Source organism: Streptomyces sp. B8-7 (genome assembly GCF_058833805.1).
This window is the reverse complement of record NZ_JBYRRL010000004.1, coordinates 1-115,343: the sequence shown is the minus strand read 5'-3', so window position 1 is coordinate 115,343 and position 115,343 is coordinate 1. Positions and strand designations below refer to the sequence as shown.

The 115,343-nt window shown below is 72.6% G+C and carries 92 protein-coding genes and 3 pseudogenes (1 of these 95 running past the window's edge); 55 read left to right on the top strand and 40 right to left on the bottom strand.

What is annotated here, in order from left to right; genetic code table 11:
- The 6 genes from AC5K6T_RS20365 to AC5K6T_RS20340 form a co-directional block, all read right to left on the bottom strand.
- On the bottom strand, nt 1-371 hold the 5' portion of the coding sequence (locus AC5K6T_RS20365) for an ABC transporter ATP-binding protein (protein ID WP_493211025.1). It extends 343 nt beyond the left edge of the window; only the first 371 of its 714 coding nucleotides appear in the window; its start codon is at nt 369-371; its stop codon lies beyond the left edge, outside the window.
- Nucleotides 358-1,206, bottom strand: a complete 849-nt coding sequence (locus AC5K6T_RS20360) for an ABC transporter ATP-binding protein (protein WP_493211023.1) — start codon at nt 1,204-1,206, stop codon at nt 358-360. Before AC5K6T_RS20360 ends, AC5K6T_RS20365 begins: the two co-directional genes overlap by 14 nt.
- Complete coding sequence (locus AC5K6T_RS20355) at nt 1,203-2,264, bottom strand: branched-chain amino acid ABC transporter permease (protein WP_493211021.1); 1,062 nt, start codon at nt 2,262-2,264, stop codon at nt 1,203-1,205. Before AC5K6T_RS20355 ends, AC5K6T_RS20360 begins: the two co-directional genes overlap by 4 nt.
- The gene (locus AC5K6T_RS20350) at nt 2,264-3,157 is read right to left on the bottom strand and encodes a branched-chain amino acid ABC transporter permease (RefSeq protein ID WP_493211019.1); all 894 of its coding nucleotides are present in this window, start codon (nt 3,155-3,157) and stop codon (nt 2,264-2,266) included. The genes AC5K6T_RS20355 and AC5K6T_RS20350 overlap by 1 nt, the downstream gene beginning before the upstream one ends.
- A 63-nt stretch (nt 3,158-3,220) precedes the next feature.
- The gene (locus tag AC5K6T_RS20345; protein WP_493211017.1) at nt 3,221-4,396 is read right to left on the bottom strand and encodes a branched-chain amino acid ABC transporter substrate-binding protein; all 1,176 of its coding nucleotides are present in this window, start codon (nt 4,394-4,396) and stop codon (nt 3,221-3,223) included.
- A 162-nt stretch (nt 4,397-4,558) separates the two neighbouring features.
- The gene (locus AC5K6T_RS20340; protein ID WP_493212224.1) at nt 4,559-4,804 is read right to left on the bottom strand and encodes a hypothetical protein; all 246 of its coding nucleotides are present in this window, start codon (nt 4,802-4,804) and stop codon (nt 4,559-4,561) included.
- A 193-nt stretch (nt 4,805-4,997) separates the two neighbouring features.
- Here AC5K6T_RS20340 and AC5K6T_RS20335 point away from each other — a divergent pair, with 193 nt between their 5' ends.
- The 8 genes from AC5K6T_RS20335 to AC5K6T_RS20300 all read left to right on the top strand — a co-directional run bounded on the left by AC5K6T_RS20335 (nt 4,998) and on the right by AC5K6T_RS20300 (nt 22,135).
- The gene (locus AC5K6T_RS20335; RefSeq protein ID WP_493211015.1) at nt 4,998-6,683 is read left to right on the top strand and encodes a PucR family transcriptional regulator; all 1,686 of its coding nucleotides are present in this window, start codon (nt 4,998-5,000) and stop codon (nt 6,681-6,683) included.
- A gap of 498 nt (nt 6,684-7,181) precedes the next feature.
- Nucleotides 7,182-8,606, top strand: coding sequence for an NAD-binding protein (locus tag AC5K6T_RS20330; RefSeq protein WP_493211013.1), 1,425 nt, complete (start codon nt 7,182-7,184; stop codon nt 8,604-8,606).
- A 658-nt stretch (nt 8,607-9,264) separates the two neighbouring features.
- Complete coding sequence (locus AC5K6T_RS20325) at nt 9,265-13,575, top strand: LamG-like jellyroll fold domain-containing protein (RefSeq protein ID WP_493212146.1); 4,311 nt, start codon at nt 9,265-9,267, stop codon at nt 13,573-13,575.
- Between the two features lie 200 nt (nt 13,576-13,775).
- Complete coding sequence (locus AC5K6T_RS20320; protein WP_493212144.1) at nt 13,776-20,156, top strand: RHS repeat-associated core domain-containing protein; 6,381 nt, start codon at nt 13,776-13,778, stop codon at nt 20,154-20,156.
- A gap of 87 nt (nt 20,157-20,243) precedes the next feature.
- Nucleotides 20,244-20,669, top strand: a complete 426-nt coding sequence (locus tag AC5K6T_RS20315; protein ID WP_493211012.1) for a hypothetical protein — start codon at nt 20,244-20,246, stop codon at nt 20,667-20,669.
- A 128-nt stretch (nt 20,670-20,797) separates the two neighbouring features.
- Nucleotides 20,798-21,055: a hypothetical protein gene (locus AC5K6T_RS20310; RefSeq protein WP_493211010.1), complete on the top strand. Its 258-nt coding sequence runs from the start codon at nt 20,798-20,800 to the stop codon at nt 21,053-21,055.
- 90 nt (nt 21,056-21,145) lie between these two features.
- Nucleotides 21,146-21,466: a cold-shock protein gene (locus tag AC5K6T_RS20305; RefSeq protein ID WP_240800434.1), complete on the top strand. Its 321-nt coding sequence runs from the start codon at nt 21,146-21,148 to the stop codon at nt 21,464-21,466.
- 99 nt (nt 21,467-21,565) lie between these two features.
- On the top strand, nt 21,566-22,135 hold the full coding sequence (locus tag AC5K6T_RS20300; protein WP_493211008.1) for a hypothetical protein: 570 nt from the start codon (nt 21,566-21,568) through the stop codon (nt 22,133-22,135).
- Between the two features lie 913 nt (nt 22,136-23,048).
- On the opposite strand, the gene AC5K6T_RS20295 is transcribed toward AC5K6T_RS20300, so the two are convergent.
- On the bottom strand, nt 23,049-23,861 hold the full coding sequence (locus AC5K6T_RS20295; protein WP_493211007.1) for a Clp protease N-terminal domain-containing protein: 813 nt from the start codon (nt 23,859-23,861) through the stop codon (nt 23,049-23,051).
- Between the two features lie 80 nt (nt 23,862-23,941).
- On the opposite strand from AC5K6T_RS20295, the gene AC5K6T_RS20290 reads away from it, so the two are divergent.
- A complete protein-coding gene (locus AC5K6T_RS20290; protein WP_493211006.1) occupies nt 23,942-25,045 on the top strand; it encodes a DUF2786 domain-containing protein in 1,104 nt (367 codons plus the stop codon).
- Between the two features lie 358 nt (nt 25,046-25,403).
- Here AC5K6T_RS20290 and AC5K6T_RS20285 read toward each other — a convergent pair whose 3' ends face one another.
- Nucleotides 25,404-25,841: a hypothetical protein gene (locus AC5K6T_RS20285; protein WP_493211005.1), complete on the bottom strand. Its 438-nt coding sequence runs from the start codon at nt 25,839-25,841 to the stop codon at nt 25,404-25,406.
- A gap of 841 nt (nt 25,842-26,682) precedes the next feature.
- Here AC5K6T_RS20285 and AC5K6T_RS20280 point away from each other — a divergent pair.
- A complete protein-coding gene (locus tag AC5K6T_RS20280; RefSeq protein WP_493211003.1) occupies nt 26,683-26,925 on the top strand; it encodes a DUF397 domain-containing protein in 243 nt (80 codons plus the stop codon).
- A gap of 329 nt (nt 26,926-27,254) precedes the next feature.
- On the opposite strand, the gene AC5K6T_RS20275 is transcribed toward AC5K6T_RS20280, so the two are convergent.
- Nucleotides 27,255-27,746 carry an ATP-binding protein gene (locus AC5K6T_RS20275; protein ID WP_493211002.1) on the bottom strand — a complete coding sequence of 164 codons (492 nt, stop codon included), beginning with the start codon at nt 27,744-27,746 and terminating at the stop codon, nt 27,255-27,257.
- A 321-nt stretch (nt 27,747-28,067) separates the two neighbouring features.
- Between AC5K6T_RS20275 and AC5K6T_RS20270 the strand changes: the two genes are divergently transcribed.
- The 5 genes from AC5K6T_RS20270 to AC5K6T_RS20250 all read left to right on the top strand — a co-directional run bounded on the left by AC5K6T_RS20270 (nt 28,068) and on the right by AC5K6T_RS20250 (nt 33,660).
- On the top strand, nt 28,068-28,904 hold the full coding sequence (locus tag AC5K6T_RS20270; RefSeq protein WP_493212143.1) for a Sco1979 family transcriptional regulator: 837 nt from the start codon (nt 28,068-28,070) through the stop codon (nt 28,902-28,904).
- Between the two features lie 126 nt (nt 28,905-29,030).
- Complete coding sequence (locus tag AC5K6T_RS20265) at nt 29,031-30,491, top strand: aldehyde dehydrogenase family protein (RefSeq protein ID WP_493211000.1); 1,461 nt, start codon at nt 29,031-29,033, stop codon at nt 30,489-30,491.
- Between the two features lie 377 nt (nt 30,492-30,868).
- A complete protein-coding gene (locus tag AC5K6T_RS20260) occupies nt 30,869-31,417 on the top strand; it encodes a DinB family protein (protein WP_493210998.1) in 549 nt (182 codons plus the stop codon).
- A gap of 112 nt (nt 31,418-31,529) precedes the next feature.
- Complete coding sequence (locus AC5K6T_RS20255; RefSeq protein WP_493210997.1) at nt 31,530-32,291, top strand: MerR family transcriptional regulator; 762 nt, start codon at nt 31,530-31,532, stop codon at nt 32,289-32,291.
- 415 nt (nt 32,292-32,706) lie between these two features.
- On the top strand, nt 32,707-33,660 hold the full coding sequence (locus tag AC5K6T_RS20250; RefSeq protein ID WP_493204780.1) for an IS481 family transposase: 954 nt from the start codon (nt 32,707-32,709) through the stop codon (nt 33,658-33,660).
- Here AC5K6T_RS20250 and AC5K6T_RS20245 read toward each other — a convergent pair.
- Complete coding sequence (locus AC5K6T_RS20245; RefSeq protein WP_493210996.1) at nt 33,657-34,022, bottom strand: YbjQ family protein; 366 nt, start codon at nt 34,020-34,022, stop codon at nt 33,657-33,659. The two genes, AC5K6T_RS20250 and AC5K6T_RS20245, sit on opposite strands and share 4 nt — an antisense overlap.
- Nucleotides 34,023-34,164: 142 nt before the next feature.
- Between AC5K6T_RS20245 and AC5K6T_RS20240 the strand changes: the two are divergent.
- Nucleotides 34,165-35,178: pseudogene (locus AC5K6T_RS20240) on the top strand (DedA family protein); the annotation flags it as partial.
- Nucleotides 35,179-35,410: 232 nt separating this feature from the next.
- Here AC5K6T_RS20240 and AC5K6T_RS20235 read toward each other — a convergent pair.
- The 3 genes and pseudogenes from AC5K6T_RS20235 to AC5K6T_RS20225 form a co-directional block, all read right to left on the bottom strand.
- Nucleotides 35,411-37,057 (bottom strand): threonine/serine exporter family protein, encoded by a 1,647-nt coding sequence (locus tag AC5K6T_RS20235; RefSeq protein ID WP_493210995.1) that lies wholly within the window; start codon nt 37,055-37,057, stop codon nt 35,411-35,413.
- Between the two features lie 110 nt (nt 37,058-37,167).
- A pseudogene (locus AC5K6T_RS20230) lies at nt 37,168-37,293 on the bottom strand (inorganic diphosphatase); the annotation flags it as partial.
- A 497-nt stretch (nt 37,294-37,790) separates the two neighbouring features.
- Nucleotides 37,791-39,059 (bottom strand): IS701 family transposase, encoded by a 1,269-nt coding sequence (locus AC5K6T_RS20225; RefSeq protein WP_493210994.1) that lies wholly within the window; start codon nt 39,057-39,059, stop codon nt 37,791-37,793.
- A 150-nt stretch (nt 39,060-39,209) separates the two neighbouring features.
- Between AC5K6T_RS20225 and AC5K6T_RS20220 the strand changes: the two genes are divergently transcribed.
- Nucleotides 39,210-39,731 (top strand): HAD family hydrolase, encoded by a 522-nt coding sequence (locus AC5K6T_RS20220; protein ID WP_493210992.1) that lies wholly within the window; start codon nt 39,210-39,212, stop codon nt 39,729-39,731.
- Between the two features lie 257 nt (nt 39,732-39,988).
- Here AC5K6T_RS20220 and AC5K6T_RS20215 read toward each other — a convergent pair whose 3' ends face one another.
- A complete protein-coding gene (locus AC5K6T_RS20215) occupies nt 39,989-40,750 on the bottom strand; it encodes a transposase (protein ID WP_493210990.1) in 762 nt (253 codons plus the stop codon).
- A gap of 88 nt (nt 40,751-40,838) precedes the next feature.
- The gene (locus AC5K6T_RS20210; protein WP_493208984.1) at nt 40,839-42,092 is read right to left on the bottom strand and encodes an IS256 family transposase; all 1,254 of its coding nucleotides are present in this window, start codon (nt 42,090-42,092) and stop codon (nt 40,839-40,841) included.
- A 117-nt stretch (nt 42,093-42,209) separates the two neighbouring features.
- Between AC5K6T_RS20210 and AC5K6T_RS20205 the strand changes: the two genes are divergently transcribed.
- Nucleotides 42,210-42,860 carry a tyrosine-type recombinase/integrase gene (locus tag AC5K6T_RS20205; protein WP_493210989.1) on the top strand — a complete coding sequence of 217 codons (651 nt, stop codon included), beginning with the start codon at nt 42,210-42,212 and terminating at the stop codon, nt 42,858-42,860.
- A gap of 102 nt (nt 42,861-42,962) precedes the next feature.
- On the opposite strand, the gene AC5K6T_RS20200 is transcribed toward AC5K6T_RS20205, so the two are convergent.
- Nucleotides 42,963-43,454 (bottom strand): inorganic diphosphatase, encoded by a 492-nt coding sequence (locus AC5K6T_RS20200; RefSeq protein WP_250402346.1) that lies wholly within the window; start codon nt 43,452-43,454, stop codon nt 42,963-42,965.
- A 79-nt stretch (nt 43,455-43,533) separates the two neighbouring features.
- On the opposite strand from AC5K6T_RS20200, the gene dacB reads away from it, so the two are divergent.
- The 6 genes from dacB (at nt 43,534) to folE (ending at nt 51,642) form a co-directional block, all read left to right on the top strand.
- A complete protein-coding gene (gene dacB, locus AC5K6T_RS20195; protein ID WP_493210987.1) occupies nt 43,534-45,120 on the top strand; it encodes a D-alanyl-D-alanine carboxypeptidase/D-alanyl-D-alanine endopeptidase in 1,587 nt (528 codons plus the stop codon).
- A 297-nt stretch (nt 45,121-45,417) separates the two neighbouring features.
- Nucleotides 45,418-46,551 carry a zinc-dependent metalloprotease gene (locus AC5K6T_RS20190; RefSeq protein ID WP_493210985.1) on the top strand — a complete coding sequence of 378 codons (1,134 nt, stop codon included), beginning with the start codon at nt 45,418-45,420 and terminating at the stop codon, nt 46,549-46,551.
- A 193-nt stretch (nt 46,552-46,744) separates the two neighbouring features.
- Nucleotides 46,745-48,037: a tRNA lysidine(34) synthetase TilS gene (gene tilS, locus AC5K6T_RS20185; protein ID WP_493210984.1), complete on the top strand. Its 1,293-nt coding sequence runs from the start codon at nt 46,745-46,747 to the stop codon at nt 48,035-48,037.
- 74 nt (nt 48,038-48,111) lie between these two features.
- On the top strand, nt 48,112-48,672 hold the full coding sequence (gene hpt / locus AC5K6T_RS20180) for a hypoxanthine phosphoribosyltransferase (RefSeq protein WP_067028163.1): 561 nt from the start codon (nt 48,112-48,114) through the stop codon (nt 48,670-48,672).
- Between the two features lie 182 nt (nt 48,673-48,854).
- On the top strand, nt 48,855-50,897 hold the full coding sequence (gene ftsH, locus AC5K6T_RS20175; RefSeq protein WP_493212141.1) for an ATP-dependent zinc metalloprotease FtsH: 2,043 nt from the start codon (nt 48,855-48,857) through the stop codon (nt 50,895-50,897).
- A gap of 139 nt (nt 50,898-51,036) precedes the next feature.
- Nucleotides 51,037-51,642: a GTP cyclohydrolase I FolE gene (gene folE / locus AC5K6T_RS20170; RefSeq protein WP_493210982.1), complete on the top strand. Its 606-nt coding sequence runs from the start codon at nt 51,037-51,039 to the stop codon at nt 51,640-51,642.
- Nucleotides 51,643-51,830: 188 nt separating this feature from the next.
- Here the strand turns inward: folE and AC5K6T_RS20165 are convergent, their stop codons facing one another.
- The 6 genes from AC5K6T_RS20165 to AC5K6T_RS20140 form a co-directional block, all read right to left on the bottom strand.
- On the bottom strand, nt 51,831-52,319 hold the full coding sequence (locus AC5K6T_RS20165) for a DUF3180 domain-containing protein (RefSeq protein ID WP_493210981.1): 489 nt from the start codon (nt 52,317-52,319) through the stop codon (nt 51,831-51,833).
- Between the two features lie 49 nt (nt 52,320-52,368).
- Entirely contained in the window at nt 52,369-52,980 is a 612-nt protein-coding gene (gene folK, locus AC5K6T_RS20160) for a 2-amino-4-hydroxy-6-hydroxymethyldihydropteridine diphosphokinase (RefSeq protein WP_493210980.1), read from the bottom strand.
- Entirely contained in the window at nt 52,977-53,336 is a 360-nt protein-coding gene (folB, locus tag AC5K6T_RS20155) for a dihydroneopterin aldolase (RefSeq protein ID WP_493210978.1), read from the bottom strand. The genes folK and folB overlap by 4 nt, the downstream gene beginning before the upstream one ends.
- A 361-nt stretch (nt 53,337-53,697) precedes the next feature.
- A complete protein-coding gene (locus AC5K6T_RS20150; RefSeq protein ID WP_493210977.1) occupies nt 53,698-54,201 on the bottom strand; it encodes a nuclear transport factor 2 family protein in 504 nt (167 codons plus the stop codon).
- Entirely contained in the window at nt 54,198-55,058 is an 861-nt protein-coding gene (gene folP / locus AC5K6T_RS20145; protein WP_493210976.1) for a dihydropteroate synthase, read from the bottom strand. Before folP ends, AC5K6T_RS20150 begins: the two co-directional genes overlap by 4 nt.
- Before the next feature lie 255 nt (nt 55,059-55,313).
- A complete protein-coding gene (locus AC5K6T_RS20140; RefSeq protein WP_493210974.1) occupies nt 55,314-57,128 on the bottom strand; it encodes a phosphatidylglycerol lysyltransferase domain-containing protein in 1,815 nt (604 codons plus the stop codon).
- A gap of 610 nt (nt 57,129-57,738) precedes the next feature.
- Between AC5K6T_RS20140 and AC5K6T_RS20135 the strand changes: the two genes are divergently transcribed.
- On the top strand, nt 57,739-59,433 hold the full coding sequence (locus AC5K6T_RS20135; protein ID WP_493210973.1) for a hypothetical protein: 1,695 nt from the start codon (nt 57,739-57,741) through the stop codon (nt 59,431-59,433).
- Nucleotides 59,434-59,872: 439 nt separating this feature from the next.
- Here the strand turns inward: AC5K6T_RS20135 and AC5K6T_RS20130 are convergent, their stop codons facing one another.
- Together AC5K6T_RS20130 and AC5K6T_RS20125 are read right to left on the bottom strand one after the other, a co-directional pair.
- Nucleotides 59,873-61,150 carry a PH domain-containing protein gene (locus AC5K6T_RS20130; RefSeq protein ID WP_493212139.1) on the bottom strand — a complete coding sequence of 426 codons (1,278 nt, stop codon included), beginning with the start codon at nt 61,148-61,150 and terminating at the stop codon, nt 59,873-59,875.
- A 425-nt stretch (nt 61,151-61,575) separates the two neighbouring features.
- Nucleotides 61,576-62,079 (bottom strand): PH domain-containing protein, encoded by a 504-nt coding sequence (locus tag AC5K6T_RS20125; protein WP_493210971.1) that lies wholly within the window; start codon nt 62,077-62,079, stop codon nt 61,576-61,578.
- Nucleotides 62,080-62,110: 31 nt separating this feature from the next.
- Between AC5K6T_RS20125 and AC5K6T_RS20120 the strand changes: the two genes are divergently transcribed.
- A complete protein-coding gene (locus tag AC5K6T_RS20120; RefSeq protein WP_493210970.1) occupies nt 62,111-63,262 on the top strand; it encodes an NADH-quinone oxidoreductase subunit D in 1,152 nt (383 codons plus the stop codon).
- 165 nt (nt 63,263-63,427) lie between these two features.
- On the opposite strand, the gene AC5K6T_RS20115 is transcribed toward AC5K6T_RS20120, so the two are convergent.
- Nucleotides 63,428-64,414 carry an SAM-dependent methyltransferase gene (locus AC5K6T_RS20115; RefSeq protein ID WP_493210969.1) on the bottom strand — a complete coding sequence of 329 codons (987 nt, stop codon included), beginning with the start codon at nt 64,412-64,414 and terminating at the stop codon, nt 63,428-63,430.
- A gap of 859 nt (nt 64,415-65,273) precedes the next feature.
- On the opposite strand from AC5K6T_RS20115, the gene AC5K6T_RS20110 reads away from it, so the two are divergent.
- The 12 genes from AC5K6T_RS20110 (at nt 65,274) to AC5K6T_RS20055 (ending at nt 76,697) form a co-directional block, all read left to right on the top strand.
- A complete protein-coding gene (locus AC5K6T_RS20110; protein WP_493210968.1) occupies nt 65,274-66,476 on the top strand; it encodes a sensor histidine kinase in 1,203 nt (400 codons plus the stop codon).
- 120 nt (nt 66,477-66,596) lie between these two features.
- Complete coding sequence (locus AC5K6T_RS20105) at nt 66,597-67,271, top strand: response regulator transcription factor (RefSeq protein ID WP_493210967.1); 675 nt, start codon at nt 66,597-66,599, stop codon at nt 67,269-67,271.
- Nucleotides 67,272-67,844: 573 nt separating this feature from the next.
- On the top strand, nt 67,845-68,780 hold the full coding sequence (locus AC5K6T_RS20100; RefSeq protein WP_493210966.1) for a Rossmann-like and DUF2520 domain-containing protein: 936 nt from the start codon (nt 67,845-67,847) through the stop codon (nt 68,778-68,780).
- Nucleotides 68,777-69,793: a pantoate--beta-alanine ligase gene (gene panC, locus AC5K6T_RS20095; protein ID WP_493210965.1), complete on the top strand. Its 1,017-nt coding sequence runs from the start codon at nt 68,777-68,779 to the stop codon at nt 69,791-69,793. Before AC5K6T_RS20100 ends, panC begins: the two co-directional genes overlap by 4 nt.
- The gene (locus AC5K6T_RS20090) at nt 69,790-71,604 is read left to right on the top strand and encodes an L-aspartate oxidase (RefSeq protein WP_493210964.1); all 1,815 of its coding nucleotides are present in this window, start codon (nt 69,790-69,792) and stop codon (nt 71,602-71,604) included. Before panC ends, AC5K6T_RS20090 begins: the two co-directional genes overlap by 4 nt.
- Nucleotides 71,605-71,609: 5 nt before the next feature.
- Entirely contained in the window at nt 71,610-72,581 is a 972-nt protein-coding gene (gene nadC / locus AC5K6T_RS20085; RefSeq protein ID WP_493210962.1) for a carboxylating nicotinate-nucleotide diphosphorylase, read from the top strand.
- Between the two features lie 16 nt (nt 72,582-72,597).
- Nucleotides 72,598-73,395, top strand: coding sequence for a type III pantothenate kinase (locus AC5K6T_RS20080; protein WP_493210961.1), 798 nt, complete (start codon nt 72,598-72,600; stop codon nt 73,393-73,395).
- A 745-nt stretch (nt 73,396-74,140) separates the two neighbouring features.
- A complete protein-coding gene (locus AC5K6T_RS20075; RefSeq protein ID WP_493212137.1) occupies nt 74,141-74,743 on the top strand; it encodes a hypothetical protein in 603 nt (200 codons plus the stop codon).
- 65 nt (nt 74,744-74,808) lie between these two features.
- A complete protein-coding gene (locus AC5K6T_RS20070) occupies nt 74,809-74,979 on the top strand; it encodes a hypothetical protein (protein WP_493210960.1) in 171 nt (56 codons plus the stop codon).
- 107 nt (nt 74,980-75,086) lie between these two features.
- Nucleotides 75,087-75,536 carry a BlaI/MecI/CopY family transcriptional regulator gene (locus AC5K6T_RS20065; protein WP_493210958.1) on the top strand — a complete coding sequence of 150 codons (450 nt, stop codon included), beginning with the start codon at nt 75,087-75,089 and terminating at the stop codon, nt 75,534-75,536.
- Nucleotides 75,537-75,545: 9 nt separating this feature from the next.
- On the top strand, nt 75,546-76,079 hold the full coding sequence (locus tag AC5K6T_RS20060) for an amino-acid N-acetyltransferase (RefSeq protein ID WP_493210956.1): 534 nt from the start codon (nt 75,546-75,548) through the stop codon (nt 76,077-76,079).
- 282 nt (nt 76,080-76,361) lie between these two features.
- On the top strand, nt 76,362-76,697 hold the full coding sequence (locus tag AC5K6T_RS20055) for a histone-like nucleoid-structuring protein Lsr2 (protein ID WP_493210954.1): 336 nt from the start codon (nt 76,362-76,364) through the stop codon (nt 76,695-76,697).
- Between the two features lie 6 nt (nt 76,698-76,703).
- Here AC5K6T_RS20055 and AC5K6T_RS20050 read toward each other — a convergent pair whose 3' ends face one another.
- Nucleotides 76,704-77,363, bottom strand: coding sequence for an SCO3374 family protein (locus tag AC5K6T_RS20050; protein WP_493210952.1), 660 nt, complete (start codon nt 77,361-77,363; stop codon nt 76,704-76,706).
- A 430-nt stretch (nt 77,364-77,793) separates the two neighbouring features.
- Between AC5K6T_RS20050 and AC5K6T_RS20045 the strand changes: the two genes are divergently transcribed.
- On the top strand, nt 77,794-80,319 hold the full coding sequence (locus tag AC5K6T_RS20045; RefSeq protein WP_493210951.1) for an ATP-dependent Clp protease ATP-binding subunit: 2,526 nt from the start codon (nt 77,794-77,796) through the stop codon (nt 80,317-80,319).
- 121 nt (nt 80,320-80,440) lie between these two features.
- Here AC5K6T_RS20045 and AC5K6T_RS20040 read toward each other — a convergent pair whose 3' ends face one another.
- Nucleotides 80,441-81,184, bottom strand: a complete 744-nt coding sequence (locus AC5K6T_RS20040; RefSeq protein WP_493210949.1) for an HAD family acid phosphatase — start codon at nt 81,182-81,184, stop codon at nt 80,441-80,443.
- Nucleotides 81,185-81,630: 446 nt separating this feature from the next.
- Between AC5K6T_RS20040 and AC5K6T_RS20035 the strand changes: the two genes are divergently transcribed.
- Both AC5K6T_RS20035 and AC5K6T_RS20030 read left to right on the top strand, forming a co-directional pair.
- A complete protein-coding gene (locus tag AC5K6T_RS20035) occupies nt 81,631-82,875 on the top strand; it encodes an IS110 family RNA-guided transposase (RefSeq protein ID WP_493208129.1) in 1,245 nt (414 codons plus the stop codon).
- Nucleotides 82,876-83,274: 399 nt separating this feature from the next.
- Nucleotides 83,275-84,024 (top strand): M23 family metallopeptidase, encoded by a 750-nt coding sequence (locus AC5K6T_RS20030; protein WP_493210947.1) that lies wholly within the window; start codon nt 83,275-83,277, stop codon nt 84,022-84,024.
- A 37-nt stretch (nt 84,025-84,061) separates the two neighbouring features.
- Here the strand turns inward: AC5K6T_RS20030 and AC5K6T_RS20025 are convergent.
- The 6 genes and pseudogenes from AC5K6T_RS20025 to AC5K6T_RS20000 all read right to left on the bottom strand — a co-directional run.
- Nucleotides 84,062-84,196, bottom strand: a pseudogene (locus AC5K6T_RS20025) (TetR family transcriptional regulator); the annotation flags it as partial.
- Between the two features lie 394 nt (nt 84,197-84,590).
- Complete coding sequence (cseC, locus tag AC5K6T_RS20020; RefSeq protein ID WP_493210945.1) at nt 84,591-86,036, bottom strand: two-component system sensor histidine kinase CseC; 1,446 nt, start codon at nt 86,034-86,036, stop codon at nt 84,591-84,593.
- Nucleotides 86,033-86,734, bottom strand: a complete 702-nt coding sequence (gene cseB / locus AC5K6T_RS20015; protein ID WP_493210943.1) for a two-component system response regulator CseB — start codon at nt 86,732-86,734, stop codon at nt 86,033-86,035. The genes cseC and cseB overlap by 4 nt, the downstream gene beginning before the upstream one ends.
- Nucleotides 86,735-86,746: 12 nt before the next feature.
- Entirely contained in the window at nt 86,747-87,424 is a 678-nt protein-coding gene (locus AC5K6T_RS20010) for a hypothetical protein (protein WP_493210941.1), read from the bottom strand.
- A complete protein-coding gene (locus AC5K6T_RS20005; RefSeq protein ID WP_493210940.1) occupies nt 87,412-87,951 on the bottom strand; it encodes a SigE family RNA polymerase sigma factor in 540 nt (179 codons plus the stop codon). The genes AC5K6T_RS20010 and AC5K6T_RS20005 overlap by 13 nt, the downstream gene beginning before the upstream one ends.
- Before the next feature lie 283 nt (nt 87,952-88,234).
- Nucleotides 88,235-89,209 carry an HhH-GPD family protein gene (locus tag AC5K6T_RS20000; protein WP_493210938.1) on the bottom strand — a complete coding sequence of 325 codons (975 nt, stop codon included), beginning with the start codon at nt 89,207-89,209 and terminating at the stop codon, nt 88,235-88,237.
- A gap of 208 nt (nt 89,210-89,417) precedes the next feature.
- On the opposite strand from AC5K6T_RS20000, the gene AC5K6T_RS19995 reads away from it, so the two are divergent.
- Nucleotides 89,418-90,281 (top strand): hypothetical protein, encoded by an 864-nt coding sequence (locus AC5K6T_RS19995; RefSeq protein WP_493210936.1) that lies wholly within the window; start codon nt 89,418-89,420, stop codon nt 90,279-90,281.
- Between the two features lie 286 nt (nt 90,282-90,567).
- Here the strand turns inward: AC5K6T_RS19995 and disA are convergent, their stop codons facing one another.
- From disA to AC5K6T_RS19975, 4 genes are all read right to left on the bottom strand, one after another.
- Nucleotides 90,568-91,692 (bottom strand): DNA integrity scanning diadenylate cyclase DisA, encoded by a 1,125-nt coding sequence (disA, locus tag AC5K6T_RS19990; RefSeq protein WP_493210935.1) that lies wholly within the window; start codon nt 91,690-91,692, stop codon nt 90,568-90,570.
- Between the two features lie 80 nt (nt 91,693-91,772).
- Nucleotides 91,773-93,182 carry a DNA repair protein RadA gene (gene radA, locus AC5K6T_RS19985; protein ID WP_493210933.1) on the bottom strand — a complete coding sequence of 470 codons (1,410 nt, stop codon included), beginning with the start codon at nt 93,180-93,182 and terminating at the stop codon, nt 91,773-91,775.
- Between the two features lie 881 nt (nt 93,183-94,063).
- Nucleotides 94,064-94,573, bottom strand: coding sequence for a DUF6415 family natural product biosynthesis protein (locus tag AC5K6T_RS19980; protein ID WP_493210932.1), 510 nt, complete (start codon nt 94,571-94,573; stop codon nt 94,064-94,066).
- A complete protein-coding gene (locus tag AC5K6T_RS19975) occupies nt 94,570-94,779 on the bottom strand; it encodes a hypothetical protein (protein WP_493210931.1) in 210 nt (69 codons plus the stop codon). The genes AC5K6T_RS19980 and AC5K6T_RS19975 overlap by 4 nt, the downstream gene beginning before the upstream one ends.
- A gap of 199 nt (nt 94,780-94,978) precedes the next feature.
- Here AC5K6T_RS19975 and AC5K6T_RS19970 point away from each other — a divergent pair, with 199 nt between their 5' ends.
- The 3 genes from AC5K6T_RS19970 to AC5K6T_RS19960 all read left to right on the top strand — a co-directional run bounded on the left by AC5K6T_RS19970 (nt 94,979) and on the right by AC5K6T_RS19960 (nt 99,915).
- A complete protein-coding gene (locus tag AC5K6T_RS19970) occupies nt 94,979-96,424 on the top strand; it encodes an NsdA family TPR-like regulatory protein (protein ID WP_493210929.1) in 1,446 nt (481 codons plus the stop codon).
- A gap of 15 nt (nt 96,425-96,439) precedes the next feature.
- Complete coding sequence (locus tag AC5K6T_RS19965) at nt 96,440-96,922, top strand: hypothetical protein (RefSeq protein WP_493210927.1); 483 nt, start codon at nt 96,440-96,442, stop codon at nt 96,920-96,922.
- Nucleotides 96,923-98,217: 1,295 nt separating this feature from the next.
- Entirely contained in the window at nt 98,218-99,915 is a 1,698-nt protein-coding gene (locus AC5K6T_RS19960) for a BACON domain-containing protein (protein ID WP_493210925.1), read from the top strand.
- A 20-nt stretch (nt 99,916-99,935) separates the two neighbouring features.
- On the opposite strand, the gene AC5K6T_RS19955 is transcribed toward AC5K6T_RS19960, so the two are convergent.
- Nucleotides 99,936-100,814 (bottom strand): DUF3109 family protein, encoded by an 879-nt coding sequence (locus AC5K6T_RS19955; RefSeq protein ID WP_493210923.1) that lies wholly within the window; start codon nt 100,812-100,814, stop codon nt 99,936-99,938.
- A 95-nt stretch (nt 100,815-100,909) separates the two neighbouring features.
- Between AC5K6T_RS19955 and AC5K6T_RS19950 the strand changes: the two genes are divergently transcribed.
- The 4 genes from AC5K6T_RS19950 (at nt 100,910) to ilvD (ending at nt 105,669) form a co-directional block, all read left to right on the top strand.
- Entirely contained in the window at nt 100,910-101,839 is a 930-nt protein-coding gene (locus AC5K6T_RS19950) for a Ppx/GppA family phosphatase (protein ID WP_493210921.1), read from the top strand.
- Between the two features lie 137 nt (nt 101,840-101,976).
- Nucleotides 101,977-102,801: a sugar phosphate isomerase/epimerase family protein gene (locus AC5K6T_RS19945; protein WP_493210919.1), complete on the top strand. Its 825-nt coding sequence runs from the start codon at nt 101,977-101,979 to the stop codon at nt 102,799-102,801.
- Nucleotides 102,798-103,403, top strand: coding sequence for a TetR/AcrR family transcriptional regulator (locus tag AC5K6T_RS19940; RefSeq protein WP_493210917.1), 606 nt, complete (start codon nt 102,798-102,800; stop codon nt 103,401-103,403). Before AC5K6T_RS19945 ends, AC5K6T_RS19940 begins: the two co-directional genes overlap by 4 nt.
- Nucleotides 103,404-103,815: 412 nt before the next feature.
- Nucleotides 103,816-105,669: a dihydroxy-acid dehydratase gene (ilvD, locus tag AC5K6T_RS19935; protein WP_493210915.1), complete on the top strand. Its 1,854-nt coding sequence runs from the start codon at nt 103,816-103,818 to the stop codon at nt 105,667-105,669.
- 334 nt (nt 105,670-106,003) lie between these two features.
- Here ilvD and AC5K6T_RS19930 read toward each other — a convergent pair whose 3' ends face one another.
- On the bottom strand, nt 106,004-108,295 hold the full coding sequence (locus tag AC5K6T_RS19930) for a protein kinase domain-containing protein (RefSeq protein ID WP_493210913.1): 2,292 nt from the start codon (nt 108,293-108,295) through the stop codon (nt 106,004-106,006).
- Nucleotides 108,296-108,618: 323 nt separating this feature from the next.
- Here AC5K6T_RS19930 and AC5K6T_RS19925 point away from each other — a divergent pair, with 323 nt between their 5' ends.
- The 6 genes from AC5K6T_RS19925 to proC all read left to right on the top strand — a co-directional run bounded on the left by AC5K6T_RS19925 (nt 108,619) and on the right by proC (nt 113,787).
- Nucleotides 108,619-109,020, top strand: coding sequence for an SH3 domain-containing protein (locus tag AC5K6T_RS19925; protein WP_493210912.1), 402 nt, complete (start codon nt 108,619-108,621; stop codon nt 109,018-109,020).
- Between the two features lie 44 nt (nt 109,021-109,064).
- Nucleotides 109,065-109,604, top strand: a complete 540-nt coding sequence (locus AC5K6T_RS19920; protein WP_493210910.1) for an EamA/RhaT family transporter — start codon at nt 109,065-109,067, stop codon at nt 109,602-109,604.
- Between the two features lie 133 nt (nt 109,605-109,737).
- Nucleotides 109,738-110,508, top strand: a complete 771-nt coding sequence (locus AC5K6T_RS19915) for a class I SAM-dependent methyltransferase (RefSeq protein ID WP_493210909.1) — start codon at nt 109,738-109,740, stop codon at nt 110,506-110,508.
- Between the two features lie 768 nt (nt 110,509-111,276).
- Nucleotides 111,277-112,089, top strand: coding sequence for an ABC transporter ATP-binding protein (locus tag AC5K6T_RS19910; RefSeq protein ID WP_493210908.1), 813 nt, complete (start codon nt 111,277-111,279; stop codon nt 112,087-112,089).
- Nucleotides 112,086-112,874: an ABC transporter permease gene (locus tag AC5K6T_RS19905; protein ID WP_493210906.1), complete on the top strand. Its 789-nt coding sequence runs from the start codon at nt 112,086-112,088 to the stop codon at nt 112,872-112,874. The genes AC5K6T_RS19910 and AC5K6T_RS19905 overlap by 4 nt, the downstream gene beginning before the upstream one ends.
- Before the next feature lie 103 nt (nt 112,875-112,977).
- Nucleotides 112,978-113,787 carry a pyrroline-5-carboxylate reductase gene (gene proC / locus AC5K6T_RS19900; protein ID WP_493210905.1) on the top strand — a complete coding sequence of 270 codons (810 nt, stop codon included), beginning with the start codon at nt 112,978-112,980 and terminating at the stop codon, nt 113,785-113,787.
- Nucleotides 113,788-113,861: 74 nt separating this feature from the next.
- Here the strand turns inward: proC and trpS are convergent, their stop codons facing one another.
- Nucleotides 113,862-114,917: a tryptophan--tRNA ligase gene (trpS, locus tag AC5K6T_RS19895; protein WP_493210903.1), complete on the bottom strand. Its 1,056-nt coding sequence runs from the start codon at nt 114,915-114,917 to the stop codon at nt 113,862-113,864.
- Nucleotides 114,918-115,343 lie beyond the last annotated feature (426 nt).

Below are 115,343 nucleotides of genomic sequence, written 5' to 3'. Positions count from 1 at the left end.
GGAAGCAGGTCGTAGACCTGGTCGATACGCCGCCTGATCTCCGCCTGGTCGCGCACCAGGTAGCCGCCCATCTGCAGGTTCTCCTGCACGCTGAGGGTGGAGAAGATCCGCCGGCCCTCAGGCACGTGCACCAGTCCCATGCCGACGATCTCCGGCGGTGTGGCCCGGGTGATGTCCCGACCGTCGAAGACGATCCGGCCGCCGGACGAGCGGATCAGGCCGGACACCGCGGACAGCGTGCTGGTCTTGCCCGCGCCGTTGTTGCCGAGCAGCGCGACGATCTCTCCGTCGTCCACCCGCAGCGACATGCCCCGCAGCGCCTGCACCCCGCCGTAAGAAGCGTCGATCCCGTCGATCTCAAGCGTCGGCACGGGCGGCCTCCTCTCCTGTGTCTCCGAGACCTGTGTCTCCGAGACCTGTGTCCCCGGTCGCCCCGTCGTCCCCGTCGTCGCTGCCGAGATACGCCTCGATCACCGCGGGGTCACGCCGCACCTGCTCGGGCGTGCCGTCCGCGATCTCCTTGCCGAAATTGAGTACGACCACCCGCTCCGACACCTCCATGACCAGCCCCATGTCGTGCTCGATCAGCACGATCCCGGTACCGAGTTCGCGGATGCGCCGGATCAGGTCGAGCAGTTCGAGCTTCTCGCCGTGGTTGAGACCGGCGGCGGGCTCGTCGAGCAGCAGCAGCCGGGGGCGGCGCGCCAGGGCACGCGCGATCTCCACCCGGCGCTGTTCGCCGTACGGCAGATTGCGTGCCGCGCCGGTCCGGTCGCCGCGCAGCCCGACGAAGTCGAGCCACTGGTGTGCCTCGTCGGTGGCCTCCTGCTCGCTGCGCCGGTAGCGGGGCGTGTGCAGCAGGGCGTCGAACACGTGCTGGCGCAGCCACAGGTGGGTGCCCGCCCGTACGTTGTCGAGCACCGGCAGGTCGCCGAAGAGCCGTACGTTCTGGAACGTACGGGACACGCCGCGCGCCGCGATCGCGGACGTGCGCATCCGGGTCACGTCGGCGCCGCCGATCGTGATCCGCCCGCTGGTGGGCCGGTAGAAGCCGGTGATGCAGTTGAACGCGGACGTCTTGCCGGCACCGTTGGGGCCGATCACCGACACGATCTCCGCCTCGCCCACTTCGAAGCTCAGCCCGTCGACGGCCTTCACACCGCCGAACGCCAGGTGCAGGTCCGCCACTTCCAGCAACGCGCTCATGGCACGCTCACCTCGCCTTCGGTTTCACGGCCCACGGGGACCGCCGGTTTCGATCGACGGGCGGTTCGATCCGGCTCGCAGGTGCGGGCCGGCCACATCCCCTGCGGGCGCAGTGCCATGACCACGATCAGCAGCACGCCGAACAGGAAGTACCGGTAGTCGGCGAACTCGCGCAGCACTTCGGGCAGCACGCTGACGAACACCGCGCCGAGCACCACGCCCGGGGTGGAGCCCATACCGCCGAGCACCACGGCCATCAGCACCAGCGCCGACTGCAGGAACGTGAAGCTCGCCGGTGAGATCGCCGAGAGCTGCGCCGCGAACAGTACGCCGGCCAGCCCGCCCCAGACGGCGCCGGCGATATAGGCGGCCAGCTTGACCCGGTAGGTGTGCACGCCCATGGCCTCGGCGGCGTCCTCGTCCTCGCGGATGAACCGCCACGCCCGGCCGAGCCGTGAACGGACCAGCCGGTTCGCGCCGAGCACGGCGACGGACACGATGCCGAGCACCACGTAGTAGAACGTGATCGAACCGCTCAGGTCCACCCCGCCGATCGACAGGCTGGGAATGCCGTAGATGCCCTCCGGACCGCCGGTGATGCTGATGTTGTTGGCGGTGATCCGGATGATCTCGCCGAACCCCAGCGTCACGATCGCCAGGTAGTCGCTGCGCAGCCGCAGGGTGGGTCCGCCGATGACGATCCCGGCGACCACGGTCACGATGATCACGAACGGTACGGTGGCCAGCAGCGGCCAGTGCAACCGGGTGGAGATCACCCCGCTGGTGTAGGCGCCCACCGCGAAGAACGCGGCGTACCCGAGATCGAGCAGCCCGCACTGGCCCACCACGATGTTGAGCCCGACCGCGAGCATCACGAAGACGAGCGTGCCGGTCATCACGTTCATCGCGTACGGGGTGGCGATGATCAGCGGCCCGGTGAGGCCGATGAGCAACCCGACCGGACCGATCCAGCGGCTGCGCAGGAACGTCCCGGCGGCGTCGCCGACGCGGCCTGCCGGCCGGTTCGGTGTCTTCACCGCTCTGGTTGTCGCCGTCATCACACACGCTCCGTGACGCGCTCGCCGAGCAGGCCGGTGGGCCGCACGGTCAGGAACAGGATGAGGAAGGCGAACGCGAACACGTCGCGCCACTGCCCGCCGAGGAAGTGCGTTCCGACTGATTCGAGCAGGCCGAGCACCAGGCCACCGAGCATGGCGCCCTTGAAGTTGCCGATCCCGCCGATCACCGCCGCGGTGAACGCCTTGAGCCCGATGATGAAGCCCATCAGGAAGTTGATGCTGCCGTAGTAGGAGCCCGCCATCACGCCCGCGGCGCCGGCGAGCGCGGAACCGATGAAGAACGCCTGGGCGATGACCCGGTTCACGTCCACGCCCATCAGCCGGCTGGCCACCGGGTCGAGCGCGATCGCCCGCATCGCCCGGCCCTGCTGCGAGCGCATCACCATGGTGTTGAGGCCGACCATCAGCGCGATCGCGATGCCGATGAGCACGATCTGGGAGACGCTGATCCGGACGCCGAACACATGCAGGGACGAACCGCCCAGGCGCACCGGGTACACCTCCGGGTTGGGCCCGGCCACGATGCGCATCCCGTACTCCAGAGCGAACGACGCGCCGACCGCGGTGATCAGCAGCGACAGCCGTGGCGCGCCGCGCAGCGGCCGGTAGGCGACGCGTTCGATCACCACCCCGGCCAGGCCGGTGCCGATCATGGACAGCACCAGCACCACGAGCAGCGCCACCAGCGACAGGGACGCCGTGAAGCCACTGAACGAGGTGAGCAGCGCGAAACCCATGAACGCGCCGAGCATGTAGAGGTCGCCGTGAGCGAAGTTCAGCAGCTTCATGATCCCGTAGACCATGCTGTAGCCGAGGGCGACCAATGCGTAGAACGAGCCCACGAACAGGCCGTTCCAAATGATCTGAAGCATGTCAGATTCCCCTCAGACGCGGGTGGCGGACCCGGACGGCGGGCCCGTCACCCGCTGCTGTGCTCAGGACTGGAGGTCGTCGGCGAGCGTGAACCTGGTGTCCGACACCTGCAGGATGCGGAAGCCGCCCTCCGACAGGGTGTGGTCCGGGGTGAACTTGAGCGGGCCGGAGAACAGCTCGAACCCGTCGATCTTCGTCAACGCGTCGATGATCTTCTTGCCGTCCGTGCTGTCCGCGTCCTCGATCGCCTTGGCGGCCACGCGCACCGCGTCGTAGGACTGCAGCGCGTACGGGCCGGGCTCTGAGCCGAACTTCTTCTTGTAGTCGGAGATCCAGCTGCTCGCGCCCTCGATGGTGTCGGGCGTCTCGGTCATGGTGGCGTACACGCCCTGGGCGTTCTTCTCCCCGGCGATGCTGACGAGCTTGGCGTCCACACTGCCGTCGGCGACCATGATCTTGCCCTGGTAGCCGGCCTGGCGCAGCTGCCGGACGAGCAGGCCGCCCTCCTGGTAGTAGCCGGTCCAGTACACGAAGTCGGGCTTGGCCGACAGGACGGCGTCGACGTTCGAGCTGTAGTCGCTCTCGCCTGCGGTGACCGACTCCTTCAGCACCGTCTTCATGCCGGAGCCGGCCTCTTCGATGTCGGCCTCGGTGCGCTTGGTGATGTCGGTGGAGTAGCTGGTGTTGTCGTCGAGCAGTGCCACCCGGGTGGCCTTCTGCTGCGTCATCCACTCGATCGCGGCCTGAGCCTGCTGCGCCCCGGTGCCGTTGATGAGGAACACGTTCGCCAGCTTCTGCGAGACCAGGTCGCCGGAGTTCGCCGCCGGGATCACCATCGGGATGTCCGCCTTGTTGAACACCGACAGGGTCGGCAGCGTGGCCGACGAGCAGTATCCGCCGACCGACACGGTGACGCCCGCCGCGACCAGCTTGGTCGCCGCGGTGACCGCGGTCTTCGGGTCGCACGCGCTGTCCTGCACGTTCAGCTTCAGCTTGCGGCCGAGCACCCCGCCCTCGGTGTTGATCTCGTCGATCGCCAGCTGGGCCCCGTTCTTCATGTAGGGGCCGGCGGCGGCACTGCTGCCCGAGGTGGGTATCGCCATGCCCAGCGTGATCGGGCCGTCGGAGTCGCTGTCGCCACCACTGCCGAGCGCACCCTGGCAGCCGGTCAGCGCGAGGGCCGCCACGGTGAACGCTGCGGCGACGCCTGTTCTTGTCCCTCTTACGGTTCTTCTCACGTCATGCACCCAATCTCTGGTGGTGATGATCTCTGGTGGTGATGGCGGCGGAATCGGTTTCCGTCGCCCGTCCGGTCAGCCGTTCCCGGGAAGAACGGATCTTCCGAATCGTGGAAGTGCCGGTGCGCCCGGCGGGCAGGAAGGGCCCGTCACGGGCCGGGTTCAGGCCTTCGAGGTGAGCGTGTGCAGGAAGAAGGCCAGGTTCGCCGGACGCTCGGCGAGGCGGCGCATGACGTACCCGTACCACTCGGCCGCCCGGTGCGGGTGGCGGTGTGCGGCCGACGGTGCGAAGGGGGCGTCGACCGGCTCCGGAACTACCGGCTCCGGAACTACCGGCTCCGGAACTACCGGCTCCGGAACTACCGGCTCCGGAACAACCGGCTCCGGAACAACGGGGATGGCATCCATGGAGCCTCCTGGCCTGGCGGCGGAAGAAAGGTGTTGCCGCTGCGAACTGGCCCGAAGTCAACACCAGAAGGCACATCAAGCCATGAGCCAATAGGACAAATCTCAACTCCTCTCGTTGTACCGTTGGCCAAAACACGTCGGTGTTCCGACTGGGAGGTGTGCTGTGACCATCGACCGCCCAAGGCTTCCCCGCGTGACTGCCGTCGCCGCCGATCCGCCCGAAGCCATCACACTGGGTGAGCTGCTCAGCGGCCTGGACACGGCCGTCGTCGGGCTGGTCGAGGCCCCCGCGGGCGAGGGCGTCCCGATCTCCTCGGTGGCGCTCGTCGACGGCTCGGACCTGTCGGCCGAGGCTGAAACGCACGCCCCCCTGCCCGACCTCTACCTGCACGCAGGTGTCACGGACGCCGAGGCCGTGCGCTGGTTCCACGAGGTCGCGCAGCGCACCCCCGAGCACCGGCCGACGGCGGTCATGTCGAAGAACGCGGCGGAGTCGGGCACGCTGCGGGCCGCGGCGCGCCAGGCCGGTGTCGCGCTCCTGGCGGTGCACCCGAAGGCCCGGTGGGACCACGTGCTGCCGCTGGTGAAGCGCATGCTCGACCGCTCACGCCGACTCCAGGCCGCCCTGGGGGAACCGGATCTGCTGGCCACCGACACCGACCTGTTCGGCCTCGCCCAGATGGTCGCGCAGAACGCCGGTGGCCTGGTCTCGATCGAGGACGCGCAGTCGCACGTGCTGGCCTACTCGGCCTCCAACGAGTCCGCCGACGAACTGCGCACCCTGTCGATCCTGGGCAGGGAAGGCCCGCGCGACTATCTGCGGGCACTGGAGCGATGGGGGGTGTTCGACCGGCTGCGTGAAAGCGACGAGGTCATCGACGTGCCGGCGCACCGCAGGCTCGGCACCGAGCGACGGCTGGCGGTCAGCATCCGGCAGCCGTCGGAGGAAGGCTCACCCGCACCGAGGATGCTCGGCTCCATCTGGTTGCAGCAGGGCGCCGAACCGTTCACCGCCGATGCCCCGGACCTGCTGCGTGGAGCGTCGGCGATCGCCGCCCGCATCATCTGGCGCAGTCTCAACGCCCCCTCCGCCGAGAGCCTGCTGATCCAGCGCCTGTTCGGCGCACGCGGCGGAGGCGTGGACGTCCCGTCGCTGGCCGGCGCCCTCAACCTGCCGGTCACCGGACCGGCCGCGGTGGTCGGTTTCGCCCTCACCGCCACCGGGAACCCGGCACCGGCCGACAAGTTCACCGGCATCGGGAGCATGATCCGGTTGCACGCGAGCTCGTTCCGCCACGACTCGGTGGCCACGGTCATCGGCAAACGCGCCTACGTGCTGCTGCCCGGCTACAAGTCGGCGAGCACCGTCACCAGGTGGGCGCGGCAGCTCGTCGACGACTTCGAGGCGAAACGGTCGGTCGTGCTGCGTGCCGCGGTCGCCGTCCAGGTGATGGACCTCGGGCAGGTGGCCGGGGCCCGGACCGAGGTCGACCGGGTCCTCGACGGCACCGCCGCGACCTTCCCCGAGGGGCGGGTGACCACGCTCGCCGAATCCCGCACCGCGGTACTGCTCGGTGAGATCCTCGACCTGGTCGGAGAGCATCCCGAACTGTACGATCCGCGACTCGGCCTGCTGTTCGACTACGAGCTCAAGCACGCGTCGAGCCTGCGGGAGAGCGCCGAAGCCTTCCTCGCCCGGCACGGTGACGTCCGTGCGGCCGCGGCAGCGCTCCAGGTGCATCCGAACACGCTGCGCTACCGGATCCGAAGGGTCGAAGAGATCGTCGGAATCGACCTGGGCGACGCCTCCGACCGGCTGCTCCTGGAACTGCAGCTCTCCCTGCACCGGCGCAGGGAGATGACCGAACCGCCCGCCTGACCCCGGCCCGCCGTCCGGGAAGCGGTGGTGGAGGAAACCACCGTCGACGGACCGAGTTCCTCACGGGTGCCGTGTGCGCACCCGGGGGGCAGGCGTCCACGGCACCGTGAGGAACTCGGCCGGTGTTCCCCGGCCCGACCCCGTCGGGGCGTTGAGCATCTGTCGCAACCGGGCGCCCCGGCCCTGTGACATCTGTCCATGGCCTCACGCAAGGCCCGCCCCTACCGTGTGGGCCCATGCGGTGCGGCACGCCGGGCGACCCCCTGCGCTCCCGGTCCGCCGTGTGCCGACCGGACCTGTACATCTCCGACGCCCGGACCGGCCCGCGGGAGAGCACACCGGACCGCGACCCGCCGCCCGGTCCCCCGGGCGAGGCCGGCGACGTCCGACACACCCCCGGGCATTCCGGCACCTGACGTGCCACGGGCCCCATCGGGTCGACGCAACCGCAGCAGTCGGCGGCCCTCACCGTCCCGAATCCCCTGGAAGGCCAAGAGGTTGAGCGCACCGACAGCCGACGGCGAGGCGCCGCCCCGCTTCCCCACGACGGATCAGCGCATCGTGATCGTCGAGGACGACGAAGCCCTGGGCCAGGAGGCCGCGGAGTGCATCAGCCGCTGGGGCAGCACCGTGCACCGCCTGAACCGCCCGGACGACGACACCCTGCAACGCCACCTCCGGCAGCCCGTCGACGGCGTCGCCGTGGTGTCCCGCGACGACATCGTCGCGCTGCGCTACACCCTGCTCACCGAGCACCTCAGGCCCGGCATCCGCCTGGTGGTCACCCTCTTCGACCGCACCGTCGCCGACGAGGTCGCCCGTACCGTCCCGAACTGCAGCGTGCTCAGCATCACCGACACGATCGTGCCCAGTCTCCTGGCCAGCTGCCTCGACCCGCGGTACGCCATGCTCCGGTCCACCGGCTCCGGCATCATCGGCGTACCGCGGCAGGGCACCCCCAGGGCCGTCGAGCACCTGTCCCGGCGGGCTCTCGGCACCGCTGCCAGGCCCCGGCCCCGCACCGGCATCACGACCTGGTTCCGCTCCCTCGGCTCATCCGCCAAGGCCCTCGTCGCCAGCTTCACCGGGCTCCTGGTGATGCTCACCCTGGACGTTCTGCTCGGTGTCCTCGTCCTCCACGAGCACGGGTACGACGCTCTGTGGAACGCGGCACGCGCCCTCACCACCATCGGGTCCTCGCCCGCCGCGGAACACGGCCCGGCCTGGTACAAGGTCCTCTCCGCCCTCTCCATGCTGATCGTGCTGGCCCTCTCCGCGCTGTTCACGGCCGGACTGGTCGACCAGCTCACCGGGCGGCGCATGACCAGCATCCTGGGTGCCCGTTCCATCCCACGGCACGGCCATGTCATCGTCGTCGGCCTGGGACAAGTGGGGCTGCGGCTCTCCGCCCAACTGCGCGATCTCGGCATCAAGGTCGTCGCCGTGGAACGCAACCCCCAGGCCGCCTGCCTCCCCCTGGCACGGGCCCTCGCCATCCCCGTCGTCCTCGGCCGCGGCGGAGACCGGTTCCTCCTGAACCGCCTGTGCGTCCAGCGGGCCCGGGCCCTGGCGGCGGTGGGCTCCGACGGCCTGGAGAACATCGCCGTGGCGGTCACGACCCGGGCGGTCGCCCCACGGCAGCGCATCGCGCTACGGGCCGACGGCGACGAGGTCACCGCCGATTCGCAGTCGCTCTTCCGCATCGGCGCCGTCTGCGACGTCACGCGCATCGTCGGCGCATCCGTGGCGGCGTCCGTTCTCGGGACCGGACCGCTCAGCGTCTTCATGACGGAACGGCACACGTGCGCCCTGTTCCCCGGCGAGCAGGTCATCGACCTCGGAACCTGGGACGCGAGCCACCGTCCGCAGAGCAGTCCCACCGAGGGGGGCACCGCTGAGGTCACCGGAGTACCAGCCCGCTGACGGCTGGCCCCCGCCTTCGGCCCTCAGCCCGGTGGCCGGGTCGACGGGGATGCCGCTGTTGCGCGGTCCCGCAGAGAAGGCGAAGGACACCGAGCGGCTGCTGTGGCGGTTCTGGCCCACCGGCCGCGCACTCGGGTACCTCGCGCGGGAGCGGCCCACCGGCGCTCCGGTCCTCCTGTCCCGCGCGGGCCGCCCGGCCGCCCTCGCCGCCCTCCGCCTCCCGGCCGAGGGCCCACGCGACCACAACCGAGCGCGCCTCAGCGTCCCGTCAGCCCGCCGTCGGTGGGGCGCCGCATCAGCGAGGGTTTGCCGCGATGCTGTTCGCGCAGGTCGTGCAGGCGCCGTCGCGCACCCCTCGGGGGCGCCCACCCGGTCGTGGACCTCGCGGAGATCCCGAGCGGAGAAGGGGCCCGGCACCGTCGTCCAGGGAGTCGTTCTCGAAGACCTTGCGGGTGACGGGGGTGCGGGGGAGCGCCTGGGAGGCGTCGAGGGCGGTCGGCTCGGTCTGGAGGCCGGCGGTGTCGACGGCACCCGTTGGTCGCGCGTGCCTGGCGTGACCGGGATCGACCACCCGGGGGCGCGGTGTGGGGCGTGAGATAGGTTCCCTGTGACCATAAAAGTTTCATAAGTTGTTCACGATGCGGGGGAATTGAAGATGATGACGCGTACGCGTATGCGTGCCGTCGGGGGAACCATCGCGATCGCTCTGAGTTCTGTCCTTGCGGTCGGGCTGCTGCCGGGTGCTGCGGCGGCGTCGACCTCGGAAGGGCCGAACGCTGCGGAGGCGCAAGCTCGTTCCGCTGCCGACAAGGTGCCGCTCTCCGAGGAGCAGGCACGGGCGGAGGCCGAACGGACCGGTAGGAAGGTGGAGATCACCGCCTTGCGCGGTGAGAGTCACGACGTGTTCGTGACCCCCGAGGGGGACCTGGAGACGCGTGAGTATCTGCGTCCCGTCCGGACCAGAGTCGACGGTGAGTGGAAGGCCATCGACACGGGTCTGGTGTGGACCGGTGACGGCGTGATCGCGCCGAAGGCGGCCACCGTGGGCCTGGAGTTCTCCGGCGGCGGGACCGACGCGCCGCTGGTGCGGATGAGCAGGGCGGGGCGTGAGCTGGCGCTGTCCTGGCCGGGCGAGTTGCCCGTGCCCGAACTGGACGGAGCCACGGCGACGTACCGGAACGTGCTGCCTGATGTCGATCTGCGCATGGGGGCCCAGGAGGACGGGTTCACCCAGCTTCTGGTGGTCAACTCGGCTGAGGCAGCGCTGAGCCCGGCACTGTCCGAGCTGCGGCTGAAGCTGGCCGCGGACGGCATGCAGGTGAAGCAGACGGCGGGTGGCGGCCTGGCCGCGGTCGACGAGGGCGCGGGGAACGCGGTGTTCGAGGCCCCCGAGCCGTTGATGTGGGACTCCGGAGACGGCCGTGCCGACGAGGGCGGCACCGAGGACGCCGACGAGGGTGCTGCTCCTCAGCTCCTGCGGGCCGCCGCGCTGCCGTCCGCGGCCGGTCGGGATCGGGCCGGTGCCGCCGACGGTGAACCCGGTCCCACCGAGTCCGCCAAGCTCGCCCCGGTCGCCGTGGATCTCCCGGCCGGCGGAGACGAGCTGGTCCTCACGCCGGACCAGGACGTGCTGAAGGGCAAGGACACCGAGTATCCGGTGTTCATCGATCCGCAGTGGTACTCGCCGCGGGCCTCCGCGTGGACGATGGCGTCGAAGTACTGGGCGTCGTCGCCGCAGTGGAAGTTCAACGGCAAGCCGGACGCCGGCCTGGGCTACTGCGGCTGGGCCTACTGCAAGCCGTACGACACCAAGCGGCTCTTCTATCGTGTGCCGACCTCGAAGTTCGCGGGCAAGACGGTCCTGTCGGCGGAGTTCGTGGTGCGCAATGTGCACTCGGCGTCCTGCTCGGCGCGCGAGGTGCAGCTGTGGCGGACCAAGGGCATCTCGGCGTCGACGACCTGGAACTCGCAGAACGCGTCCGGCTTCTGGGTCAAGAGGCTGGCGAAGAAGCCGTTCGCGTACGGCTACAGCGGCTGTGCGGCGAAGGACGCGGAGTTCGACGTGAAGTCGGTGGTCCAGCAGGCCGCGAACGGCAAGTGGTCGTCGCTGACGTTCGGGCTGCGTGCCGCCAGCGAGCGCGACCGGTACGGCTGGAAGCGGTTCTCGAACAAGGCGTTCCTTCGTGTGAAGTACAACCGGGCGCCGCGGCAGGTGAAGATGTCGCAGCTTGCCATGGAGTACGGCGGCACCTGCAAGAAGCCCGGGAGCGCGGCCCGGGTGCGCACGCTGGGCAAGATCTACGCGAACGACGTCGCCGACCCGGACGGTGACAACATCGCGGTCCAGTTCCGGGCGAGTTGGGACTCCGGTGACGGCAAGGGCCTGATCGCCCGCTGGAAGCCGGCCCGGACGTCGTACAAGAAGTCCGGTTCGAGCTTCTCCGTCGCCCTGCCGAAGGCGGTCACGCCGAACACGCAGGTTCACTGGTACGTCCGCTCGTACGACGGGGCGCAGTACTCACCGTGGTCGTACGCCGGGGACCCGACAGGCTGCTACTTCGTCCACGACACGAGCGTGCCCGAGGCACCGGTGATCTCCTCGGGCCAGTACCCCGCGTCGGACCCGGAGGACCCGGACGACCCGTGGTACGACGGGGTCGGCCAGTACGGCACGTTTTCCCTTGATTCGTCTTCCACGGACGCGGTCCGCTACCGCTACGGGTTCAACACCGACCCGTCCGCGTCCCGGCAGATCACCACCAGCGGCGGTGCGGCCAGATCCGTACGGCTGCTGCCCGCGAAGCCGGGCCTGAACTTCGTCACCGCCCAGGCGTTCGACCGGGCGGGCAACGGCTCGGAGGTCCGCACCTACCAGTTCCGGGTCAAGGCCGGGCAGCCGGAGCGGGCGGCCTGGCGGCTCGACGAGCCCGCCGGTGCGGCCGTGGCGGCGGGCGAGAGGGCCTCGCGGGCCGTCCGGCTGCACGGCGGGGCCGCCCTCGGCGCCGAGGGCAGGAAGGGCACCGGTCTGCACTTCGACGGCACGTCCGGCTACGCCGGCTCCGACCTCGCCGTCGTGGACACCTCGGACAGCTTCTCCGTCGCGGCCTGGGCCCGGCTGGACCGGATGCCAGGTGCGGCGGCGGTCATCGCCGCGCAGCCGGGCAACGCGTCGCCGGGCTTCGAGCTGTACTACTCCAAGTACTACGACCGCTGGGTGTTCAACCAGTACACCTCCGACAAGCCCGGGGCCTCCATCGCCCGGGCCATGGCCGCCGCTCCGGGCGGCGCCGTTGCGGGCGAGTGGACCCACCTGGTCGGTGTGTACGACGGCAAGGACAAGCAGTTGCGGCTGTACGTTGACGGCAAGCTCACCGGTTCCACCGCGTACGCCACCGCATGGGAGGCCCGCCGGGGTCTGCGACTGGGTGCCGGCAACTACAGCGGGACGCACAAGTCCTTCTTCCCCGGCACCGTCGACGACGTGCGGATCTTCGACCGGGCCGTGAACGCCGCCGAAGCCGGACGGCTGCACCAGGGCCAGGACCTCACCAGCGGGCGCCCGGCGCGTGCCGTCTTCCCCCTGGACGAGGAACCCAGCGCCACCGAGGCCGCCGGCGGGGCGGCCGCGCAGCCCCTGACGCTGCACCGGGGTGCGACCGCAGGGGGCAGCGGCGTCGAGGGCGCGGCGCTGACGCTGGACGGGAAGACCGGCTACGCCGCCACCGACCGTCCGGTGCTCGACACGGCCCGCTCGTACACGGTGTCGGCCTGGGCGAAGCTGCCCGCCGGGGAGACCACCGGCAACCGCACCGTGCTCAGCCAGAGCGGCACCTACTACAGCCCGTTCTATCTGTCGTACGAGGCGAAGGAGAGGACCTGGTCCCTGCGCACCTCGCTGGAGGACGTCCAGGCGGGCAACATCAGGGAGCAGCGGGTGGTGGCCAAGCAGCCCGCACGGCCCGGTGAGTGGGCCCATCTGGTGGCGGTCCACGACGTCACCGCCCAGCAGATCCGGCTGTACGTCAACGGGCGGTTGCAGGGCACCGACGCCGCCCCGAAGACCTGGCAGGCCCAGGGCCCCGTGCAGGTCGGCCGGACCATCTGGACGGGCAAGTACGTCGACTACTTCCCCGGCAGCATCGACGAGGTCCGCCTCTTCGACCGACCGGTCGCAGACGACGAGGTCCGTCAGATGTTCCAGCAGCGGCCCCTGGTCAAGAGCCGCTGGAACTTCGAGGAGACCACCGGGACCGGCGCACCGACCACGCCGAACGCCGTCCCCGGGGGCAGCCCGCTGACGCTGAACGGCGGTGCGGTGAAGTCCGACTCGGCCTTCATCGACTACGGCGGCCTGGAGCTCGACGGCGTCCGCGGCTACGCGGCCACCACGTCCCTCCCGGTGGACACCAGCGCAAGCTACACCGTCACCGCCTGGGCCCAGGCCGCCGCGTTGCCCAAGAGCGGGGTCTCGCTGGTGAGCGCCGAAGGCTCCGGGCAGAGCGCCTTCAGCGTCCGCTTCGTCCCGGACACTGCCGATCCGGAGGGCCTCGGCCGCTGGGAGCTGGCGGTGCCGGACAAGGACGGTACGGACGCGACCGTCGTACGCGTCGCCAACAGCGAGTTCTCCGACGTGCGGGACTGGAACCACCTGGCGGTCGTCTACGACGGCTTCGCCAAGCAGGCCCGCCTGTACGTCAACGGCACGCTCCAGGTGGTCTCCTGCGGCGACGCCGGCGAGGACACATGCGAGGAGCAGGTGTCCACGGCGGAGAACACGCTGGCGTTCAAGGCGACCAAGTCCTTCCAGATCGGCCGTGCCAAGACCGACGGGACCTGGGGTGGGTACTTCCCTGGCCTGGTCGACGACGTCTGGACCTTCCAGGGCGCGCTGAACGACAGCCAGATCGAGGAACTGGCCGGCTCGTGGTTCGACGTGCCGACCGAGGTTCCGGCCGGCTCCGGTTCCTGACGAGAGCGGCACTCGGGGCTGGGGCGGGGTCCGACCGGACCTGCTGCCTCAGCCCCTCCGCTCCAGACCCCATCCACTCTCCGCACCTCCCCACCGGACGGTGCCATCAGCGATGGACGGAAACATCCATGCACTCCATATCCGCACCGCCGCGCGGTGCAGGCGCACGCAGATGTGTCGCCGTGGGCCTGTCGACCCTGATGACAGTCGGGCTGATCCAGGGCACACTCGCCACACCCGCGGACGCGGCAGGCAACGACCGACCGGGCGTGCCGAAGGCCGACACCCCCGTCGCGGGACAGGACGGCATCAAGACAGAGCCGCGCACCCGGACCAAGGGCCCTCGCACTCCCGCGAAAGCCCCCGAGGCCGCATGGCCCGCGACGGGGACGGCCACGGTCGACCTGTCGGCCCCGCAGAGGAAGCAGGCTGGCCTCGGCCCCGTCGGCGTAGCCCCGGCCACCAAGGCGAAGGACGCCCTCGACGGTCCGGTGGAAACCCGGATCCTGGACCGCGCCCGCGCCGCGCGTGCCGGTGTGAACGGCCTGCTGTTCACTCTGGCACCTCAAGAAGCCGCGGCCGGCGGGGCTGCCGTGGTGCCCAAGGGCGCTGCGAAGAACGCAGCCCGAAGCGCCGCGCAGGCAGATGCCGCAGGCAGCGCTGCGGGAGAAGCGGCGACCAGCGGCAAGGTGGCCGTCACCGTCGACTACGCAGACTTCGCGGAGGCCTTCGGCGGCAACTACGCCGCGCGCCTGAAGCTGGTCCGGTTCCCGTCCTGCGTGCTCACCACGCCCGGCAAGGACAAGTGCCGTACAGCCACCCCCATGGTCGCCGAGAACGACACGGGCCGGCAGGTGCTGACCGCGAAGGCCGTCACGCTGAGCGCAGGCGAGGCCACCGTGTTCGCCGCTGCCGCCGACACCGAAGGCGACAAGGGTGACTACAAGGCCACGCCGCTGTCCCCCTCGGCCACCTGGAGCACCAACCTCAACACCGGTGACTTCACCTGGTCCTACGACATGCCCGCGCCCGAGGTACCGGGCGGCCTGGTGCCCGACGTGGCCCTGAGCTACACGTCCGGGGCGATCGACGGGCGCACCGGCGGAACCAACAACCAGGGCTCCTGGGTCGGTGACGGCTTCGACCTGTCACCCGGCTTCATCGAACGGCGCTACAAGCCGTGCGCCGACGACGGGCAGAAGAACGCCGACGGCAGCAAGCCCGGCGACCTGTGCTGGGGTTACGACAACGCCTTCGTGTCCTTCAACGGGATGGGCGGCGAACTCGTCCCGGCGGGCGACGACGAGTGGAAGCTCCAGAGGGACGACGGCACCAAGATCAAGCGCCTGACGTCCGGCAACCGGGGCAACGGCGACAACAACGGTGAGTACTGGCGCATCACCTCACCGGACGGCACCCGCTACTATTTCGGCTTCAACCGGCTGCCCGGCTGGACCGACGGCAGGGCGACCACCGGCTCCACCTGGACGGTGCCGGTCTTCGGCAACAACTCTGGTGAGCCGTGCAACGCGGCCACGTACGCCGGGTCGTGGTGTCAGCAGGCCTGGCGCTGGAACCTGGACTACGTCGTCGACACTCACGGCAACGCGATGTCCTACCACTACGCCAAGGAGACCAACCGCTACGGCCGCAACCTCAAGGCCGCGGACGACACCCCGTACACCCGTGGCGGCTACCTCAAGCGCATCGACTACGGCCTGAAGTCGTCGGCCATGTTCGCCAAGCCGCAGGCGCGGGTCGTCTTCACCAGCGCCGAGCGCTGCCTGCCCGAGCGCGGGGTCACCTGCGCCGCGGACACCATCGGCAGCAAGTCGTTCCACTGGTACGACACACCCTGGGACTTGAACTGCGCGTCCGCCACCTCGTGCGACGGCGCTCGCCTCGCGCCCTCCTTCTGGACCCGCAAGCGGCTGACCGAGGTGAGTACCGAGGCCCTGCGGGCCGACCGCACCTACGGCAAGGTCGACTCCTGGAAGCTCGGCCACCGCTGGGGCATGGCGGACACCGACTACCAGTTGCTGCTCGACAGCGTCCGGAAGACCGGGCACACCGCGTCCCCGGCGATCACGCTGCCGAAGACCACGTTCGCATACACCCAGCTGGCCAACCGTCTGGATCGGACGGGCGACGGGTTCGCACCGTTCATCAAGGCACGCCTGTCCACGGTCGCGGACGAGTCCGGCGGCCAGATCGACGCCAACTACTCGGCGCCGGCATGCGACGCGGCCGACCTGCCCGTCCCGCAGGCGAACACCACCCGCTGCTTCCCGCAGTACATCGGCGGTGACGCCGAGAACGGCCCCGAGCAGCAGTGGTTCAACAAGTACGTGGTCACCTCCGTGACCGCGACCGACCGCACCGGTGGAGCCCCGGATCAGGTGACCGCCTACGAGTACCTGGGCGGTGCCGCCTGGCACTACGACGACGACGGGCTGACCAGGGAGAAGCACAAGACCTGGTCCCAGTGGCGGGGTTACGGCCACGTCCGGGTCAAGAACGGCGGCCAGGGCGGTGCCGCCGCCATGAAGTCGCAGGAGGACCAGTTCTTCCTGCGCGGCATGAACGGTGACCGTAAGACCCCCACGGGCGGCACGAAGACCGTGACGGTCACCCTCGGCGAGGGCGAGGGCGATCCGATCACCGACCTCGCGACGATGGCGGGCTTCCGCTACAAGAGCGTCCAGTACGACAGACCGGGCGGCAAGGCCGTCGGCAAGACGGTGGACCGGCCGTGGATCCACCAGACCGCCAGGAAGAAGCGGGCCTGGGGGACCGTCACCGCCAACCTCACCGGCACCGCCACGACCAAGGCGTGGACGTTGCTGGACGGTGGTGCGGGCGTCAAGTGGCGCACGGCTACGACCTCCACGAAGCACGACACGGTGGCCGGACGGGTGATCCAGGTCGACGACCGCGGAGAGAGCACCACCGCCGCGGACAACCGGTGCACCCGCACCACCTACGCCACCAACGCCGACAAGAACATCCTCGGGCTCGTCTCCCGGGTGGAGACCGCGGCCAAGGCGTGTGACGCGGCCGTCGACCGCCGCAAGGACGTCATCAGCGACGTCCGCACGGCCTACGACGGCGGCGCGTACGGCGCAGCGCCCACCAAGGGCGACCCGACGGCGACCGCGACGCTCAACAGCCACGACGGCACCAAGGCCACGTACCTGGAGGCCGGGGCCACCTTCGACGGCTACGGTCGCCGGCTGACCGTCACCGATCTCACGGCCGACGTCGCCGTCACCGGTGGTGCGGCGCCCGTGCGCACCACGCGCACGGACGGCCGTACCACCACCACGACCTACACCCCGGCCACGGGGCTGCCCACGGAGACCAAGAGCACCACGCCGCCGGCGAACCCCCGGGACGCCGCAACCGTGCAGACGACCACCTCGCAGCTCGACCCGCTGCGCGGACAGGTCCTGAAGGAGACGGACACCAACGGCAAGATCACCCAGTTCGCGTATGACGCGCTCGGCCGCTCCACCAAGATCTGGCTGGCGGACCGCAAGGAGTCCAGCACACCGACGTACGAGTTCGCCTACACCGTCATGGAAGGCAAGCCGGTCGCCGTCGCCACCAGGCTCCTGGACAACAACGGCGGCCAGATCACCTCGTACAAGATCTACGACGGCTTCCTGCGGGAACGCCAGTCCCAGGCCCCGGGGCCGGACGGCGGCCGTCTGATCTCGGACGTCTTCTACGACGAGCGGGGCCTCGCGGCCAAGACCTTCGCCACCTACTACGCGGAGGGCGCCCCGGTCACCGAGCTGTTCAAGCCCGTCGACGCACTGGCCGTGGAGTCACAGATCCACACCACGTACGACGGCCTCGCCCGCCCGGTGCGGGTGCGGCAGATCGCCGGCAACGGCGACGGCGGCAAGGTACTCAACACCACCACGACCGTCTACGGCGGCGACCGCACGACGGTGATCCCGCCGGCCGGCGAGACCGCCACCACGACCCTCACCGACGTCCGCGGCAACACCACGGAGATACGCCGGCACCACGAACGCAGGGCGGACGCGCCCTACGACAGCACCACGTACGCGTACACACCGTCCGGCCTGCCGGCCAAGGTGACCGACCCGGCCGGCAACGTCTGGACGACCGCGTACGACCAGCTCGGCCGCACGATCGAGACCAACGACCCCGACAAGGGAAGGACGACCAGCGTCTACGACGACCACAACCAGCTGGTCTCCAGCACCGACGCCCGCGGCGTCACCCTGGTCAACGTCTACGACAACCTCGGCCGCAAGACCGAGGTGCGCGAGGGTTCCCGCACCGGCAAGCTGCGCCTGAGCTGGACCTTCGACACGGTCAAGGGGGCAAAGGGGCACCTCGCCGAGTCCACCCGCCACGTGGGCGACGCGGAGTACACCACCAAGGTCACCCGGTACGACCGGCTCTACCGGCCCGCACGGACCGCGGTCGTCATCCCGGAGTCCGAGGGCGCGCTCGCCGGCACGTACCAGACCGGCACCTCGTACCGGCCCTCGGGCAAGGTCGCCTCGATCGGCTACTCGGCGGCGGGCTCCCTGCCCGGCGGCTCGGTCAGCTACGGCTACGAGGACGGCACCCTGCGGGCGACGTCCGTGTTCGGCCAGGGCATGACGGCGACGACCAGCTACAGCCACACCGGTAAGCCGCTGCAGCAGGAGCTCGGCCTCGCCAGCGGCGGCAAGAAGACCTGGGTCACCAACACCTATGAGCGGGGCACCCAGCGGCTGGCCACCCGCCGCGTCGACCGGGAGGAGCAGAACGGCGTCGACCAGCACCTCAGCTACACCTACGACGAGGCCGGCAATGTCCTGTCCGTCGCCGACGTGTCCCGCACCGGCACCGACAACCAGTGCTTCGCCTACGACTACCTGCGCCGCCTGACCGAAGCCTGGACGCAGGCCGCCAAGACCTGCGCCACGGCCCCCTCCGGCGCCGCCGTCGCGGGTCCGGCCCCGTACTGGCACTCATACACCTACGACAAGGTCGGCAACCGGCTCACCGAGACGCGCCACGACACCGGCGGGGACAGGGCGAAGGACACCAAGCGCACCTACACCTACCCGGAGCCCGGCAGGCCCCAGGCCCACACCCTGACCTCCGTCACCACCGAGGGCCTCAGCGGCACGGCCACCACCGGGTACGGCTACGACGAGACGGGCAACACCACGCACCGCGGCGACCAGGTGCTCGACTGGGACGCGGAGGGCCACCTCGCCAAGGTGACCGAGGGCAGCAAGGTCACGGAGTACCTGTACGGTGCCGACGGTGAGCGGCTGATCGCCCGCACCGGATCCCGGACCACTCTGTACCTGGGGCACACCGAGGTCACCCTGGACAAGGGAGCGGCCAAGGCGAAGGCCACCCGTTACTTCGACCTGGGCGACGGCAACCGGGCCGTACGCAACGACGACGGCTCCTTCTGGTTCACGATCGGCGACCACCACGGCACCGGACTGCTGGCCGTCGCGGCGAGCGACCTGGCCCTGAGCCGGCGGCGGGTCCTGCCCTTCGGCGGCCTCCGCGGTCAGGCACCGGCTTCCTGGCCCGGCTCCAAGGGCTTCGTCGGCGGCACCGACGACACCAAGGACACAGGGCTCACCCACCTCGGCGCACGTGAGTACGACCCGGCGACAGGCCGGTTCATCTCCGTCGACCCGGTGATGGACACCTCGGACGCACAGCAGATGCACGGCTACACCTACGGGAACAACAACCCGCTGGTGTACTCCGACCCGAACGGCACGTTCTTCGGCATGAGCTTCTTCAACAAGCTCTTTGAGTCGATTCTGAACGCACTCAAGATCCCGAACAAGAACCCGGGACTCACCAAGAAGCGTGCCACCGCTCCGACGGTCAGCAACGGCAGCCTGCGTGGCGCCCTGCAGAACATCTACGCCAAGCCTGTGGCGAAGTCGGTCACGGGTGACGGCAAGGTCTCGACGGCCATCATCTACGAGTTCAACAAGGGAGAACGCCTGCCCAGCGTGAAGGAATGGCATGTGCAGAAGGGGTGGTCCGCTCTCAGGAACCTGTCAGGGATCCTGGAGAAGGACAGGAAGGCACGCGAGACCGGCAAGGGGACGAAGGACCTGCTGTCCGACGCGGACCTCAAGGTCGCGAAGGCCGAGGCCGTGGAGCTCTGGGACGCTCTGAACTCCCGGGACGTCACAGGGAAGATAGAGAAGCTGATCGCGTCCGTCCCGAGCATGAAGGCCAGCATCAAGAAGAACTTCGACAATGTCATGAAGACGTCCGCCGTGAAGCATCTCACCGGCCAGAAGTTCGAGCCGACCCAGCACAAGGGGCCGCAGCCGGTCGGTCAGCCCACTCGCGTGCGCGGCTTCGCCAGGGCGTTCGGTATCGCAGGCGGAGTCGTGTCGGCGGCGCAGGCGCCGAGCTATGCCGAGGAATACGGTGTGAAGCGAGGAGCGTGGGAGTTGTTCAAGGACGTCTTCGACCCGTTCGGTGTCAGTGACGGCCAGGATCCCTACTTCAGGGAGGAGGATGCGAGGGGTATCTGCGACCCCAACGGCCCCAACTGCGCCTGATCCGACCTGTGGCCTGCCGCGCACCAGGCTGTGCGGCAGGCCCCGTCGCATGCGTTCCACATCACCCGAAACGAGACAGGGTCCACTATGAGCAAGATCCGCACGGAAGACGCCCCGGCACTGCTGCTCGACATGATTCCCGAGGCGGCCGAGTACATCGCCGAGCTGTACGAGATGCCCGCTGCCGAGGCGGTCAGGACCGACCACCCCTCGGTGGACATGTTCGATGTGCTGACCGCGGTGCTTGTGGAACCGATCCTCATTCCCCAGCTGAGGTCGGAGTCCCCGGACACCGAGCTTCTGCAACGCTGCTTCGACTACACGGAACGGCTCCTCACTAGTCAGAACGCCGCACTGAGTGAGCCGGTCTACTTCCAGGTCATCGAGGCTCTGCTGGGCGAGGACGTCCCCTTCCAGAAGGCCTTCCCCTATATGCGGAAGGCGACTTGGGAGCGCACCGTCCTGATGCTCAAGGGCTACGAGGTCAGCGTCCCCGGGGTCACCGACCGCTGACCTCCGAGCCTTGATCCACCGCATGATGATCGGACTATGGACGGAGAAATAGGAAGAGGTGCCCGCTGACCTGCGATGATGGGAGTTCCTGCGCTTCCGCCACGCACGATCGGCAAGGCACCTCTGACGTGAAAGTCTCCCACGGGCCCGCGGAGCTGTTCGCCGCGTTCGACGACGCCGACCTGATCGCACATGCCGGGCTGGTCCCCACGATCCGGCCGGCCGAGCGGTGCGCGCTGGCCGCTCCGGTGGCCGCGAAGGTGAAGTTGACCGGCGCGAAGAACGGCGCCGGGACGGCCGCCGCGGCGAAGGTCATGAGCATCGTGGGCGGGATGGCGGTCGTGAGGACCCTGCGGCGGGGCTCCGTGGAGGCGCTAGTAACATGACGATCACCGGTTGTGTGCTGCCTGACCAGCAGCACTGCCATGCCCGTGTCGACGATCACTGAAACTGGGGGAAGTGTGCCTGAGCGAGCCGTGTCTGGTGCGGCATCCGGCGACGTGCTCAGCGGGCACGTGGGTGAGTGGCACAGCGAGGAGGGGTGGGGTGTCCTGGTGACCCCGACCCTGCCGGAGGCGGTGTGGGCGCACTATTCGGCCGTCGAGGCCGAGGGCTTTCGCGCGCTGACCGTGGGACAAGCGGTCACTTTCACGGTGGAGCAGGCCGAACAGGACCAGTTCCGCTGGAGGGCCGTGCATGTCTGGCCGTCCGGTCCGGAGCCGTTGCCGGAAGGACACGGCGAGGGCCCCGACGGGCCGGGCTACTCCTCCAGCCTCGACATCACCTTCGATTCCTGACCGTCAGCCCGGGAAGCGACCGGCCGGATCCATAAGTCACGCATTGGCGGGCGGTTGGTTGCCCCTGCCCATGCGGTGGACGGAACAGGACACCAACCGTTGTCTCTCATATCCACCGAGCGTGCCGGCGCGCTCGGCTCCGCCGCTCTCGCCGCCGCGCTGCTCCTCCTGCCTGCGGCCCCCGCCCACGCGGGTGTGCAGCAGGCGAAGCACGTCTTCAAGATGTCCGCCCCGTACTACGAGAAGACCGACTCCAACGGCAAGTTCACCGGACAGGTGAACATGGCGGCGACCATCGGCAAGCCCGCCACCATGGCGTGGTCGTTCCGCACCTCGCCCAAGGTGCAGGCCATCGCCACCGGCAGGATGACCTGCAAGTCCGGGCACATGCAGTTGCCGTACCACGACAGCCACAGCAATGTGGCCGTCAACTACTTCTGGCATTCCTCGGTCAAGAACAACGTACGCAACAAGAACTACACCCTCTATGGGAACTGCACGTTCCGCGTGAACGTCGGAGGTAAGACCGGCACCGCGAACCTCGGCTTCCGGTTCAACTACTCGCTGTTCGACGGCATAAGCAAGACGGAGCCGCAGGATGCGGCGCCGCCGGCACCGTCCACGGACGACGAATTCAGCTCGGACCTGGAGATCACGTACGACTCCTGACCGTCCAGCTCCGTGCTGAAGCAGCGCAGACGCTGGGTGCACACGTGGGACGGCCCGGATGACGGAGCCGCCCCACGTGTAGCGACTGTTACCAGGGTTTCAGCTGCGACGGCGGCGCTTCTCGGCGCGGGCACGCTCCACGGCCGCACGGTGGGTCTCCTCAGCCGTGGAGACGGCCGGGGGCGTGTCGATGCGCCGGCGCTCTGCCACTTGTTCCTCGTGGACGTACTCCGGCTCGCGGGATGTCCAGCGGCGTGGCTGGTCCGACTGCGGGCCCGGTGTGTACCGGTTCAGTGCGTTGTGGCAAACCGGATCTCGTTCGAAGCCTGCGGTGCGGGTGATCATTCGGACAGGGATGCCCATGTGGTCGTGGGCATGAAGAAACGGGCCCCTTGGTAGTGACGTGGTTGTTGAGGCCGGTCACGAGCAAGGAGACCCGTTGTCTGACGAGTTGACCATCCCTGCTGTGCTCGCGTCCACCACGGCCACCCCTGAGTGTGACTGCTACGTGCACAGGTTCGGTTCGATCGCTCCGGGATGGCGGGCGCGGTGCTGTCCGAGTGACATGACGGATGCGGAGTGGGCTGAGGTCCGCTCCGTGATGCCGGTGCCGGCCTGGTTCCTGAAGCGGGGCGGGCGTCCGGAGGCGTACTGCCATCGCGAGATGCTCGACGCTGTGCGTTATCTGGTCGACAAGAGGCTGCCGGAGCGAGCGCCCACCGGTCGGTCATGTCGGGAAGTGTGACACCGGGGTCTGACAACGACGCCGGTGACGAGCGGGCCGGGTGGGAGTGGATCGGGTGCGAGCAGGCCGGGTGGGAGTGGATCGGGTGCGAGCGGATCGGGCGGGAGCGGAGCGCGCGGGAGCGGGACCCCGGCGGTCATCGGTCGGCAGGTGAGCGGTCCGCGGCCGTCAGCCCTCCGGCGTCCCGGCCGCGTCCGCGCCGCCGGACCCCGCTTGTTCCCCGGACCGGTCCCCGGACTTCTCCCCGGACCGGTCCCCGGGCCGCTGTGTCGTCAGCTGCGCCAGCGTCTGCGTCACGTACCGCTCGACGGCGGCCTTGGTGACGCCCAGCCCGTGCAGCGGCCCGCTTCCGTTCTCGAACTCCAGCAGCGCGAGCAGGATGTGCTCGGTGCCGATGTACGGGTGACCGAGGCGGAGGGCTTCGCGGTCGGTGAGTTCCAGGACCTTCCTGGCGCCGGGTCCGTAGGGCACCAGCTCGGGTGCCTCCTCCGCGGCGGGCGGCAGCGCGGCCTCCACCGTCCGGCGCACGGTGTCCAGGGGTACGCCCTGCGCGGTGATGGCCTTCGCCGCGATACCGCCCGGCTCGGCGAGCAGCCCGAGCACCAGGTGCTCCGGCCGGCCCTCGGCGTGGTGCGCGGCGACGGCCTCCTCGTGCGCGGCCATGACCACGTTGCGGGCGCGGGGCGTGTAGCGGCCGAAGCCCTGGCTGGGGTCGAGGCAGGCCGGCTCCCTGGGCACGAACCGCTTCTGCGCGGCCTGCCGGGTGACGCCCATGCTCGTGCCGATGTCGGTCCAGGAGGCGCCGGAACGCCGGGCCTGGTCCACGAAGTGCCCGATCAGGTGGTCGGCCACGTCGCCCAGGTACTCGCCGGCGAGCACGGCGTCCTGGAGCTGTTCGAGCGGTTCCGCGTGGGCCGTCTTGATGGCCGCGATGAGGTCGTCGAGGCGTACGGAGGACGTGATGGCGGAGTGCGTCGTCATGTGTCAACCGTAGGTTGCGCCGACCGGGTCGTCAACCCGAGGTTGACACCATGCGGAAGGGGAAGTGAGACCATCGGGCGGTGAGCACCCCCAGCACCGTCGAGCGCGCCTTCGAGGCGGCCCTGTACGGCGAGACGCGCGACCACGCCCTGGACGCCGCCGCCTCCCTGCTCGCCGCCGACCCGGCCGCTGACGCCGAACTCGCGCGGCGGGGAAGGGAGTTCGTCGCGGCGGCCTGGCGGCGCGGCTGGCAGCCCGCCGACGTCGTACGCCTGGTGCGGCGCGAGCTGGACGGCGTCCATCTGCGGTTGCTGGCGGAGCTCGTCCGTGCGCAGATCCCCGAGGACCGGCCGCGCGGTCCGCGCTGGACCGCCCAGCTCGACGCGCTGCCCGCGGACCCGCCGCCGCGTACGGACCGTTTCTCGCGGGCCACGGCCGTCCTGGAGCTGTACCGCCTGCTGCTGAGGCTGCCCACGCTGGAGCCCCTCGACCGGCCGGCCGGCCCGCCGCGCGCCGAGTCGAAGACGCTCACCCGGATCCGCGCGCTGCTCGCCAAGGCCGAGGCGACGGGCTATCCCGACGAGGCCGAGGCGCTCAGCGCCAAGGCGCAGGAGCTGATGGCCCGGCACAGCGTGGACGAGGCGCTGCTGGCCGCGCGCACCCCCGGCCCGGACGCGCCGACGGCGTGCCGGATCGGTGTGGAACCGCCGTACGAGCAGGCCAAGGCGGTCCTCCTGGACGCCGTGGCGACGGCCAACCACTGCCGGGCCGTGTGGAACGAACCGCTCTGCTTCTCCACGGTCGTCGGCTTCGAGACCGACCTGGAGGCCGTCGAACTCCTCCATGCCTCGCTGCTCGTGCAGGCCACCTCGGCGATGACGAGGGCCGAGGCCGCGCAGCGGGCGGGTGGCCGTCGGCGTACCAGGACCTTCCGGCAGTCGTTCCTCGCCGCGTACGCCCACCGTGTCGGCACCCGGCTCGCGGCCGCGGCGGAGGCGCCGGTCACCGACGACCTGCTGCCGGTGCTGGCCTCCCGCGAGGTCGCGGTCTCCGCGGCCGCCGACCGGCTCTTCCCGCAGACGACCACCAGCCGCCTGCGCGGGGTGAGCGACGAGGCGGGCTGGACCGAAGGGGCGCGCGCCGCGGACCGCGCAGAGGTGCGTTCGCGTCCCCGGCTCGGCTGAGTGGCCGCGCCGACTCGGCCGACCGGACGCGCTGCGGGCGGACCGGCCGACGGTCGGCAGGGCGACGGTCAGCAGGGGTCCAGTCAGCAGGGCGGCCGAGCACGCGGTGGAGCGTGCGGACGGACGGACGGACGGGCGCGCGGACGGTCGGGCGGGCCGGAGCGGCGCGGACGGAACGGGCGCGCGGAACGGGCGGGCCGGAGCGGCGCAGGCGGAACGGGCGGGCCCGGGAGCGGCGTCGGGGACCGGGGAGAGGGCCCAGGGGGAGGGGCCGACCGGTACGCCCGGTACGGCAGTTACAGCCGGCGCGGCAGTTGCACCCGGTACGGCAGTCGGCGCTCCGGGCGGGCGGCCGGCCTCAGCCGAGTCCGGCCGTCGGCAGGCCCGGGGGCAGCTTCCCGCCCTCGGCCCGCTGATACGTCTCCTGCCCCAGCACGCTGTCCCAGGTGACCTTCAAGGTCGAGGCACCGACGGAGTCGACCGTGCCCGAGGCCCGGTCCTCGCTGCCGTCGGTGCAGGTCAGCCGGACCGACCCGGCGGACGCGGTACCGCTGCACACTGTGCCCTTCGACCCGAACAGCGCCGCGTCCGCGCCCGTGACCACCAGGGCGACCGCGCTGCCGCCGGAAGTGGTCAGCCAGCTGCCCTCCAGCGCGCCGGCCGGAGGCGGCGTACCACCCGGGTCCGGGGCGCCGGTGCTCGTGGCGGTCGTGGCCGGCGCGGGGGAGGCGCCGGACGCGGCGTCGTCCGCTCCCGAGCCGCCGCCGGTGCAGGCGCTCAGCACGATCAGGGACACGAGCCCGGCCGCCGCCGGCGCCGTACCCCGTACCCGCCCGCGCGCATGCGGTTCCGCGTGTGCCACCGGGTACACCGACGGACCTGCCGCCGTATGCCCCGCCGGCCGCAGCGTGGATCCCGGTACGAAACCCGGTACGAAACCCGGTGCGGACCCAGCCTCGGACTCCGCCGCCGGACCCGTGGCCGGACCCGTGGCCGAACGCACCGCTGATCGCTCTGCCGCGTGCATCGCGAGCCCCCTTGGTGTGCCCGTCCGCCGGTCAGGAAGCTCGGACGCTACCAGCCGGGGACGACGCCCGGGTCTGTGAGATCCGGCACGCTCGCCCGGCCCTGCGAGGCAGGCGGTGCCGCAGGCGCACCGAGGGCGTGCCTGCGGCGACGGCGGAGACCAGGGGCGGCAGCAGGCGCCAGGGGCAGTAGCGGGCGGCAGCGGGCACCAGGGGCACCGGTAGGCGCCTGCAGGCGCACGAGGGGAGTGCCTGCAGGCGCCTACCGGTATGCGGAAGGCAATGATCCGGACAATCCGGGGGCCCGCGTTCCGCTCATCTCGCCCCCGAACCCCGGAACAGGATCGCCACCTGAAACGTCCCTACCTGAAGGACGACGGTGCCGATCCGGACGATCGTCCGGCCGGGGTGTGTACGGCAGCATGCCGGCCGGTCTCCGGGGAAGGCGCCAAGGGCTCGCGCACCAGGGCGACGGCCCCGCTGTAACCGCAGGACCACCCCGCGTGCACGTGCATCTGCCCATGCATCTGCACATGAACAGGGTTATGATCCGGCTCAGTTGACCAATGCATCAATGGCCACACCAGCCAGGGCACCACCGGGGAGCGATCTGTGGACCACGACGTGTACAACGGCATGGCCGCGACGAAGCTGCGGGACGTGGCCTGGCAGAAGAGCCGCCACAGCAACTCACAGGGATCGTGTGTGGAGTTCGCCCGGCTGCCGGGCGGCCGCGTGGCCGTGCGCAACTCGAACTTTCCCGACGGCCCGGCGCTGGTCTACACGCGTGCGGAGATCGAGGCGATGCTCCTCGGCGTCAAGGACGGCGAGTTCGACCACCTGACCGGGGGCTGAGCGGAGGCGTCCCTCGTGCTGACCGGGGGCTGAGCGGAGGCGTCCCTCGTGCTGACCGGGGGCTGAGCGGAGGCGTCCCTCGTGCTGACCGCGGGCCGGGCGGAGGTGCCCCTGGTGCGGGACCGGTCCGCCGGCTGAGGGGCGACGCGCGGGAGACCCGGTGGTCCGCGGCGCGGCGGCCGTTCATCGCTGTCCCGGCCCTCCGCCGTGTCCCGGCGCCTGCGCCATCCGCCCGCTGCCGGCGGAAGGGCTCACCGGCTCACGGCGCCCGGCGCGGCGCCGGCTCGGCCGGGCGCGCGGCCCGCCAGCCGAGCCGGACGCGGCATCCGCTAGCCGAGCCGGAACAGCGCCCAGACCACCTTGCCGCTGAGTGTCCCCGCCATGGGATGCCAGCCCCAGCTGTCGCTGAAGGAGTCGACGAGGAACAGTCCCCGCCCCGACTCGGCCGCGAAGTCGTCGGAGTCGCGCGCGACCGGGCTGTCGTTGCTGGGGTCCCGGACTGCGCACACCAGCCGCTCGGTCCAGCGCATCAGATGCAGCCGCACCGAGGGCTCGTGCGGCTGCGGCAGCCGCGTCCCGGCGTCCGGCAGGGCGTGCCGCAACGCGTTGGTCACCAGTTCCGACACGACCAGCCCGACATCGTCGGACCGCTCTTCGAGGTCCCACTGCCGGAGGGTTCGGCCCGTGAAACGGCGTGCGTCGCGCACGGCTTCGTAGCGGGCGGGCAGGGCGCAGGAGGCGGCGCTGGACACGGCCGCGGGGTCGAGCGGCGGAAGGCCCTGCCGTAACGGCTTGAGCATGGTCGATCCATTCGTCCCCATGCGAGGCACTCCCGGGAATTCGCGGTCGTTGCGATGCAGCGGTGGCGCGGGACCATGGTTTCGGATGCGTTGGGCAGATGCAAGGGCAGATGCACGTGCACGTGACCGAATTGGTCACTCCCGTACCGCTTCTTAGCCATTTTTTCTGCCAACTTCCGCCTGCTCCGGGGTCTTGCGCCGAAGTGGTTCGCTGTTGAATCTTTGGCTTCTTTCCATCTCTGTAATCGGGTGAGTACAGCTCGAAGTGTTTTAGTGGCAGACTGCGGGCCCTGAAGACGGCTGGGGAGGCTGGCGAACGTGAGCGCGGGAGAGCCCGGATCGGTGGTGCGGCGGATGCTGCTCGGCTCGCAACTCAGGCGACTGCGCGAGGCGCGCGGGATCACCCGCGAGGCGGCGGGCTACTCGATCCGCGCCTCGGAGTCGAAGATCAGCCGGATGGAGCTGGGCCGGGTGAGCTTCAAGACGAGAGACGTCGAAGATCTGCTGACGCTGTACGGCGTCACCGACGAGACGGAGCGCACAGCCCTGGTCTCACTCGCCAGGGAAGCCAACGTCGCGGGCTGGTGGCACAGTTACTCGGACGTGCTGCCCAACTGGTTCCCCACGTATGTCGGACTGGAGGGCGCCGCGTCCCTGATCCGGGTGTACGAGGTCCAGTTCGTGCACGGACTCCTCCAGACCGAGGACTACGCCCGCGCGGTGGTGCGCCGCGGCATGAAGAGCGCCGGGGAGGCCGACGTCGAGCGGCGCGTCGCGCTGCGCCTGGAGCGGCAGAAGCACCTCTACGCGGAGAACGCCCCCGACTTCCACATCGTGCTCGACGAGGCCGCGCTGCGCCGCCCCTACGGCGACCGCGACGTGATGCGCGGCCAGTTCCAGCATCTGATCGACCTCTCCGAGCGGCCCAACGTGCGGCTGCAGGTCATGCCGTTCAGCTTCGGCGGGCACTCCGGCGAGAGCGGCGCGTTCACCCTGCTCAGCTTCCCCGAGTCCGACCTGTCGGACGTCGTCTACCTGGAGCAGCTGACCAGTGCCCTGTACCTCGACAAGCCCGAGGACGTCACCCAGTACGAGGCCGTTCTCAAGGAGCTCCAGCACGACAGCCCGGGCCCGGACGAGAGCCGGGATCTTCTCCGGGGTCTCCTTCAACTGACGTGAAACACAAGTACGATGACGGATGATCGGACCGTGAGGCCGTTCGGGGACCGGCGCCCGGCGCCATGACCGCCTCGACCGCCTCGACCGCTTCGGCTGCCTGTGCGGCTAGGGGGATTGAGGGAGCACATGTCGTCCTACTTCACCGACCTGGCTCAGCAGTACATCGACGGCGAGTGGCGTCCGGGTACCGGCTCCTGGGACATCATCGACTTCAATCCCTACGACGGTGAGAAGCTGGCCTCGATCACCATCGCCACCGCCGAGGAGATCGACCAGGCCTACCGCGCCTCCGCACGCGCCCAGCGGGCCTGGGCCGAGGCGGGTGCCTTCGCCCGCCGCGCCGTCCTGGAGAAGGCGCTGCGGCTGGTCGAGGAGCGCGAGCCGGAGATCGGCGAGGCGATCGTCGCCGAACTCGGCGGCACCCGGCTCAAGGCCGCCTTCGAACTCCACCTGACCAAGGAGTTCCTGCGCGAGGCCGTCGGCGTCGCGACCCGCCCCGAGGGCCGGATCATCGCCTCGCCCGACGGGACGAAGGAGAACCGCCTCTACCGCGTCCCGGTGGGCGTCGTCGGTGTCATCAGCCCCTTCAACTTCCCCTTCCTGCTGTCACTGAAGTCGGTCGCCCCCGCGCTCGCCCTCGGCAACGGCGTGGTCCTCAAGCCGCACCAGGACACCCCCGTCGTCGGCGGCACCCTCATCGCGAAGATCTTCGAGGACGCCGGCCTGCCGCCCGGCCTGCTCAACGTGGTCGTCACGGACATCGCCGAGATAGGCGACGCCTTCATCGAGCACCCCGTGCCCAAGGTCATCTCCTTCACCGGCTCCGACAAGGTCGGGCGGCACGTCGCCACCGTCTGCGCCGCCCACTTCAAGCGCACCGTCCTCGAACTGGGCGGCAACAGCGCCCTGGTGGTGCTGGACGACGCCGACCTCGACTACGCCGCCGACGCCGCGGTCTTCAGCCGCTACGTCCACCAGGGCCAGGTCTGCATGGCGGCGAACCGCATCCTGGTGGACCGCTCCGTGGCGGCGGAGTTCACCGAGAAGTTCGTCGCCAGGGTCAGATCCCTGAAGACCGGCGACCCGCGCGACCCGCAGACCGTGATCGGCCCGCTGATCAACTCCTCGCAGGCGGAGTCCGTCACCGGTGTCGTCGAGCAGGCCGTCGCCGCGGGCGCCACCGCGCTGGTGCGCGGCACCACCCGGGACAACCTCGTCGGGCCGTCCGTGCTGACCGACCTGCCGGCCGACTCGCCCCTGCTGCAGCAGGAGGTGTTCGGTCCGGTGGCCTTCCTCATCCCGTTCGACGGGGAGGAGGAGGCCGTCCGCCTCGTCAACGACACCCCCTACGGCCTCAGCGGCGCCGTGCACACCGCGGACGTCGAGCGCGGCGTGCGGTTCGCCCAGCGCATCGACACCGGCATGTTCCACGTGAACGACGGCACCGCCCACGACGAGCCCCTCGTCCCCTTCGGCGGCGAGAAGAACTCCGGCGTCGGCCGCCTCAACGGCGAGCCCACCCTCGACGCCTTCACCACCCTGAAGTGGATCTCCGTCCAGCACGGCCGGAGCGTGTTCCCCTTCTGAGCCTCCCGCTGAAGCCGCCGGGCCGGCCGGCCCGGCGGCTTCAGGGTGCCTCGACACCCCCGAGGCGGGCCGGACCGGTTTCCGGGCGGCCCCGGACGGGTGAAGCCGCCGGGCGGCCTCCTGACGTCCACAGCGGCCTCCTGACGTCCACAGCGGTATCCGGGCCGCCCGGAGAGGTCGCCGGGCCGTCCGGAGAGGTCGCCGGGCCGTCCGGAGCGTTGGCCGGCCGGCCCGCAGGAGCCTCCGGACGCCGGGAAGCGCCCTGAACATGCCCGGAAGCGAGTCGCGGTGCCGTAGCGGACAGGATCTGACCGCTTGGGCCCGTAGCGTCGTGGAGGTCGGACGGCAGTGCCCCCACCCACGAAAGGCAGCAGCTCATGCCCACCCATGTTCCCGCCGAGGCCCACGGTGACGAGCGCGGCGCGCTCCTCGCCTTCGTCGAGGCCCAGCGCGGCGCACTCCGCCGGTCGCTGCTGGGCCTGACCGACGAGCAGGCCGCACAGACCCCCAGCGCCAGCGAGCTGTCCCTGTCCGGGCTGCTCAAGCACGTCGCCGAGGTGGAGCTGACCTGGCTGCGGATGGCCCAGCAGAAGCCGAACGAGCGGGCCCGCACCCAGGAGACCTGGGCCGAGGGCTTCCGGCTCACCGAGGACGAGACGGTCGCGCAGATGCTGTCCTTCTGGGACGGCGTGGTGCGGGAGACCGAGGAGTTCATCCGCTCCGTGCCGTCGCTCGACGACACCTTCCCCCTGCCCGCGGCACCCTGGTTCCCGAAGGACGGCCGCGTGTCCATGCGGTGGCTGCTGCTCCACCTCGTCGAGGAGACCGCCCGCCACGCCGGGCACGCGGACGTCATCCGCGAGTCCCTGGACGGCCGGACCGCCTTCGAGCTGGTGGACCTGGACCGGGGTCTCACCGGGGACTGACCGCCGCCGCGGACGCGCCGGGCGGGCCGGCCGGCGCGTCCGACGGACTCCGGCTTGCACCTCACGCCGCGTGAGGCCGCACCGTGGAGGGCGTACCGAGAAAGGAGCGGAAGTGAGCTACTCCGTGGGACAGGTCGCCGGGTTCGCCGGCGTCACGGTGCGCACCCTGCACCACTACGACGCCATCGGCCTGCTCGCCCCGGGCGAGCGCAGCCACGCCGGTCACCGCCGCTACACCGACGAGGACCTCGACCGGCTGCAGCAGATCCTGTTCTACCGCGAGCTCGGCTTCCCTCTCGACGAGGTCGCCGTCCTGCTCGACGACCCGGATGCGGACCCGCGCGCGCACCTGCGCCGGCAGCACGCGCTGCTGACCGACCGGATCGGGAGGCTGCGGGCGATGGCGGCGGCCGTGGAGCACGCCCTGGAGGCACGCACGATGGGGATCGATCTCACGCCCGAGGAGAAGTTCGAGGTGTTCGGGGACTTCGACCCGGACCACTTCGAGGAGGAGGCGGCGCAGCGCTGGGGCCGCACCGAGGCCTACGAGCAGTCCCGGCGCCGCACCGCCGCCTACCGCAAGGAGGACTGGAAGCGGCTCACCGAGGAGATGAACGCCCTGCACGAGCGCCTGGCCGCGCTGCTCGACCAGGGCGTGCCGGCCGGCTCCGGGGCGGCGATGGACGTGGCCGAGGAGCACCGCCGGTTCATCTGCGCCACCTCCTACGACTGCTCGCACGAGCTGCACGCCGCACTCGGACGGATGTACGTCGAGGACCCGCGGTTCACCGCGACCTACGAGAGGATCCGGACCGGGCTCGCGGTGTACGTCCGCGACGCGATCGCGGCGAACGCCGCCCGCCACGCCGTCTGAGCCCCCACGCCCCGGCCGGGAGAACCCCTCCCGCCGGGGCCGCCGACCACACCCGGCCGGACCGCTCGACGGCCGGGCCCCGGCCCCCCAGGTGCACCGGCGTGCCAGTGCCCCGGGCGCCACCGCCACGCCGCGCGTGCCGGCCCGTGCACCACGAGGAGCTGTGCCTCCGGGGTGACGAGCAGAAGCTGAGGAGCGGCGACTGAGGCGCCGTCGAGCTCGGACGGCCGAACGGGAACACGGGTGTCGGGCGGCTCCGGCCGGCCCAGGCGCCGCCGGGGCGGCACGCCCTAGTTGTATCGCCCCGGGAGGTTGTGGACGGGTGATGGAGGTCTCGGCTGGGACTGCTTGAACGGGTGAGGGCCTTCCGGGTTCGGTGTGGATTGCGACGTCTACACCGACCAGAAAGGCCCTCGTGCCCCACCGTAATGCACCCCTGACCGAGACCGGACGCCTGCGCCTGGCCCGCTGTGTGGTCGAGGACGGCTGGCCGCTGCGGCGGGCCGCCGAGCGGTTCCAGGTCTCGCCCACCACCGCCCAGCGGTGGGCCGCCCGCTACCGGGCCCTGGGCGAGGCCGGAATGGCCGACCACTCCTCCCGCCCGCACCACAGCCCCCGGCGGACGCCGACCCGCACCGAACGCCGGATCATCAAGATCCGGCTCCTGCGCCGGTGGGGACCGGCCCGCATCGCGCACCTGCTGGACCTGGTGCCCTCCACCGTCCACCGGGTCCTGACCCGCTACGGCCTGGCCCGCCTCACGCACCTGGACCGGGCCACCGGCCGGAACATACGCCGCTACGAACGCGAACGTCCCGGCGAACTGGTGCACGTGGACATCAAGAAGCCCGGCAACATCCCCGACGGCGGCGGCCACAAGACCCTGGGCCGCCAGGCCGGCCGCAAGAACCGCCGGAACGCCGGCTACAGCTACATCCACACCGCCGTCGACGACCACTCCCGCCTCGCCTACAGCGAGATCCTCACCGACGAGAAGAAAGAAACCGCCACCGCCTTCTGGACCCGGGCCCACGCCTACTTCACCGGCGTCGGGATCACCGTCGAGCGCGTCCTGACCGACAACGGCTCCTGCTACAAGTCCCACGCCTGGCGCGACACGCTGGCAGCGGCCGGGATCACCCACAAACGAACCCGGCCCTACCGGCCCCAGACCAACGGCAAGGTCGAACGCCTCAACCGCACCCTGCTCGACGAATGGGCCTACGCCCGCCCCTACCGCTCAGAACAGGAACGACGCGACGCCTTCCCCCAGTGGCTGCACACCTACAATCACCACCGCGGACACACCGCGCTGAAGGGCAAACCACCCGCCAGCCGCGTCCCCAACCTCACAGGGCAATACACCTAGTCGGGGGCCACCACGGCGGCCGTTCCGTAGGCGCACACCTCGGTGCCGGTCTCGGACGCGTCGGTCACGTCGAAGCGGAACGCCAGGACGGCGTTGGCGCCGCGCGCGGCGGCCTGCTCCACCAGCCGCTGCATGGCCTGGTTGCGGGTCTCGACCAGCGTCTTGGTGAGCCCCCGCAGCTCACCGCCGACCAGCGACTTCAGCCCCGCCCCGATCTGGCTGCCCAGATGGCGGGAGCGGACCGTCACCCCGAAGACCTCGCCGAGGATCCGCTCGACGCGGTACCCGGGGACGTCGTTCGTCGTGACGACCAGTACGTCCGGCTGGGGCTCCTGGCCGCCGCCGTAGTCCTCGATGCCCATAACTCACAGCTTCGTCCCGGTCCACGCGCCGTGCATCCTGGAGACACCCGGTGGAACCCGCAGTCGCCGTCGGGCGTTGATAGCTTGTGCCCGGCCGCGCGCGGCGGCCGAGTCCCCCCTCACCCCTCTGGAGCCCGGAACCGTGACGACGCTCGCACTCGGACCGAGCTGGCTCGACCCGAACAACCTGCTCGACAACTTCGGTATCTGGGGCCTGCTCCTGATCGTCTTCGCCGAGTCCGGGCTGCTCATCGGCTTCTTCCTGCCGGGTGACTCGCTGCTGTTCACGGCGGGCCTGCTGATCACCTCCGGTCAGCTCGACTTCCCGCTGTGGGCGGCGATCGCGCTGATCTGCGTCGCGGCGATCCTCGGCGACCAGGCGGGCTACATGTTCGGCAAGAAGGTCGGCCCGTCGCTGTTCAACCGCCCCGACTCCCGCTTCTTCAAACAGGAGAACGTGACAAAGGCGCACGAGTTCTTCGAGAAGTACGGCCCGAAGTCCCTGGTCCTCGCCCGCTTCGTGCCCATCGTGCGCACCTTCACGCCGATCATCGCCGGCGTCAGCGGCATGCGGTACCGCTCGTTCCTCGTCTTCAACGTCATCGGCGGCATCCTCTGGGGCGCCGGCGTCACCCTGCTCGGCTCCTGGCTGGGCAACATCGACTTCGTCAAGAAGAACATCGAGGCGATCCTCATCCTGATCGTCCTCGTCTCGGTGATCCCCATCGCCTTCGAGTTCCTCAAGGCCCGCTCCCAGGCCAAGAAGAACCCGCGGCAGCCGCTCCCGCCCACCGGCCCGGCCGCCGCCCGGTCCCCGCAGCAGCCGTACCCGCCCCTGGACGACGCCACGACGCAGCTGCGCCGCGTCGACCCGGCGGACGACACCGACCAGCCGTACGGCGGACAGCAGCAGTACGGGCGTGTGTACGACGACCGGTACCGGCACTCCCAGCAGCCCGGCCGGTACCAGCAGGACGAGCAGTACCAGCAGCCCGGCCGGTACCAGCAGCCCGGCCGGTACCGGCAGGACGAGCAGCAGTACCAGCAGCAGGGGCGGCACGACGCGCCGTACGGCGGGCAGGGCGGCCCGTCGTACGGGCAGCAGTACGGCGGCGACCGGCAGCAGTACGGACGACAGCCCCACGACCCGCGGTACGGCGGCGCGTCCCCCGAGCAGACCCCTCCCGGGCCGGAGCACCAGCCGCACCCCCAGTCCCAGGCACACCCCCAGTCCCAGCCGTACCCCCAGTCCCAGCCGTACCCCCAGTCACCGGCACACCCCCGTCAGGCCCCGTACCCGGGTCAGCCGCACCCGGGCGTGCCGTACCCGCAGCAGTACCCCGACCCCTACCAGCAGGGCGACCAGCACCGCGGCTGCCGGGCAGGCGTCAGAAGCCGCGTGTCCGCTTGGCCGCCTTGCGGGCCCCTCCGGCCGCCCCGGGCGCCCGCAGCATCAGCCGCGAGATCTCCGCGCCCAGGTTCACGCCGATGGCGATGGCCATCGCCATCGCCGCCGCCTTGGTCAGCGAGCCCAGCCCCTTGTCCACGTCGTTCTGGGCGATCGCCAGCAGCCCGAAGTACGTCGCCGAGCCCGGCAGCAGCGGGCCGATCGCCGCCGTCGTGTACGGCAGCGCCGACGCGTACCGGTAGCGCGACAGCAACTGTCCGAACAGACCCACGACCCCCGCCGCCGCCGCCGTGGACGCCACCGGCGACAGACCGCCCGCGTAGTGCATCGCGCCGTACACCGACCAGGCGACGCCCCCGTTGAGCGTCACCGCCAGCACCGTGGTCCGCTCCTGCTGGAGCAGCACCGCGAAGGTCAGGGACAGCACCATCGAGGCGATGATCTGCACCACCGGCCGCTCGCTGACGCTCAGCGCCGCGTCGGGGTTCAGCTTCGCGCCGACCTGGACGCCGAGGTACAGCATCACCAGCACGCCGACGACGATCCCCACGAAGAAGTACATGACCTCCAGCAGGCGCGCGGCCGCGGTGATGTAGTAGCCGGTCAGACCGTCCTGCACGCCGGCCACCAGGGCCCGTCCGGGCAGCAGTGCGAACAGGCCACCGGTGATCACCGCGGACGCCTTCACGTCGACGTGCGCCAGCGTCAGCGCCACGCCCATCGCGGCCGGCGGCATCGCGGCGACGGTGAACTGGTAGAACTCCGGCAGCCCGCGCCCCGCGCACAGCCACGCCAGCCGGTCGCCGAGCATCGCGCCGAGCGCGGCCGCGACGAACACCACCGGACCACCGCCCACCAGCACCGAGGCCGCACCCGCGAGCAGCCCGCTGGCCAGCGTCAGCACCCAGGTGGGATACGGGTGCCGGTTGCGGCGCATCTCCGCCAGCCGCCGGTACGCCTCCTCCAGCGAGATGTGCGTCTCCGGGTCGCTGATGTCGTCCACCAGCTGGAACACGGCCGCCAGGCGCGTGTAGTCGGTGGCGCGGCGCCGCACGGTCCGGGCCGCGGACACCGGGTCGTCCACCAGCGACGGCTGGTAGGTGATGGACAGCAGGGTGAAGGTGACGTTCGGCTCGCACCGGTCCAGCCCGTAGGAGCGGCACACGGCGAACATCGCCGCCTCCACGTCCTCGGCGCCCTCACCGCCGGCCAGCAGCAGCTCGCCGAGCCGCAGCGTCAGGTCGAGCACCCTCGGGACGGCCGGACCGCCCTCCTCGGCCCGCTGCACCGGCTCCGGCGCGGGCCGGTCCGCCACCGGCATCCGCAGCATCGTGCGCATCCGGTCCTGCCAGGGAGCGTCCTTGGCCCCGCCCACCAGCGGGATGCCCGAGGCCGGAGTGAACGCCGAGGGAGCGCTCCGGGTGCTGTAGGTACGCGGCGGACTGAACGCCGACCCCTCCGGCTCCGCGTCCGGCGAGCCCGGCACGTCCAGCCCCGCCGGAACCGCGAACTCCGACGTCGTCGCCGACTCCGTGTCCACGGCGTCCGCCGTCTCCACCCCCGCAGGGGGAGCGAACGCACTCCTCGCCTCGTCCGACTGCGGCTTGCGGTCCTCCGCCTCCGTCACCTAAGCAGCGCTCCCTGTACGACACCGATAGGGCTCAGTATGCGCACAGACACGTGAACGGGCCGCACGCGCACGCGTGCGGCCCGTTCACGGACGGCGGACGGCGGGACTCAGTGGCCGCCCTGGTCCTCGAAGCGCTTGTAGGAACGCTCGATCTCGGCCTCGGCCTCGGTGCGGCCGACCCAGTCGGCGCCCTCGACGGACTTGCCGGGCTCCAGGTCCTTGTAGACCTCGAATTGTTGCGCTGACCTGCGGCTACGTCCAATCGGTGGCTGAGCTGCGCCCGGGCGTGGTGATTGATGGTGGTCGAAGGTGCCCCCCTGGCGGTCGTCCCACGGCCCGGAGACGGCCCAGCCCGGGCCCCAAGACCCGCAGTGCGTACGGACGTGAACGCAGACGGAGGGGGCTGAATGCGACGGAAGCCACTTGGCGTAGCGTCGCCGTGTGCTGGCACTTTTCGACCTGGACAACACTCTGATCGACCGTACCGCGGGCCTTGAGGACTGGTACTACAGCCTCAGATCTTGAGTTTGTGATCGATTCTGTTCGGGTTGTCGCCAGGGACGGAGGCGGGCGGGCAGGGGGTCGCCGCGCCGTTTGTAGTGGCTGACGGTGGCCCGGGTCTGGTGCAGGGCTCGCCAGTGATGCTGCTGGAGGTGGTAGGCGTCGCTGTGGTGGGCGGTCAGGGCGGTGGCGGCGAGGAGACAGGCGAGGGCCGGGACGGTCAGCCGGATCAGGGGAAGGTGTTCCTTCCCGCTGTTGCCTGCGCTTTTCCCCCGACTGCCGGGTCTGGACCAGTGGGCCCAGCCGCAGGCTCTGGTTCCGGGTCGGGGTGGCGGGCGCGCTGGACGGTCAGGAAGGCCAGGGCGAGCATCGCGCAGGTCACGTGCCGGTGCCAGGAGGTCCAGCGGCGGACCTGGTACTGGCCGAGGCCGGTGATCTGTTTGGCAAGCTCGTTGTTCTCCTCGATCTTCCAGCGGACCCCGGCCCTCACGATCGCCTCGGTGACCGGGTCGCCGGCGGGGGCATGAACGAGGAAGTACGCGTACTCGAAGTCCACGAAGCCGCCGGCCAGTTGCTTCTTCTCGGTACTGCGGCGGATCAGCAGCTGGTGGGCGAAGCCGTCGGCCGGCATCTGTCCGGGCAGAGTGACCTCGAACCAGGCCCAGTCGTAGGCGCGCCGGCCCTTGGAGCCCTCGCCCTGGCTGCGGCGCTCCCACTGCTCACGCACCGTGGCGTAGTGCAGCAGATCACCGGCCGCCGCGACCTTCGGCAGGCGCAGCTTGCCCGGCGGGCCCTGAACCGGCAGGGAGACCGGCACTGCGAGCACGTAGCGGATCTTCTGCTCGTGCAGCCAGGACCTGAGGGCGGGGTCCTTGCCGTAGTCCGCGTCTGCGGCCACCCAGGAGAACGGCAGGCCGCCGGCCGCCGCGCCCTGGAGCATGGCGATGCCCAGGTGCGGCTTGGTGGTGAAGACGACCTCGTCGGGCACCCCGGCCGCCCGGCACCGCTCACGGTCCTTCGTCCAGGACTGCGGCAGGTACAGGCGCCGGTCGCAGAAGGTGTGGCCGCTCGCGGCGGCGTAGGTGAGCATCACCATGACCTGGCAGTTGCGGACGTCACCGGTCGTCCCGCAGTGCTGGTGGGCGACCCCGACAGACTTGTCCCCCTTCTTGATCACCTGGGTGTCGTCCAGGACCAGCGTCGCGTCCGGATCCCCCAACTCCCGCGCCACATACGCCTGCACCTCGCTCAGCAGCGCGTCCGCGCTCCAGGACGCCTCACCAAGGAACTTCTGAATCCGGTGCGGGGTGGCATGCCCGGCCCTCCCCGCCATCGTCCAGCCGTTCTTTCGGCCCAGGTCCGACAACAGCCCCTCGACGAGATCGGCGAACACCTCCCGCGGCTCCGGCCGGGCGAACAGATGCCCCAACCCGCCAGTCAGGACAGCCAGTCCCTCGGCCCAGTTCCCGACGTGTTCCGTACTCACATCCATCAGCATGACCGGACAACGATCAGCACCGATCACCAGTCACATGATCTGAGGCTGTAGTACTGGGCCCGTGGTTTCGTGCGCTCGCGTGCCCTGCCCCATGAGGCAGAGGCCATAATCTGTGATCGGCTCAGCGAGCGGGCACACCCTGAGGACTTCGTGGACCTGCGGGCGATCCTCCATCTCGGCGATGCCCCGGAAGACCTTTGGCACGAGTACGTCGATGGCGTCGCGCACTCGGTGCACTGCTTCCCCGGGGCCAGGGAAGGGCTCGAAGCCCTGCGCCGCGCGGGGTGGACCATCGGCATCGCGACGAACGGCGCGGGTGACATCCAGCGCGCCAAGCTCGCTGCGACCGGTCTCGCCCCGCTCTTCCACGGCATCTGTGTGTCGGGGGAAGCGGGGGTACGTAAGCCGGAGCGTCGGTTCTTCGAGGCCGCGGCGGCTGAGTGCGGATTGGCTCTCAACGACGGGGGATGGATGGTCGGCGACAATCCCGAGACGGACATGGTCGGGGCGAGGACAGTCGGACTGCGAACGATGTGGGTGGCCGCCGGCCGCGAGTGGCCCGATAGCTCCCCCGCGCCCGACGCCATCGCGTCGGACATCGTGGGCGCCATCGGGGTTCTGCGCGGCGAGCGGCTCAGTGGCCTGCCAGGCCCAAGGGCTTGGGGTTCGTAGGTAATGTCCATGACGATGGGGTGATCCGACTTAAGCCGAGGTTCTCAGACGATGGGGGAGTCCTGAGGTGACGCAGCCCGATAAGGGCGTGGTTTCTTGATCTCGAAATGAAGAAGAAGCACCATCGAGATATGAGCCTCGTTCACCTGGTCCTGACCAAGTACTGGACTCGCGGTTGCTACTACGCAGAGGAGGTCCATGGCACATCAGAAACGGAAGAGCGTGACCGTTTCCTGTTCAACCGGCAAACGGGCATCTCATATAGGAACGTGCCGTGGTCTGGCCCTCGCCAAATGGCCCCCTACGACCGATCTTGGCACGAGGTCGGGGACTGCCCCTGGGGCACCACCGTCTACAAAGGCGAGGGAAGTCCGCAGCCGACAACACCACATCTTGTTCTGAACGACATGGTTGGAACTCGCCACTGCTACGCAACAAAGAGGAACAAGGACGGAAGCCTGCACTGCTTCGCCGACAGCAAGGACTACAAGAATGCTCCCGAAGACACTTCTTCGGACCCGCGAGTCGGATCCCGGCACGATCTGAAGGATTGCCCTTGGCCAGAGGATGAGGTAAGGGGGATGAATCTCTTCTACCGCATGTTCGTGACAAAGGGATGAGCTGATCTCGCGGAATTCCTGGACTGGCCATCGGCGGTCATCCTCGCGTCTCTTTGCGACCAGTAGGGCGACCCGTTGGTGAGGGAGCCTGCTAGCACGGACGATGGTGGAGTCCACCGAGACCACCCAGTTCAGGTCGGCCTCATCGTCGGCCTGGGCCATCAGCGCCGAGAACACGCGCTCCCACATGCCGTCCGCCGCCCGCATCCGCAGCCGGTTATAGACACCCCGCCAGTTGCCGTACTTCTCCGGGAGGTGCATCCACTGCGTCCCGGTCTGGAACTTATAGGCGATCGCGTCGATCACCTCACGGTGATCCCGCCACCGCCCACCCCGCTTCGGCGTCCGGTCCGGAAGTAACGGCTCGATCCGCGCCCACTGCGCGTCAGCCAACGGCACAACCAGACCAATGATCAGATGATCTGAACGAAACGGCCTAGTACTCCAGCGAGCAATTGTCAAGAGTTGTGGTTCGGGTGACGCGTGATCAGGCAGCGGCGGTCTCTGCGCGCTCGACCAGGACGCCGTTTTCGAACGTGGCGCCCGCGCGGACCAGGGCGACGAGGTGGGCTCCGGTGACCGCGCGCCAGCGGGCCTGGGCGGACTCGACGAGCTTGAACACCATCGCGAGGGCCGCGGCCGGGCTGCCTGCCCCGCGGGTGACCTTGGTGCGGAGCTTGACGGTGGAGAAGGTCGACTCGATCGGGTTGGTGGTCCGCAGGTGGATCCAGTGCTCGGCCGGGAAGTCGTAGAACGCCAGCAGTTCCTCCCGGTCGTCGGTGATCTTCGCGACGGCCTTGGGGAACTTGGCGCCGTAGGTGCGCGCGAACGCCTCGATCGCCTTCTCGGCGTGCGTTCGGTCCTCGGCGTTGTAGATCTCCTGCATCGCCTTCGTCGCGCCCGGCTGTGCGGACTTCGGCAGGGCGTTAGTGACATTGCGGGCCTTGTGGACCCAGCACCTCTGGTGGCGGGCAGCCGGGAACACCTCGGCCAGCGCCTTCCACAGACCCATCGCGCCGTCGCCGACGACCAGTTCGGGATCGCGCATGCCCCGGCGGCGGCAGTCGCGCAGCAGGTCGGCCCACGACTCGGTGGACTCGCGCAGCCCCTCGGCCAGCGCGATCAGTTCCTTGGTGCCGTCCAGGCGCACACCCATCAGCACCAGGACGCAGGAGTGCGCCTGCCCGAGCCGGACCTTGGGGTGCACCCCGTCCGCCCACACGTACACGTAGTCGGACTCGGCGAGGTCGCGCTGCTGGAAGGCGGCGTGGTCGTCGCTCCACTGCTTCGTCAGCCGGGTCACGGTCGCCGGCGACAGCCCGGCCGAGCTGCCGAGGAACTGCTCCAGCGCGGGCACGAAGTCCCCCGAGGACAGTCCATGCAGGTAGAGCAGCGGCAGCACCTCGCTGACCTTGGGCGACTTGCGGCACCACGGCGGCAGGATCTTCGAGGAGAACCGCATCCGCTCGCCGGTGGCCGCATCCACCCGCTTGTCGTTCACGCGCGGGGCCGTGACCTCGACGGGACCGGCCGCGGTGGTGACAGTGCGGGGCCGGTGGCGGCCGTTGCGCACCACCAGGCGACGCCCGGCCTCATCCGTCTCGGCGGCCAACTCGGCTATGTACTGGTTGACTTCGGCTTCCAGCGCGGCGGCGAGCATCCGCCGGGCGCCCTCACGGACGATCTCGTCGATCAGGGAGCCGGACTCGGTCGAACCATCGGCATTGACTACGCTGAGCACGGGCGTGCCTTCCCGACCCGCGCTGCGAACGCGGGCCTACTCGGTGACCATCAAAGGATCATTCGGGAAGGTACGCCCTCCGCGTTCCTCCCGGGGTCGATCCACAGGTCTTGAGCATTGCTCGGCGCCGGGATGCGGCAGGGCGAGGTGTTCGGCCTGGCCGTCGAGGACATCGACGCGGAAGGCGGTTGGCTGCACGTGCGATGCCAGGTGAAGCAGGCGGGCAGCACCCTGATGTTCGGTCCGCCCAAGGGCGGCAAGGAGCGGGACATCCCGCTGTCCGAAGGTCTCGGGGAGCGCCTAGCGGAGCACTGCCGGAGGTTCGCGCCACAACCGGTCACGCTGCCGTGGCAGACGCCCGACGGCGCAGAGGTGACTCGCAAGCTCGTCTTCCTACGCGACGGCAAGCCTCTCGCCGTACACCGGAACGTCTTCAATGCATCCGTGTGGAAGCCCGCGCTCGTGGGGGCCGGGCTCCTCCTGGACGAGAAGGACGAATGGGGCCGTTACCCGGCGGCCCGAGAGCACGGGATGCACGCCCTGAGGCACATGTACGCTTCCGTGCTGCTCGACGCGGGGGAGAACATCAAGGCGCTCGCGTCGTACCTCGGACACCACGATCCGGCGCTGACCCTCCGGATCTACGCCCACCTCATGCCGAGCAGCGAGCACCGCGCCCGACGGGCCGTAGACGGGGCCATTTTCGGCTCCCACGGCCCAGAGACGGCCCAGAGCCCGGAAGGATCTTCCGGCGACGTTGCCGAGTGAACGCAGAACGGGCCCTGTCCCTCCCGAATAGCACCGGGAGGGGCAGGGCCCGCAGCGTGGTCCAGGGACCGTACGACCTACGGAAAGCGCAGGTCAGAGGGCTCAGTGGCCGCCCTGGTCCTCGAAGCGCTTGTAGGAACGCTCGATCTCGGCCTCGGCCTCGGTGCGGCCGACCCAGTCGGCGCCCTCGACGGACTTGCCGGGCTCCAGGTCCTTGTAGACCTCGAAGAAGTGCTGGATCTCCAGGCGGTCGAACTCCGACACGTGGTGGATGTCCCGGAGGTGCTCCACCCGCGGGTCGGTGGCCGGCACGCACAGCAGCTTGTCGTCGCCGCCGGCCTCGTCCGTCATCCGGAACATGCCGATCGCACGGCACTTGATCAGGCAGCCCGGGAAGGTCGGCTCGTCCAGGATGACCAGCGCGTCCAGCGGGTCGCCGTCCTCGCCGAGGGTGTTCTCGACGAAGCCGTAGTCGGTCGGGTAGGCGGTCGAGGTGAAGAGGCGACGGTCCAGGCGGATCCGACCGGTCTCGTGGTCCACCTCGTACTTGTTCCGCGAACCCTTCGGGATCTCGATCGTGACGTCGAACTCCACCGGTGGCTCCTCCATGATCAGCGCACAGTTCTGGTGGTTAAGTGTCCCTCACGCAGGTGAGTGCTCGCGAAAGGGGCTGGTGGTCGTGCCGGAGCTGAGGCCGTGGCGGTCCGCGGGGCCGCGGACGGCGCGCATCGCGAACGCCGTGCGACCCCGCCTCGCCCGGATCGCCGCGGTCGCGAAACCGTTGAAACCGAGGATCACGCGGTGGACACGGTCCACGAAACCCCAGGTCGCGCGGGTGCGGACCTGGGGGTACACGGCCGGTGCCGCAACGGCGGGACTGGCCCTCGCCGTCGGCGCGGTCACCGCCGCGGGCCCCTGGGACTCCTCCGGCCAGCGTACGGCCGAGCGCGAACGGGCCGCCGCCGACCGCTCGACAGGTGGCGCAGATCACGGTCACGGCTCCCGCCCGGTGTCCGCCGGGCCCCGCCCCGCGCCCAGCGCCGCCTCCGTGCTCGCCGGACTCGGCGGGGCCGCCCCCGTGGTGAAGTCCGCGCCCGGCTCCCGCCCGCTCGCCGACGTCCTCGACCCGCTGCTGAGCGGTCCCGCGCTGGGCGAGCGGCACGGCGCCGCGGTCGTCGACCTGGCCACCGGCCGGCGCCTGTACGGCGCCGGCGCCGACGACGCCCTGATCCCCGCCTCCACCACCAAGATCGCCACGGCGGTCGCCGCGCTGTCCGCGCTCGGCCCCGACCACCGGCTGACCACCCGCGCCGCCTTCGAGCCCGACACCGGCGAACTCGTCCTCGTCGGCGGCGGCGACCCCACCCTCACCGCCCGCCCGGACCGCGCCGGCCGGGCCGACCTGCGCACCCTCGCCGACCGCACCGCCCGCAAGCTCGGCGAACGCGGTGTACGCCGGGTCACCCTGTCGTACGACACTACGCTCTACGCCGGTCCCGAGCTCCACCCGATCGGGGTCAACGCCAACCTCGCCCCGGTCACCGCCCTGATGGCCGACGAAGCCCGTACCGACGGCTCCACCAGCGGCCCCGCCCCGCGCAGCGCCGAGCCCGCCGCCGACGCCACCCGCGTCTTCGCCGAGGCCCTCGCCCTGCACGGCATCCGCACCAGCGCACCCGGCCCCTCCAAGGCCAGCACCCGCGCAGAGACCCTCGCCACCGTCTCCTCGCCGCCCCTGGCCACCCTCGTCGAGCGCATGCTGACCCACAGCGACAACGACCTCGCCGAGGCCCTCGTCCGCCACACCGCGCTCGCCACCGGCCAGCGCCCCGACTTCGACGGCGCCGGCCGCGCCGTCCGCGCCCAGCTGGCCAAGCTCGGGCTGCCCGTCGAGGGCACCGCCTTCCACGACGGCAGCGGACTGAGCAGGGAGGACCGGCTCACCACCGGCCTGCTCACCGCGCTGCTCGCCGAGGCCGCCGACCCCGCCCGCCCCGAGCTGCGGCCCATCCTCACCGGGCTGCCGGTGGCCGGCTTCACCGGCACCCTGACCAGCCGCTACGCCGACGGCGCCGCCGGTCTCGTCCGCGCCAAGACCGGCACCCTGACCGGCGTCAACGCCCTCGCCGGAACCGTCGTCGACCGCGACGGCCGCGTCCTCGCCTTCGCCTTCCTCACCTCCGGCACCGTCGACCCGGGGGCCACCCGGGCCGCCCTGGACCGGGCCGCCACCGCCCTCGCGGACTGCGGCTGCCGCTGAGGCCGGCGTCCGGGGCCGCCGGGGCCGTGGAGGGCGGCGCCCTGGCGGGCCCCGGCGGTGCCGGGCGACCGGCCGCCGAGGGTCCGGCGGCGGGAGCGGCCCGCGGCTGTCCGCTGCCCGCCGGCTGTCCGCTGCCCGCCGGCTGCCCACTGCCCGTCCACTGCCTGCCGGTCCGCCGCCCGGTGCCGGGCGCCCGGCGCGACCCCGCTCCGCAGGCCCGCCGCGGCACCGGCGGGGCACCGGCGGGGCGCACTCGACGGCCTGCCCCGGGCCGCGGGGCTCACGTACGGTTGACGCATGACGAGCATCGGTGGTGCCGCACCCGCTGGGATGATCGACTGGAACCTCGCCGTGGCGACGGCCACCCGGCTGGTCCGGCCGGGCCCCGAGATCAGCAGGGACGAGGCCCGCGCCGTCGTCGCCGAACTGCGCCGGCACGCCAAGGCCTCCGAGGAGCACGTACGGGCCTTCACCCGGCTCGGCGGCGACACCCTCGACGACACGCCCGTCCTCGTCGTGGACCGGCCCGGCTGGGTCAGGGCCAACGTCGCCGGGTTCCGCGAGATCCTCAGGCCGCTGCTCGACAAGATGCAGGAGCGCCGCGACGGCACGCCCGGCGGCGCCGTCCTCGGCGCCGTCGGCGGCAAGGTCACCGGCGTCGAACTCGGCATGCTGCTGTCCTTCCTGGCCTCCCGCGTGCTCGGCCAGTACGAGACCTTCGCGCCCGCCGCCCGCGATCTGCCGGCCGGCGGAACGGGCGGCGGCCGGCTGCTGCTGGTCGCGCCGAACATCGTCCACGTCGAACGCGAACTCGACGTCGACCCGCACGACTTCCGGCTGTGGGTGTGCCTGCACGAGGAGACCCACCGCACCCAGTTCACCGCCGTGCCGTGGCTGCGCGACCACCTGGAGGGCGAGATCCAGGCCTTCCTCGCCCAGACCGACATCGACCCCGGGACCGTCCTGGAGCGCATCCGGGAGGCCGCCCAGACCCTCGCCGGCGGCCGGCCCGAGGGCGAGGAGGCCGACGGCGGGCGCTCCCTGGTGGAACTCGTCCAGACCCCCGCCCAACGCGAGATCCTCGGCCGGCTCACCGCCGTGATGTCCCTGCTCGAAGGCCACGCCGACTACGTCATGGACGGCGTCGGCCCCGACGTGGTGGGCTCCGTCGCCGAGATCCGCGAGAAGTTCCAGCAGCGCCGCGCCAGGGGAGCCTCCCGCCTCGACCTCGCGCTGCGCCGACTGCTCGGCCTGGACGCCAAGCTCCGCCAGTACCGCGACGGCGAACGGTTCGTACGGGCCGTCGTCGACCAGGTCGGCATGGACGGCTTCAACCGGGTGTGGACCTCCCCCAACACCCTCCCCACCAAGTCGGAGATCGCCGGACCGGCGGACTGGATCGCACGGGTGCACGGCAGGGCGGAGGAGTGACACCGCGCACGAGCGGAGTGAACGCCGTCCGGCGGGCGGCAGACGAACGCCCCTCCAATCACCCGTCCGAGGGACCGTGGGGCATGGACAGGCGTGCAATGCTCGGGGTACGGCCCGCTTCTGTCACCATCGACACACTCTGAGTGACCGAATTCGGGTTCACCCCCCGACAACTTCATGAAGGGAACCGGACATGGGTCCCCATCCTGCGGTCGCGGCGATACGCCTGGCGGTCCGCCGCGTCCTCCACGACATCCTCACCGAGCACACCCAGCACACCCAGCACACCCAACAGTCCCGGCCCGACGCCGGGCACGTCACCGGGCGCGTCACCGGGCACGGCGAACGCCCCGGACAGCCCGAGCACGCCGCGCGCCTCTCCGGCGGACGCACCTCCGTGCAGACGGCGGCGACCGCGCCCGCGCAGACCTCCGCGCCCCCCGAGCAGCCCCCCGAGCAGCCCCCCGCGCCTCCGTCCCAGGCCGCCGCGCGCCCCCAGGCGCCCCGCGCACGCCGTGCCGACGCCCCGACTGCCCCGACTGCGCCGACTGCGCCGACTGCGCGGGCTCCGCACGCGCCGGTCGTGCTCGTCGCCTGCTCCGGCGGCGCCGACTCCATGGCCCTCGCCTCCGCCCTCGCCTTCGAAGCCCCCAAGCTCGGCATCCGGGCCGGCGGCGTCACCGTCGACCACGGCCTCCAGGCCGGCTCCGACCTGCGGGCCGAGGAAGTCGTGCTGCGCCTGAGCCAGCTCGGCCTCGACCCCGTCGAGGCCGTCACCGTCACCGTCGGCCGCGACGGAGGGCCCGAGGCAGCCGCCCGCGACGCCCGCTACGCCGCCCTGGACGCCGCCGCCGTACGCCACGGCGCCGCCGCCGTCCTCCTCGGACACACCCGCGACGACCAGGCCGAGACCGTCCTGCTCGGCCTCGCCCGCGGCTCCGGCATCCGCTCCCTGTCCGGCATGGCCGCGGTCTCGGGGGCCGGCGGCCGCTACCGGCGCCCCTTCCTCCAGCTCGACCGGCAGACCGCCCGAACGGCGTGCATGGCGCAGTCGCTGCCCGTCTGGGACGACCCGCACAACGCGGACCCCGCCTACACCCGCTCACGGCTGCGCCACGAGGGGCTGCCCGCGCTGGAGAAGGCCCTCGGCAAGGGGGTCGTCGAGGCCCTCGCCCGAACGGCCCAGCTCTCGCGGGACGACGCCGACGCCCTCGACATCTGGGCCGGACAGGCCGACGCCTCGGTGCGCGACGCCGCCGGGCTGCTCGAATGCGCCAAGCTCTACGCCCTGCCGCCCGCCGTCCGCCGCCGGATCCTGCGCCGTGCCGCCATCGAGGCAGGCGCCCCGGCCGGTTCGCTCTTCGCCCGGCACATCGAGGAGGTCGACCGGCTGATCACGGGATGGCGCGGCCAGGGAGCCATCAACCTCCCCGGCAAGGTCGTGGCCCGGCGTCAGGGTGGCAGACTGGTGCTCCGGCAAGGCTGACTCCCTCCCCCGCGGAGGGGGATCCGGCCCCTCCCCGCGGAGGGGCCGGAGAGCCGGTGGGACGACCGAAAGTGATGCGGGTGGACGCGAAAGACATGGGTGCCGACCTCAAGCAGGTGCTCATCACCAAGGAAGAGATCGACGCGAAGCTGGCCGAGCTGGCCGCGAAGATCGACGCTGAGTACGCGGGCAAGGACCTGCTCATCGTCGGTGTCCTCAAGGGCGCCGTCATGGTCATGGCCGACCTGGCCCGAGCGCTGTCCACCCCCGTCACCATGGACTGGATGGCCGTCTCCTCCTACGGCGCGGGCACCCAGTCCTCCGGCGTGGTGCGGATCCTCAAGGACCTCGACACCGACATCAAGGGCAAGCACGTCCTGATCGTCGAGGACATCATCGACTCCGGCCTGACGCTCTCCTGGCTGCTGTCGAACCTCGGCTCCCGGGAGCCCGAGTCGCTGAAGGTGTGCACCCTGCTGCGCAAGCCCGACGCGGCGAAGGTCGCCATCGACGTCGAATGGGTGGGCTTCGACATCCCCAACGAGTTCGTCGTCGGCTACGGCCTCGACTACGCCGAGAAGTACCGCAACCTGCCGTTCGTCGGTACGCTCGCGCCCCACGTCTACGGCGGCTGACCCGAAGGGCCCAGTCCCGTAGGAAGATCGGGAACCCCGGCGGGGTTCGCGCCGTTGGAGCAGGCAGACGGGTTCGTCAGGCGTCCGTGCGGCTCCGCGCCGCGATGCTGGGGTACCGTCAGAAGAACTGTCTTATCAAACTCACTATGGCAGGAGGGACGGGGCGGCACCGCTCCGTATGGATGGACGTGAAGCGATACTTCCGTGGGCCGGTCATGTGGATCGTGCTGGCCGTCCTTGCCGTGGTCGTGTTGATGCAGGTCGTCGGCTCGTCCGGGGGCTACAAGACGGTGGACACCGGCCAGGTCGTCCAGGCGATCAATGAGAACAAGGTCAAGTCGGCCAAACTGACCACCGGCGACGAGCAGACCATCAAGGCCGAGCTCAAGGACGGCGAAAAGGTCGAGGGCAGCTCGAAGATCCAGGCGAGCTACATCGGCGACCAGGGCGTGACCGTCGCCAGCACGCTGCAACAGAAGTACCAGGACAAGCAGATCCCCGACGGCTACACCGTCTCGCCGTCGAAGCAGAACCCGATCGTGGGCATCCTGCTCTCGCTGCTCCCCTTCGTCCTGATCGTGGTCGTCTTCCTGTTCCTGATGAATCAGATGCAGGGCGGCGGCTCCCGGGTGATGAACTTCGGGAAGTCCAAGGCCAAGCTCATCACCAAGGACACGCCGAAGACCACCTTCACCGACGTCGCCGGTTCGGACGAGGCCGTCGAGGAGCTCCACGAGATCAAGGAGTTCCTCCAGGAACCGGCCAAGTTCCAGGCGGTCGGCGCCAAGATCCCCAAGGGTGTGCTGCTCTACGGCCCGCCCGGCACCGGCAAGACCCTGCTCGCCCGCGCCGTCGCCGGCGAGGCCGGGGTGCCGTTCTACTCGATCTCCGGCTCCGACTTCGTCGAGATGTTCGTCGGCGTCGGCGCCTCCCGGGTCCGCGACCTGTTCGAGCAGGCCAAGGCGAACGCCCCGGCGATCGTCTTCGTCGACGAGATCGACGCCGTCGGCCGCCACCGCGGTGCCGGTCTGGGCGGCGGTCACGACGAGCGCGAGCAGACCCTCAACCAGCTGCTCGTCGAGATGGACGGCTTCGACGTCAAGGGCGGTGTGATCCTCATCGCCGCCACCAACCGCCCGGACATCCTCGACCCGGCACTGCTGCGTCCCGGCCGCTTCGACCGGCAGATCGCCGTCGACCGCCCGGACATGCAGGGCCGTCTGGAGATCCTCAAGGTCCACCAGAAGGGCAAGCCGGTCGCGCCGGACGTCGACCTGTCGGCCGTCGCCCGCCGCACCCCCGGCTTCACCGGTGCCGATCTCTCCAACGTGCTGAACGAGGCCGCGCTGCTCACGGCCCGCTCGGACAAGAAGCTGATCGACAACCAGATGCTGGACGAGGCGATCGACCGTGTGGTCGCGGGCCCGCAGAAGCGGACCCGGATCATGTCGGACAAGGAGAAGAAGATCACCGCGTACCACGAGGGCGGTCACGCCCTGGTCGCGGCGGCCTCCCCGAACTCCGACCCGGTCCACAAGATCACGATTCTCAGTCGCGGTCGCGCGCTCGGCTACACCATGGTCCTGCCGGACGAGGACAAGTACTCCACGACCCGCAACGAGATGCTGGACCAGCTGGCCTACATGCTGGGCGGCCGCGCGGCCGAGGAGCTCGTCTTCCACGACCCGACCACGGGCGCGGCCAACGACATCGAGAAGGCCACGGCCACCGCCCGCGCGATGGTCACCCAGTACGGCATGACCGAGCGGCTCGGCGCCATCAAGTTCGGCGGCGACAACACCGAGCCCTTCCTCGGCCGTGAGATGGCTCACCAGCGCGACTACTCGGAAGAGGTCGCCGCTCTGGTGGACGAGGAAGTCAAGAAGCTCATCGAGAACGCGCACAACGAGGCCTGGGAGATCCTGGTCGAGAACCGCGACGTCCTCGACAACCTCGTCCTGGCCCTGCTGGAGAAGGAGACGCTCGGCAAGGAGGAGATCGCGGAGATCTTCGCCCCGATCGTCAAGCGGCCGCCGCGTCCCGCCTGGACCGGCTCCTCCCGCCGTACGCCGTCGACCCGCCCGCCGGTGCTCTCCCCCAAGGAGCTCGCACTGACGAACGGCGCCAACGGCACGACCCCCGCGATCAGCACCGTGAAGTCCACGGCGACGGAGACCGCCGCCCCGGCGGCCGACCCGGTCGCCGAGGAGCGGCCCGAGAGCTGACACCCCGGTCCCGGTGATCTCACCGGGCCCGGAATGGATGCCGCGCCCCCCGGGTTCTAGCCTGGGGGGCGCGGCATGTGTGTATGCCCGCAGGTGAGGCGCGTGATGGCACGCGACAGGTACAGGAACGAGGCACGAGATGACGGACCCGGTGACGCTGGCCGGCGAGGGCCCCATCGGTGAGTTCGACGAGAAGCGCGCCGAGAACGCCGTTCGCGAGCTGTTGATCGCCGTGGGGGAGGACCCGGACCGCGAGGGCCTCAGGGACACCCCGGCGCGGGTTGCGCGGGCCTACCGCGAACTGCTCGCGGGCCTCAGGCAGGAGCCGGAGGACGTCCTGACGACGACGTTCGACCTGGGGCACGACGAGATGGTCCTGGTGAGGGACATCGAGATCGTGTCGCTGTGCGAACACCACCTGCTGCCCTTCCACGGGGTGGCCCACGTCGGGTACATCCCGGCCGACAGCGGCAAGATCACCGGGCTGTCGAAGCTGGCCCGCCTCGTCGAGGTGTTCGCCCGCCGGCCGCAGGTGCAGGAACGACTCACCACGCAGATCGCCGACTCGCTGATGCGGATCCTGGAGGCGCGGGGCGCGATCGTGGTGATCGAGGCGGAACACATGTGCATGTCGGTGCGCGGTATCCGCAAGCCGGGCGCCAAGACCACGACCTCCGCGGTGCGGGGGCAGCTGCGGGACGCCACGACCCGCGCCGAGGCGATGAGCCTGATACTGGCCCGCTGAGCGCTCCGCCGGAAACGCCGCGGCAAAGCGGCTCCGCCGGTTGCCGTGGCGGAGTCCTTCGCTGGAGGTGCCGCGAGGTGACGTCGTTCGCCCGCGGCGCCGTCGTCCCCGTCGTGGCTGGTCGCGCGGTTCCCCGCGCCCCTTCAGGGCGCGGCCGATCCGCAGTGGAGCACGCCCCGGCCGGGAGGTCAGGCGGCGGGGGCGGCGCCGGTGCCGTCCTGGTCGTCGTCCTCCGGGAGCTTGCAGACGCGCTCCAGGAAGAGAGCGGCCGCTATGACGCCGACGCCGGCCAGTACCGAGAAGCCGGCGTAGATCGCCTGGTCGCGGCGGGCCGGGATCTCAAGGTACTCCAGCAGGAAGACGCCCGTGCCGCCGTACATGCCGGCGACCAGGGCGGCGACGAGGGCGCTGGCCTGCCCGAAGACGACCGCGCGGGCCGCCATGAGGGGGTCGACGCCCTTGGCGCCGGGCCGCCGCTCGCGCTGCGCTCTGAGCCGGGAGCGCAGGGACAGGGCCGTGGCGAGCAGGATCACGGCGATCACGGCCAGCACGACGGGCGCCGCCAGAGGGACGCTGGGCAGCGTGCCGACCGAGTTCCACAGGCGGGCGCCCGCCCAGGACAGGACGCCGGCGACGACGAAAACGCCGACCAGCACCCTGATGCGCAGCTCTCTCACGGTGTCCCTTCAGCTCCCCCGGACGTGACGGTCCTGTCGACCTTAACGACTACTCCGGCAGCTGGAGTTCCAGGTCCTCGCGCGGCGCGACACCCGCCCGGGGGACGGCGTCCAGCAGCGCGGCGACGGCTCCCCGGCCCGGCAGCTCGGCCCCGGGCTCGATGTCGTGCCAGGGCGCGAGGACGAAGGCGCGCTCATGGGCGCGCGGATGGGGCAGGGTGAGGACGGGGTCGTCGGAGACCACGTCGGCGTAGGCGACGATGTCGACGTCCAGGGTGCGGGCGCCCCAGCGCTCCTCGCGGACCCGGTGGAAGGCCTCCTCGACGGCGTGTGCCCGTTCCAGCAGGGAGGACGGGGGCAGCGTGGTCCGCAGGACCACGACCGCGTTGAAGTACGAGGGCTGGCTGCCGGGCTCCACGCCCCACGGCTCCGTCTCGTAGACGCGGGAGACCGCCTTGACGCGGATGCCCGGGGTGTCCTCCAGGGCGTCGATGGCGCCCTGCAGGGTCTCCAGGCGGTTGCCCAGGTTGGAGCCGAGGGACAGCACGGCCCGCCGGGGGTTCTGCAGGGTGGTGTCGGCGGCGTCGACGGCCTCGACGACGGAGGCCGGCACCGGCTGGACGGTCGGGTCGTGGGGACCGCCGGTGAACGACGTGCTCATGCTCGGCTCCGGGTGATGGTGACGGTCACGTCGTCGAAGGGCACCGTGATCGGGGCGTCCGGTTTGTGCACGCAGACCTCGACCTCCCGTACCGCGTCGTGCGCGAGGCAGGTCCGGGCGATGCGCTCGGCCAGCGTCTCGATGAGGTCGACCGGCTCGCCCTCGACGACCGCGACGACCTCCTCGGCCACGACGCCGTAGTGCACGGTCTTCGTCAGGTCGTCGTCGGCCGCGGCCGGCCGGGTGTCCAGCCCCAGGACGAGGTCCACGACGAACGTCTGGCCCTCCTCGCGTTCCTCGGGGAAGACGCCGTGATGCCCACGGGCCTTCAGGCCGCGCAGCGCGACACGATCCACGATCACTCCTGCAGTCGTCGGTGAGGGCCGGCGCGCACCGCGTGCGGGCGGTGTACCGGCCGCGAACGAGTCTACCCGCGGGCACCGGCGGCACCGGGCCGCGGGTGCGGCGGTCCGGAGCAGTCGGTGTGCACCCGGGCGGAAAGGGGTCCGGCGGGGTCCGGCGGGGTCTGACGGGGTCTGACGGGTCTGACGGGGGCCGATGAGGTCTGTGACGGGGTTCAGCCGGGTTCCGCGGCTGTCTCCCTCGCGGGACCCGGCGCCGCACGACCCGGAAGCCGCACCTACCCGGGCAGGGTGATCCCAACCACTTCTTCGTCCCTGCGGGGGCGCGCGGCGTCCGCTGCTGACGTCGGTCCCGTCAGGCGGGCGTACCGCCGTCCTCCTGGTCGTCGTTCTCGGCGAGGACCGGTGAGGCGTGGTGGGACCAGATCTTCCAGCCGTCGGAGGTGCGCCGGAACACGTTGGTGGCGACCACGAGCTGCCCCACGAGCGGGCCGAGCTCGTCGCCGGCCTCCGGCGCGGGCCCGCCGCTGAGGATGTTCTCCGTGCAGGTGACCAGGGCGGTGTCGCCGGTGACGGAGACATGCACGTCGGTGAGGAAGAACTGGATGTAGTCCGTGTTCGCCATGATCAGCGCGTACGACCGGAGGACCTCGGCGCGGCCGGTCAGCACGGGCCAGCCGGGGTGGACGCAGGAGACCACGCCGGTGTCCGCCGGGTCGTGGTACTCCTCGTCCACGCCCAGGTCGGAGGGGCTGAGCCAGAGCCCGGTGAGCGTGTCGAAGTCGCCGCGTTCGAGAGCCTCGTAGAACGCGGTGTTGGCGGCTTCCACCTGTTCGACGTCGGTGTGCGGGGCGCTCACCGCGCTCCTTCCACGGCACGGGCGACGCGGACCGCGTCCGCGGTGGCGCGGACCTCGTGCACGCGCACCGCCCAGGCGCCGGCCTGCGCCGCGAGCGCGGAGACGGCGGCGGTGGCGGCGTCGCGCTCGCGGGCGGGCGGCGGGGCGCCGTCGGGGCCGGCGAGGACCCGGCCGAGGAACCGCTTGCGGGAGGCGGCGACGAGCACCGGGTGGCCGAGGGCGCGCAGCCGGTCGAGCCGGGCCAGCAGGGCGAGGTCGTGCTCGGCCTCCTTGGAGAAGCCGAGGCCGGGGTCGACGACGATGCGGTCGGGGGCGATGCCGCCGTCCAGCACCGCCTGCACGCGCGCGTGCAGCTCGTCGACGACCTCGCCGACGACGTCGGTGTACTGCCCCCGCACGTTCGCGCCCTGCAGGAAGCCGCGCCAGTGCATGACGACGAACGGGGCGCCCGCGGCGGCGACGGCGGGGACCATGGCGGGGTCGGCGAGGCCTCCGCTGACGTCGTTGACGAGCGCGGCCCCGGCGTCCAGGGCCCGCGTCGCGACGGAGGCGCGCAGGGTGTCGACCGACACCGTCACGCCTTCGGAGGCGAGACCGCGGACGACGGGGACGACCCGCCGCAGCTCCTCGTCCTCGTCGACGCGGGTGGCGTGGGGGCGGGTCGACTCGCCGCCGACGTCCACGAGGTCGGCTCCCCGGGCGACCAGGTCGAGGCCGTGCTTGATGGCCGCGGTGGTGTCGAACCAGCGGCCGCCGTCGGAGAAGGAGTCCGGGGTCACGTTGACGACACCCATGACCGCGCACCGGTCCCATTCCGGAAGGCCCGCGACGCGCCCGCGTCCGCTCTGCTTGCTCATACGGCCAGCGTAGGCCCCGCGCGGGGGGCGAACCCGGCGCGGCCCGGGCACGGGCTCCGCAGCCGGAAAAGGCGGACGGTACGGCGCGGACGGAACGGACGGGGCGGGGTGGACGGGACGGACGGGGCGGGGTGGACGGGACGGACGGGGCGGGGTGGACGGGACGGAAGGCGCGGGACGGAAGGCGCGGGGCGGACGGGACGGAAGGCACGGGGCGGGGCGGAGGCCGCGCCGGGCCGTCCGGGTCACGCCGCGTCACGCCGCGCGGACCTCCCGGTCCGGCGGGGTGTGTGCGCAGGGCCCGGCGGGCCGGGCCCTGCGCCGGAGCACGCGCGGCAGAGGCGGCGCGAGGCGCAGGAAGCCCTCCGCCTGGAGGGCGGCCAGGCCGATGCGGGGCAGGTCGGCGGAGGCGCGGTAGACGAGGAAGCGGGGCTCCCAGCGGGGCCGGAACTTGGCGTTGAACCGGTACAGCGACTCGATCTGGAACCAGCGCGAGAGGTACACCAGCAGTCCGCGCCAGGCGCGCAGCACGGGTCCGGCGCCGAGCCGCTCGCCGCGGGCGAGGGCGGAGCGGAACATCGCGAAGTTCAGCGACACGCGGGCGATGCCGTGCCGGGGCGCGGCCTCGAGGGCGGCGACGATGAGCAGTTCGTTGAGGCCGGGGTCGGCCGCGCGGTCGCGGCGCATCAGGTCCAGGGAGGCGCCGTCGGGGCCCCAGGGCACGAAGTGCAGGACGGCCCTGAGGTCGCCGTAGGGGCCGGGCCGGTCGTCGGCGAGGTGGGCGGTGGCGATCAGGCAGTCGCCGTCGGAGGGGTCGCCGATCCGGCCGAGGGCCATGGAGAAGCCGCGTTCGGTGTCGGTGCCGCGCCATGCGTCGGCGGCGCCGCGGATGCGGCCCAGTTCGCCGTCGCCGAGGTCACGGACCCGTCGTACCCGGGTTTCGTAACCGGCCCGCTCGATGCGCCTGACCATCTGGCGCACGTTGCGCATCGGGCGGCCGGTGAGGGAGAAATCCGCGGTGTCCACCACCGCCTCGTCGCCCAGTTCCAGGGCGTCCAGGCCGGTCTCGCGGGTCCAGACCTGGCCGCCGGTCTCGGAGCAGCCCATCACGGCGGGAGTCCAGGAGTGCGCGCGGGCCTCGTCCATGAAGCGTTCGATGGCGCCGGGCCAGGCCTCGACGTCGCCGATCGGGTCGCCGCTGGCGAGCATGACGCCGGAGACGACGCGGTAGGTGACGGCCGCCTTGCCGCTGGGGGAGAACACGACGGCCTTGTCGCGGCGCAGGGCGAAGTGGCCGAGGGAGTCCCGTCCGCCGTGCCGTTCCAGCAGGCCGCGCAGCCGGGCCTCGTCCTCCGGGGTGAGGCGGGCTCCGGGGCGTTCGGGCCGCAGCGCGAGGTAGAGCGTGGTGACGGCGGTGAGCAGGCCGAGCGCGCCCAGGGAGGAGGCGACCGTCCAGGAGGTGGTGCCGCGGTAGTCGACGGGGCCGTCCAGGCCGAGCAGCCCGTACAGGACGTGGGTCAGCCGGTCGGCGAGGCCGGGGTCACCGACCGTGCCGTCCGGGTGCACGCTGACCACGACCAGGCCCAGGAGGACGGAGAGGGCGCCCAGGAGGACGAAGTTGGTGAGGGCGCGCCACCGGCCGCGCGGGTCGGGCAGGGCGTCGAACTGGTCGCGGTGGCGCAGCAGCAGCCAGAGCAGGGCGAGCGGGATGAGCACGCCCAGCACGGAGCTGCGGTAGGCGAACTGGGAGAACGCGCCGACCGGCAGCAGTGCGACGGTGGCGCGCCAGGCGCGCCGCTTGCCGCGTCTGAGGCCGTGCGCGAGCAGCAGGAGCAGCACGCCCGCGCTGAGCGAGAGCGCTGCCGCGAACGGGCCCAGCGCGCCCGGAAGCACCTCGGCGACGGTGTGGATGCGGCTGTGGCGGAAGCGGGGGAAGACACCGGCCGCGATGTCGAGCAGGCCCACCAGGACGCCGGCCCGCGCGACGAGAGCGGGTACGGACTCGGGGCGGGGACCGCGGAGGGGGCGCCGCCCCGTGCGGCCGGGAGGGGCCGTGGGGTCGACCGGCATGTCCGTCTCTTCCCTGGCAGTCATCGCTTCCCGTGATTCCGCGTGAGGGCTGGGTGCCGGCGCTGATTCGGGCATCCGGCGACATTGCGCCCTCTAGGACGTCGAGTTCGGGTGGGAGGTTCATCGGGGGCGGGGAAGGCGCGGGGAAGGCTGGGGGAAGGTCCGGGTAAGACCGGGGGAAGCCTCGGGGGAGTGCCGGGGCGCGGGGCGTGCCCGGAGGGAGAGGCCGCTGCCGCGGGCGGGCGGGCGCGGGCAGGCGCCGAGGTGGCGCCGAGGTGGTGCAGGAGTGGTGCGGGGGGATCCGTGAGGCGTCTGCGCGGGGTCTGCGCGGCGTGCGGGAGGTGCTGGGCGGCCGGTGCCGGGCAGGTGCGGGGCGGTGCGGGACGGTGCGGTGCGGCCGGGATCCCTCGGGCGGGGCGCGGACGGGCGCGGCCGGGGCGCGGACCAAGTGCGGACCGGGCGTGGCCGGGGAGCGGACCGGGACGGGTCCCCGGGCGTGGGGCGCCCACGCGGAACGGTGGCACGCCCGGCGCGGGTGGGTGCCCCGCGGTGGCCGGGTTTTTGTGACCCAACGCACCACAGAGCGCCTACGCGCGGTAAGTTTCTGGCCATGCCACGTGGACGTCACCGCCATTCCCCGCCTCTGCACAGGCTGCTGCCGCCGTCGGCGATCGCAGGCGTCTCCGTCGTCTGCGCTCTCGGCCCCTGGGTGTTCACGCAAGCGGCACCGCTGCGCGGTCTCGCCGCGGTGGCCGCGCTCACCGCGGTCACCGGTGCGGTCGTCATGCGCCGCTGGGACGCGCAGGCCGGCAAGCGGGTCGCCGACCTCATGCGCGCGCGGGCGAGCGACGCGTGGCAGCACGAGGAACGGGTCGCCGAGCTGGAGTCCGATCTGGACGAGTCGCGCGAACTGCGCGGCAAGCTGGAGCAGCGGCTGCGGGCCAAGCGGGCGGAACTGGCGAAGCTGCGCAACGAACACGCCTCCCTGCTGCGCCGTTATGCCACGGCGGAGACCGAGCGGGCGAGCGCCCTGGAGGGCCGCCGCCTGATGGAGATCGAGACCGTCCCGCCCGCGCGCGCCGCGCTGCCGCCCGTCCCGGAGCAGCGGCAGTCCGGTCCGCGGCAGGACGGGGCCGTGGCGTCCCCGGCCGAGGGCGCGGGGTCGCACGACGAGCCCGCGGACGAGCCGGATGGGGCGGACAAGACGGGCGAGGCGCGGGCCGAGGAGCCCGGGGGCGTGCCCGCGGCTCCCGCGGTGTTCTCCCCGGAGGGCTCCCGGCTGTTCCTGCGCGCGAACGCGGCGCTGAGCCGCTTCGCGGGCGGCGCCGCCGCGCAGGCCGGGGACGGGACCGGTGCCGACGACGACGCGACGGGCGACTCCCGGACCGACCCCGGGACCGACTCCCGGACCGACCCCGGGACCGACTCCCGGACCGACCCCGGGACCGACTCCCGGACCGACCCCGGGACCGACTCCCGGACCGACTCCGGGACCGACTCCCGCGACGGTTCGGGCGACGGCTCCGGCGACGGTGACGGTTCCGGCGACGGTGACGGTTCCGGTGGTCCGGACGGTCCCGGCGGCCCCGGTGGTCCGGACGGTCCCGGCGGCGGCCGGGAGACCGCTCCCGACGAGGCGCCCGCGGGCGGGGTGCGGGGGAGGACCGGCGCGGGCGGGCCCGGGGCGGCCACCGCGGGCTCCGAGACCGTGGCGGCGGACGCCGTGGAGAAGAAGGCCGCTGCCGCGGCGGACGCGCTCGCCGGGTCCGGTGCCCCCGCCGCGCCGGAGGCACTCGTCGCGCCGGAGGCACTCGTCGCGGCCGACGCGCCCGCCGCCCCGGCGGACGGGCCGGAGGCCGCTGAGACCCCCGCCGCGGCGGACATGCCCGCCGGCCGTGACACTCCCGCCGCGACGGAGGCCGGCTCCGCCGCCGCTTCGGCCGAGGCCGTTCCGGAGCCCCGCCCGGCCGGGGCGCTCCCGGTGCGGCGGACGCGCGGGCACTTCACGGTGCCGACCGCGGTGGCGGTCGCGCCGAGCACGCCCGCACGCCGCCCGGCGGTCCAGGGAGGGTTCGACTTCTTCGGCACCCAGAAGCCGGAGTCCGCGGCGCTGGAGGCCGTGCAGAACGAGGACCTCGCCGACGTCGTCGGCCAGGAGGCGCTCGACCTGCACAAGGCCGAGTCCGAGGCACGGTTCCGGTCCGCGGGCGACCGGACGCGAGAGGTCGGCCAGGTGATCGACCTGACGGCGCACGACGAGACCGAGCAGATCGACATCCAGGGACTGCGCAGCGCGGTCTCCTGACGCCCCGTCGCCCCCGAGAGGCCGCCACGCACCCGTGTGGCGGCCTCCGGCCCGTACGTGCCACGTCCCTCCGTGTGCCGCACCGGAGGCCGCGTCCCGTCGCGAGGCCCGGCGCTGCCCCACTGCCCCGAGGCCGCGGACGGGGCCCCGTCCCGGGTGCGTCCCGTCCGTGGGCTTCCGGCGGGCACTCCCGCACCCTCCTGCCGGGCCTCCCGAGGGCGCGCCGGGCCTCCGGCGCACGCGCCGGCAAGCGCCGACGCCGGACCATGCCGGGCGGCCGTCGCGCGCCGCGGCACCGGAAGCCGGCCGGTCCGGGCCGGCCGCCGTGCCGTCCTTCGCGGCGCGCCGGCCGGCTCGCCCGGCCGGGGCCAGCCGTGGACCGGCCCGGCGGCCCCGTCCGGCCGGTCCGGGCCGCCGGGCCGGGCGGCCCCGGCGTCCGTCAGGACGTCATCCAGCGGTCGGGGCGGGCGTCCCGGCGCCCCGTGCGCGACCGTTCCGCCTGGGCGTGCAGCAAATGCTCCGCCTCCGTGGCGGCGCGCAGGCGGGCCGTGACGCTCTTGTCCGCCCCGTTGTCCACCCGCACGTCCGCGAGCCCCCACACGCGCTGCCAGGGCCCCTGGGCGAGCCGTACGCTCTGCACCTTCGCGTGCGGGACGAGGGCCAGGGTGCGGCACAGCAGACCGCGCCGGGCGGCGAACACCGCGTCGGTGATCACCAGCCCGTGTCCGCGCCACCACAGCGGCAGGCAGCGGCCGGCGGTCCGCGGCGGCCGGGACAGCGCGGAGGGCGCCGGGACGGCGACCCCGGGCAGCACGCGCGCGACGAGGGCCTCGGCGACCTCGCGCGGGGCGACCGGGAGCAGCACGGAGTTCGACGACCCGGCCACGTCCAGTTCCACCCGCACCCAGCCGAGCCGCCGCCACAGCAGCGGCTCGACGATCCGCACGGTCTGCACCCGGCCGGGCGGCACCGTCTCGTGGGCGCGGTCCAGCAGCCCGTGGTCGATGCGCAGCCCGTCCGGGGACTCGGCGACCGTCCAGTCGTAGTCGGCGACGAAGCGTCCCACGCTGTTCGCTCCGGCGGCGCCCAGCAGGGGCAGCGCGGCCGCGAGCACCGTCCACAGGTTGTGGGTGCCCAGCCACAGCAGTGGCGGCACGACGAGCGCGGCGCTGAGCACGCCCCAGGTGGAGCCGGTCAGCAGCAGGGAGCGGGCGAGCACTCCCGAGGGTGTGCGCAGCAGTGCCTGCGCCGGTGCCTCGCCGACCTCGTGCGCCGTCTCGGGCGCGAACCCGGCGGCGCGCGCCAGCAGCTCCGCGCGCAGGGCGCGCGCCTCCTGCTCGCCCAGGAACGCCAGTTCGTCCTTGCTGTCGGCCCCCACCACGTCCAGCCGCAGCTTGGCCACGCCCGCGACCCGGGCCAGCAGCGGCCGGGTGACGTCGACGGCCTGGATGCGCTGCAGCCGGATGTGCGCGGTGCGCCGGAACACCAGGCCGGTGCGGATGCGCAGTTCGGTGTCGGTGACCGCGAAGTGGGTGTACCACCAGGTCAGGAAGCCGTACAGGGCGGCCGCCGGAAGGACGACGGCGACGGCGACCAGCAGCGTGGTGGTGGTCAGCCGTTCCAGCTGGCGCTGGGTCTGGCCGGGGTCGTGCACGGCCCATCCGATGAGTACGGCTATCGGCGCCCAGGCGCGCCGCAGCGGTGTCACGGGGTGCAGCCGCCGCTCGGCCGCGGGAGTCCCGGAGCGCGTACCGGGCCCGCCCGTCGGTGCGTCCCCCGCGTCGGACGGCTGCGCCCCGGCCCGCGTCGGCCGTGCGCCGGGTGCCGGTGCCGCAGCCCGTGCCGGGTCCGCTGCCGTGCGCGGGTGGGGTGCCTCGCGGCGGCCGGGTGCCCCGGGGGAGTCGGCCGCCCCCTGGAGGTCCGGTGTCCCCTGGGGGTCCGGTGTCCCGTGGAGGCCGGGTGTCGCGCGGGCGCCGGATGCCTTCCGGACGTCCGCCCGCTCCCGCGCGGGCGGGTGTGCCGCGCCCCGGTGGCCGGCTTCCGGCGCCGGCCGGGCCTCTCCCGCCGCGGCCCCGTCCTCGGGCCCCCGCGCGGCCCCGTTCTCGGAACCTCGCGCGGCCCCGTCCTCGGGCCCCCGCGCGGTCACAGCCCGGCCGATCGGGCCTCGCCCAGCTCGGTGAGCCGGTCACGGAGCCGTTCGGCCTCGGCCGGGTCCAGGCCCGGGATGGTGGCGTCGGTGGCGGCGGCGGCCGTGTGCAGCTGCACGCTGGCCAGTCCGAAGTGCCGTTCGAGCGGCCCGGAGGTCACCTCGACCAGCTGCATCCGGCCGTACGGGACGACCGTGACCGTGTGCCAGAGCACGCCGCGGCTGATCAGGAGGTCGTCGGCGCGCTCGGCGTAGCGCCAGGAGCGCCAGTTGCGGCCCAGCACCACCCAGCCCCAGACCAGCAGCGCCAGCGGCAGCAGGGCGAACGCCGCCCAGCCGGGGCCGGCGAGCAGGGCGGGGGGCAGGGCGGTGGCGAGGGTGACCAGCCCCAGCCACCCCGCCAGCAGGGTTCGCCGCATCCGCAGCAGACCCGGCGGCAGCCCGGTCCACTCGGGTTCGGCCGTCGACGTGTCCGTGAGGTGCCCGCTCCCCGTCTCCATGCCGCCAGCCTACGTAGGAGAGACTGTGTCCATGACTCCCCAGACGGAGACCATGGTCGGAATCGGCGGCGCCGCGGAGAGCACCGACATGGTGCTCAACATCGGCCCCCAGCACCCGTCGACACACGGGGTGCTGCGTCTCAGGCTCGTCCTGGACGGCGAGCGCATCCGGCACGCGGAGCCGGTGATCGGCTATATGCACCGCGGCGCGGAGAAGCTGTTCGAGGCACGCGACTACCGGCAGATCATCATGCTGGCCAACCGCCACGACTGGCTGTCCGCGTTCTCCAACGAACTCGGTGTCGTCCTGGCGGTGGAGCGGATGCTCGGCATGGAGGTGCCCGAGCGCGCGGTGTGGACGCGCACCCTCCTCGCGGAGCTGAACCGGGTGCTCAACCACCTGATGTTCCTCGGCTCGTACCCGCTGGAGCTGGGCGGTATCACGCCGGTCTTCTACGCGTTCCGGGAGCGCGAGGTGCTCCAGAACGTCATGGAGGAGGTCTCCGGCGGGCGGATGCACTACATGTTCAACCGGGTCGGCGGCCTCAAGGAGGACCTGCCGGCGGGCTGGTCCGGCCGCGCGCGGGACGCCGTCGCCGCCGTCCGCTCCCGTATGGACGTCTTCGACGACCTGGTCCTCGGCAACGAGATCTTCCGGGGCCGCACCCGCGGCGTCGGGGTGCTCACCCCCCAGGCCGTGCACGCCTACGGCGTGAGCGGGCCCATCGCGCGCGCCTCCGGCGTCGACCTGGACCTGCGCCGCGACGAGCCCTACCTGGCGTACGGGGAGCTCCGGGACACGCTGAGGGTGGTCACCCGTGAGGAGGGCGACTGCCTGGCCCGGTTCGAGTGCCTGCTGGAGCAGACCCACAACGCCCTCGACCTCGCCGACGCCTGCCTGGACCGGCTCGCCGGCCTGCCGCCCGGCCCGGTCAACCAGCGCCTGCCGAAGGTCCTGAAGGCGCCCGAGGGGCACACGTACGCCTGGACCGAGAACCCGCTCGGCATCAACGGCTACTACCTCGTCAGCAAGGGCGAGAAGACGCCGTACCGGCTGAAGCTGCGCTCGGCGTCCTACAACAACATCCAGGTGCTGACGGAACTGCTCCCGGGCACGCTGGTGGCGGACATGGTCGCGATCCTGGGGTCGATGTTCTTCGTGGTCGGAGACATCGACAAGTAGGCCCGCCCGGGGCCCCGCCGGGTGCCCGGCTCGGCCCCGGCACTCGGGGCGCGGGCGCTCCCGGGGGCGCACCCCGGTCCGGACACCACGCTCGTCCCGGCCCCGGCCGCCCCACGGCCCCGGCCGCCCCACGGCCGGGGCCGCGGCTCGGGCGACGGCCGCGGCTCAGGCGGGCCCGGCGTCCGGGGCGCGAGAGGGCGGTGCGAGGGGGTCCGGGATGCCGGCCGGCTGGATCAGCCAGCCGAAGTCGCCGAGTCCGCCCGCCGCGGTGAGCTCGGCGGCCTCCCCGGCAGCCGCGAGGGCGCGGAGGTACCCCGCAGGGTCGGTGGAGGCGAGCGCGATCGGGGGGCGCGCGCCGCTCACGCCGAGGGAGCGCAGCGCGGCGCGCTGGGTGGTCAGGCGCCCTCCGGGGAGCATGCACGCGTCCAGCGCGACATGGGCGGTGACGTCGCACGACCCGTCCGGCACCGGCGCCGTCCCGCGGCCGTCCCGGAAACCGGCGAGCGAACCGGACGCGGGGCGCGACCCGACGGTGTGCGCGTAGTCGACCGCGACCGCGAGCCCGCGCCGCACCCGGGCGACCGCGGCCGCCCACGCCGTGTCCCGGGGCAGCCCGATCTCGGCCCGCGCCCCGGGCTCACCGGGCGGCAGCGGCCACCACCGCGCCAGCCACCGGGCGTCCGCCCCCGCCACCGGCCCGCCGAGCCGCTCGGTCCCGTCGCGGCGTACGAGGACCAGTCGGGGCACACCCGCGGCGTCCACCTCGGCGACGTCCACGGGCACGTTGTCCAGCCACTCGTTGGCGAACAGCAGCCCCGTGACGTCCTGCGGCGGCTCCGCCCGCCACTCGATCCCGGGGGCCAGGCCGTCCGGACGTCCGGCGATCTCGACGGCGTGCACACGGGTGCGTGCCGCCACACCGGCCGGCAGCGCCGCCGCCAACCCCGCGGCCAGCTCACCGCGGCCCGCGCCCATGTCGACGAAGTCGAGCCGGTCCGGGTGGCCCAGCGCCGCGTCCACCCGGCACAGCAGCCCGGCCACCGCCCGCGCGAACAGCGGGGAGGCGTGCACCGACGTCCGGAAGTGCCCGGCGGGCCCCTCCGGGCGGTGGTAGAAGCCGTGCGGCCCGTACAGGGCGTCCTGGACCGCCACCCGCCACCCGCGCCACTCACCCTCCGCGCCCGGGTCCGCGCCCGGGTCCGCGCCCCGGTCCGCGCCCGGGTCCGCGCCTGAGTCCGCGCCCGGGTCCGCGCCTGAGTCCGCCCCCGGATCCGCCGGATCCGCCGGATCCGCCGGATCCCCCGGATCCCCCGGATCCCCCGGATCCCCCGGATCCCCCGGATCCCCCGGATCCCCCGGATCCCCCGGATCCCCCGGATCCCCCGGATCCCCCGGATCCCCCGGATCCCCCGGATCCCCCGGATCCCCCAGATCCCCCAGATCCCCCAGATCCTCCGGATCCACCGGGTTCCGCGCGGTCTCCGGGTCCGGTGCGGTCTCCGGGGCCTGCGCGGTCCCCGGACCGTCCGGGTCCTCGGTCCGTCCGCCCCGGGCCCCGCCCGCCGCCTGTTCCGTCACGTCGTCAGGCTACGGGCAGCCCCTGGCGCCGCGGCGGGCGCCGTCCGACCCGCCCCGCCGAGGCGCCCGGCGCGCTCCCCGCCGACCCGGGTGCGGCGGGCGCGGCCCCGGGGCGGACCCCGCCGTCCCGCCCCCGGACCCGGGTGCGCCCCGTCCGAGGCCCGGCCGGCACCGCCGGGCCCGCGGTTCGGACCTCCGGCCGCCCGAACGCGCGCCGGAGGCCGCGCCCCGCCGAGGGGGCGTCGCCCACCGCCCGGCCGGTCCGGCCGCGGTGCGGCGCGGAGGCACCCGGCCTCGCCCGGGCGCGGAGGCACCCGGCCTCGCCCCGGCGCACAGGAGAACGGGGCCTCCACCTTGCGGAGTACGCACGAGGGGTCCGGATCGGCCCTCCGGTTGACCCCGGCACACATCCCGCTTCCCTACTCTGGGTTACGTGCAGCGCCTCTACGACTTCCTCCGCAGACACCCGACCGGGGTCGACACCTTCTGGGCCGTCGTCCTGTTCGGGCTCTCCGTCGCGGGCGGATCGGTCGACCGGGAGGCCGCCGGGACGGACCGGCCGTGGCTCGCCGTGTCGGTGATGCTCGTGCTGAGCGTCGTCGTCGCGCTGCGCCGCCGTATGCCGGAGAAGATGCTGCTGCTGGCCGCCGCCACCGGTGTGGCACAGCTGGCCCTGGACGTGTCGGTCACACTGGCGAACTTCGCCATGCTGGTGATCGTCTACACCGTGGCCGCCACCGGCGCGAGCTGGGCCCGCCGCTTCGGCCTGGCCGGCGGCCTGCTCGCCGCGCCGCTGGCGCAGATGCGCTGGCACGATCCCGGCACGGGCGCGCTGGGCAACGTCGCGATCGTCGTGTTCCAGACGGTGCCGTTCGCGCTCGCCTGGGTCCTCGGCGACTCGCTGCGCACCCGCCGCGCCTACTTCGCACAGTTGGAGGAGCGCGCGGCCCGCCTGGAGAAGGAGCGCGAGGCGCAGTCCAAGGTCGCGGTCGCCGCCGAACGCGCCCGCATCGCCCGCGAACTGCACGACGTCGTCGCGCACAACGTCTCCGTGATGGTCGTCCAGGCCGACGGCGCCGCCTACGTCATCGACGCCGCGCCCGACCAGGCGAAGAAGGCCCTGGAGACCATCTCCTCCACCGGCCGCCAGGCCCTCGCCGAGATGCGCCGCCTGCTGGGCGTGCTGCGCACCGGCGAGCACATGGAGGCCGGCGAGTACGTGCCCCAGCCGGACGTCGAGCAGATCGAGGACCTCGTGGAGCAGTGCCGCGGCTCCGGGCTGCCCGTCGACTTCAAGGTCGAGGGCACCCCGCGCCCGCTGCCCAGCGGCGTCGAACTGACCGCGTACCGCATCGTGCAGGAGGCGCTCACCAACACCCGCAAGCACGGCGGCCCCAACACCGGGGCGAGCGTGCGCCTGGTGTACTTCGACGACGGCCTCGGCCTGCTCGTCGAGGACGACGGCAAGGGTGCTCCGCACGAGCTGTACGAGGAGGGCGGCGCCGACGGACAGGGCCACGGCCTGATCGGCATGCGCGAACGCGTCGGCATGGTCGGCGGCACCCTGGACGCCGGACCGCGGCCGGGCGGAGGGTTCCGCATCAGCGTCCTGCTGCCGCTCAAACCGGCACACTGAAGCCGTCCCGCGCCCCCGTCGCCCCCGGGGCGAACCCGCCACGCCACGCCCGGCGGCCTCCCCGGCCACCCCGGACCGCACCATCACCCACCCAACGACCTCAGGACGGAAGAGGACCCGATGACGATTCGCGTGATGCTCGTCGACGACCAGGTGCTGCTGCGCACCGGATTCCGGATGGTGCTCGCCGCGCAGCCGGACATGGAGGTCGTCGCCGAGGCGGGCGACGGCGTCGAGGCGCTGGCGGTGCTGCGCTCGACGGCCGTCGACGTCGTGCTGATGGACGTGCGGATGCCGAAGCTGGACGGGGTGGAGACCACCCGCCGGATCTGCGCCGAGCCCGATGCGCCCAAGGTGCTCATCCTGACCACGTTCGACCTCGACGAGTACGCCTTCTCCGGCCTCAAGGCGGGCGCGTCCGGATTCATGCTCAAGGACGTACCGCCCGGGGAACTCCTCGCCGCCATCCGTTCCGTGCACAGCGGAGACGCGGTCGTCGCCCCCTCCACCACCCGCCGGCTGCTCGACCGCTTCGCCCCGATGCTGCCCACCGGGGGACCGGAACTCCAGCACAAGGAACTCGAGCGGCTCACCGACCGCGAGCGCGAGGTGATGGTCCTCGTCGCGCAGGGCCTGTCCAACGGTGAGATCGCCGGCCGCCTCGTCCTGTCCGAGGCGACCGTGAAGACCCATGTCGGCCGCATCCTGACCAAACTCGGCCTGCGCGACCGCGTCCAGGTGGTGGTCCTGGCCTACGAGACCGGCCTGGTGCGCGCAGGCGGCGGCCACGGCTGACCCGGGCCGCACGCGCCCGGAGGGCAGCCGGGCGGGAGAACCCCGGCCGGGGGAGCCCCGCGCCCCCGTCCGCGGCCTCTCGTCCGCGGCCTCTCGTCCGCCTCTCCCGTCCGCCTCTCCCGTCCGCGGCCTCCCGTCCGCCTCTCCCGTCCGCCCCTCTCGTCCGCCCCTCTCGTCCGCGGCCTCCCGTCCGCCGCCTCTCCCGTCCGCGGCCCCTGCGTCCGTGGCCCTCCCGTCCGGCGCCCTTGCGCCGGTGGCCCTTGCGCCGGTGGCCCTTGCCGTCCGACGCCCCTGACGCCTGTCTCGCCTGTCGTCCGTGGCCGCCCCGTGGCCGCCCAGGGCAGTCCCGCGCTTGGAGCCGTCGTCCTCCCGGCCGCCCGTCCCGTACGGAGCCGTACGGGACGGGGGTGGCGCCGCCTCGACGCTCCTCCCGGTCGCTCGGTCCACAGGCTGTGGACGAGGTGCTCACCCCTGCGGCTGTGGACGAGCGGAGACCTCGGGAACCGATCGCGTTAACATGACGAGAAATCGTCCGGTACCCAGAGCGGACTGGAACGGGAAGGCCGCCATCGCGTGAGTACAGTCCAGCAACCCGACCCCAAGGACCGCCCCGCGCGGCTCACCGTGGGCGTCGTCGGCGCCGGCCGGGTGGGCCCCGCGCTCGCGGCGTCCCTCCAGCTCGCCGGGCACCGCCCGGTCGCCGTCTCCGCCGTCTCCGACGCCTCCCGGCGCCGCGCCGCCGAACTCCTGCCCGGCGTGCCCGTCGTGCCTCCCGCCGACGTCCTCGCCCGCGCCGACCTGGTGCTGCTCACCGTCCCCGACGACACCCTGCCCGGCCTGGTGAGCGGCCTCGCCGACACCTCCGCGGTCCGCCCCGGGCAGCTCATCATGCACACCTCCGGCCGCTACGGCGCCCGGGTGCTCGATCCCGCCACCCGCGCGGGCGCCCTCCCGCTCGCCCTGCACCCCGCCATGACCTTCACCGGCACCTCCGTCGACGTGCAGCGCCTCGCCGGCTGCTCCTTCGGCGTGACCGCGCCGGCCGAACTGCGGCTGGCCGCCGAGGCCCTCGTCATCGAGATGGGCGGCGAACCGGAGTGGATCGCCGAGGAGAACCGCCCCCTCTACCACGCGGCCCTCGCCCTCGGCGCCAACCACCTCGTCACCCTCGTCGCCCAGGCCATGGAACTGCTGCGCACCGCAGGCGTCGAAGCCCCCGACCGGATGCTCGGCCCGCTCCTCGGCGCCGCCCTCGACAACGCCCTGCGCTCCGGTGACGCCGCCCTCACCGGGCCCGTCGCCCGCGGGGACGCCGGCACCGTCGCCGCCCATGTGACCGAGCTGCGCCGGCACGCCCCGCACACCGTCGCCGGCTACCTCGCCATGGCCCGCGCCACCGCGGACCGGGCCCTCGCCTCCGGCCTGCTCGGGCCCGGACCCGCCGAGGACCTGCTGGACGTCCTCGCGAACGAGGCCAGGAGCCACGGCGGGGAAGGAGACGCCCGATGACCCTCACCGCGCTGCGCACCACCGCCGAGCTGGCCGCCCGCGCGCGCCGCGGCCGCCGCGCCGTCGTGATGACCATGGGCGCCCTGCACGAGGGCCACGCCGCCCTCGTCCGCACCGCCCGCGCGGCGGTCGGACCCGACGGCGAGGTCGTCGTCACCGTCTTCGTCAACCCGCTGCAGTTCGGCGCGGGCGAGGACCTCGACCGCTACCCGCGCACCCTCGACGCCGACCTGAAGGTGTCCCGGGAGGCCGGCGCCGACGTCGTCTTCGCGCCCTTCGCCGACGAGGTCTACCCCGGCGGTGAGCCCCAGGTGCGGATCAGCGCCGGCCCCATGGGCGAACGCCTCGAAGGCGCCAGCCGCCCCGGCCACTTCGACGGCATGCTCACCGTCGTCGCCAAACTCCTCCACCTCACCCGGCCCGATCTCGCCCTGTTCGGGCAGAAGGACGCGCAGCAGCTCGCCCTGATCCGCCGCATGGTCCGCGACCTGGACTTCGGCACCGAGATCATCGGCGTGCCCACCGTGCGCGAGGCGGACGGCCTCGCCCTGTCCAGCCGCAACCGCTACCTGTCCGCCGCCGAGCGCCGTACCGCGCTCGCCCTGTCCCAGGCCCTGTTCGCGGGACGCGACCGGCACGCCGCACAGGAGGCGCTGCGCGCCCGCGCGCTCCAGGTGCCCGCCTCGCAGGCCCGCGCCGAGGCGCTCAGCGCCCTCGGCGAGTCCCGCGCCGCCGCCGACGCGCACGCCGTCGCCCAGGCCGTACCCGGCGCGGCCGCCGCGGTCCGCCAGGCCGCCCGGCTCGTCCTCGACGACGCCGCCCGCCTGACCCCGCCCCTGGCCGTCGACTACCTCGCCCTCGTCGACCCGGCCGACTTCACCGAGATCGACGACGACTTCACCGGCGAGGCGGTCCTCGCCGTCGCCGCCCGGGTCGGCACCACCCGCCTGATCGACAACCTCCCCCTCGTCTTCGGACCCACCCTCGGACCCACTCCCGGAGCCGCCTCGTGACCAGCACAGGCATACGACTGCACGCTCCCGCGCCGGGCTGGTCGATCGACGCGGACGTCGTCGTCGTGGGCTCCGGCGTGGCCGGCCTCACCACCGCCCTGCGCTGCCACGCCGCCGGTCTCACCACCGTCGTCGTCACCAAGGCCCGCCTCGACGACGGCTCCACCCGCTGGGCCCAGGGCGGTATCGCCGCCGCCCTCGGCGACGGCGACACCCCCGGGCAGCACCTCGACGACACCCTCGTGGCCGGCGCCGGCCTCTGCGACGAGGACGCCGTACGGCTCCTGGTCACCGAAGGCCCCGACGCCGTGCGGCGGCTCATCGCCACCGGCGCCGAGTTCGACACCGACGCCGACGGCGGCATCGAACTCACCCGCGAGGGCGGCCACCACCGGCGCCGCATCGCCCACGCCGGCGGCGACGCCACCGGCGCGGAGATCTCCCGAGCCCTGGTCGCCGCCGTCCGCGCCGCCCGCCGCCCGGAGCGCGACACCCCCGGCGCCCCCACCGGCCGGCAGCACGGCCTGCGCACCGTCGAGAACGCCCTCGTCCTCGACCTCCTCACCGACGCCGACGGCCGCACGGCCGGCGTCACCCTGCACGTCATGGGCGAAGGCCAGCACGACGGCGTCGGCGCCGTCCACGCCCCCGCCGTCGTCCTCGCCACCGGCGGCATGGGCCAGGTCTTCTCCGCCACCACCAACCCCGCCGTCTCCACCGGCGACGGGGTCGCCCTCGCCCTGCGGGCCGGCGCCGAGGTCAGCGACCTGGAGTTCGTGCAGTTCCACCCCACCGTGCTGTTCCTCGGCCCGGACGCCGAAGGCCAGCAGCCCCTCGTCTCCGAAGCCGTCCGCGGCGAAGGCGCCCACCTGGTCGACGCCGACGGCGTCCGCTTCATGCTCGGGCAGCACGAACTCGCCGAACTCGCCCCCCGCGACATCGTCGCCAAGGGCATCATGCGCCGCATGCAGGAACAGGACGCCGAGCACATGTACCTCGACGCCCGCCACTTCGGCGCCGACATGTGGCGGCACCGCTTCCCCACCATCCTGGCCGCCTGCCGTGCCCACGGCATCGACCCGGTCACCGAACCCGTCCCCGTCGCCCCGGCCGCCCACTACGCCTCCGGCGGCGTCCGCACCGACTCCCACGGCCGCACCACCGTGCCCGGCCTCTACGCCTGCGGCGAGGTCGCCTGCACCGGTGTCCACGGCGCCAACCGGCTCGCCTCCAACTCCCTCCTCGAAGGCCTCGTCTACGCCGAGCGCATCGCCGCCGACATCGCCGCCGAGCACACCCGCGGAGGCCTGCCCGCGCGGGTGCCCGCGTCCGCGGCGCAGGAGGGCGGCTCCGGTGCCCCCGGCACCGCGCACGGTCCGGGCGCCCCCGGCGCCCCGGCTCACCCCCTCCAGCCCGCCGAGGCCCGGTTCGCCATCCAGCGGACCATGACCTCCGGTGCCGGGGTGCTGCGCTCCGCCGACTCCCTCCGGCACGCCGCCGAGCAGCTCCAGCGGCTGCACACCGACGCCCGCGACGCCCTCCACGACCACGGCAAGACCGCCGAGCCCGGCGTCGACACCTGGGAGGCCACCAACCTCCTGTGCGTGGCCCGCGTCCTCGTCGCCGCCGCCCGGCTGCGCGAGGAGACCCGCGGCTGCCACTGGCGCGAGGACCACGCCGACCGCGACGACACGGCCTGGCGCCGCCATATCGTCGTACGGCTGAATCCGGACCGCACGCTCGCCGTGCACACCACCGGCACCGCAGACTTTCCCCCTACCCGGCAGCCCCAGCCCTCCCAGGAGCAGTGACAGAAGTGAGCGACACCGACCTCCCCCTCGCCCCCGCAGGCGGCTGCGGCGACGGCTGCGCCTGCGGCACCGACGCGGAGTACCCGGCCGGCGGGCTCGACCCCGCCCTCGCCCAGCTCCTCGCCGACGCCGGGCTCGACCCCCTCGAAGTCGAGGACATCGCCAACGTCGCCGTCCAGGAGGACCTCGCCGGCGGCGTCGACGTCACCACCGTCGCCACCATCCCCGAGGACGCCGTGGCCACCGCCGACTTCGTCGCCCGCGAGGCCGGCGTCGTGGCCGGGCTGCGGATCGCCGAGGCCGTCCTCTCCGTCGTCGCCACCGACGAGTTCGAGGTCGAGCGGCACGTCGAGGACGGCGACCGGGTCGCCGCCGGACAGCGGCTCCTCTCCGTCACCACCCGCACCCGGGACCTGCTCACCGCCGAGCGCAGCGCCCTCAACCTGCTGTGCCGGCTGTCCGGCATCGCCACCGCCACCCGCGCCTGGGCGGACGCCCTGGAGGGCACCACCGCGCGCGTCCGCGACACCCGCAAGACCACGCCCGGCCTGCGCTCCCTGGAGAAGTTCGCGGTCCGCTGCGGCAGCGGCGTCAACCACCGCATGTCCCTGTCGGACGCCGCGCTCGTCAAGGACAACCACGTCGTCGCCGCCGGCGGGGTCGCCCAGGCCTTCCAGGCCGTGCGCGACACCTTCCCCGACGTGCCCATCGAGGTCGAGGTCGACACCCTGCACCAGCTGCGCGAGGTCCTCGACGCGGGCGCCGACCTCATCCTGCTGGACAACTTCACGCCCGGCGAGTGCGAGGAGGCCGTCGCCCTCGTCGCCGGCCGTGCCGCGCTGGAGGCCTCCGGCCGGCTCACCCTCGACAACGCCAGGTCCTACGCCCGGACCGGCGTCGACTACCTCGCCGTCGGCGCCCTCACCCACTCCTCGCCGATCCTCGACATCGGCCTGGACCTGCGCACGGCGGAGTAGGGAGCGCGAACCGGCCATGCTGCTGACCATCGACGTGGGCAACACCCACACCGTGCTCGGCCTCTTCGACGGAGAGGACATCGTCGAGCACTGGAGGATCTCCACCGACGCCCGGCGCACCGCCGACGAGCTCGCCGTGCTCCTCCAAGGACTCATGGGCATGCACCCCCTGCTCGGCGACGAGCTCGGCGACGGCATCGACGGCATCGCCATCTGCGCCACCGTGCCGTCGGTGCTCCACGAACTCCGCGAGGTCACCCGGCGCTACTACGGCGACGTTCCCGCCGTGCTCGTCGAACCCGGCGTCAAGACCGGCGTGCCGATCCTCACCGACAACCCCAAGGAGGTCGGCGCGGACCGCATCATCAACGCCGTCGCCGCCGTCGAGCTGTACGGCGGGCCCGCGGTCGTCGTCGACTTCGGCACCGCGACGACGTTCGACGCGGTGAGCGCGCGCGGCGAGTACGTCGGCGGGGTCATCGCGCCCGGGATCGAGATCTCCGTCGACGCGCTGGGGGTGAAGGGCGCGCAGCTGCGGAAGATCGAGGTGGTGCGGCCGCGGAGCGTGATCGGCAAGAACACGGTGGAGGCCATGCAGGCCGGCATCGTGTACGGGTTCGCCGGACAGGTCGACGGGGTGGTGAGCCGGATGGCCCGGGAGCTGGCCGATGATCCCGACGACGTGACCGTCATCGCCACGGGGGGGCTCGCGCCCATGGTGCTGGGGGAGTCGCACGTCATCGACGAGCATGAGCCGTGGCTGACGCTGATCGGGCTGCGGATGGTGTACGAGCGGAACGTGTCGCGTATGTGAGGGGGCCTGCGCGGCCTGCGGAGGCGGGGTGAGGGGGCCTGGGCGGGCGGCCGGGCTGGGGTGAGGGGGCCTGGGCGGCCGGCTGCGTGGGTTTGTGCGGGTGGGCTGGGGTTTTGCGCAGTTCCCCGCGCCCCTTGTCGGGGGTGTTGTGCGTGGGTTTGTGCGGGTGGGGCGGGGGTGCGTGGTTCTCCGGTTGCTGTGCGTGGGTTTGTGCGGGTGGGGTGCGCGGTTGCCGGGCGCCGTCCGGGGTCGGGGGCGCGCCGGGGGGTGTCCGTCCTCGGGCCGGCGCCCGGGTGGGTCGGGTGGTGTCGGGGGGTCTGTGCCGGCCGCTGCGGGCGGGCACCCCCCGGCACGCCCCCTCGCCGCCGTGGGCGGGCGCGCCGCGGTGCGTCCCTCGCCGTCGTGGGCGGGCGCGCCGTGGTGCGTTCCTCGCCGTCGTGGGTGGGTGCCGTGGTGCGTTCCTCGCCGTTGTGGGTGGGTGTGCCGTGGTGTGTTCCTCGCCGTCGTGGGTGGGTGGGTGCGCTGCAGTGCGTCCCTCGCCGTCGTGGGTGGGTGCCGTGGTGTGTTCCTGGCCGTTGTGGGTGGGTGCGCTGTGGTGCGCTCTCGTCGGCGTGGGCGGGGTCCGGGGTCCGCTTGTCGTCCGTGGGCGTCCGTTTGGGGGTGCGGTGGAGGTGTGGTGTGCCCTGTTTGTCTGATTAGCGCGTATTGTCGGTGCATGCCCACGCCATTCGGATCCCGCGGCGGTATGGCGTTCGGTGCGGAGGAGCTGCGTGTGCTCCGTCGCGCTCTCGCCCTCGCCCTTCAGCCAGGTCCCACCCCGGCCCAGGATGTCCAGGAGTGCCATCGACTTGCCGCGTCGCTCGACGAGGTCATGCGGGAGGGTGCCCGGCTGCGGGCGTTCCTGGTGGCCGACCTCGCGCGCTACCGGGCCGCGCTGCCCGGCACCGCGGCCGGCTATCTCGCACTGCTGGAGGAGGTGCTCGCCGCCGGGCACCGGCCCGAGCCGGACGATCTCGCCGCACTGCGCGCACTGCGCGGCAGTCCCGTCGCCGCGGCCCTGCTGGAGCGGTGCCGGAGCATCGCCGAGCGGGACGTCCGGGAGCGGCTCGGGGCGGGAGCGGTGCCGGCGAGCCGTACCCGGCTGCTCGCGCTGCCCGGCGGGCGGGCCGGCGAGGAGCCCGGGAAGAAGCCCGGGAAGAAGCCCGAGCCCGAGAAGCCGGCGCCGCAGCCGGGGCCGGTGGCGCCCGACCCGTCGCGGCGGCCCGTCCCCACGCCCGGGGAGGTCTTCCCCCGGCGCAAGCCCGCCCGGCCGCCCGCCAACCCGCCGCAGCAGCTCGCCGCGGGCTGACGGCCCCGGGCCACGCGCGCGACCCTGCCGGGGGCGGCACCGCGCGCGTGGCTACTCTGGGGGGTATGGACTACCTCTCCGCGCTGCTGCCCCCGGCCGTCATGGCCGTGTTCTTCTTCGGCGTGATCCGGGTGATCGTCAAGACCCAGGGCGGTTCCCAGAAGGCCAAGGAGGACGCCGCCGTCGACGCCGCGCTGAAGCGGGCGGAGGCCGCGCAGCCCTCCGCCGAGGTCTGAGCCGCACGTCGGCCCTGCGCCGGCCGTACGTCCATTTCGTCTTGGTTCTGCGGTCTCGCGCACGTCCGTCACGTCTTCGGCCTGATCTCCCACTATGGTGCTGAGTTGTGCCTCGCCCCTTGGGAGAACTCGAAGACGCGGTCATGACGCGGGTGTGGAAGTGGAACCGCCCGGTGACCGTTCGAGAAGTCCTGGAAGATCTTCAGCGGGAACGGTCGATCGCCTACACCACGGTCATGACCGTACTGGACAATCTCCATCAGAAGGGCTGGGTGCGCCGCGAGGCGGAAGGCCGGGCCTATCGATATGAGGCGGTCTCCACCCGCGCGGCCTACGCCGCCGCCCTCATGAACGACGCCTGGTCCCAGAGCGACAACCCCGCGGCCGCTCTCGTCGCCTTCTTCGGGATGATGAGCGACGAACAGCGGCAGGCGCTCGCCGACGCCGTACGCATCGTCCAGGGACCGGAATCGACCGAGCCCGCCCGGTCCGCCGCACCTTCCGAAGCGGGCGGCCGGGACGGCCCCGGCTCGGCACCGGGAGGCACCGGGCGATAGCGTCCGCTCATGTCAGCTGACAGTGCCGAAGTCACCGCTAAAGCCATCACCGTCCGGCGCGCCCGGACCAGCGATGTCCCCGCCGTGCGACGACTCCTTGACGCCTACGCCCGCGACGGCATCCTCCTCGACAAAGCGACCGTGACGCTTTACGAGGACATCCAGGAGTTCTGGGTCGCGGAACGCGACGACAACGCCGAGGTCGTCGGCTGCGGCGCGCTGCACGTGATGTGGGAGGACCTCGCGGAGGTCCGCACGCTCGCGGTCCGGCCCGGCCTCAAGGGCGTCGGCGTCGGCCACCAGCTGCTGGAGAAGCTCGTGGAGACCGCGCGCTGGCTCGGCGTGCGCCGCGTTTTCTGCCTGACCTTCGAAGCGGACTTCTTCGGCAGGCACGGCTTCGTGGAGATCGGCGAGACACCCGTCGACACCGATGTGTACGCCGAGCTGCTGCGTTCTTACGACGAGGGCGTGGCGGAGTTCCTCGGCCTCGAACGAGTGAAACCGAACACCTTGGGTAACAGTCGGATGCTTCTGCATCTGTGATCGGAGCAGAGACTATGCCCGGCCTATGCCTCCGGTATGCCTGGGGTATGCACAGGGCTATGCCGGAGGTATTCTGACCGGTCACCGCCGCCTGTTCCCCTATGTCCGAATCGCGCACGTTTCCCGGCGGGCCGGGGTGCCCGGTCCTCGCCAGGGGTTTGTGTTTTTCCAGCAAAAGCGGTTTGCTTTCCGATGTAGTGCAGTACTGCATATAAGAGGGGGCGGCGAATCGGCGGAGCCGCGGACCCTCGGTCCTCAACGTTATCGATGAAAGGAAATCCGGTGGCACAGAAGGTTCAGGTCCTTCTTGTCGACGACCTCGACGGCGGCGAGGCCGACGAGACCGTGACGTTCGCGCTGGACGGCAAGACCTACGAGATCGATCTCACGACCGCCAATGCGGACAAGCTGCGCGGCCTTCTCGACCCCTACCTCAAGGGCGGTCGCCGCACCGGGGGCCGCTCCTCGGGCGGGCGCGGAAAGACGCGCGCCGCTTCCGGCGGCAGCCAGGACACCGCGGCCATCCGCGCCTGGGCCAAGGAGAACGGTTACGAGGTCAACGACCGCGGCCGGGTCCCCGCGTCCATCCGCGAGGCCTACGAGAAGGCCAACGGCTGAGGCCGGTCACAGCGTCGGCTGCGGGGCCGGTGCCCGGCCGCACCGCAGCCGGATCCGGTGGCACCACGTGGCCACCGTGTCCACCACGCGTACGAGGTCGGGAGCACCCGGCGCACCCCCCAGGACCGGCAGCGAGGCCTCGGTCCCGCTCCCCGGTGCGGGGGGCCGCAGCCATGCGGCCCCCTGCGGGGTACCGGTGCGGCCGCCCGGCCTCCCGGTGAGCGCCCCGCCGCCCGGTTCCGGCAGGTCCGGACCGGCGGACGGTGCCCCCGGCGCGGGTGCCTCGATCACGCCCCCCGCCCCGACCGGCACCAGGTCCAGGGCCAGCGCGCCCCACTCCAGCCAGGTCAGCAGGCCGGGCAGTTCCTCCGCGCCACCCGCGGCCACCAGCAGCCACATGCGGTCGCCCCTCACGGCCACCGGGGAGGCCGGCCGCAGATGCCGCAGTGCCGCCCGGCCCGCCTCCGCGGGCACGTCGAGCACGTCGAAGCGCACCCCCACCACGAGCCCCAGCGGATCACCGGGCGCCGTCTGCCAGCCCAGTTCGCTCTCGTACCAGCGCCGGATCACGGGATCCCGGCCGCCCGCCCGGCGGGGCGGGGGGACCACCGGGGCGGTGCGGGGCGGGCCTGCGGGCAGGGCTGCGGACGGGACTGCGCCAACCATGCCCAGTGCAACCGGCGGGACGGCACCGGAGTTACGCTGGGTGTCGAACGCCGTGCACAGAGTGCCGGAAGTCGAGGCGTGTGGGCGTACGGGGCGGCGCAAGGCTGTTCGCCCGTAGCGGAGGGACAGGGGGCGCACGGCATGGACGGCCGGTGCCGGCGGGTAAGACATCCCTAGTGGGAGGGGGCGACGCGCGGGAGAGGCCGTCTCACGTTCGCCATCGGCGTAGTGGCGACTGGGGTAACTGCCTGGCCTGCGGGAACATCGTCTCGCACCATCGGGTTGGAGCAGATGTCGGCGTTCGGGGTCAGGAGGCCATCGACGGTGTCGGCAGTTGGAATGAGCGGTCCCCGCTTGCGGGACTAAGCTGCGGAAGGACAGGGAGGGGAAGTTCCCCCCACTGCCTGACCGCTCTGAGGAGCGATTAACGATGTTCGAGAGGTTCACCGACCGCGCGCGGCGGGTTGTCGTCCTGGCTCAGGAAGAAGCCCGGATGCTCAACCACAACTACATCGGCACCGAGCACATCCTCCTGGGCCTGATCCACGAGGGTGAGGGTGTCGCCGCAAAGGCCCTGGAGAGCCTCGGCATTTCGCTTGAGGCGGTCCGCCAGCAGGTGGAGGAGATCATCGGCCAGGGCCAGCAGGCCCCGTCCGGGCACATCCCCTTCACCCCCCGTGCCAAGAAGGTCCTGGAGCTGTCGCTCCGCGAGGCCCTTCAGCTGGGCCACAACTACATCGGCACGGAGCACATCCTGCTCGGCCTGATCCGCGAGGGCGAGGGTGTCGCCGCCCAGGTCCTGGTCAAGCTGGGCGCAGACCTCAACCGGGTGCGGCAGCAGGTCATCCAGCTGCTCTCCGGCTACCAGGGCAAGGAGACCGCCACCGCCGGCGGGCCTGCCGAGGGCACTCCCTCGACGTCCCTGGTCCTCGACCAGTTCGGCCGGAACCTCACCCAGGCCGCCCGCGAGTCCAAGCTCGACCCGGTCATCGGGCGCGAGAAGGAGATCGAGCGGGTCATGCAGGTGCTGTCCCGCCGCACCAAGAACAACCCGGTGCTGATCGGTGAGCCCGGCGTCGGCAAGACCGCCGTCGTCGAGGGCCTCGCCCAGGCCATCGTCAAGGGCGAGGTGCCCGAGACCCTCAAGGACAAGCACCTCTACACCCTCGACCTCGGTGCCCTGGTGGCCGGCTCCCGCTACCGCGGTGACTTCGAGGAGCGCCTGAAGAAGGTGCTCAAGGAGATCCGCACGCGCGGCGACATCATCCTGTTCATCGACGAGCTGCACACGCTGGTCGGTGCGGGTGCCGCCGAGGGCGCCATCGACGCGGCCTCCATCCTCAAGCCGATGCTGGCCCGCGGCGAACTCCAGACCATCGGTGCCACCACCCTGGACGAGTACCGCAAGCACCTGGAGAAGGACGCCGCCCTGGAGCGCCGCTTCCAGCCCATCCAGGTCGCCGAGCCGTCCCTGCCGCACACCATCGAGATCCTCAAGGGTCTGCGCGACCGGTACGAGGCCCACCACCGCGTCTCCATCACCGACGAGGCGCTGGTGCAGGCCGCCACCCTGGCCGACCGCTACATCTCCGACCGCTTCCTGCCGGACAAGGCGATCGACCTGATCGACGAGGCCGGCTCCCGGATGCGCATCCGCCGGATGACCGCGCCGCCGGACCTGCGCGAGTTCGACGAGAAGATCGCCGGTGTCCGCCGCGACAAGGAGTCCGCGATCGACTCGCAGGACTTCGAGAAGGCCGCCTCCCTGCGCGACAAGGAGAAGCAGCTCCTCGCCGCCAAGGCCAAGCGGGAGAAGGAGTGGAAGGCCGGCGACATGGACGTCGTCGCCGAGGTCGACGGCGAGCTGATCGCCGAGGTCCTCGCCACCGCCACCGGCATCCCGGTCTTCAAGCTCACCGAGGAGGAGTCCAGCCGCCTGCTCCGCATGGAGGAGGAGCTGCACAAGCGGGTCATCGGCCAGAACGACGCCGTCAAGGCGCTGTCGAAGGCGATCCGCCGCACCCGCGCCGGTCTGAAGGACCCCAAGCGCCCCGGCGGCTCGTTCATCTTCGCCGGCCCGTCCGGCGTCGGTAAGACCGAGCTGTCCAAGGCGCTCGCCGAGTTCCTCTTCGGCGACGAGGACGCGCTGATCTCCCTCGACATGTCGGAGTTCAGCGAGAAGCACACCGTCTCCCGGCTGTTCGGTTCGCCTCCCGGCTACGTGGGCTACGAGGAGGGCGGCCAGCTCACCGAGAAGGTGCGCCGCAAGCCGTTCTCGGTCGTCCTCTTCGACGAGGTCGAGAAGGCCCACCCGGACATCTTCAACTCGCTGCTGCAGATCCTGGAGGACGGCCGCCTGACCGACTCCCAGGGCCGGGTCGTGGACTTCAAGAACACGGTCATCATCATGACGACCAACCTCGGCACCCGGGACATCTCCAAGGGCTTCAACCTGGGCTTCGCCGCCCAGGGCGACACCAAGAGCAACTACGAGCGCATGAAGAACAAGGTCTCGGACGAGCTCAAGCAGCACTTCCGGCCCGAGTTCCTCAACCGCGTCGACGACGTGGTCGTCTTCCCGCAGCTGACCCAGGGCGACATCCTGCGGATCGTCGACCTGATGATCAGCAAGGTGGACGAGCGCCTGAAGGACCGGGACATGGGCATCGAGCTCTCCCAGTCCGCCAAGGAACTGCTCTCCAAGAAGGGCTACGACCCGGTGCTGGGCGCGCGTCCGCTGCGCCGCACGATCCAGCGCGAGGTCGAGGACACGCTGTCGGAGAAGATCCTCTTCGGCGAGCTGCGCCCCGGCCACATCGTGGTCGTCGAAACCGAGGGCGAGGGCGAGGCCCAGACCTTCACCTTCCGCGGTGAGGAGAAGTCGGCCCTCCCCGACGTCCCGCCGATCGAGCAGGCGGCCGGCGGAGCCGGACCCAACCTGAGCAAGGACGCGTGAGCCGGACGGCTCGCCCGTAGCCGACCGAAGGGGGCCGGTGCCGTGAGGCGCCGGCCCCCTTCGTCATGCCCGTGGAGGGTGCCCGGGCGCGGGGTGCCCGGCCGCGGGACCCGGCGGCCGGTCAGGACAGCCGGCCGCCGTAGTCCGGCAGCTTGAACGTCTTCTCGGCGTGGCCGCCGGACAGGTCCGTCGCGCTGTTGCCGATGTTCGCGATGATCGTGTAGCCCTGCTTCTCGATGGAGACGCGCTGGGCGGTCTTGTAGTCCGCGACGTTCTTGAACAGGTCGAGGAAGCCGCGCACGCGCAGGCCGCCGACCTCGTAGCCGCGGTGGTCGAGGTTCCACTCGGTCGGCAGGTAGAGGATGCCGGGGCGGGCGGTGACGAAGAACAGGTCGACGCCGTGCTCCTGGGCGTACCGGGCGACGTCCAGCACCGGCCGGTTCGCCGGCTGCGGGAAGCTGAAGCCGAAGTCGGTCTCCAGGGCCGTGTTGTCGACGTCCAGGACGATCGCCTGCTTCTCGCCCGGCCGCGGGTGTGCGATCCGCTCCTTGACGTAGGGCAGCGCCTGGTCCATCACGGCCCGGCAGTCGCGCTGCCAGGTGGCGTAGTCGACGTCCGCGGCGACCGCGAAGGCCGCCGAGGCAGCCGAGGCCGTCGTGGCCGTCGTGGCCGTCGTGGCGGCGGCCCCGGTCCCGGACGGGGCGGACGGGGCCGGGGCGGTCGCGCTCGCGGTCGCGCTCGCCGTGGTGCCTGCGGGTGCCGCGGCGGCGGCCGCGGCCCCGGCCGGAGCGGCCAGGGCCACGAGGGCGGCGGTGGCGGCCGCGGTGGCGGCCGCCCGGCCCGTCCAGGAGCGTCGTCCGGTCATCGGTGGGGGTCCTCTCGCGCGTGTACGGCGTCCCGCCGCACACCCCAACATGTCGTGTGCATGCTCGTAGTACTGGATGGCGTCAGAGGAACCAAGGGGTTACCGGACGGTAGGAACCGCGTAGCGCCCGTCACATCCGCAGGTCAGCGATCCAGCGCACCTTCGGTGCGCGCCGGGGGCGTGGTAAATGTCGTGGCGTGCGCCGAGATGCTTCCTGTCTGCCCTGACGGGGGTTGATGCCGGTCCGGGACGCTGGTGGGGTTCGTTCCGGCCGAAGCCGATTGCTCTGTGATGCCGGTGAGCTCGCAGGTCAGCGTGGCGCTGAGGGCCGTCCACGGGAACCGTGGAGTGTTGCTGCGAAGCACGGGCGTCAGAATTCCTGTTCCACCCTGGCCCTCCCGGAACGGCGTACCGCTTGGCCGTTCGGTGAGGGAGGGAGCGGGGCCGTGGACGTGCTGCACGAACGCTGCGCCGGTGTGGACATCAGCAAGAAGGACGCCAAGGCGTGTGTCCGCAGCCCGAGTACGAAACGGCGAGGCTCTTTCACCAACGAGACCACGACCTGGGGCTCGACCACGAACGCCGTGCTCGCCCTGCGGGATCATCTGGTCGCTGCCGAGGTCACCCTCGTCGTGATCGAAGCGACCTCGGACTACTGGAAGCCGTTCTACTACCTGCTGGCCGAGGACCTGAACGTGATCCTGGTCAACGCCCGGCAGGTCAAGAACCTGCCCGGCCGCAAGACGGACGTTTCCGACGCCGCCTGGCTGGCTCAGCTCGGCGCACACGGCCTGGTCCGCCCCTCGTTCGTGCCACCCGCACCGGTGCGCGAACTGCGGGACCTGACCCGGGCCCGCACCCAGATGACCCGCGAACGCGGGCAGATCGTCCAGCGGCTGGAGAAGCTGCTGGAGGACACCGGCATCAAACTCGCCGCGGTCGCCTCCGACATCATGGGCGTCTCCGGCCGGGCCATGCTGGAGGCCCTCATCGGCGGGGAACGCGACCCGCAGACGCTGGCAGACCTGGCCAAACGCAAGCTCCGCAACAAGATCCCCGAACTCACCGAGGCCCTGACCGGCCGCTTCCGCGACCACCACGCCTTCCTCACCCGGCTGCACCTGGACCACTACGACCAGCTCACCGACGCCATCGGACAGCTCGATGAGCGGATCGAGGAGGCGATGGCCCCCTTTCGTCCCGCCCTCGACCTGCTCGACACCATCCCCGGCATCAACCAGGCCGTCGCCGAAGTGATCATCGCGGAGACCGGCGGCGACATGGCCCGGTTCACCTCCGCCAGGCACCTCGCGTCCTGGGCCGGGGTCTGCCCCGGCCACCACGAGTCCGCCGGCCGCACCAAGAACACCAAGGTCCGCCCCGGCAACCCGTACCTCAAAGGAGCCCTCGGCCTGGCCGCCTTCGGCGCGGTGAGGACCAAGGACACCTACCTCCAGGCCCGCTACAAGCGGCTGACCGCCCGCCGCGGCCCGATGAAGGCCCTGGTCGCCGTCGAGCACTCGATCATTACCGCGATCTGGCACATGCTCACCGACAACGTCCCCTACCGCGAGCTCGGCGGCACCTACTTCGCCCAACGTGACCCCGAACGCGCCACCCGCCGCGCGATCACCGCGCTCAACCAGCTCGGCTACACCGTCACCCTCAACCCGATCGAGGACGCAGCCTGACGCCCAGGGCCCGGACACCCGGCGACCACCACGGCCACCGGGCACTCAGATCTGCCTCACGCCACCCTGACCTCCACCTATTTACGCGTCAGGGCGGTGGGCGGCCCGGTGACATGCCGCACAGGCGATTTGTCCGTTACTAGGGGGAATAGTGGCGATCACCAATGGCCCAAAGGGGACTTTCCACCCGGAAGGCATGAGGTCGCGCCGTCGTCACGGGTGATTCGTCCTGAATGGAGGCTCTGTCAAGGGATCGGGGTTTTGAGTGATCCGTACTAGCTTTCGTCGTAGATCACACGTTTGGGCGTTGATGGGCGATCCGGGTACCAAGGGATGCGCCATCCGGACGCCGTCGTGCGCCGGGTGGTGCCCCATGTCCCCCATCGCACGAGGTTCCTCATGTCCCAGCGCGTCACGTCCCGACTCTCCCGTACGACCCTGCTCCGCAGCCGCGTCGCCGTCCTGGCCGCCGGCCTGGGGGCCTCGGCCGTGCTGGGAGCCGGGGTCGCGGCCGCCGTGGACACCACCGCGGTCGTTCCCGCCGCGAGTGCGGTCCAGGCGCAGGCCGCCGCCCAGGCCAAGGCCGTCGAGAGCACGGCCGCCACCCAGGCGAAGGCCGCCGCCGCGCAGAAGGCCGCCGCCGCGAAGGCCGCCGCGGCCAAGAAGGCGGCCGCCGAGAAGGCCGCCGCGAAGAAGGCGGCTGCCAAGAAGGCCGCCGCGAAGAAGGCCGCCGGCTGGGTCGCGCCGGTGAAGCACTACACCAAGTCGGCGAGCTTCGCGCAGGCCGGCGGCATGTGGCAGTCCACCCACAGCGGCCAGGACTTCGCCGTCGCCAGCGGCACCAAGGTCTACGCCGCGCACGGCGGCACCGTGGTCAAGGCCGGCGGCAACGGCGCCGGTGACGGTCCGGCGTACGGCAACGCCGTCGTGATCAAGCACTCCAACGGCACCTACTCGCAGTACGCCCACCTCTCCCGCGTCGAGGTGAAGGCCGGCCAGGTCGTCGCCACCGGCCAGCGCATCGCCCTGTCCGGCAACACCGGCAACTCCAGCGGCCCGCACCTGCACTTCGAGATCCGCACGACGCCGAACTACGGCTCGGCCGTCGACCCGGTCAAGTTCCTGCGCGGCAAGGGCCTGACCGTCTGATCCTCCGCCCCGCCTGCCCTCGGGGGCCCTGGCCGCCTCAGGCGCCCGAGTGCGCCTGGGACACCAGGTCCATGGCGACCTCCAGGACGGCTTCCCGCTTGTCCTCGGGGTCGCCTTCGAGGTCCTGGACGAAGAACATGCCGGCGTGCAGCGTGAAGATCGCGCTCACGTTTCCGTCGGCGGCGCACCGCTCAGCATCGTGAAGCAGTACATCGAGCAGCAGAACCGGCCGCTCTGACCTGGGCTGAGGTGAACAGTGCAGATCCGTGCACACAGCTGAGGTCAGAGCAACTCTCAGATTCGCTTCACCACCGGGCTGAAGCCCGGTGCACTGCGAATAGTCCCGGTAGCCCTGCTCCGCGAAGAGTCCGAGGGCCACGTCCTGGATGTCCACGTCGGCGCCGCGCCGCTCACCGTCGGGATCCGGTGTCGGATCGATCCGGCGCCGGGTTCGCTTCGCTCTCGTACGCGCCCCGCCTCCACGGATCATTCGCGCCCCTCGCCCACCGGTCCCCGTCCCCGGGTGTCCGTCCCCGGGTGTCCGTCCCGGGACCCGCCGCGCCGGCTCAGCGGTCCCCGGGCAGGGGCAGCACCGGGTAGCTGCCCGTGTTGGTCGGGGCGTGCTCCGGCAGCCACAGCACGGCGACCGCGCCGTCGGCCGGTACCCCGTCCGGGGCGCCCGGCGGCCGGACGTTGCGGAAGGTCAGCCGGGCGCCGAGCACCCGGGCCTGGCCCGCCGCGATGGTCAGGCCCAGACCGTGCCCGCGCCCGGCCCGGTCCTCGCTGCCGGTGCGGAAGCGGCTCGGCCCCTGAGCCAGCAGGTCCTCGGGGAAGCCGGGCCCGTGGTCGCGGACCCGGATCACCCGCCCCTCCACGGTCACCTCGACCGGCGGCCGGCCGTGCCGGGCGGCATTGGCCAGCAGGTTGAACAGCACCCGCTCCAGGCGTCGCGGGTCGGTGGTCACCTCCGACTCGTGCACGACCAGCACCTCGGCGTCCGGGTCCTTGGCCGCCACCCGCCGGGCGACGAACTCACCCAGCAGGATGTCCTGCAGCTCCGCACGCTCCGAGGCGCCGTCCAGCCGGGCCACCTCCAGCACGTCCTCCACCAGCGTGCGCATCGCCTTCGCCCGGTCCAGCACCAGTTCGGTCGGCCGGCCCGGCGGCAGCAGCTCGGCCGCGGTCAGCAGCCCCGTCACCGGGGTGCGCAACTCGTGCGCGATGTCGGCGGTGACCCGCCGCTCCGCCTCCAGACGCCGGCGCAGCGCGTCCGCCATCGCGTCCACCGCCCGCGCGAGGTCGTCCGTCTCGTCCCGGACGACTCCGCCGATCTCCTCCCGCACCCGCACGTCGGTCTCGCCGTTGGCGACCCGGTTGGCGGCCGAGGCCGCCTTCCGCAGCCGGCTGGACAGCTGCGCGCCGATCAGCACCCCCAGCGCACTGCCGCCCAGGACGGTCGCGATCGAGCCGATGACCAGCGCCCGGTCGAGATCCTTGAGGATGCCCGCGCTGCGGTCGGGGAAGCCGGTGTGCAGGGACAGCACGCGGCCGTCCGTGACCGGCACCGCCGCCCAGATCTCCGGCGGCCCGTCGTGGTCGCACACGTAGGTCGCACGGCGGCCGCGCTCCACCTTCTCCCGCAGTTCGGCCGGCAGGTCCGGGTCGTCCACCTCGACGCTGGGGAAGTTGGGCCGGCCGTTCAGCTCGTAGTTGCGCTGCGCGATCCGGACGCGCTCGTCGGCCAGGTCCCGCGCGTTGTCCAGCATCGACACCCGGGCCGCGTTGTGCACGACCAGGCTGAGCACCACCGCCACCAGGGCGCCGACCAGCGCGATGGCGGCGCTGAGCTTCCAGCGCAGGCCGGTGCGGAGGAAGGGGTACGAGCCCGGGTGCGGGCCGGCCCCGAAGCGGAGTGCGAGACGCCGCGCGACCTGCGGGGCGATCCGGGTGCGGCGGCGGTCCACGCCCGCGAGCCGGGCCGGCCGGCCCGCGCCCCGTTCCGGCCCGCTCACGCCTTGAGCTTGTAGCCGAAGCCGCGCACCGTCTCGATGCGGTCCTGGCCGATCTTGGTCCGCAGCCGCTGCACATGCACGTCGACGACGCGGGTGTCGCCGCCCCAGCCGTACTCCCACACGCGCTCCAGCAGCTTGTCCCGGGACAACACGGTCCCCGGCGCGGACGAGAACTCCAGCAGCAGCCGCATCTCCGTGGGAGTCAGCGCGACCGGCCGGCCGGCCCGGCGCACCTCCATGCCCTCGGTGTCGACCTCCAGGTCGCCGAAGCTCAGCACGCCGCCCGGCTCGCCGACCCGCTCCACAGGCCGCGGGCCGCCGCTCGCGTGTCCGAAGCGGCGCAGCACCGCCCGGATCCGCGCCACCAGGACGGCCCCGTCGAACGGCTTGGTGACGTAGTCGTCGGCGCCCGCCTCCAGGCCCAGCACCACGTCGATGGAGTCGGCCCGCGCCGACAGCATGATCACCGGGACCGTCGACTCGTCGCGGATCCGGCGGCACAGGCTGACCCCGTCCAGGCCGGGCACCATCACGTCCAGCAGCGCGATGTCCGGGCGGCGCGCCCGGAACGCCTCCAGGCCCGACAGACCGTCGGGCATGGCCGTGACCGCGAAGCCGTCCCGCTCCAGGGCGAGCTGGGTGGCCTCGCGGATGACGTCGTCGTCCTCCACGAACAGCACGTGGGTCTGGTCTGCCATCCGGATGCTCCGTCAGTTGCTCTCGGGCGCCGGGACGGACTCCTCGTGCCCGGCGGTCGTGCCGTAGTCGTTGTGCCAGCGGTGACTGGCGACGAAACGGTCCGTCGTCCAGCTGTACGTGATCACGTCCTCGCCGGACGGGTCGGTGACGGGGTCGCCCGCGTCGTAGACCTGCTTGGTCACCAGCAGGTCGCCGCGGTCGATCTCGGCGTAGACCGGGGGCTCCTCGACACGGAAGACGTTCTCGTAGCCGCCGCCCTCGCGGCGGTACACGTACGCGCCCACTCCCACGGTGTCCCCGCAGGTCAGCACGTTGATCACCACGTCGTCGACGGGGCCGCCGGTCAGCTCGCCGTACGAGACGTCGACCGGGTACCTGTCGCCCGCGCACGGCCGCAGCCCCTGCTTCACGGCCGTCGAGACCAGCGGGTCCTCCTGCACCAGCCGCACCGCGTCCACCCGCGGTGTCGCCGTGGCCCGCGCGGACGGGGACGCCGCCGCGCCCGCCACGGTGTCGGCGTGCGCCGGGCCCTCGTCGCGGGTGCCGGTGCCGCCGGTGGCGCACGCGGAGACCAGCACGGCCAGCCCGGCCGCCGCCGCTCCCGCGGACCACCCCGCCCGACAGGCGCGGGCGGGCCGTGCCACGTCGTCCCGGCCCGCTGGGGACCCCTCACCGGTCAGGCCGCGCAACGCTCCCGCTCCTCACGCTCCAGCGCGCGTGCGTCGAGGTCGCGGGACTCCAGCTCTTCGCGGAGCCGCGCCAGGGCCCGGTGCAGCGTGCTCTTGACGGTGCCGGCCGACATACCGAGGGCGGCCGCCGTCTCCTCCGTGGACATCTGCTCCCAGTGTCGCAGCACCACCACACTGCGCTGCTTCGGGGCGAGCACCCGCAGCACGTCCACCAGCAGGGCCCGGTCCGCGTGCTGGTCGGCGGAGTCGTCCACACAGGTCTCCGGAAGCTGCTCGGTCGGCACTTCCTCCAGCTTGCGCGCCCGCCACCACTCGGTCCGCGTGTTGATCATCACGCGGCGCAGGTAGGCGTCCGCGAGCCGCTTGTCGGCGATGCCCTCCCAGCGGCCGTACGTACGGGCCAGCGCGGTCTGGAGCAGGTCCTGGGCGTCGACGGGGTCCGGGACGAGCCGGCGGGCACTGCGCAGCAGCGCGTCCTGCCGGGTACGCACGTACTCCTCGAACTCGAGCACCTCGCCCTGCGCCATGGTCCTCCGCCTCCCGCTGTCCCCGTTTCCTGAACTGCCCACGAAGCTACGGAGGCGTTGTCACGAGGCTGTGCGAGCGAGCCTGCGGACAGCGCGCGGCTGTCCGTCGGTTGTGTAACAGAAGGAGGGCGGAGGCAGGCCGTGGTGACGGAATGTCCCGGATTGTCGAAGTTCGGTGCTGTGCGGGGAGGGGGGTGTGGGCTGCGGGGTCTGTCTGCGGCGGGGCTGTGCGACGGTGCAGCCGTGGTGCGCTCGGGGACGGCGGTCCGGTTGTGGCGCCGGGTCAGGCGGACGGGAGCCGGTACACGCCGCCCGGCAGCGGTTCGACGAGCCCGTCCGACACCAGGCCGTCCAGCGCGCGGGCGCGCTGCACCGGCTCGTGCCACACCGCGTCCAGCGCGGCCCGGGGCACCGGCGTGGTCGCCTCGCGCAGCACGGCCAGGAGCTTGCCGCGCACCTGGCGGTCGGTGCCCGCGTACGTCTGCCCCCGGCGCGGCGGGCCCTCGTGCTCCGGCTTGCCCGCAAGCCGCCAGGCGCACCGGGCGGCGATCGGACAGCGGTGGCAGCTCTCGTTCTTCGCCGTGCACACCAGTGCGCCGAGCTCCATCGAGGCGGCCGCCCAGCGAGCCGCCGTCCCCTCGTCCTCGGGCAGCAGCGCGCGGGCCAGCCGGCGCTCGGCGGCCGTGGTGGCGTTCGGCGGATAGCGCACGCCCGTCACCGCGCGCGCCAGGACGCGCCGCACGTTGGTGTCCAGCACCGCGTGCCGCCGCCCGTACGCGAACGACGCCACCGCGGCCGCCGTGTACTCGCCGATGCCGGGCAGCGCGAGCAGCTGGGCGTGGTCGGAGGGCACATCACCGCCGTGCCGCTCCGCTATGGCCGCGGCCGCGCCGTGCAGCCGCAGCGCGCGGCGCGGGTAGCCCAGCCGGCCCCAGGCGCGGACCGCCTCGCCGGGGGCCTCGCGGGCCAGATCGGCCGGGCGCGGCCAGCGGGCCAGCCACTGCTCGTACACCGGCAGGACGCGGCTGACCGGTGTCTGCTGGAGCATGAACTCGCTGACCATCACGCCCCACGCGCCGGCCTCCGGGCGCCGCCAGGGCAGGTCGCGGGCGTTCTCCTCGAACCACCCGATGACCGGGGCGTGCAGTTCCGTCCCGCGGGGGGCCGCAGAGTGCGGCTCCGTCCCGCGGGAGGCTGCCGCGTCGGCCGGCTCGTGGGGCGGTGGCGTGCTGTGCGGGGGCTTCGTGGGCGCAGTCATGGCGTTTCCGATCCTGCCATGCGGAGGTGGGGGGTCGGGGGGACCGCCACCCCGTCCCCGGTCCGCGCCGCTGTGCCGTGGCCCGGGGCGCACGGTGCGCGATCGCGAACGCGGGGGTGGCGGGGCCGGGATGATGATCCGGAAAAGTTGATGCTCTCGACGGCGGGTGGGGCAGGTTGCGGCGCCGATCTCTCGTACAGTTTGCGCCGTGGGATCTCTGCGCAATCCGGTCGGGCCGCTTCCCTCCTCCATCTACTGGCGACGGAGGGCCGTTCTGCTGTCCATGCTCGCCCTGTTGGCGCTGCTGGTGACCTGGGTCATGACCTCCGGGGGCGGCGGCAGGGACAGCGCCGGCGGAGCCAACGGCAAGAATCCCTCCCCTTCCACCATCACGCCGGGGCCCTCCGGGTCCGGGCCGGCGATCAGTCAGGCGCCGGGCGGGCGTGATGAGTCGGGTGGCGACGGGGACGGAGGTGCCGGGGCGGGTTCCGGGTCGGATGCCGGGGACGGGGCCGGGAGCGGCCCGGGGTCCGGCGGTGATGCGAGTGACGGGGACAAGGGCGGCGGCGGAGCCGGCTCCGGGGGGTCCGGGGCCGCGGGTGGCGCCGTCGACAGCGGTGGCGGGGCCGTCGGTACGCTCCCCGCGGGTTCCGCGCTGCCCCGGTGCACCGCCGACGCGGTGACGTTGACGCTGCGCAGCCTGCACAACACCTACTCGCCCGACCAGACGCCCGTCTTCCGGATCACCGCGAAGAACTCCTCCGGCGGGGACTGCAAGGTCGATCTCGGGCCCCGGAACACGGTGGTGACGGTCACTCAGGCGGACGGCGACAGTTCCGGCGACGACCCGTACTGGTCGTCGGCCGACTGCCCCGAGGGGGCGTCCAGCCTGGTGTACCGGGTGCCCGCCCGCAGCAGCATCACCTACACCGTGCGGTGGGACCGCAGGGCCGGCGCTCCCGGGTGCGGGACGCCTCCGGCGGGGGTGGCCCCGGCGGGGACGTACCTCGTGGAGGCTCGGGCCGCGGGGTTCGCCACGGCTCAGACGTCGTTCGTGCTGAAGGCGGACTGAGCGCTCCGCTGCGGGCGGGGGTGTTGTGCCGAGGGGGGCTTGCGCGCGGTTCGCCCTGCCCCTCGGGGGCGCTGTCCCGCCGGCGGGCCGGCCGAGCGGAATGCCGGGGCGGAGCGCCGGGGCGGCGTGCCGGGGTGGTGTGCCGGGGTGGAGTGCACGCCGCCGGGTGCCGCGCCGTCGTGGTGCGGCGCCGTCGCGGTGCGGCGTGCGGGTCCCCGCGCCCTCGGGGCGGGAGCGGGCCGGGGCGCGTGGGGTGTGTGCCGCGCCGTCGTGGTGCGGCGCGCGGTCAGACGTAGCGCTCCAGGATGGAGGACTCGGCCAGGCGGGAGAGGCCTTCCCGGACGCTGCGGGCCCGGGCCTCGCCCACGCCGTCCACCGTCTGGAGGTCGTCCACGCTCGCCGCGAGCAGCTTCTGCAGCCCGCCGAAGTGCTCCACCAGCCGGTCGATGATCGCGCCCGGCAGCCGGGGGACCTTCGCGAGCAGGCGGAAGCCGCGCGGAGAGACCGCCGAGTCGAGCGTCTCGGGTGAGCCGGTGTAACCCAACGCCCTCGCCACCGTGGACAGTTCGAGCAGCTCCGCATGCGTCAGCGCGTCCAGCTCGGCCAGCGCCGCGTCGACCGTGCGGGACCGCTTGGCGGTGGGCTCGGGCACATAGTCCCGTACCACCAGCTCACGCTCCGGCTCCACGCCCGCGATCAGCTCGTCCAACTGCAGGGCCAGCAGCCTGCCGTCCGTGCCCAGTTCGACCACGTACTCGGCGATCTCCGTGGCGATGCGGCGCACCATCTCCAGGCGCTGCGCCACCGCCGAGACGTCCCGGACCGTCACCAGGTCCTCGATCTCCAGCGCCGACAGCGTGCCCGCCACCTCGTCCAGGCGGAGCTTGTAGCGCTCCAGCGTCGCCAGGGCCTGGTTGGCGCGCGACAGGATCGCCGCGGAGTCCTCCAGGACACGCCGCTGGCCGTCCACGTACAGCGCGATCAGCCGCATCGACTGCGAGACCGACACCACCGGGAAGCCGACCTGCTTCGACACGCGGTCCGCCGTGCGGTGGCGGGTGCCGGTCTCCTCCGTCGGGATCGTCGGGTCCGGGACGAGCTGCACACCCGCCCGGAGGATCTTCGACAGGTCGGAGGACACCACGATGCCGCCGTCGAGCTTGCACAGTTCCCGCAGCCGCGTCGCGGTGAACTCCACGTCCAGCACGAAACCGCCGGTGCACATCGTCTCGACCGTCTTGTCCGAGCCCAGCACGATCAGACCGCCGGTGTTGCCGCGGAGCACCCGCTCCAGGCCGTCGCGCAGCGCCGTCCCCGGTGCGACGGCGCTCAGGGAGGCGCGCATCAGGCGATCGGAACCGGCACTCCCACCGGACTTTCCGGGAGCTGCTGCCCGGTCGTTGGCTGCCACTGCACTCCTCCGGTCGCGGGTTCTGGGGCGCCCCCGTATGCGCACTCGGTTCGTACGGACGGGCGAGACCAGGGCAAAGTCTACCGGCGGTCCTCCGCCTCCCGGGGGGCCTCTCGGCGACGGGAGCGCGGCAGCACCCGCAGCGCGTCCCCCATGTCCGCCACTTCCAGCACCTTCATCCCCGGCGGAACCCTCCCCGGGTCGCCCGGCACCAGGGCGTGGGTGAAGCCCAGCCGGTGCGCCTCGGCCAGCCTGCGCTGGACCCCCGTGACTCGTCTGACCTCGCCGGCCAGGCCCACCTCGCCGATCGCGACCAGGTTCTTCGGCAGCGGAGTGTCGCTCGCCGCCGACGCCAGCGCCAGGGCGACCGCCAGGTCCGCCGCGGGCTCGGACAGCTTCACTCCGCCCACCGTCGCGGAGTAGATGTCCCTTTTGCCCAGAGCGCTGATCCGGCCGCGCTGTTCCAGCACGGCCAGCATCATCGACACCCGGGAGGTCTCCAGGCCGGAGGTGGTGCGGCGGGGCGACGGGATCTGCGAGTCGACCGTGAGCGCCTGCACCTCGGCGACCAGCGGGCGGCGGCCCTCCAGCGTGACGGTCAGGCAGGTGCCCGGCACCGGCTCCGCACGGCGGGTCAGGAACAGGCCGCTGGGGTCGGCCAGGCCGGTGATGCCCTCGTCGTGCAGTTCGAAGCAGCCGACCTCGTCGGTGGCCCCGTACCGGTTCTTCACGCCCCGCACCAGGCGCAGCCGGGCGTGCCGGTCGCCCTCGAAGTGCAGCACCACGTCCACCAGGTGCTCCAGCAGGCGGGGGCCCGCGATGGCGCCGTCCTTGGTGACGTGGCCCACCAGGAGGGTGGACATGCCGCGCTCCTTCGACGCGCGGATCAGCGCCCCGGCGACCTCGCGCACCTGGGCCATGCCGCCCGGGGCACCGTCGATCTCGGGGGAGGCGATGGTCTGTACGGAGTCCAGGACGAGGAGTGACGGTTTCACCGCGTCCAAGTGGCCCAGCACGGAGGAGAGGTCGGTCTCCGCGGCCAGGTAGAGGTGGTCGTCGAGAGCGCCGATGCGGTCGGCGCGGAGGCGGACCTGACCGGCGGACTCCTCGCCGGTCACGTACAGCGTGCGGTGCTCCTCGCTCGCGGACTTCGCGGCCACGTCGAGGAGCAGGGTGGACTTGCCCACGCCGGGCTCACCGGCCAGCAGGACGACGGCGCCGGGGACCAGGCCGCCGCCCAGGACGCGGTCCAGTTCGGGGACGCCGGTGGGGCGGGCGGTGGCCTGTCGGCCGTCCACCTGGCCGATGGGGAGGGCCGAGGTGGTGACGCGGCCGGGGGCCGTGGTGCGGACGGCGGGGGCGCCGTACTCCTCGACCGTGCCCCAGGCCTGGCACTCCGGGCAGCGGCCCAGCCATTTGGCCGTCTGCCAGCCGCACTCCGTGCAGCGGTAGGACGGGCGGTCCTTGGTGGTCTTGGTGCGGGCAGCCATGGGGAAACGGTAGCGGGCGCCTCCGACAGTGCGGGGTGCCTCCGGCGGTTGGGCTGAGTCGGGCTGGGCTTGGGTGGGGTGCCTGCGGGTGCCTGCGGGTGCCTGCGGGTGCCTGGGGTGCCTGGGGTGCCTGGGGTGCCTGGGGTGCCTGGGGTGTCGGTGGGTGGTGCCGGTGCCGGTGCCGGTGCCGGTGCCGGTGCCGGTGTCGGTTGTGTCGGTTGTGTCGGTGGGTGCTGGTGGGTGTGTGTGCCTGCGGCGGCCTGTTGTGGTGGTGGGGTGGCTGGGGTTGCGCCGGTGGTCGGTGGGTGGGTCGGGGCCGTGCCGGGGGGTGTCCGTCCTCGGTCCGGCGGTGGGGTGGGTGGGGTGGTGGGGGGTGTGGGTGCCGGACGCTGCGGGCGGGCACCCCCCGGCGCGTCCCCTTCCCGCCGTGGGCGGCCGACCCGCCGTGGGTGGTCGACCCGCCATGGGGCGACCCGTCGTGGGTGGTCGACCCCCCCGCCGTGGGTGGGCGACCCGCCGTGGGCCGACCCGTCGTGGGTGGTCGACCCGTCGTGGGTGGTCGATCCCGGTGGGCGGTCGACCCGACCCGCCCTGGGCCTCTGTGGTGGGCGCCTGGTGGGTGCTGCTCGCGGGGGCCGTGGGGCTGTTCGCTGTGGGTGGTCGACCCGTCGTGGGTGGTCGATCCCGGTGGGTGGTCGCCCCGACCCGTCGTGGGCCCCCTGTGGTGGGCGCCCTGCGGTGGGTGCTGCTCGTGGGGGCCTGCCTGTCGTTGGGGGCCGTGGGGTGCTCGCTGTGGGTGGTCGGCCCGTCGTGGAGAGCCGGCCGACCGTGGCCCTGCGGTCGCCATGGGGCCCCTGTCCGCCAGGGGCGGGCGCCGCCGGTCAGCGGGACAGGCGCACCCGGTCGGCGCAGCGGTCATGGATGCGGCCCGCGTGAGCGGCCCCGCCGGAAGAGCTGACCCTGTCGTACGACACCCACGCGTCGGCCGCGGTGATCGGCTGATCGCAGGCCAGGCACATGCGCACGTCGGTCATCTTCTCGAAGTGGTCACACAGCGCGGACAGGACCCGTGCCAGCTTCCGGGCATGGATCAGCGCGCCCTCGGCGCCCGGCTCCGGCCGGGCGCGCAGCTTGCCGCGCGCCTCGCCCACGCACGCGAGCGCGCAGTAGCGGGGCACGTCATCGTGCGACAGGCCGGCGGCCGCCTGCTCGATCTCCGGGATGAGCAGCTCCACGCTTCCGCGGAGCAGGCCGGTGAGCACCTCCAGGTCCGCCTCGGCGGGCATGTCGGAGCGGGGCGGCAGCAGGCGGCCGACGGCGTCCCGCATGGTGGCCACGTCGGGCGGGGCGATGTCGCCCGCGGTGGTGTCGTTCGCTGCGGTGGCGGTCATCGGGCCGTACCGCCGTGCCGGTGGACCGGACAGGCGCACGGGGCGAGCCGGGTGCTCAGCGGCTCCGGCAGGGGCTCCCAGCCGTGCGGCACGGTCACCGTCGCGCGCGGCGGCGAGACGACCCCCGAGCGGCTGACGCTGTAGACCTCGATCGTGAGCTTGGCGCCCGAAGCGCGTTCGCGGGTAGCGGTTGTACCGTTCGTCATGTCGACGCTCCTTGCAGGGCCGGCCACGCCCCGGGGCCGGTAGCACGGTCGCCGGGGTCCTTGCTGTTCCTGGTTCGAGGGTCGCCCTTCGCGAGTAACTGGGGGATAACCAGCGAGTGTTACCGAGGCGGTAATACTCTTGTTTCCCGGTTCGGCACAGCGCAACGAAGCGCATACGATCACACCGGAAGTTGGCCTCATGGATGCCACCACCCCCGGCCTGCTCGCTCCAGAGGTCCTCGAACGCGAGGATGTCCGCCGAGCCCTGGCAGAGCACGACTTCTCGGCGGCCTTCGCCCTCATCAAGAAGTGGGGCGGCCTGTCGCAGAACCGCATCGCGGCAGCCTGCCGGCTCACGCCCGGCAAGGTCTCCACGATCATCAGTGGCCAGCAGCACGTCACCAGCTTCGACGTGATCTCCCGCATCGCCGACGGGCTGCGCATCCCCGGGCGCATGGTTGGGCTTGCCGACCAGCCCTGGGAACGACAGCACGACACCCCGGACCTGCAAACGCCGACGGTCTCACGGACGTCCGATGACGCACCCTGGGAACCCGTGGCGGTGGTAGGTCTGGCCACCGACCTGACCAGGAGCGACCTCGTGATGGACCGCCGTGCAGCCACGCGCGCCCTCGCCGGCGCTGCCGCATCCGGAGCCGCGCTGCTCGATTCCCTCGAAGGCTGGCTCCAGCCCGTACCGGGAGCTGAACCTGGGCGGCGACCAGGTCGCATCGGGCCGCGGGAGGTCAGGGAACTGGAGACCACGGCACGCGCCTTCAAGGCCTGGGACCACCGCTTCGGCGGGGGGCTGCGCCGCAAGGCTGTCGTTGGCCAGCTCAACGAAGTCGCCGGCCACCTCGAAGAGCACCAGGCCCCCGACGTGGAACGCAAGCTGTTTCGGGTCTTGGCTCACCTCAGTGGAACGGCAGCCACAATGGCATGGGACTCAGGGTTCCACCGCCACGCCCAGGACTACTACCGGTTGGCGCTGCGAGCGGCCCATGCTGGCGGGGACGTAGCCTTCGGTGCCAACGTGCTGGCGGGCATGGCCCGGCAGATGCTGTATCAGGACCGGCCCCAGGACGCCCTCGAACTCGTGCGCCTCGCCCAAAAGGGCGCCAGGACGGTGGCCACGCCGCGCCTTGGGGCCATGCTCCACACTCGTGAGGCCTGGGCATACGCGGCCATGGGGCGCACAGCCGCGTTCCGGCGAGCCACCAGCGAGGCGAGCGAGGCACTCACCGCGGCCGAGGGAGGCGACGAGCCCTACTGGATCGCATACTTCGACGGGGCCGAGCTGGCCGGGGTAACGGGCGGCCGGCTTCTGGACATGGCCCGCGACAACCCGCAGCAGCACGCGGAGGCAGCGGCGGAGAACATCCGGAGCGCGCTTGCGAGCCGCGGCGCGGAGGCCGGACGCAGCCACGCTCTCGACCTGATCGGGCTGGCAGAGTGCGCGTTCCTCATGGGCGATGTCTCCAGCGCGGTTGCCCACACCCACCGCGCCGTTGATGCCGCAGGGCTGACCCAGTCGAACCGCGTGCGTGATCAGCTTGGCAAGTTGTACCCGTACACCGTCGGTCACTCAGCATCGCGTACGGTCAGCGAGGCGCGAACGCGGATTCGCGAAGTCCTGTCGAGCTGAAGGAGCTAACCCGCCGTGACCACGATCGCCGTGACCGGGCACATGGACCTCACAGCCAGCAGCACGCCACTGGTGCGCGACGCGTTGGAGGAGACGCTGAAGCCGTACGCGGACAACCTCACTGGCGTCTCGTGCATCGCGAAGGGCTCCGACTCCCTCTTCGCGGAAGTGGTGCTGGAGCTTGGGGGGCACCTCGTCGCGATCATCCCCTCGACGGACTACCGGGCGAACAAGGTCAAGCCCGACCATGCCGACACCTTCGACCGCCTGACCGCTGCTGCCGACGAAGTCGTTGTGCTGAGCAACGAGACCGCCAACCGAGCAGCGTACGAGGACGCCAACCGGGAGCTGCTCCACCGCGCTGACCGGCTCGTCGCGGTCTGGAACGGTGAGCCGCCGAGCGGGAAGGGCGGCGGCACGGCCGACACGGTTCTTGAGGCGCGCGAGAGCGGGCTGCCCGTGGACGTCGTATGGCCAGACGGCGCAGCCCGCGGCTGAGGAGGTCTCGGCGCCAGCTAGGATGCGGCGCTGTTACAGCTGCCCCGCCCTGGCCGCTTGAGATCCCGCGTCGTCGTCTGCCCACCCGACGAGACTGTCGGTCGCTGCGTCCGAGTGGACGGGACGATCCTGGGCCTGGCCGCGTACTGTTCGCCGTCGTCCATCCGATCCCGAGCAGTGCACCGCGGGCAGGCGCTTGGCAGGTCGGCGCGGCGGCGCACGCTGTTCCCGTCGAGCGCGAGGGTGTGCAGCAGGGCGTCGAGAACGCGGGCCGCGAACTCGGCACCGCGCAAACGGCCCCAGAGCTCGGCCTGCTGCGGGGTGAGGTCCCCTCGCGGCCAAGCCTCCGGCCTCGGTGTGGGCGGCGCGCGCCTCCTGCACGGGGATGGCGTCGAGGGCCTGGCGCAGGGAGTCGCGCATCTGGCTGATGCACTCCTCGTAGGCGATGCCCCGGGACACCCGGTTCTCCACGGGCTCGTGGCTGGGGTTGCGCCGGTGGTCGGTGGGTGGGTCGGGGCCGTGCCGGGGGGTGTCCGTCCTCGGTCCGGCGGTGGGGTGGGTGGGGTGGTGGGGGGTGTGGGTGCCGGACGCTGCGGGCGGGCACCCCCCGGCGCGTCCCCTTCCCGCCGTGGGCGGCCGACCCGTCGTGGGCGACCCGCCGTGGGTGGTCGACCCGTCGTGGGCGACCCGTCGTGGGTGGTCGACCCGCCGTGGGCGACCCGTCGTGGGTGGGCGACCCGTCGTGGGTGGGCGACCCGTCGTGGGTGGTCGACCCGTCGTGGGTGGTCGATCCCGGTGGGTGGTCGACCCGACCCGTCGTGGGCCTCTGTGGTGGGCGCCTGGTGGGTGCTGCTCGCGGGGGCCGTGGGGCTGTTCGCTGTGGGCGGCCGACCCGTCGTGGAGAGCCGACACGGCCGTGGGGGCCGACCCGCCGTGGGGCCCCTGTGGTGGGTGCTGCTCGTGGGGTCTGCTCGCTGTGGGGGGGGCGAGTCGGCTCGGGGGCCTTGAGGGGCGCTTGTCGTGGGTGGTCTGCCCGGGGCGGGGGCCAGGGCAGGTCGGGCGGCGTCCGCTGCGGTGCGGCGGCGCCTTGGAGGGGCGCGGGGAGCGGCGCGACCGGCCACGACGGCGCTTCGGTCGGGCGGCGTCGCAACGCGGCACCTCCTGCGGAGTGCTCGGTGGCGGGCGGCCGACCTATTGCAGGGGGTGTCCCCTTATGAGGGATCGTTTCACCCGTACGGAGTAAATGTGCTCAAGGTGCCGGAGGGGCGGGGTGTCCGCCGCCTACGGTCGCACGGGTGATGAGCAGCAGCCCGGAGATCTCGACCCGCACCGCCGGCGCGCACCGGGCGCACCGGGAGGCGCGTGACCGTGGTGCGGCCAGGACGGTCGCGGAGCGGACGCCCGCGCGCTACGAGCCGTTCCTGGACGGGCTGTTCACCTACTGCCTGTCCGTGCTGTGCGACCACGACGCGGCCACCGCCGTGCTCGGGGACGTGCTCGCGCTCGCCGAGCGGCGCGGGACGCGGGCCCCGGACGCGGCGGGGGAGCGCCGGGCCTGGCTGTACGCGCTGGCCCGCTGGGCCTGTCTGCGCAGGATGGCCGACGCCCAGCAGAAACGTCAGGCCTCTCATGCGGCCGGGCGGCACGGGCCCCGGCCCCGGCCCGCTCCGCCGGGCCCCGCGGTGCCGCAGGAGGTCCGGGAGCGGCGGCGGCGCGAACTCGCCCTGCTCGCCTGGCCGGAGGCGGCCGGCACCACCCCGGAGCAGCGGGAGGCGCTGGAGCTGGCGGTGCGGCATCACCTCGCGGCCCACGAGGTGGCCGCCGTGCTGGGCATGGATCAGGCCTCGGCCCGTGAGCTGCTCGCGTCGGCCGCGTGCGAGGTGGAGCGCACCCGTGCGGTGCTGGCCGTCGTGGAGAGCGGCGCCTGTCCGGGGGTGGCCCGGCTCACCGGCGACAGCCGGTTCGTGCTCAGCAGCACGCTCCGCCGTGAGCTGGTGCGTCATGTGGACGACTGTCCGCGCTGCCGCCGTGCCGCGCAGCGTGCCGTGCCCGGCCGCTGGCCCGGTGCGACCGTCACCCCGGAGGAACTGCCCGTACTGGAGGCGCCGCGCGCCGCGCTCTCGCCCGCCCTGGCGCATCGGCCACGGGCCCGTGGCGCCGCGGTCCCGCGCTTCGACCGGCGCGGCTTCCCCATGGACCCCAAGGACCGTGCCGCCCGGCGCGACCGGCTGCGGGCCCGGGCGGTGACGACGACGGTGGTCGCCACCGTGGTCGCCGCCCCGGTGATCGCCCTGTGGTCCGCCTACCGCGGCGGCCCCCACGAGGGGGAGGGCGAGAGTGGGGGGCCCGGTGCCTCGGCCACCCGTGAGCACGGGCCCGGGGACCTGGACGGGGGCGGCGGCGGTTACGAGAACGCCGGCAACGCCAGTACGCGGCCCGACACCGCCGACACCCCCGGGCCGGACGTATCCGTCGAGGTCGTCGGCGTCAACGGGGCCGGCACCAGGGGGCCGGGGCAGCTGGAGGTGTCGGCCGCGACCTCCGGCGACACCACACTGATCACCCTCACCGCGTCCGGGGAGGGGCCGGTGAGCTGGTCGGCGTCCGCGGGCGCGTCGTGGCTGTACCTGAGCCGGGCCTCGGGAACGCTGCGGCCCGGCGAGTCGGTGACGGTCAGGGTGTACGTGGACCCGCTGCGCGAGCCCGCCCGCGCCTGGCAGGCCCGGGTGGCGGTGGCCCCCGCCGGAGTGGTGGTCACCATCGAGGGATACGGCACCGCGCCGAGCCCGGCCGCGCCGGAGCCGCGGCCCGGCGAGGAGCCCTCGCCGGCCCGGCCCACGCCCACGGCGTCCGCGTCGCCCGCACCGAGTGATCCGCCCGAGTCGCCGGAGCCGACGCCGAGCGGTTCCTCTCCCGGCGCACCGGCCTCCTCGCCGCCGCCGGACGACGACGGCGGCGGCGGCGATCCGAGTCCTTCGCCCTCCGCCTCGTAGACCTCTCCCGGTGCGGGTCCTCAGGCCGGGTCGGCCGGGTGGGGGGCCAGCAGGGGCAGCCGGGAGGCCAGGCGCTGTTCGCACAGCTCGGCGAGACGGTCGTAGCCCGCCTTGCCCATCAGCTCGGTCAGCTCGGCCCGGTAGGAGACGTACACCGGTTCGCCGGCCCCGTGCGCCGAGGCCGCCGAGGTGCACCACCAGTGCAGGTCGTGGCCGCCGGGACCCCAGCCCCTGCGGTCGTACTCGCCGATGGAGATCCGCAGGACGCGCGTGTCGTCCGGGCGGTCGATCCAGTCGTAGGTGCGCCGGACGGGCAGCTGCCAGCACACGTCCGGCTTGGTCTCCAGCGGCTCGCGGCCCTCCTTCAGCGCCAGGATGTGCAGCGAGCAGCCCGCCCCGCCGGAGAAGCCGGGCCGGTTCTGGAAGATGCAGGAGCCCTGGAACGGGCGGGTCTGCCGCGAACCCTCGTCGTCCTCGCAGACCCAGCCGCGCTGCATGCCCTCGTCGTGGTGCTGCCAGAGTTCCGGCGTGAGACGCGCCACGTACCCGGCGACCCGCTTCTCGTCGTCCTCGTCGGAGAAGTGCGCGCCGAGCGAGCAGCACCCGTCGTCCGCACGGCCCGCCTGGATGCCGTGGCAGCCGCTGCCGAAGATGCAGTTCCACCGCGAGGTCAGCCAGGTCAGGTCGCAGCGGAAGACCTGCTCGTCATCGGCGGGGTCGGGAAACTCCACCCATGCGCGCGCGAAGTCGAGCCCCTTCTCGTCGGCCTCCCGGAGCTCCCGGTCCCTGCGGGTCCGGGCCTCCTGGGCCTTCCGTGACGGCTCCGGCGCTGTCGCCCGCGAAGAAGCCCCGGCCGATTTGGCCTTCTTGTCGTTCTTCGCCTTTTTCGTCTTTGGCACCTGTCCAGGGTAAGTCGCCGGACACCCCTGCCGGGACCGTCGTGCTCACGTCCCGGGGGGCTGAGCACGGTCCGGCTGGCAGTAGCGTTCCGTACATGAGACTCGGTGTCCTGGACGTGGGAAGCAACACGGTGCATCTGCTGGTGGTGGACGCGCACCCCGGCGCACGGCCGCTGCCCGCGCACTCGCACAAGAAGGAGCTGCGGCTGGCGCAGCTGCTCGACGAGGCCGGTGCCATCGGCCCCGACGGGGTGGACCAGCTGATCGCCGTCGTCCACGACGCCCTGCAGGCGGCCGAGGACAAGGGCGTCGAGGAACTGCTGCCGTTCGCGACCTCCGCCGTGCGGGAGGCCAGCAACGCCGACGACGTCCTCGCGCGGGTGCACGCCGAGACGGGCGTCGCGCTCCAGGTGCTGACGGGCGCGGAGGAGGCCCGCCTCACCTTCCTCGCGGTACGGCGCTGGTTCGGCTGGTCGGCCGGGAAGCTGCTGGTGCTGGACATCGGCGGGGGCTCGCTGGAGATCGCCTACGGCATCGACGAGGAGCCGGACGCCGCGGTGTCGCTGCCGCTGGGCGCCGGCCGGCTCACCGCGGGGTGGCTCCCGGGCGATCCCCCCGAACCCGCGGCGATAAAGGCCCTGCGCCGGCATGTCCGCGCCCAGATCGCCCGTACCGTGGGCGAGTTCAGCCGCTTCGGGGCCCCCGACCACGTGGTCGCCACCTCCAAGACGTTCAAGCAGCTCGCCCGGATCGGCGGCGCCGCCCGCTCCGCGGACGGCCTGTACGTCCAGCGCGACCTCAAGCGCGAGTCGCTGGAGGCCTGGGTCCCGCGGCTGGCGGGCATGACCACGGCGGAGCGGGCCGAGCTGCCCGGAGTCTCCGAGGGCCGGGCGAACCAGCTGCTCGCCGGGGCCATGGTCGCCGAGGGCGCCATGGACCTGTTCGGGGTGGAGACGCTGGAGGTCTGTCCCTGGGCTCTGCGGGAAGGCATCATCCTCCGCAAACTCGACCATATGCCCACCTAGGTGACATGAAGGACGGAGGGTTCTGCCGGGAATCTCCCCGAACGGGGAGAACGGGGTGTTCCGTGGGAGGAGTGTCCTGCGGCGCATGGACGCTCATCACCCCGGCTCACCGCGCGAGGACACGTACCCTGTCCCTCGTGGCAGATCCAGTCGTGCGCATCCCGGATGCGAAGGTCGCGCTGTCGACGGCCTCCGTGTACCCGGAGTCCACGGCGACGGCCTTCGAGATCGCCGCACGCCTCGGGTACGACGGCGTCGAGGTCATGGTCTGGAACGACCCGGTCAGCCAGGACGTCGACGCCCTGCGCCGGCTCGCCGACCAGCACGGCGTTCCCGTCCTCGCCGTGCACGCCCCCTGCCTGCTCATCACCCAGCGCGTCTGGTCGACGGACCCGTGGACCAAGCTCCAGCGGGCCCGCACCGCCGCGGAACGGCTCGGCGCGAGCACGGTCGTGGTCCACCCGCCGTTCCGCTGGCAGCGCCAGTACGCCCGGGACTTCGTCCGCGGGGTCTGGCGGATGGCGCACGAGACGGACGTCCGGTTCGCCGTGGAGAACATGTACCCCTGGCGCTACCGCGACCGCGAGATGCTCGCCTACGCCCCCGACTGGGACGTCACCAAAGAGGACTACCGCCACTTCACGATCGACCTCAGCCACACCGCCACCGCCCGCACCGACGCCGTCGGGATGATCGACCGCATGGGAGACCGGCTCGGCCACGTCCACCTCGCCGACGGCCGCGGCTCGGCCAAGGACGAGCACCTCGTGCCCGGCCGCGGCACCCAGCCCTGCGCCGAGGTCCTGGAGCGGCTCGCGCTGACCGGCTTCGACGGCCACGTCGTCATCGAGGTCAACACCCGCCGCGCGATGTCCGGCGCCGAGCGCGAGGCCGATCTCGCCGAGGCGCTGGCCTACACCCGGCTGCACCTGGCGTCCGCGGCGAAGGTGACCGGACCATGACCGAGCAGGCCTCCCGGCGCCGCGGCCGGCCCCCGGGCGCCGAGTCCGCGGACACCCGGGACCGGATCCTCGCCGCGGCCCGCGCGGAGTTCTCCGCACGCGGCTACGGCAAGACCTCCGTACGCGGCATCGCCAAGACCGCAGGCGTCGACCCCGCCCTCGTCCACCACTACTTCGGCACCAAGGAGCAGGTGTTCGAGGCGGCCGTCGAGGACGCCATCGCCCCCGCTCTCGTCGCCGCGGACGCCGTCGCCGTGGGGCCCCCGGACACCGTGGGCGAGCGCCTGACCCGCTTCTTCTTCGGCGTCTGGGAGAACCCCGCCACCCGCGCGCCGCTGATCGCCGTGGTCCGCTCCGCCGTCGACAACGACAGCGCGGCCGCCGTCATCCGCCGCCTCGTCGCCTCCCAGCTGCTGCACCGCATCGCCGCCGAGCTGAACGCCCCCGACGCCGAACTGCGCGCCGAGCTGGCGGCCGCGCAGCTCGTCGGGACCGCGTTCCTGCGGTACGTCATCCAGTTGGAGCCGCTGGCGTCCGCGGACCCGGAGCAGATCGTCGTCCGGCTCGCCGCGGCGGTGCAGGGGCACCTCACCGGCCGCTGAGGCCGGGACCGGGGCGCGGCCGCCGGCCGCCGCCCCCGTACGGCGGCCCGTCGCGGTCTCGGGGTGGCCAGAGCGGCCCGCGCGCCGGGCGGGAGCGGGATCCGCTCGCCGCCGCCCGGGACCGGGGCCTGTTCCCGCCGAAGGCGGCCGGGGGCCGGCCGCCGCCGTTCCGGGGCGGCGGACCGGTGGCCTCCGTGGCGCGTCCGGCTGTCCCGCCGGGCCGCCGGGCCGTTGAGCCGCCGGGCCGGTGAGCGCCGCCCGTGCCGGGTGCCCGGCACGGGCCGGCCGACCACGCCCGGTGAGACATCCGTCCCGTATGCCGGACAACGCGTCCCGGCACCTGGATGACCGGCGTACGCTCGTCAGCAGTCAGAAGCGTCCCAGATCGCAGTCTTGGAAGGAGCGAGTGACGATGCCCGAGCTGAGGTCCCGCACTGTCACCCACGGCCGCAACATGGCGGGCGCCCGCGCCCTGATGCGCGCCTCCGGGGTACCCGGTGCGGACATCGGCCGGAAGCCGGTCATCGCCGTCGCGAACTCCTTCACCGAGTTCGTGCCCGGCCACACCCACCTGCAGCCGGTCGGCCGGATCGTCAGTGAGGCGATCAGGGAGGCGGGCGGCATCCCGCGCGAGTTCAACACGATCGCCGTGGACGACGGCATCGCGATGGGACACGGCGGCATGCTGTACTCGCTGCCCTCGCGCGACCTGATCGCCGACTCGGTGGAGTACATGGTCGAGGCCCACTGCGCCGACGCCCTGGTCTGCATCTCCAACTGCGACAAGATCACCCCGGGCATGCTGATGGCGGCGCTCCGCCTGAACATCCCCACCGTGTTCGTCTCCGGCGGTCCCATGGAGGCCGGCCGCGCCACCCTCGTCGACGGCACCGTGCGCAGTCTCGACCTGGTCGACGCGATCTCCGACGCCGTCAACGACGAGATCTCCGACGAGGACATCCTCCGCATCGAGGAGAACGCCTGCCCCACCTGCGGCTCCTGTTCCGGCATGTTCACCGCCAACTCGATGAACTGCCTCACCGAGGCGATCGGCCTGTCCCTGCCCGGCAACGGATCGGTCCTCGCCACCCACACCGCCCGCCGCCGGCTGTACGAGGACGCCGCCCGCACGGTGATGGACCTCACCCGCCGCCACTACGAGCAGGACGACGACACCGTCCTGCCGCGCTCCGTCGCCACCTTCGCGGCCTTCGAGAACGCGATGGCCCTGGACATCGCGATGGGCGGGTCCACCAACACGATCCTGCACCTGCTGGCCGCCGCCCAGGAGGCGGGCGTCCCCTTCGGTCTGACCGAGATCGACGCGGTCTCGCGGCGCGTGCCCTGCCTGGCGAAGGTCGCCCCGAACGTCGCCGGGAGCCGTACGTACTACATGGAGGACGTCCACCGGGCCGGCGGCATCCCCGCCCTGCTGGGCGAACTGCACCGGGCCGGCCTGCTCAACGAGGACGTCAACTCCGTCCACAGCCCCTCCCTCGCCGACTGGCTCAAGCGCTGGGACGTCCGCGGCGGCTCCCCCTCCCCGGAGGCCGTCGAGCTGTGGCACGCGGCGCCGGGCTGCGTGCGCTCCGCGGAGGCCTTCTCCCAGTCCGAGCGCTGGGACACCCTCGACACCGACGCCGAACACGGCTGCATCCGCTCCGCCGGGCACGCCTACTCCAAGGACGGCGGCCTCGCCGTGCTGAAGGGCAACCTCGCCGTCGACGGATGCGTCGTGAAGACGGCCGGCGTCGACGAGTCCATCTGGACCTTCGAGGGCCCCGCGGTGGTCTGCGAGTCGCAGGAGGAGGCCGTCGAGAAGATCCTCAACCAGCGGATCACCCACGGCGACGTCGTCGTCATCCGCTACGAGGGCCCCAAGGGCGGCCCCGGCATGCAGGAGATGCTCTACCCGACCTCCTTCCTCAAGGGCCGCGGCCTCGGCAAGACCTGCGCCCTGATCACCGACGGCCGCTTCTCCGGCGGCACGTCCGGCCTGTCCATCGGCCACGCCTCCCCCGAGGCGGCCTCCGGCGGCACCATCGCCCTCGTCCGGGACGGCGACCGCATCCGCATCGACATCCCGGGCCGCTCGATCGAGCTCCTCGTCGACCAGGCCGAACTGGCCCGGCGCGAGCAGGAGCTGGGCGGCACGTACACGCCCCGCTCCCGCGAGCGCAAGGTGTCCGCCGCGCTGCGCGCCTACGCGGCCATGGCCACCAGCGCCGACAAGGGCGCGGTGCGCGACGTCACCAGGCTGGCCTGACCTCCCCGCGGCTCCCGCACCGGAGGCCTCCGCCGCGCCGCGGGCCCGCACGGGCAGCCCCGCGGCGCGGGCCGGCCCGCCGAGGCTCCCGTCGCGCCGCCGCCTCCCCGCGGCCGGGCTCGTCCCCGCCGGGCACGGCGCCCGCGCGGACCGGCCTCCGCTCCTGGGTGCGGCGCCGCCCGGAGGCCTTTGCCGCGCGTGGTCCGGGCCGGGGACTTCGCCGGTACGCCGGGGCGGACTCCGCCGGTACCCGGCTCCCGCCCCCGGGGCCGTCCCCCCCGCCGGGGCGCGTTCAGGGCGCGGGCCCGCCGACGGGTCCGCCTCGCGCCCGGGGTCAGTCCCAGCGGGCCGGGTCGTCGGCCGGGACCGAGAAGACGCTGCCGTCCGGAGCGGAGGCGAACACGCGGCCGTGACCGACGGCCGGCACGGGCAGGAAGGCGGGCACGGCGTCCGACGCCGACCCCGGTCGGGGCCGCGTCTGCCCGAGCAGTCGCCCGGTGCGCGCGTCCACGGCGAGCAGCCTCCCGTCCGGCGCTGTGAAGTACAGGTGCCGGCCGTCGACGACCGGCGTCGACCCCCGGCTCACCGCGGTCTCCAGCACCCACGTCCGACGTCCGGAGGCCATGTCCACGGCCTCCAGCGAGCCGCCTGCGGACAGCAGGTGGACCACGTTCCCGTGGACGGCGGCGGCCGGGTCCCGGCGCGGCACGGGCAGCTCGGCACGGCGCACCGACCCGGTGGCCGGGTCGTAGCGGACGACCGCGGTCACCTCGCCGCGTGCCGGGTCGGCGGCCAGCAGGACGAGGGCGCCCCCGTCGGCGCCGGCCGGCTGCAGATCGCCCTGCAGCCGGGTCTCCCAGCGCACCTCGCCCGTGCCGGGCGCGACGGCCGTGATCCGGCTCGTCCCGTCCCCGGGCGCGTCCACCGCGTAGGCCAGCGGATCACCGGGGAACGACACGAAGTACGGCGCCGCCCCTCCCGCGACCGGGTGCTGCCACACCGTCTCCCCGGAGGCGCCGTCCACCCCGGTGACCGAGCCGTCCGGGCCGGTGAGCAGCAGCATGCCGTCCACCGCCGCCATCCCCGAGTGCGGGGGCGCCGCCCGCTGCCAGCGCGCCGTCCCCGACCGGGGGTCGAGCCCCTCCAGCCGGTCGCTCCGCTCCGTCATCGGCTGCACGCGGCCGCCCGTGAGCAGCGGTGGACCGCTGACCTGGGCCTCGGTGACGGCGTGACGCCACAGCACCGACCCGTCGGACGGCGCCAGGGCGAAGACCACGCCCGGCTGCGCGCACAGCAGTGCAGCCTCCCCGGATGAGCAGTGGGGCGCCGTCTGCCCGCCCGACACCGTCGGCGTGCGCCACGCGGGCACGGTGGCGGCCGGCGTGGCGCCGGAGCCGGCGGCCGCCGGCCGCGCGGGTTCCCCGTCCCCCCGCCCCAGCACCACGACGGTGCCGGCCGCGACCAGCCCGAGCACGAGGGCCGCCACCGCCACCCGCCCGCCCCGGCGGCGCGGAGCCGGGCGGCCGGCCCCCGGAGCACCGTCCCGTCCCCGCCCCGTCCCGGCCCCGGGAGCGGACCCGGGGCCCGGTCCGGGGCCCAGGTCCGGCTCGGGGCCGGGGCCCGGTCCGGAACGGGGCCCGGAGCCGGATGCCCACGGGGGCGCGGCCTCCGCTCCGGCGGCGGGCCCGGACCCCGCCCCGGCCGTGCCTCCGGACCCCGCCCCGGCCGCGCCCCCCGGCCCCGGGGCCTGCGGCCCGCTCGTGCGCTGCGCCGGGACGAACGCCTGGGTGTCGTAGGACGCGGCCACCGACCGCAGCTCCCGCATCAGTTCGTCCGGCGTCGGCCGGTCCTCCGGCTCCTTCGCCAGACACCGCGCCACCAGCGGCGCCAGACTCCCCGGCACCCCCGTCAGGTCCGGCTCGTCGTGGACGACCTGGTAGGCCACGACGTAGGGGCTGTCGGAGTCGAACGGGCCACGCCCGGTCGCCGCGTGCACCATCACCGAGCCGAGCGCGAAGACGTCCGCGGCGGCGCCGACCTCCCGCGGGCTGCGGAACTGCTCGGGCGCCATGAACGGCGGCGTCCCGATCAGCTTCCCGGTCTCGGTCCGCAGTTCGCTGTCCTTCGGCCGTGAGATGCCGAAGTCGATGACTTTCGGCCCGTCCTCCGCGAGCAGGACGTTGCTCGGTTTCAGGTCCCGGTGCACCACGCCGACGCGGTGGATGTCCCGCAGCGCCTCCGCCAGCCCGGCCATCAGCCGCCGCAACCGCCCGGCCTCCAGCGGGCCGTTCCGCTTCACCTGCTCGGAGAGCGTCGGCCCCGGAATGAACAGGGTCGCCATCCAGGGCCGTCCCGCGTCCGGGTCGGCGTCCACGACCGGCGCCGTGAACGCCCCGCTGACCTGCCGGGCGGCCGCCACCTCCTGCCGGAAACGGCCCCTGAACTCGGGATCACGCGCGAACTCGGCATGCACGACCTTCACCGCGAGCCGCATCCCCGAGGTGCTCCGCGCCAGGTGCACCACCCCCATGCCGCCGGAGCCCAGACAGGACTCCAGCAGATAGTGACCGGCGTACTCGGGAAGTTCCGCTTCCCGGCCGGACCCGGTGTTTCCCTGCGGCGCCATGGACCACCCCCGTGCCGTTCGTCCGCGCGCGCGACCCACGGAGCCTAGTCGAAGACTCGTACGAGACCGAGGCGGCTTGCTAGCCTCCCGGTGCACGTCACGCGTGTCTGCTTTTCGCCGTGACAGACACGGCGGATACGGCGGATGCAGGAGATATACCGGGTGTGCCGGGTGTGCCGGGTGTGCCGGGTGTGCCGGGTGTACCGGGTGTACCGGGCACGGCGGACATGCCGTGCGGCCGGGCACGGCGTACACGGCGTACACGGCGTGCGGCGATCGGCACAGCCCCGCGACAGCGGCGGGGTCCGACGGGGGAGGGGTCCATGGCGGTCGAACACGATGAAGGAGCCGGGGTGGCCGGGAGAGCGGAAGGCTCCGGCGGCGCCGGAGCGGCCGGAGCGGCCGAAGGGGCCGGGACGGCGCAAGGCGGTGACAGCGCGGGCCGGAGCCTGTCCACGCAGGCCTCCGCGCTGCGCACCTCCTACCCCGTCGCCCCGGGGGTGCGCCTCAACGTCCGCAGCGGCCCCGGCACCGGATACCGGGTGGTCCGGGTCCTGCCGGAGGGCGCCGCCGTCCAGGTGTACTGCCAGACGCCGGGCACGACGGTGACCGGCCCCTACGGCACCTCCAACATCTGGGACAACATCGGCGTCGGCGAGTTCGTCTCGGACGCGTACGTCTACACGGGCCGGGACGGCTACGTCGCCTCCCGCTGCGCCCTCTGACGGCCTCACCGGAGCGCTCCCCGGGCCCGGGCCATAATCGAACCGTGAGCGAGCACCTGAGCGAGCAGCAGAACAGCAACGGCACCCGGGACCGGGCGGCGGGCTCCGCGGCCGGGGACACCGGCGGCACCCCGGCCCCCGAACCACTCCGCTTCTTCGGCACCACGTGGGTGCACCACGACAGCGGCTACGCCCTGCGCCGGGCCGGGGTCGGTGCCGGGGCGCTGGCCCTCGCCGCCGCCTCCTGCCTGGTGCTGCGCCTCGCCTACGACGGCCTGCGGATCGCCGACATCGGCAGCCTCGTCACCGGGCTGGTGACCGTGATGTTCGCCGTGTGCAGCGCGCTCGCCTTCGGCCACACCTGGGACGGCTTCCGCAAGCGCCCCGACCCCGACCGGCAGGCCTCCCTGCGCGGCCTGCTCACCATCGGCTTCGTCGGCTCGCTGCTGGCCTGGTTCTTCCGCTCGCTCACCGAGGCACCCGGCGAGAAGCTGCACCGCCAGGAGTACGAGGCGGCCCTGGAGCAGCACCGCAGGCGCACGGCCCGCCGCACCGGCAACCCGTCCAGGAAGCGCCGCCGATGACAGCGCCCGGAGGCCGCTGAGGGCGCCCGACGGCCGCCGAGCGGGGCCGGGAGCCGGCCGGTGCGGGCCGGGAGCCGTCGAAGCGGCCCGAAAAGGGCGGCGCCGTGCACCGCTTCCGGGGCACGATGACGCCATGACGGCTCCGACCCACGCCGACCGCGCCCGCTCCTTCGACACGGCGGCCGCCCAGTACGCGGCCAACCGTCCCTCCTACCCGCCCGAACTCCTCGACGCCGTAGAGGAGTTCGCCGGCCGCCCGCTGCGTGGCGCCCGCGTCGCCGACGTCGGGGCCGGCACGGGCATGGCGACCGCCCTGCTGCACGCCCGCGGTGCCGACGTGATCGCCGTGGAACCCGGTGCGGGCATGGCCGCGGAGCTCCGCCGCGCACTGCCCGGTGTGCCGCTGGTCCGGGGCGACGGCCACCACCTCCCGCTCGCCACCGCCTGCGTCGACCTGGTCACCTACGCCCAGGCCTGGCACTGGACCGATCCCGCCCGGTCCGTCCCCGAGGTGCTCCGGGTGCTGCGGCCCGGCGGCACACTCGCGCTGTGGTGGAACACCGACGCCCTCGACGTGCCGTGGATCGCCGAGGCCGGCGCCCGCCAGGCCCGCCACTTCGGCATCGGCATCGAGGAGGAGCAGAAGCACGGCACCCACAGCCGTGTCGCCGACCCCGAGGGCCGTCTGGACCTCACCCGGCGCCGGACGCGCTGGAGCCGCCGGGTGCCCGTCGACCGCCATCTCGCGAACATCGGCAGCCACTCGATCTTCCTCACCGACACCGAGGAGCGCCGCACCGCCTACCTCGCCGAGGAGCGGCGGCACCTGCTGAAGGTCTTCCCCGACGGGATGGTCGAGGAGACCTACGACGTCGACCTCCTCCTGGCCCGCCCCACTCCCTGATGCGTCAGTAGACCGCGCCCGGGGCCGAGAAGCCCGACCCGCCTGCGCGGTGCGGGCCGGCAGGAGGGGCCGGCTCGGCCCCCGGACCCACCGGCGCGTGGGCCGGCGACCCCGGCGAGCGGCCGGCGGGCGGTGCGGAGAGGCCGCGGCGGACGGCGCCGTCCAGCTGCACGTCCCCTCGACGCAGACGCCGAGCATGTCCGTCCGGTCGTCCGCGGCAGCACGCGCGCGACGATCCGCGCCCCGCCGTCCCCGGCCGTCCCCCTCCCCCCCCCCGCGGCCGCCCCTGCCCGTGCCGAGGCCGTGGCTTCGCCCGCCCGCCGCCTTCGGCGACCGGCCCGGCGGCGGTTCCCGGGTGCTCGTGCGGGGCCCCGGTCCTCCGCCGCCGTGCGCGCCGCCCCGCTCTCACCGTGCGCGTGGCCCGCTCTCGCCGTGCGCGCCGCCCCGCTCTCACCGTGCGCGCGGCCCGCTCTCGCCGTGCGCGCCGCCCCGCTCTCGCCGTGCGCGTGGCCCGCTCCGCAGGCGGGACTTTCGAAACACGCCCTAGGCCCGGTCCGGCGTCCGCTGCGCCTCCGGCACCGATTCCCCTGACCTGAACGTGCCCCGGGCGCGACGCACCCCGGATGCGAACCCACCCCGACCGGTACGCCCCCTCGCACCGGTACGCCCCCCGCACCGGTCCGCACCTCGGACGCGTACCTGCCCGCGCACGGGTACGTCCGCCGCACGTGCTTGACGCGACCCTGCGGCCGGAGCATTATTCATCACATGATGAATTCCTCGTCCGGGCCACCGGACCGCCACGCCGGAACCACCGACGCCCCCGCCGTCCACGCCGCCGGGCTGACGGTCGTCCGCGGCCCCCGCACCGTGCTGAAGGGACTCGACTTCACCGTCCCGCGCGGCCAGATCACCGGCCTGCTCGGCCCGTCCGGCTGCGGCAAGTCGACCCTGATGCGGGCCCTCGTCGGCACCCAGGCCAAGGTCTCCGGCACCCTGGACGTCCTGGGCCGCCCCGCGGGCCACCCCCGCCTGCGCACCCGGATCGGGTACGTCACCCAGGCCCCCTCCGTCTACGACGACCTGACCGTCCGCCAGAACCTCGACTACTTCGCCGCGATCCTCGACCCGGGCCGCGCCGCCGCCGGCCGGCGGGACGGCGACGTCACGCGGGCGATCGCCGACGTCGACCTCACCAGCCACGCCGACTCCCTCGCGGGCAACCTCTCCGGCGGACAGCGCAACCGCGTCTCCCTCGCCGTGGCACTGCTCGGCGCCCCCGAACTGCTCGTCCTCGACGAACCGACCGTGGGCCTCGACCCGGTGCTCCGCCGCGACCTGTGGAACCTCTTCCACGACATCGCCACCACCCGAGGCGCCGCAATCCTGGTCTCCTCCCACGTGATGGACGAGGCCGAGCGCTGCCACCGCCTGCTGCTCATGCGCGACGGCCGGATCCTCGCCGACGACACCCCCGACGCGCTGCGCGCCCGCACCCACTCCGACACCGTCGAGGAGGCCTTCCTCCGCCTCGTCGACGAGGCGGCCGCGGCCGCGAACCCGAAAGAGGCCACCCGATGAGCACCCCGCACCGGGCGTCCGTCCGCCCGCCCGCCCCCACCGGCGCCCTCAACCTCGCCCGCACCCTCGCCACCGCGGGCCGCGTCCTGCGCCAGCTCCGCCACGACCCGCGCACCATCGCGCTGATGGTCCTCGTGCCGTGCCTGATGCTCTTCCTGCTGCGCTACGTCTTCGACGGCAGCCCGGCGACCTTCGACAACATCGGGGCGTCGCTGCTCGGCATCTTCCCGCTGATCACCATGTTCCTGGTGACCTCCATCGCCACCCTGCGCGAACGCACCTCGGGCACCCTCGAACGCCTCCTGGCCCTTCCCCTCGGCAAGGGCGACCTGATCGCCGGCTACGCCCTCGCGTTCGGCGCGCTGGCCGTGATCCAGTCGGCCCTCGCCACCGGCCTCTCCCTGTGGGCCCTCGGCCTGGACGTCATCGGCTCGCCCTGGCTGCTGCTCCTGGTCGCGCTCCTCGACGCGCTCCTCGGCACCGCGCTCGGCCTCTTCGTCTCGGCGTTCGCCGCGTCCGAGTTCCAGGCCGTCCAGTTCATGCCGGCGGTGATCTTCCCCCAGCTCCTGCTCTGCGGCCTGTTCACCCCGCGCGAGAACATGCAGCCCGCGCTGGAGGCCGTCTCCGACGTGCTGCCGATGTCGTACGCGGTCGACGGGATGAACGAGGTCCTCCAGCACACCGACATGACGGCCGCCTTCGTCCGCGACGTCCTCATCGTCGCCGGCTGCGCCCTGCTCGTCCTGGGCCTCGGCGCCGCCACCCTCCGCCGCCGCACCGCGTGAGGCCGGGACCGCCGTGTCCCGCCCCGCGGACACGGCGCCCGCCCGGCCCTGGCCGGTGCGAGGATGAACCCGCACCGACGCACACCCGGAGGACACCCGAGTCATGAGCCAGAAAGTCGCAGTCCTCGGCACCGGCAAGATCGGCGAAGCACTGCTCAGCGGAATGATCCGGGCCGGCTGGTCCGCCACCGACCTGCTGGTCACCGCCCGCCGCCCGGAACGGGCCGAGGAACTCCGCACCCGCTACGGGGTCACGCCGGTCACCAACGCCGAGGCCGCCAAGACCGCCGACACGCTCATCCTCACGGTGAAGCCGCAGGACATGGGCACCCTCCTCGACGAACTCGGCCCGCACATCCCGGCCGGCCGCCTGGTGATCAGCGGCGCCGCCGGCATCCCCACCTCGTTCTTCGAGGAGCGCCTCGCCGCCGGGACCCCGGTCGTCCGCGTCATGACGAACACTCCCGCCCTCGTGGACGAGGCCATGTCCGTCATCTCCGCCGGCAGCCACGCCACCGCGGCGCACCTCGCCCACGCGGAGGAGATCTTCGGCGCGGTCGGCAAGACCCTGCGAGTGCCGGAGTCGCAGCAGGACGCCTGCACGGCCCTCAGCGGCTCCGGTCCCGCGTACTTCTTCTACCTGGTCGAAGCCATGACCGACGCGGGCATCCTGCTGGGCCTGCCCCGCGACAAGGCCCACGACCTCATCGTCCAGTCCGCCATCGGTGCCGCGACCATGCTCCGCGACAGCGGCGAGCACCCGGTCAAGCTGCGCGAGAACGTCACCTCGCCCGCCGGCACCACCATCAACGCCATCCGCGAACTGGAGAACCACGGCGTGCGGGCGGCCCTCATCGCCGCTCTGGAAGCCGCCCGCGACCGCAGCCGCGAACTGGCCTCCGGTTCCGGCTGACCCCGCCCGCGGCCGCCTGCCGCGGCCGCCCCGGGCGCGCCCGGACACCGTCCGGCCGCGCCCGGCGACTGCGTTCACCGCACCGCGGCCCCTGCCTCCGGCGCGGTCCCCCGCACCGTCCGGGCCCCCGGACCGACGGCCGGCAGCAGTCCGATCGCCCGGTAGGCGGCGTCCACGACCGGCCGGGCCATCGCCCGCGCCCTCTCCGCGCCGCCGCGCAGCACGTCGTCGACGTACCCGGGCTCCGCGCACAGCTCCCGATGCCGCTCCTGCACCGGACGCAGCACCTCGACCACGGCCTCGGCGGTGTCCTTCTTCAGAGTGCCGTACGACGTGTAGGCGCCGGCCAGCTCCGCCGGGTCGCCTCCGGTGCACGCGGCCAGGATCTCCAGCAGGTTCGCCAGACCCGGGCGCCCCTCCCGGTCGTGGACGACCTCCCGTCCGCTGTCGGTCACCGCTCGCATGATCTTTCTGCGCACGGCGTCGGGCTCGTCGAGCAGGTAGACGATGCCCGGCCCCGTGTCGTCGCTCTTGCCCATCTTCGAGGCCGGCTGCTGAAGGTTCATCACCCGCGCCGCCACCGCCGGGTGCGTCGCCCTCGGCACCGTGAACGTGTGCCCGTAGCGCTGGTTGAACCGCACGGCCAGGTCCCGCGTCAGCTCGACGTGCTGCGTCTGGTCGTCGCCGACCGGTACCTCGTCGGCCGCGTACGCCAGGATGTCCGCCGCCATCAGCACCGGATAGGTGAGCAGCGACAGCCGCACGCTCCCGCCGCGCCCCCGCTCCCGCGCCGCCTTCTCCCGGTACTGGATCATCCGCCGCATCTCGCCGTCGGTCGCCACGCACTCCAGGACGTACGACAGCCGCGCGTGCTCGTCGACATGGCTCTGCACGAACAGCGTGCACCGTTCCGGGTCCAGCCCAGCCGCCAGCAGCAGCGTGGCCGACTGCCGGCTGAGCCGTCGTACCCGGCCGGGATCGTGGTCCACGGTCAGCGCGTGCAGGTCGACGACGCAGAACACCGCGTCGGCCCGGTGCTGGTCCACCGCGGCCCACCGCCGCATGGCGCCCAGGTAGTTCCCCAGCGTCAGGTGCCCCGTCGGCTTGATCCCGCTGAAGACCCGCTTCATCTCTCCACCTCCTGGTCGAGGCCGCCGCACCGGCCGGCCGGGCCCTCGGGAGGGAGATACGGGAACGGCCGCCGAGGCGGCGGCCGTGAGCGCATACGTGAGTCCGGCCGCCGTCAGGCGGCCCACCACTGCCGGGTGCACGTACGCGAGGTCATGACGCCACACTACGCCCGACCCGCCCCGGCGAGGGGCAGGTTGACACGCCCTGAGCCGCTCCGTAGTGTTCTCCGAGTTGTCCGACGTGAGCGCCGACCCCGTCGGTCCCCGGACAGCCACTCCGCAAGAACCAGTCGCCACGACACGCAGTCGGCCTGCCCTGCTGCCGTCGCTCCGTCGGCATACGTTCGCGCGGAATGAGGAATCCGCGTTCGAAAGAACGCAGGTCCCGATTAGCGTCGGGAACCGGGAATCCGCTAAAGTCTCACT

Bases quoted from the DNA above. Each gene is read 5' to 3' on its own strand.
- AC5K6T_RS20360 (WP_493211023.1), bottom strand. From the start codon at position 1,206: ATGAGCGCGTTGCTGGAAGTGGCGGACCTGCACCTGGCGTTCGGCGGT.
- AC5K6T_RS20355 (WP_493211021.1), bottom strand. From the start codon at position 2,264: ATGACGGCGACAACCAGAGCGGTGAAGACACCGAACCGGCCGGCAGGC.
- AC5K6T_RS20350 (WP_493211019.1), bottom strand. From the start codon at position 3,157: ATGCTTCAGATCATTTGGAACGGCCTGTTCGTGGGCTCGTTCTACGCA.
- AC5K6T_RS20340 (WP_493212224.1), bottom strand. From the start codon at position 4,804: ATGGATGCCATCCCCGTTGTTCCGGAGCCGGTTGTTCCGGAGCCGGTA.
- AC5K6T_RS20325 (WP_493212146.1), top strand. From the start codon at position 9,265: ATGACGCGTACGCGTATGCGTGCCGTCGGGGGAACCATCGCGATCGCT.
- AC5K6T_RS20320 (WP_493212144.1), top strand. From the start codon at position 13,776: ATGACAGTCGGGCTGATCCAGGGCACACTCGCCACACCCGCGGACGCG.
- AC5K6T_RS20315 (WP_493211012.1), top strand. From the start codon at position 20,244: ATGAGCAAGATCCGCACGGAAGACGCCCCGGCACTGCTGCTCGACATG.
- AC5K6T_RS20295 (WP_493211007.1), bottom strand. From the start codon at position 23,861: ATGACGACGCACTCCGCCATCACGTCCTCCGTACGCCTCGACGACCTC.
- AC5K6T_RS20275 (WP_493211002.1), bottom strand. From the start codon at position 27,746: ATGGGGACGAATGGATCGACCATGCTCAAGCCGTTACGGCAGGGCCTT.
- AC5K6T_RS20265 (WP_493211000.1), top strand. From the start codon at position 29,031: ATGTCGTCCTACTTCACCGACCTGGCTCAGCAGTACATCGACGGCGAG.
- AC5K6T_RS20260 (WP_493210998.1), top strand. From the start codon at position 30,869: ATGCCCACCCATGTTCCCGCCGAGGCCCACGGTGACGAGCGCGGCGCG.
- AC5K6T_RS20245 (WP_493210996.1), bottom strand. From the start codon at position 34,022: ATGGGCATCGAGGACTACGGCGGCGGCCAGGAGCCCCAGCCGGACGTA.
- AC5K6T_RS20225 (WP_493210994.1), bottom strand. From the start codon at position 39,059: ATGCTGATGGATGTGAGTACGGAACACGTCGGGAACTGGGCCGAGGGA.
- AC5K6T_RS20190 (WP_493210985.1), top strand. From the start codon at position 45,418: ATGACGAGCATCGGTGGTGCCGCACCCGCTGGGATGATCGACTGGAAC.
- tilS (WP_493210984.1), top strand. From the start codon at position 46,745: ATGGGTCCCCATCCTGCGGTCGCGGCGATACGCCTGGCGGTCCGCCGC.
- hpt (WP_067028163.1), top strand. From the start codon at position 48,112: ATGCGGGTGGACGCGAAAGACATGGGTGCCGACCTCAAGCAGGTGCTC.
- ftsH (WP_493212141.1), top strand. From the start codon at position 48,855: ATGGACGTGAAGCGATACTTCCGTGGGCCGGTCATGTGGATCGTGCTG.
- folE (WP_493210982.1), top strand. From the start codon at position 51,037: ATGACGGACCCGGTGACGCTGGCCGGCGAGGGCCCCATCGGTGAGTTC.
- folK (WP_493210980.1), bottom strand. From the start codon at position 52,980: ATGAGCACGTCGTTCACCGGCGGTCCCCACGACCCGACCGTCCAGCCG.
- folP (WP_493210976.1), bottom strand. From the start codon at position 55,058: ATGAGCAAGCAGAGCGGACGCGGGCGCGTCGCGGGCCTTCCGGAATGG.
- AC5K6T_RS20140 (WP_493210974.1), bottom strand. From the start codon at position 57,128: ATGCCGGTCGACCCCACGGCCCCTCCCGGCCGCACGGGGCGGCGCCCC.
- AC5K6T_RS20135 (WP_493210973.1), top strand. From the start codon at position 57,739: ATGCCACGTGGACGTCACCGCCATTCCCCGCCTCTGCACAGGCTGCTG.
- AC5K6T_RS20125 (WP_493210971.1), bottom strand. From the start codon at position 62,079: ATGGAGACGGGGAGCGGGCACCTCACGGACACGTCGACGGCCGAACCC.
- AC5K6T_RS20120 (WP_493210970.1), top strand. From the start codon at position 62,111: ATGACTCCCCAGACGGAGACCATGGTCGGAATCGGCGGCGCCGCGGAG.
- AC5K6T_RS20105 (WP_493210967.1), top strand. From the start codon at position 66,597: ATGACGATTCGCGTGATGCTCGTCGACGACCAGGTGCTGCTGCGCACC.
- panC (WP_493210965.1), top strand. From the start codon at position 68,777: ATGACCCTCACCGCGCTGCGCACCACCGCCGAGCTGGCCGCCCGCGCG.
- AC5K6T_RS20080 (WP_493210961.1), top strand. From the start codon at position 72,598: ATGCTGCTGACCATCGACGTGGGCAACACCCACACCGTGCTCGGCCTC.
- AC5K6T_RS20075 (WP_493212137.1), top strand. From the start codon at position 74,141: ATGGCGTTCGGTGCGGAGGAGCTGCGTGTGCTCCGTCGCGCTCTCGCC.
- AC5K6T_RS20070 (WP_493210960.1), top strand. From the start codon at position 74,809: ATGGACTACCTCTCCGCGCTGCTGCCCCCGGCCGTCATGGCCGTGTTC.
- AC5K6T_RS20060 (WP_493210956.1), top strand. From the start codon at position 75,546: ATGTCAGCTGACAGTGCCGAAGTCACCGCTAAAGCCATCACCGTCCGG.
- AC5K6T_RS20050 (WP_493210952.1), bottom strand. From the start codon at position 77,363: ATGGTTGGCGCAGTCCCGTCCGCAGCCCTGCCCGCAGGCCCGCCCCGC.
- AC5K6T_RS20045 (WP_493210951.1), top strand. From the start codon at position 77,794: ATGTTCGAGAGGTTCACCGACCGCGCGCGGCGGGTTGTCGTCCTGGCT.
- AC5K6T_RS20040 (WP_493210949.1), bottom strand. From the start codon at position 81,184: ATGACCGGACGACGCTCCTGGACGGGCCGGGCGGCCGCCACCGCGGCC.
- AC5K6T_RS20030 (WP_493210947.1), top strand. From the start codon at position 83,275: ATGTCCCAGCGCGTCACGTCCCGACTCTCCCGTACGACCCTGCTCCGC.
- cseB (WP_493210943.1), bottom strand. From the start codon at position 86,734: ATGGCAGACCAGACCCACGTGCTGTTCGTGGAGGACGACGACGTCATC.
- AC5K6T_RS20005 (WP_493210940.1), bottom strand. From the start codon at position 87,951: ATGGCGCAGGGCGAGGTGCTCGAGTTCGAGGAGTACGTGCGTACCCGG.
- AC5K6T_RS20000 (WP_493210938.1), bottom strand. From the start codon at position 89,209: ATGACTGCGCCCACGAAGCCCCCGCACAGCACGCCACCGCCCCACGAG.
- radA (WP_493210933.1), bottom strand. From the start codon at position 93,182: ATGGCTGCCCGCACCAAGACCACCAAGGACCGCCCGTCCTACCGCTGC.
- AC5K6T_RS19980 (WP_493210932.1), bottom strand. From the start codon at position 94,573: ATGACCGCCACCGCAGCGAACGACACCACCGCGGGCGACATCGCCCCG.
- AC5K6T_RS19975 (WP_493210931.1), bottom strand. From the start codon at position 94,779: ATGACGAACGGTACAACCGCTACCCGCGAACGCGCTTCGGGCGCCAAG.
- AC5K6T_RS19970 (WP_493210929.1), top strand. From the start codon at position 94,979: ATGGATGCCACCACCCCCGGCCTGCTCGCTCCAGAGGTCCTCGAACGC.
- AC5K6T_RS19950 (WP_493210921.1), top strand. From the start codon at position 100,910: ATGAGACTCGGTGTCCTGGACGTGGGAAGCAACACGGTGCATCTGCTG.
- AC5K6T_RS19940 (WP_493210917.1), top strand. From the start codon at position 102,798: ATGACCGAGCAGGCCTCCCGGCGCCGCGGCCGGCCCCCGGGCGCCGAG.
- ilvD (WP_493210915.1), top strand. From the start codon at position 103,816: ATGCCCGAGCTGAGGTCCCGCACTGTCACCCACGGCCGCAACATGGCG.
- AC5K6T_RS19930 (WP_493210913.1), bottom strand. From the start codon at position 108,295: ATGGCGCCGCAGGGAAACACCGGGTCCGGCCGGGAAGCGGAACTTCCC.
- AC5K6T_RS19925 (WP_493210912.1), top strand. From the start codon at position 108,619: ATGGCGGTCGAACACGATGAAGGAGCCGGGGTGGCCGGGAGAGCGGAA.
- AC5K6T_RS19915 (WP_493210909.1), top strand. From the start codon at position 109,738: ATGACGGCTCCGACCCACGCCGACCGCGCCCGCTCCTTCGACACGGCG.
- AC5K6T_RS19910 (WP_493210908.1), top strand. From the start codon at position 111,277: ATGATGAATTCCTCGTCCGGGCCACCGGACCGCCACGCCGGAACCACC.
- AC5K6T_RS19905 (WP_493210906.1), top strand. From the start codon at position 112,086: ATGAGCACCCCGCACCGGGCGTCCGTCCGCCCGCCCGCCCCCACCGGC.
- proC (WP_493210905.1), top strand. From the start codon at position 112,978: ATGAGCCAGAAAGTCGCAGTCCTCGGCACCGGCAAGATCGGCGAAGCA.
- trpS (WP_493210903.1), bottom strand. From the start codon at position 114,917: ATGAAGCGGGTCTTCAGCGGGATCAAGCCGACGGGGCACCTGACGCTG.